Origin of the sequence: Streptomyces sp. NPDC060232 (assembly GCF_042726555.1) — a bacterium.
In the GTDB taxonomy this organism is placed as follows: Bacteria; Actinomycetota; Actinomycetes; order Streptomycetales; family Streptomycetaceae; genus Streptomyces.
This window is the reverse complement of the sequence record NZ_JBHXAG010000023.1, coordinates 1-115343: the sequence shown is the minus strand read 5'-3', so window position 1 is coordinate 115343 and position 115343 is coordinate 1. Positions and strand designations below refer to the sequence as shown.

The following is a 115343-nucleotide window of genomic DNA, read 5'->3' as shown; positions in this document are numbered from 1 at the left end:
CACCGTCGTAGTCGATCGGGACGGCCTTGAGACCGGCCAGGCGCTCCGCGACCAGGATGCCCTCGGCGAAGCCGACGTGCGCGAGCTGGAGGGTCGGGACGAGGTCGCCCACGGCCGAGATCGTCGGCACGTTGGTCTGCATGTACTCGTCGACCAGGACGTAGCCGCGGTCCATCGCGACGCCCTGCTCCTCGTAGCCCAGGCCCTGCGAGACCGGGCCGCGGCCGACGGCGACCAGCAGCACCTCGGCCTCGAAGGTCTTGCCGTCGGCCAGCGTGACGCGCACGCCGTTCTCCGTGTACTCGGCCTTGTCGAAGAAGGTGCCGAGGTTGAACTTGATGCCGCGCTTGCGGAAGGCGCGCTCCAGCAGCTTGGAGCTGTTCTCGTCCTCGACCGGCACGAGGTGCTTGAGGCCCTCGATGACGGTGATGTCGGAGCCGAAGGACTTCCACGCCGAGGCGAACTCGACGCCGATGACGCCGCCGCCCAGGACGATCGCGGACTCGGGCACGCGGTCCAGGACCAGCGCGTGGTCCGAGGAGATGATGCGGTTGCCGTCGATGTCCAGGCCCGGCAGCGACTTCGGCACGGAGCCGGTCGCCAGCAGGACGTGGCGGCCCTGGATGCGCTGGCCGTTCACGTCGACGGAGGTCGGCGAGGAAAGGCGGCCCTCACCCTCGATGTACGTCACCTTGCGGGAGGCGACCAGGCCCTGCAGGCCCTTGTACAGGCCCGAGATGACCTCGTCCTTGTACTTCTGCACACCCGCGACGTCGATGCCCTCGAAGGTGGCCTTCACACCGAACTGGGCGGCCTCGCGCGCCTGGTCCGCGATCTCACCCGCGTGCAGCAGAGCCTTCGTGGGGATGCAGCCGTTGTGCAGGCAGGTGCCGCCGAGCTTGTTCTTCTCGATCAGGGCAACGTCCAGACCCAGCTGGGATGCGCGCAGCGCCGCGGCGTAACCGCCACTGCCACCGCCGAGGATCACTAGGTCGAAAACGGTGCTGGCGTCGTTCGCCACGTCACGTCCTCCATGCATGTGCGCCGGGCACCGGTCCTCTGTGACCGGGCGGCGGCTGGTAATCGGCCGCTTGCTTCTTCGGCCCTGTGGTGGGGGCCCTGTCCTGCCGAGAACCCATCTTCGCATTTGTCGGGGGAACGCGGGACGCCGGGCCCACGTTGTGAGAGGGCGTTCTCTCCGAAGCGAGGGTTACCGCTGCGTAGAAACCTACGGATTTCGTCGTCGGCAGAACGCACCCCGGGACCCGGTCGGGCCACGGGGTGCGGTACGCGTCACACCGGCTGCGTCAGCCCAGGTCGCCCGTGGCGGTCCGCTCCGCCAGCCGCACCAGGGTGCGCACGGCCGAGCCGGTGCCGCCCTTGGGGGTGTAGCCGTGCGGCGCGCCCTCGTGGAAGGCCGGGCCGGCGATGTCGAGGTGGGCCCAGGTGATGCCCTCGCCGACGAACTCCTGGAGGAAGAGGCCGGCGACCAGGCCGCCGCCCATGCGGACACCCATGTTCGCGATGTCGGCGGTGGGGGAGTCCATGGTCTTGCGCAGCTCCGCGGGGAGCGGCATCGGCCAGGAGGACTCGCCGACCTCCTCCGCGATCTCGTGGATCGACGTACGGAAGGCGTCGTCGTTCGACATGATCCCGAAGGTGCGGTCGCCGAGGGCCAGCACCATGGCGCCGGTCAGGGTGGCGACGTCGACGATCGCGTCCGGGTTCTCCTCGGAGGCCTTGGTCAGCGCGTCACCGAGGACCAGCCGGCCCTCGGCGTCGGTGTTGAGGACCTCGACGGTCTTGCCGCTGTACATGCGCAGGACGTCACCGGGCTTGGTGGCGGAACCGGACGGCATGTTCTCGGCGAGCGCGAGCCAGCCGGTGACGTTGACCCGCAGGCCCAGCTTCGCGGCCGCGACGACGGAGGCGAAGACGGCGGCGGCGCCGGCCATGTCGCACTTCATCGTCTCGTTGTGGCCGGCCGGCTTCAGGGAGATGCCGCCCGAGTCGTAGGTGATGCCCTTGCCGACGAAGGCCAGGGTCTTCTCCGCCTTGGGATGCGTGTAGGTGAGCTTCACCAGGCGCGGCGGGTTGTCGGAGCCCTTGCCGACGCCCATGATGCCGCCGTAGCCGCCCTTGACCAGTGCCTTCTCGTCCAGCACCTGGACCTTGACGCCGTTCTCCTTCGCGGCCGCGGAGGCGACCGCGGCGAAGGCCTCGGGGGTCAGGTCGTTCGGCGGGGTGTTCACCAGGTCACGGGCGACGTTGACCTCGGCCGCGACGACGGCGGCGCGCTCGGCGGCGGCCTTGTGCTCCTTGTCGCGCGGCTTGGCACCCAGCAGCGCCACCTCGGCGAGCGGCTGCTTGGGACCGGAGTCCTTGCCGTTGCCGGCCTTCTTCTCGCCGCCCTGGTACGCGGTGAAGGCGTACGCGCCCAGCAGCGCGCCCTCGGCGACGGCGGTGACGGCGGAGGCGTCCTCCAGCGGGAGGGCGAAGCCGGCCTTCTTGCTGCCGTGCAGCGCGCGGGCGGCGGCGCCGGCGGCGCGGCGCAGCACCTCCTCGTCGAACGACTCGTCCTTCTCGGGGACGGAGCCGAGCCCCACCGCCAGCACGACCGGGACCTTGAGGCCTGCCGGGGCCGGCAGCTTGGTGACCTCGCCTTCGGCACCCGAGGCGCCGAGTGCGTCGAGGACACCGGCGAGCTTGCCGTCGAACGCCTTGTCCACGGCCTCGGCGCCCGCGGCGACGATCGCGCCCTTGGGGCCCTTGGCGACACCGACGACGAGGGCGTCGGCGCGCAGCGTCGCCGCGCCGGCAGTGCTGAGAGTAAGAGCAGTCACGGTGGTGAAGTCTCGCTTCCGTTTGTGTGTGTGGGCCGAGTGGGTGGACGGCCGTCCGTAGCGATCGTATTCGGGGCCCGACGGCCGCCTGAAAGGAGCCTACGCGCACGGACTCGCCCGTACGCCACTCGAAGGTTTGGCAAGGTGTTCGATCAAGCAGTCAACGGGTTCACCCATCCGTGGACTCTGCTCCAGGTTTGCCTCGTAGACCTGACGAGGTCCGAAAGACTCGGTCCACTCTCGCAAGGGGACGCGGGGTCCTTTTGCATGATTTCCACAGAGCCTCCCCGGCCCGGCCGACCGCCAAGGGCCGAGTCGAGGGACGCCTGCGGGGGGAAAGGCCGAAATGGTCAACAAGAACCGGATGAACAGGCTGGCCGCGGTCATGGCCGCGGCTGCCCTGGTGTCCGTGGCAGTACCCGTCGCGACCGCCCAGGCGGCCGTGGCACCACCGCGGATCGACCTGAAAGTGCTCGTCGTCGACGACGGCGGCAGCTCGGTCGAGGCGATCACCGCGGAGCTCAAGGACACCGGAGTGCCCTTCACCCGCGTCCAGCTGGGCAGCGCGGGCCGCCCCGTCATCAACGCGGCGTTCCTCAGCGACACGGTCGACGGCCGGCCGCGCGCCAAGTACCAGGGCGTGGTCCTGCCCAACGAGAACCCCTTCGGCGAGGGTTCCGCCGAGATGGCCGCGCTCACCGCGTACGAGACCACGTACGGGATCCGCCAGGTCGACGCCTACACCTGGGCGCACCCGGGCGTCGGGCTGGAGTACACCGACAACGGCGGCTACAGCGGACAGCTCGACGGCACCCAGGCCGCCGTCACCGCCGCCGGCCAGGCCGGCCCCTTCGCCTACCTCGGCGGCCAGGTCACCTTCGAGGACAACTCCGCCCTGGTCCCCGAGGGCTACGGCTACATGGGCAAGCCGCGCCCCGGCTACACCAGCTACGTCGACGCCCCCGTCGGCTCCGGACGGGCCTCCCTCGTCGGCGAGTACACCCACGACGGGCGCAGCGAGCTGGTCGTCACCTTCGGCTACAACCAGTACCAGCAGCAGTTCCGGCTGCTCGCCCGCGGCATCGTCGACTGGCTGACCCAGGGGGTGCACCTCGGCCAGAGCCGCAACTACTTCGCGGTCCACGTCGACGACGTCTTCGCCCCCGACGCCCGCTGGAACAAGGAGCTGAACTGCACGCCGGGCGACTACGCCTGCCCGGGCGGCGAGGGGCAGGAGAGCACCATCCGGATGAGCGCCGCCGACGCCGTGTACGCGGCGCAGTGGCAGACGACGAAGAACTTCAAGCTGGACATGCTCTTCAACGGCGGCGCCGGCGAGGAGTGGAAGGCGGAGAACGGCGGCGTCGACGCGCTGACCGCCCAGCTCGTCGCCGACCGCGCCAAGTACCGGTGGATGAACCACACCTACACCCACCCGTTCCTCGGCTGCGTGCAGAACACCGCCGTCATCCCCTGGACCTGCACGAAGGACGCCCAGGGCGCGATCCAGTACATGAGCCGCGCCGAGATCTCCGCCCAGATCCGCGACAACAACAACTGGGCCGCGTCCAAGGGCATCACCCTCGACAGGACCGAACTCGTCACCGGCGAACACTCGGGCCTCAAGACCGCTCCCCAGCAGCCCGTGGACAACCCCAACCTGGCCGGCGCCCTCGCCGACAACGGGGTCAAGTGGGCCGGCAGCGACAACTCCCGCGAGCCCGCCCAGCGCGCGGTCGGCTCGGCCCTCACCGTCCCCCGGCACCCGATGAACGTGTACTACAACACGGGCACCAACGCCGAGATGGCCGACGAGTACAACTGGATCTACACCAGCCGCGCCCACGGCGGAAGCGGCGTCTGCGAGGACAACCCGGCCACGTCCACCTGCCTGCCGGCCCCGCTGGACGTCAACACCGGCTACCTCGACCACATCGTCCCGGCCGAGGCCCGCACCGCCCTGCGGCACGTCCTGGCCAACGACCCGCGGCCGCACTACGTCCACCAGTCCAACCTCGCCGAGGACCGGACCCTCTACCCGGTGCTCAACCAGGTCCTCGACACCTACCGGGCCCTCTACGCGCCCAGCGCGCCGATCGTCAACCAGTCCATGAAGGACACCGGTGTCGAGCTCCAGCGCCGCGCGGCCTGGGACAAGGCCCTCGCCGGCGGCAAGGTCACGGCCTACCGCATCGGCAACGACGTCACCATCAAGGCGCCCTCCGGAGTCGTCGCGCCGGTCACCGCCCCCAACGGCACCAGGAAGCAGATGCTGCTCGGCTCGGCGGACTTCGGCACCGCCTACGCCGGCAGCCGTTCCACCTGGACCGCCCCCGAGCTGCTGCAGAGCGCCGTCACGCTCAAGCTGCCCAGCTGACCGTCCCGCACGACACGACCGAGTAGCACCCAGCGCCGGCGCTCCGCGAACCACGGGCGCCGGCCCCTTTTTCCGTCCTGGGGGGACACACCGCATGAGTCATGGGCGTCACGTCACCATGCTCACCGAAGGCACCTATCCACACGTCCACGGGGGCGTCAGCACCTGGTGCGACCAACTGGTCCGCGGCATGCCGGAGGTCGACTTCAACGTCATAGCCCTGACCGGCTCCGGACGCGAGCCGGTCACCTGGGACCTGCCCCGCAACGTCTACCGGCACACGGCCGTCCCGCTCTGGGGGCCACCCCCGTCGAAGGGCCGTCGCGGCCGCCGCTCCACCCTGCGCGGCAGGGCCCACCGCCGCTTCACCCAGATCTACGAGAGCTTCCTGCTCTCCCTCCTCCACCCGCCGGCCGACCCCGCCGACCGCACCTTCTCCGAGGCCCTGCGCGAACTGGCCCTCCTGGCCCGCGCCAAAAAACTCGCCCCGGCCCTGCGCTCCGAATCGGTTCTGCGCCTCCTGACGAACGTCTGGACCCGGCCCGGACTCCCCACCGCCGAGGCGGCGCCCACCATCCACGACGCGCTCACCGCGACCGACCTGCTGGAACACGCACTGCGCCCGCTCGCGGTGCGCATCCCGCCCGACAGCGTCGCGCACGCCGTCAGCAGCGGCCTCGCCACCCTTCCCGCCCTCGCCGCCAAACACCTCGACGAGGTGCCCTTCCTCCTCACCGAGCACGGCATCTACCTGCGCGAGCGCTACCTCGGCTACCGCACCGCCGAACAGCGCTGGCCCGTCAAGGCGCTCATGCTCGGCTTCTACCGCGAACTCAACACCGAGGGCTACCGCCAGGCCGACCTGATCACCCCCTGCAACCAGTACAACCGCCGCTGGGAGGAGCGCGGAGGCGCCGACTCGACACGGATCCGCACCGTCTACAACGGCGTCGACCCGCACGCCTTCCCCGAGGCCGGACCCGAACCGGACGTGCCCACCCTCAGCTGGTGCGGCCGCATCGACCCGATCAAGGACCTCGAAACCCTGATCCGGGCCTACGCCTTCATGCGCGAGGAACTGCCCGCCCTGCGGCTGCGCCTCTTCGGCCCCGTCCCAGCCGGCTGCGAGGACTACAAGCTGCGCCTGGAGAAACTCGCCGCCGAACTCGGCGTGACCGACGGGATCACCTACGAGGGCCGCATCGAGCAGGTGGCCCGGGCCTACGCGGCCGGCAGCATCGTGATGCTCTCCTCCATCAGCGAGGGCTTCCCCTTCAGCATCATCGAAGCCATGTCCTGCGGCCGCACCACCGTCTCCACCGACGTCGGCGGAGTCCGTGAAGCCGTCGGGGACACCGGCCTGGTCGTCCCGCCGCGCGAGCCCGAGACCATGGCCCGCGCCACCCTCGCCCTGCTCCGCGACGACCGGCGCCGCGCCGAGCTGGGCCGGATGTCCCGCCTCAGGGTGGTGGAGAAGTTCACCCTCCACCAGTCCGTGGACGGCTTCCGCCACATCTACCGGGAACTCGCCGGCCAGCCCGTCCTGCCCGTCCACGCCGGAGACGCCTGGACCCAGCGGCTCGCCGACCCCTGGTACCGCGAACTCGCCGCCGACGGGAGCCTGTGGTGAGCGGATCCCTCTGGCTCAAACCGCCCGGCCCGGGCTCCGGCCCGGGCCCCGGCTCCGGCACGCTCCCGGCGATCCCCCGGCCGCGTGCCGGGGGTCCCGGGCCCGCCGCCGACCCGATGGACGAACTGGCCGAACGCCTCGACGTGTTCATCGCCTCCGCCGTCCACCCGGACGAGATCGCCGCCGTCCTCGAATCCGACGGCATGACGGACGAGTTCATCCGGCTCACCTACGGCCGCCACGACTCCTTCGCCCTCGCCGAGGAGCTCTACGCCCGCGTGGCCCGCTCCTTCCCGGAGCCGGGGCCCGCCCCCGACCCCTGGAAGGTCTCCCTCGCCGCCTGCCTGCTGCGCGGCGTCATCTTCGCCCTGCCCGGCCTGGCCTACCTCCTCGGCGCGCCCCTCCTCGAAGGCCCCAAGGACCGGCTCGGCCTGCCGGCCGGAACACTGACCCTGCTCGCGGGGGCACTCATCGGCTGGGTCTGGGACCAGACCCTGTCCCACCGCGCCTACTCCTGGCTCGGCCTCGGCGACCGGGCCGCCGCCGGACGGACCCTGCTCGTCGGCGCCCCCGTCGGAGCCGTGCTGGGCACCGCCGCGGCGCTGGCCGTGCCCGGCGGGCCGCCGTTCTCCTACGCCTTCGCCGCCGGACAGGCCCTCTACGTAGGAGCCGCCACCGTCCTGCTGGTCCTCGGCCGGGAGCGGCTGCTCCTCGCCGCCCTCGCCCCGATGGCCGCGGGCGCCCTGACGGTGCTCGTCGTCGACCTGCCCGTGCCGGTGAGGGTGGCCCTGCTCGTGGTGTCCCTGCTGGCCGCCTGCACCCTGGCCGTACGGGAACTGCCGCTGGCCGAGGGGCTGCGGACCGCCGCGCACCGGATCCGGAGCCGGGCGACCCGCCGGCCCGCCAGGGTCGGCCCCGTGCGCTGGCAGATGCTGCGCGGAGCCGAGGAGGACCACACCCCTCGCGGGCCCCGGCTCGGGGACTCGGTGCCCTTCGGGGTCTTCGGCCTCGGCACCGGCCTGCTCGTGCTCTACGCCGCCCTGGGCGAGGTACTCGCCGGAGGCCCCGCGGAGGCCGTCGCCGCACCCTCGGCGGTGGCCCTCACCCTCAGCATGGGACCCGCCGAGTGGCTGCTGCACCGCTTCCGCAGCGGCAGCCTCTCAGGGCTCCAGGGAGCCCGCTCGCCCCGGCAGTTCCGGGCCCGGATGCTCACCACCCTGACCCGCTGCCTGAGCACCTACCTGGCGGTGCTGCTGGCCCTCGGACTGACCGGAACCCTGCTGTGGCCCGGAGCCCCCGGGCTCACCGGCGTCCGCGTCGCCACCCTGCTGCTGCTCGGGGCGGTGATGTGGAGCGGGCTGCTCCTGCAGTCCTTCGGAGCCGTCCGGCCCGCGGCCGTGGTCTGCGCCTCGGCCGCCGTCGCCCAGAGCCTGGCCCTGCTGACCGGGCTGGGCCAGCCCCGCGTCGTGCAGCTGGCCGTGGCGGCCACGGCCGCAGCGGCCCTGGCCACCCTGGTCTGCCTGCTCCTCGGCCGCGCGACCGCCCACCGATGACGCACGAGACGTACGAGACGCACGAGACGTACAAGACGGACGAGAAGAAGGACCCCATGCTGCTGGTGCCCCTCTACGAGCATCCCGCCGACCGGCCCGACGCCTGGGAGCGGCTCATCCGCTGCGCGGACCGGCTGCACTCGGTGGTGCTCAACCCCGACAGCGGGCCCGGCGCCGCCCGCGACGAGCGGTTCGCCCTCGTCGCCGAGCGGCTCCGGGAGGCCGGCGTACCCGTGCTGGGCTACGCAGACACCGACTACGGGCGGCGCCCGCACGCCGCGGTGGTGCAGGACCTGCTGTGCCACCGCGACTGGTACGCCACCGACGGGGCCTTCCTCGACCAGGCCTGCGCCGACCCCGAACTGCTCCCGCACTACCGGCGGCTCACGGTCGCCGCCCGGGCCGCGGGCGCCCACACCCTCGTCCTCAACCACGGCGCCCACCCACATCCCGGATACGTCGAACTCGCCGACCTGCTCGTCACCTTCGAGGGGCCCTGGGACGCCTACCGGGACGCCGCGCCGCCGCCGCCCTGGACGGCCGACCACCCCGCCCAGCGGTTCTGCCACCTCGTCTACGCCGTCCCGCCCGGCGAGCTCGCAGCCCGGCTCGCCGGGGAACTGGCCGCGGAGCGGGGTGCGGGCGTGCACTGCGCCGTCCCGGGCAGCGGACCGCACCCGTGGGGGACCCTCCCGTACGCCCTGGAGGCGGCGGGATGAGGGCACCGCGACCGCTACGGCTCCTGCTGGTCCTGCCGCTGCTGCTGCTCGCCGCCTGCACGGCCGGACCGGACGGCGAGGACGACGGCGAACCGCACCGCTGGCCGGAACTCGCCCCCGGACAACGCTGGCAGCCCCCGCCCGGCACCGGCTGGCAGTGGCAGCTCACCGGACAGCTCGACACCTCGGTCAAGGCGCCCGTCTACGACGTCGACGGCTTCAACACCACCAAGGAGCAGGTGGCGGCCTTGAAGAAGGCCGGGCGCAAGACCATCTGCTACCTCTCGACCGGGGCGTGGGAGGACTGGCGGCCGGACGCGGACGCGTTCCCACGGGACCTGCTCGGCAAGGGCAACGGCTGGGAGGGGGAGCGCTGGCTGGACATCCGGCGGGTCGCGGAACTGGAACCGCTGATGGCCAAGCGGTTCGACATGTGCCGGGAGAAGGGCTTCGACGCGGTCGAGCCGGACAACATGGACGGCTACCAGAACACGTCCGGCTTCCCGCTCACCGCCGACGACCAGCTGCGCTACAACCGGCTGATCGCGAAGCTCGCCCACGACCGGGGCATGGCCGTCGGCCTGAAGAACGACCTCGACCAGATCCCGCAGCTCGTCGGGGACTTCGACTTCGCCGTCAACGAGCAGTGCGCGCAGTACGACGAGTGCGACCGGCTGGCCCCCTTCGTCGAAGCGGGCAAGGCCGTCTTCCACGCGGAGTACGAACTGCCGACATCCCGCTTCTGCACGAAGACGCGGGCCGCGAAGCTCAGCTCGATCCAGAAGCGGTACGACCTCGACGCGTGGCGCAAGACCTGCCCTTAGGCCCTGTCTGGAGTTCCGCCGCTCCTTCTCCCGCGCCGGAACTCCAGACAGGACCTAGCCCTGCGGGCCTGCTCGGCCACTCCCAGCCCGCCGACTGCCCCGCCTCGTTCCGAGAGGGGCCAGGTGCAGCCGGGCGGGGCCGGGCGGAGCCCGGGAAGTGGAGAAGGGCCGGGGCGGGGAGAGACCGGTCGGCGGTCAGGCCCACGGCAGGACGGCGTGGACGCGGTAGCCGCCGCCGAAGCGGGGGCCCGTGGAGCAGGAGCCACCCAGGGCCGTGGCCCGTTCCCGCATGCCGAGCAGGCCGTGGCCGCCACCCGGATCGGTGGCGGCGGGCTCGGTACCCCCGTCGTCCAGCACGGTCACCTCCACCGACGGGCCGACCCGGACCACGCTCACCTCGGCCCGCGCATCGGGCCCCGCGTGCTTGCGCACGTTGGTCAGCGCCTCCTGGATCACCCGGTACGCCGCCAGGTCCACCGCGGCCGGCAGCGGCCCCGTCCCGCAGTCCAGCTGGACGATCACCTCCACCGGCAGCCCGGCGTGCCGGAAGGTGTCCACCAGTTCGTCGAGGACGCCCAGCCCCGGCGCCGGCTCCGTCGGCGCCTCCGGGTCTCCGGACTGCCTCAGCAGGCCGACGGTCGCCCGCAGCTCGTTCAGCGCCGACCGGCTGGCGTCCCGTACGTGGGCCAGCGCCTCCTTGGCCTGGTCCGGCCGCTTGTCCATGACGTGCGCGGCCACCCCGGCCTGCACGTTGACCAGCGCGATGTGGTGGGCCACCACGTCGTGGAGGTCCCGGGCGATCCGCAGCCGCTCCTCCGCGACCCGACGGCGGGCCTCCTCGTCGCGGGTCCGTTCGGCCCGTTCGGCCCGTTCCCGGATGGCGTCGACGAAGGCCCGCCGGCTGCGCACGGCGTCCCCGGCGGCCGCGGCCATGCCCGTCCAGGCGAAGATCCCGAGGTTCTCCTGCGCGTACCAGGGCAGCGGCCCGGCGAGCATCGCCACCCCGGTCAGGCCCGCCATGGTGAGCAGGCCGATCCGCCAGGTCGTGGGCCGGTCGGTGAGGGCCGCCACCGTGTACAGGGCGATCACCGTGCACATGGCGACGGGCGCCCGCGGCTCCCCGGTGGTCAGCTCCAGCAGCGACAGCCCGCAGGTCACCGCGAGCACGGCCCGCGGCTGCCGGCGCCGGAAGACCAGCGCGGCCGAGCCGAGGAGCATCAGGAGCAGGGAGAAGGGCTCGGGGGTGCGCGTCCCGAAGGTGGGCCCGTGCGGGCCGTGCGGATCGGCGAAGGAACCGACGACCATGGCGACGAGCGCGCCGAACGCCAGCACGGCATCGGTGGCCAGCGGATGGGCCCGCATCCACTGCCGGGTGGGGGCGAACCGCCCGAGGTCTGTCGTCACCCCGATACGGTACGGCCTGCCCGGACGGGCACCGGGCCGCGTCCTGTGGATCAGGGCGGGGGGCCCTGCCCCAGCGGGACACGGGACCGCACCGGACCCCACTGCGCCCGGACCACGCACGCGGCCATGACGACGGCGATGGCCGCCAGATGCTCCTTGCCCGCGAGGTTGTTCTTGACCAGCACCTCGCCGATCATGGCGAGGATCACCAGGGCGCCGGTCAGGTACGCCCGGTAGCGCCAGCAGAGGTAGATGGCGAGGCCGACCACCGCCGCCGAGGGCCCTGTGTCGTTGACGATGCGGTCGGACACCGGCAGGCCGAAGGGGTGCTCCGGGCCCAGCGCGAGGCCGATCCGCGCGTACGTGGTCCCGGCGAGGGTGGCGACGTAGCCGATCACCAGGGTGCGCCACCAGCCGAGGCAGATCTCCGCGATGCCGAACACCAGCAGGATCTGCGCCAGCGCTCCCCACACCGGCAGGTCGAGGGCCGGGACGAACAGCGACAGGGGAGTGCGCAGCAGGGCCAGCCAGAACGGGTCGGCGGCCTTGACCGACCCGAGGTCCTGCACCGGCTGGAACCCCCACGAGGTGTTCTGGACGATCTGGAAGAGCGAGGTCAGGCAGACCGCCGCCAGAGTCATCGGGATCGCCCGCCACGTGTCGTGGACGAGCGCGTCACGGACGGTCCAGAACATGGGGCCCCACTCACGACGGGCGAACCGCCGCAGTGGGGTGGTGTTCCGCGCTGTCAACGGCGGGTCTCCAGGTGTCTGCGGTGCAGCCACTTCGGAAGGCCGGGGGCCTCCAGGAAGCCCTCGGCCCGTCCGGCCGCGACACCGATCCGCAGCAGGTCCGAACTCTTCTCGAAGAGCATGAACCGCGGTTCCCAGATCGGCCGGTATTTGGCGTTCGCCCGGTAGAGGGACTCGATCTGCCACCAGCGGGAGAAGAAGCTCAGCAGCGAGCGCCACATCCGCAGCACCGGACCCGCTCCGAGCCTGGACCCGCGCTCGAAGACCGACCGGAACATCGCGAAGTTCAGCGAGACCTGGGTGACCCCGATCTCCCTGGAGCGTTCGAGGAGTTCGATGACCATGAACTCCATCAGGCCGTTCTCGGAGTCCCGGTCACGGCGCATCAGGTCCAGCGACAGGCCCTTGGGCCCCCACGGCACGAACGACAGCACGGCACGCAGCTCGCCGTTGCCGTCGGTGCACTCCAGCATCACGCACTGGCCGTCGGCGGGGTCGCCCAGCCGGCCCAGCGCCATGGAGAAGCCGCGCTCGGTCGCGCCGTCGCGCCAGTCGTCGGCGCGGCGCACCAGCTCGGCCATCTCCTCGGCCGGGATGTCGGCGTGGCGGCGGATGCGGACCGTGTACCCGGCCCGCTTGACGCGGTTGTACGCCTGCCGGACGGTGCGCATGGCACGGCCCTCCAGGGTGAACTCCGCGGTCTCCACGATCGCCTCGTCGCCGAGTTCGAGGGCGTCCAGGCCGTGCCGGGCGTAGATCTGCCCGGCCTCCTCGCTCGCCCCCATCACGGCCGGCACCCAGCCGTGCTCGCGGGCCTCGGCCAGCCACGGGTCGATGGCGCCGGGCCAGGCCTCCGGGTCGCCGATCGGGTCGCCGGAGGCGAGGGAGACCCCGCCGACGACGCGGTAGGTGACGGCGGCCTTGCCGGTGGGGGACCAGATGACGGACTTCTCGCGGCGCAGCGCGAAGTAGCCGAGCGAGTCGCGGTCGCCCTGCCGGGCCAGCAGCGCCCGCAGCCGCTCCTCGTCCTCCTCACTGATCGGGTCGACGGCGCGGCGCGAGCGGAAGGCGGCGAACAGCACGGCGAGCAGCAGCAGCATCGACATGATGTTGATGAAGACGTCCACCCAGCCGGGCGTCGTGATCGCCGCGGAGGCCCGGTCGTCGGGGGCCAGGGTGATCAGCCGCATCACGCCGTACTTCCAGCGCTCCGGGAAGGAGACGCCGGCGCTGTCCGAGGAGGTGTTGGCGGCGCCCACGAGCAGGGCCGCGACGAGCGAGGTGACGAGCAGTCCGACGGCGGCGACGGCGGCGGCGAACGCCGGGTTGGAGCGGTCGCCCTTGGCGTAGAACTCGCGCCGGCCCAGCAGCAGGGCGCCGGTGAAGGCGGCGGTCAGGGCCAGGGAGACCCAGTTCTGCGGGTGCTCGCGGATCTCCTCGTACGCGAAGAGCGCGTAGGCGAGCAGCAGTGCGAGGAGGCCGCTCAGGACGAGGTTCAGGATCCAGGAGGCCCGCTTGCGGCGGCCGAGGGTGACGGCCAGCAGCAGCGTGAACAGGCCGGACGCGAAGCCCGCGGTGAGCATGTACGGGGTGTAGAAGTCCTCGATGTTGTGGCGCCGCAGGTCCTGCCCGAGCGAGACCCACACCGCGCTGAGGAAGTTGACGAAGGTGACGACGCGCAGGTACCAGACCGCGAAAGCGGCTCCGCGCTGTGAGCGGGCGCTCCCCCGACCGGCCTCCCGGCCGCCCCCCGCCGCCTTGCCGGCGGAGCCCCCGCCGGTCTCTTTCCTTCCGGATGACGGACCCGTCGCCGGTACGGCGGTGCGGTCGGTCGCTGCGCTGGTCAAACGGACCTCTCCCATAAAAAGCGATCATATGGGGCGTCGCTGTCCGTGATGGTGCGGTCGGGGCCCACAGCCTGGTCAGGGCCGCGGACCCCGGCGGCTCATTCCGTCGGCTCCTCCACCGCCCGTTCAGGAAGCTCCGCCGCGAGAGCGGCGGCCGCCTGGACGAGGGGGAGAGCCAGCAATGCCCCAGTGCCTTCACCCACTGTGACGCCGTGATCGAGCACGGGGTTGAGCGCCATTCGGTCAAGTGCCTTCGCCTGACCCGGCTCGCCGCTCGCCTGACCCGCCAGCCACCAGTCAGGAGCCCGGAACGCGGCCCGCTGCGCGACCAGTCCGCACGCGGCCGAAACAACACCGTCGAGGATGACGGGCGTACGGCGCACCGCACACTGGAGCAGGAATCCGGTGATGGCGGCCACGTCCGCGCCGCCGACCGCAGCCAGCAGCGCGACCTGGTCGCCCAGGACCGGACGGGCCCGGCGCAGCGCGTCGCGGATCGCCGCGCACTTGCGCATCCAGGCCAGGTCGTCGATGGGTCGGCCGCCCCGGCCCGTGACCACCGACGAGTCCGTTCCGCACAGGGCGGCGACGAGGGTCGCGGCGACCGTCGTGCCGCCGACGCTCAGGTCGCCGAGGACGACCAGGTCGGTCCCGGAGTCGGCCTCCTCGTCGGCGATCCGCATGCCGAGCCGCAGCGCGGCCTGCGCCTCCTCGACCGTCAGCGCGTCCTCGGTGTCGATCCGGCCGCTGCCGCGCCGGACGCGGTGCGCCACCACGTCGTCGGGGAGCAGCCCGGGATCGCAGTCGAGCCCGGCGTCGACGATCCGTATCGTGGCGCCGAACCGGCCGGCCAGGACCGCGACGGGGCTGGTCCCGTCGAGCACGGACCGCACCAGCTCGTGAGCGGTGGACGCGCCCCGGGCGGAGACCCCTTGGGCGGCGATCCCGTGGTCGGCGGCGAACAGCACCACGCGGGGCCGCTCGATGGCCCTGACCGGGACCTGCCCCTGCGCGGCGGCGAGCCACTCGGCGAGCTCGTCGAGCCGCCCCAGCGCACCGGGCGGCACGGCGAGGCGCTCACGGCGTTCCTCGGCGTCACGCCGGACGCCCCCGTCGGGACGCTCGATCAGATCGGAGAAGTCGTCGAGATTCAGCGTGCTCATCTGCCAGAGAGTACAGCCGGTGAAGCCCTCCCTCAGGCCTCGGCGGGCCCGCCCGCACCCGGCCCCTCCCGGCCGCGGCAAGCCGCGCGAAGTGTCCGCCGCGGCCTACTCCTTCAGTACGCTCACCTGCCCCGCGACGACGAGCAGGACGTGCTCGCACTCGCCCGCCACGCGCGCGTTCAGCCGGCCCAGCTCGTCACGGAAACGCCGGCCCGAGGCGGTCGCCGGGACGACGCCCGAGCCGACCTCGTTGCTCACCAGCACCACCTGGCGGCGGGTGGCGCGCACCGCCGCCACCAGATCGGCGGTCCGCTCACCCAGCCGCCGCCGCCCCTGCTCGGCCCACACCTCGTCGTCCCAGGCCCCGGCCCGGTCCATGGCGTCGGTCAGCCACAGCGCCAGACAGTCGACCAGCAGCGGCGGCCCGTCGGCGGCGAGCAGCGGGACCAGGTCGCACGTCTCCACCGTCCGCCAGCTCGCCGGCCGGCGCTCCCGGTGCAGACCGACCCGCCGCGCCCACTCCGCGTCCCCGTCCCGGGTGCCCCCGGTGGCCGCGTAGACCACCTCGGGGAAGGACTCCAGCCGCCGCTCCGCCTCCACCGACTTGCCCGAGCGCGCCCCGCCCAGCACCAGCGTGCGGCGCGGCACGTCCGCCGCCGCGTGGTACTCCCCGACGACCACGGTGGTCCCGTCCGGCACCGCCCGCGACCCCGAGGCCGCCAGCCGGCGCTCCAGCTCCCGGCCCGGCGGCACGTCGTGGTCGAGGTGGACGGCGATCACGTCCGTGGCCGGGCCGACGGCCCCGGCCGCCCGCAGCCGGGCCAGAGCCTCGGGCCGGCCCGGCACATCGGCGAGCACCACGTCGTACGGGCGCTGCCCGCCCCGCCCGTCGGTCCCGGCCGGCGCCCCGCCGGGCGGCAGGTACAGCAGCCGGCCGCCGTCCGGGCCGACCACCTCGTACCCGGTGCCCGGCGCGTCCATCGGCACCGCCCGCACCCGGTGCCCGGAGATCACCGACAGCTCCTGCCCGTCCGGCACCCGCCCGGCGGTCGGCAGCCCCGGGGGCAGCTCCACCGCGGGCCCGTCGTGCGGGTGGGTCAGCAGGACCTGCCGCACCCCGGACAGCGAATGCCCGGCCCGGGCGCCGGCCAGCACCGCACCGGGAGTCAGGTCGAGCAGCAGCGCGCCGTCGACGAGGACCGCCGTGGCCGCGCGGGAGCGCGGACCGACGCAGACGGCGCAGGCCGCACAGGGGCAGCCGGGGCGGGGCAGGCCCTCGGGGGTACCGGTGCCGAGCAGAGTGAGTTCCACAGGATGATCCTCCCGCGTCGCGGAGACTGCTGCGCGCCCGGTTACTCTGCGGGCACACTCAAGGCGAGAAGCGTGTGAGCAGCGGACGAGCAACGGAGGCGGACATGGCGTGGACGTGGCGGTTCGAGACGGCCGACGGCGCGGAGACGAGCCCGTCGGTGGTACCCGAGGAGTTCACCACGCAGGGCGACGCGGAGTCCTGGATCGGCGAGTACTGGAAGGACCTGCTGGAAGGCGGTACCGAACAGGTGAAGCTGTCCGACGACAGCGGCACCGAGCTCTACACGATGAGCCTGCGTTCCGCGCTGGAGGCCTGACCCCGCCGGAGCACGGCACAGCCGGCACAGCCGGGACGGCCCCCTCGGTCATCGACCGAGGGGGCCGTCCGGTGCGGTGCTCAGCCCCGGACTCCGCACAGGTGCAGCAGCGCGGCGACACCCCGGTAGGGGTCGGTGCGGCCCGCGCGGTCCTCGGCGGCCAGCAGCTGCTCCAGCTCCTCGTCGGGCGGCAGGGTCTCGCCCGCCTCGGTGCCGTCGGTGAAGACGCGTACGCCGTACCAGGACTGCAGCGGCGCACCGATCCCCGACAGTGTCGCGGTCAGCCCGGCCAGCCGGTCGGCGCGTACGTCCAGGCCCAGCCGGTTCGTGTAGTCGGTGCTGTCGAAGGCGGCCAGCGCGGCCTTCCAGTCGCCGTCCAGGCCGGGCCGCATGGCGAGCGCGTCGCCGTTGCGCACCAGCAGGGACAGCAGTCCGCCCGGGGCCAGCATCCGGGCCAGCCCGGCGAGCATGGCGTCCGGCTCGGGTACGTACATCAGTACTCCGTGGCACAGCACCACGTCGAAGCTGCCCGGAAGGAAGTGGGCGCCGGTCTCGCGCCCGTCCCCCTCCCGCAGCTCGACCCGGTCCCGGATCCCCGCGGGCTCCACGGCCAGCGCCTCACGGGCGACGGCCAGCATGCCCGGGTCCTGCTCCAGGCCCGTCACCTTGTGCCCGGCACGGGCGAGGCGCAGCGCCTGGGTTCCCTGGCCCATGCCGACGTCGAGAACGCGCAGCCGCTGCCCCACGGGGAAGCGCTGCGCGATCTGCTCGTCGACCTGCCGGCCCACGAGCTCCTGACGGACCGCGTTGCGCAGTCCGCCCAGGCCCTCCAGCCAGAGCCTTGCCCCCTCGGCGAAGCCTTCCCCCGACGCGCCGGGCGTCCCTCCGCTCAGGGCCGTTCCCCGCGCTTGACCTGCGGCTTCGGCAGGCGCAGCCGGCGCATCTGCAGGGTGCGCATGAGGCCGTACGCGACGGCGCCGCGGCGCGGCTCGTTCGGGAAGCGCTGGTTGAGCGCCTTGCGCAGGCGGAACACCAGGCCGATGGAGTCGAGGATGATCAGCGCGATCACAGCGAGCCACAGCAGCAGCGCGATGTTCTGGATCGCGGGCTGCCGCACCATGCTGAGCACGAGGATGACCACCGCCAGCGGCAGGAACATCTCGGCGACCGAGAAGCGGGAGTCCACGAAGTCGCGGACGTACCTGCGGACGGGACCCTTGTCCCGGGCCGGCAGGTACCGCTCGTCGCCGTTGGCCAGCGCCTCGCGCTGCTTGGCCATCTCCACACGGCGACGCTCACGGGCTCGCTTCGCGTCCTCCTTGCGGTTGCCGGTCGAGGCCACGACGGACTTGCGCTGCGACTGTGCCACGGCGCGCTTCGGCGTAGGGCGGCCCTTGGGGGCCTGCGGGTCACGGGGCTGCGAGAGGTCGGCGCTCACCTTGTCGGTGGCGGCGGCCTTCTCTTCCTTGGAGGAGCGGCTACCAAACACAAAACCCAAGCCTACGTGGTTGCGGGCACGGGCCCCACCCCGGCGGGGAACGATCCGGCAACGGCGGGCGTCCTTCACTGTGCACGGTCCGTGCGGCGGCCATCCCTCCGCACGGTCGGGGACCCACCTACTCCTCACGCCTGACACGGCGGAGGCGTAGTCGTCCTGGAGGAGGAGCGCATCCGTCCTCGAACAGTGCGGTAATGGAGACAGGGCCCGTACTGTGGGTCCTGTCGGTGACCTGGAGCACAGTCCGTCTAGAAGGGGGCGCGCGAAGCCCATGAGCGGTGTCATGAAGCGTATGGGGATGATCTTCCGCGCGAAGGCGAACAAGGCCCTTGACCGGGCCGAGGACCCGCGCGAAACCCTCGACTACTCGTACCAGAAGCAGCTCGAACTGCTGCAGAAGGTGCGCCGCGGGGTCGCCGACGTGGCGACCTCCCGCAAGCGCCTCGAACTGCAGCTGAACCAGCTGCAGAGCCAGTCCGGCAAGCTGGAGGACCAGGGCCGCAAGGCACTCGCCCTGGGCCGCGAGGACCTGGCCCGCGAGGCCCTGTCCCGGCGCGCCTCGCTCCAGCAGCAGGTCAGCGACCTGGAGGTGCAGCACCAGACCCTCCAGGGCGAGGAGGAGAAGCTGACGCTGGCCGCGCAGCGGCTCCAGGCCAAGGTGGACGCCTTCCGCACGAAGAAGGAGACCATCAAGGCCACCTACACCGCGGCCCAGGCCCAGACCCGGATCGCGGAGTCCTTCTCCGGCATCTCGGAGGAGATGAGCGACGTCGGCCTGGCCATCCAGCGGGCCGAGGACAAGACCGCCCAGCTGCAGGCCCGCGCCGGCGCGATCGACGAGCTGCTGGCCTCCGGCGCGCTCGACGACCAGAGCGGCCTGGGCTCCAAGGACGACATCCAGGCCGAGCTGGACCGCCTGTCGGGCGGTACGGACGTGGAGCTGGAGCTCCAGCGGATGAAGGCGGAGCTGGCCGGCGGTCCGTCCGCGCAGCAGCAGGCCATCGAGGGCGGCGCCCAGGGCGACGCCCAGCAGCCGCAGAACCAGCACCGCTTCGACAAGCAGTAGGACGGGGCCCGTCGTGATCGTACGCATCATGGGGGAAGGCCAGGTGGAGGTGGCCGACGGCCACTTCCCCGAGCTGAACAAGCTCGACGACGAACTGCTCGCAGAGGTGGAGTCCGGTGACGAGGCGGGCTTCCGGCGCACGCTGGGCGCTCTCCTCGACGCCGTACGACGGCTGGGTACGCCGCTCCCGGACGACGCGCTGGAGCCGTCCGAGCTGATCCTGCCGGCGCCCGACGCGAGCCTCGACGAGGTCAGGGAGATGCTCAGCGACGACGGCCTGATCCCGGGCTGAGAACGGACCGGCCCCACCCACCGACACCACGGCGGGCCTTTCCCGGGGCAGGGGAGGGCCCGCCGTCGCGCGTCGGACGGAGGGCGTGCCCCGCGGCCCCGCGCCTTCAGCCCTGCTGCTCGGGCGGCTTCTCCGGCGATGCCGGCGGCTTCTCCAGGGGCAGCGGCGGCTTCTCCAGGGACACCGGCCGCGGGTCCGGGGCGCCGCCGATGAAGTCCTCGAACCTGCGCCGCCGCCTCGTCCAGCGCCGGTCGTGGTGGAACGCCCGCAGCCCGGCCCTGGCCCGGGCGCGCGGCCGGTTCCCGTAGAAGCGGTTCGCGTACGGGGAGCCGGGCCGGGCCAGCCGGATTGCACCGACCAGCGCCACGAAGGGGATGACGACGCCGAAGAGCGCGGTGCGCGCCTTGCCCTTCCACAGGGCGATCAGGGCCAGACAGAAGTTGCCGGCCGCGTTCATCACGACCAGCCCGCGGCTCTGGCGCTCCTCGGGCGTCAGGTCGTTCACCCCGAACGGCACGAACCCGCCCAGGACCAGGGCCACCACCGCGGCCGTCACGACGACGATCTCCACGCTCTTGCGGCCCTGCTCGCTCCAGTAGACGTCGTCGAGGTGCAGGATCAGCGCGAACTCGTCCAGGACCAGGCCCGCGCCCAGCCCGAAGATCACGGCAGAGAGGGCAGCTCCGAAGCCGTGCCGGGCGCTGCCGATCGCACCGAACCCGCCGATGATCACGAGGATCACGCCCGGCACCACGTGGTGGATGTGCAGGCCGCCCGGCGTGACGTTCTTGAAGGGGCCGCGACCGGCCCGGATCGTGCGGGTGATCCCACGGGTGACCAGGAACGACGTCACGAAGGAGATCAGGGCGAGCAGCAGGGGCAGCTTCCCCGGCTCAAGGATGTTCCGATACCACCAGTGACCCATCCCACTGACTCCCTATTTGGAACGTAATGGGTAATTTACCGCCCGCTCCGAGCGGGTAGCGTTCGCGCCGATGACAGATTCGTTCGACGATCCGCCCCTCACGCCGCCCGCGGAACGCGCCTCGTTCCGCGACGGCGTGCGCTTCGCCTTCGGCACCCTCACCGTGCTGCCGGCCCGCATCACCCGCTGGGACCGCCCCGCGGCCCGCACCGGAATGGTCTGCGCCCCGCTCGCCGGGCTGGCCGTCGGCGTGCTCGCGGCCCTGCCCGGGGTGCTTCTCCTGCTGCTCGGCGCCGGGCCCCTGCTCGCGGCGGCCGTCACCGCCGCCGTACCGGCCGCCCTGACCCGCGGCCTCCACCTGGACGGACTGGCCGACACCGCCGACGGGCTGGGCAGCGCCAAACCGGCCGACGAGGCGTTGCGCATCATGAAGAAGTCCGACATCGGGCCCTTCGGCGTGATTGCCCTGGTCGTCGTCCTGCTCGTGCAGACGGCCGCCCTCTGCGAGATCTACGCCGACAGCTGGATCCGCGGCGCCCTCGCCGCCGCCCTCGCCGCCGTCACCGCCCGCCTCGCCATGACCCTGGCCTCCCGCGAAGGCGTCCCGCCCGCCCGCCCCGAGGGGCTCGGCGCCGCGGTCGCCGGGGTGGTCCCGCGCGCCGCGGCCGCCGCCCTCGCCGTCCTCGTCACCGCCGCGGCTGCGGCCGCCGCCCTCCCGGCGGGCCTGCCCGCCGCGGCCCGGTCCGCGGCGGCGGTCCTGGCGGCCCTGCTCGCCGCGGAACTGCTGCTGCGCCGCTGCGTACGCCGCTTCGACGGGGTCACCGGCGACGTGTTCGGCGCCCTGGCCGAGGTGGCGGCGACCACCGCCCTCGTCGTCCTCGCCCTCGGCTGAGATCCGTCCTGCCCGACGGGACGGCCGGCGGGCCCGCGTACCCCCACCCCGCGTACCCCCACCCCGCGTACCCTCACCCCGTGGAACACACTCCGACGGACCTGCCCTCCGCGACGCCCGCCGAGCCCGGCGCGCCCATCAAGGTGCTGCTCGCCGACGACCAGGCCCTGCTGCGCAGCGCCTTCCGGGTGCTCGTCGACTCCGAGCCCGACATGGAGGTCGTCGGGGAGGCTTCCGACGGGGCGCAGGCCTTCGCCGTCGCCCGGCAGGAGCGGCCCGACGTCGTGCTGATGGACATCCGGATGCCCGGCACCGACGGGCTCGCCGCCACCCGGATGATCAGCGCCGAACCCGAACTCGCCGCCGTGCGCGTGGTGATGCTGACCACCTTCGAGGTCGACGAGTACGTGGTCTCGGCCCTGCGGGCGGGCGCCTCCGGCTTCCTCGGCAAGGGCGCCGAGCCTGAGGAGCTGCTCAACGCCATCCGCGTCGCCGCCGCCGGCGAGGCGCTGCTCTCGCCGGCCGCTACCAAGGGGCTCATCGCCACCTTCCTGGCCCAGGGCGGCGGCGCCGACCCGGCCGCCGCCGGCGCCGCGGCCGGGAACCACGCGGAGCGGCTCGCCGCGCTGACCGTGCGGGAGCGCGAGGTCCTCGTACACGTCGCCGCAGGGCTGTCCAACGACGGCATCGCCACCCGGCTGGAGGTCAGCCCCCTCACCGTCAAGACGCACGTGAACCGGGCCATGGCCAAGCTCGGCGCCCGCGACAGGGCGCAATTGGTGGTCATCGCCTACGAATCGGGACTTGTCCGGCCCCGCGTGGAGTAGCAGCGGAGGAGCGCCGCGTACTCCAGACGCGGTATGCCACACATAAGGACAGGACCTGCGAGCGATGAAACCGGCCTCCGCCATGGGACAGGGTGGGAGTGCCCTCGCGTTCGCCACTGCAGAGAGATCCCATACCCATGTCCTGGCTGTCCCGCTTCAGCCTTGCCCAAAGGGCGTTGGTCGGCCTCGTGTCGATCGTCGCGCTCCTCTTCGGCGCCGTAGCCGTCCCGCAGCTCAAGCAGCAGCTGCTGCCCTCCATCGAACTCCCGATGGTGTCCGTGCTCGCGCCGTACCAGGGCGCCTCGCCCGACGTGGTGGAGAAGCAGGTCGTCGAACCGATCGAGGCCATGCTCAAGGGCGTCGACGGCATCACCGGCATCACCTCCACCGCCAGCGAGGGCAACGCCCTCATCATGGCCACCTTCGACTACGGCGACAGCGGCACCAAGCAGCTCGTCGCCGACGTCCAGCAGGCCGTCAACCGGGCCCGCGTCCGGCTGCCCGCCGACGTGGACCCGCAGGTGGTGGCCGGCTCCACCGACGACATCCCGACGGTCATCCTGGCCGTCACCTCCGACAAGGACCAGCAGGCGCTCGCCGACCAGCTGGAGAAGTCCGTCGTGCCCGTCCTGTCGGACATCGAGGGCGTCGGTCAGGTCAGCGTCGACGGGGTCCAGGACCTCCAGGTCACCGTCACGCCCGACGACGCCAAGCTCGCCGCCGCCGGCCTCGACGGCGCGGCCCTCGCGCAGGGCCTGCAGGCGGGCGCCGCCGCCGTCCCTGCCGGCTCCTTCGACGAGGCGGGCAAGAACCGCACCGTCCGCGTCGGCAACGGCTTCACCTCCCTCGCCCAGGTCGAGGACCTGCGGCTGAGCCCCGGCCCGGGCAAGCCCGCGGTCCGCCTCGGCGACGTCGCCGTGGTCAAGCAGGAGCCGGCCAAGGCCGTCTCCATCACCCGCACCAACGGCAAGCCCAGCCTCGCCCTCGTCCTCACCATGGACAAGGACGGCAGCGCCGTCGCCATCTCCGACGCCGTCAAGGACAAGCTGCCCGAGCTGCGTTCCACACTCGGCTCCGGCGCCGACCTGACCGTCGTCAGCGACCAGGGCCCGGCGGTGGCCAAGTCCATCTCCAGCCTCACCACCGAGGGCATGCTCGGCCTGCTCTTCGCGGTGATCGTGATCCTGGTCTTCCTGGCCTCGCTGCGCTCCACGCTGGTCACCGCGGTGTCCATCCCGCTGTCCGTGGTCCTCGCGCTCATCGTGCTGTGGACCCGCGACCTGTCGCTCAACATGCTGACCCTGGGCGCGCTGACCATCGCCATCGGCCGGGTCGTCGACGACTCGATCGTGGTCCTGGAGAACATCAAGCGCCACCTCGGCTACGGCGAGGAGCGTGAAGCCGCGATCATCGCCGCGGTCAAGGAGGTCGCCGGCGCGGTCACCTCCTCCACGCTCACCACCGTCGCCGTGTTCCTGCCCATCGGCCTGACCGGCGGCATGATCGGCGAGCTCTTCGGATCCTTCTCGCTCACCGTCACCGCGGCCCTGCTGGCCTCGCTGCTGGTCTCCCTGACGGTCGTTCCGGTCCTGTCGTACTGGTTCCTCGGCGCACCCAAGGGCATCACCGACGGGGACGCCGAGAGCGTCGCGAAGATCCGGCGCGAGGCCGAGGAGAAGGAGTCGCGCAGCCGCCTCCAGCGTCTCTACGTCCGCGTCCTGGGCTTCGCCACCCGGCGCCGCCTGACCAGTGTGGCCATCGCGGTGGTCGTCCTCCTGGGCACCTTCGGCATGACGCCGATGCTGAAGACCAACTTCTTCGACCAGGGCGAGCAGGACCTTCTGACGGTCAAGCAGGAACTCGCCCCGGGCACCTCGCTGGCCGCCGCCGACGAGGCGAGCCGCAAGGTCGAAAAGGTGCTGGGCTCCGTCGACGGCGTCAAGAGCTACCAGGTCACCGTCGGCTCCTCCGGCTTCCTTGCGGCCTTCGGCGGCGGTACCGGCTCCAACCAGGCCTCCTACCAGGTCACGCTCAAGGACGCCGGCGACGGCGAGGCCGTGAAGAAGCGGATCGAGGACCAGCTGGCCGCCCTCGACGGCATCGGCGAGACCCGCATCACGGCGGGCGACGCCTTCGGCAGCCAGAATCTCAGCGTGGTCGTCAAGGCCGGCGACGGCGAGGTCCTCGCCAAGGCCGCCGAGCAGGTCCGCGCCGAGGTGGCCAAGCTCGACAACGTCACCGACGTGCAGAGTGACCTGTCCCAGTCCGTGCCCCGGATCTCGGTGACGGCCACCCCCAAGGCGGCGGAGGCGGGCCTGAACCAGGCCGCGCTCGGCGGACTCGTCGCCCAGGCCGTACGGGGCAACCCGGCGGGCAAGGCCGTACTGGACGACACCGAGCGGGACATCGTCATCAGGTCCGCGCAGCCGGCCACCACCCTGGCCGAACTGCAGGCGCTCCCGGTCGGCCCGGTCAAGCTCGGCGACATCGCCGAGGTCAAGGAGGTCCCCGGCCCGGTCGCGATGACCCGGATCGACGGCGCCCGCGCCGCGACCGTCACGGCGCGCCCGCAGGGCGACAACACGGGCGCGGTCAGCGCCGAGCTCCAGACGAAGCTGAAGGCCCTGGACCTGCCCGAGGGCGCCACCGCCTCCATCGGCGGCGTCTCCGAGGACCAGGACGAGGCGTTCGGCTCGCTCGGCCTCGCCATGCTCGCGGCCATCGCGATCGTCTTCATGCTGCTGGTGGCGACCTTCCGCTCGCTCGTCCAGCCGCTGATCCTGCTGGTGTCCATCCCGTTCGCGGCGACCGGCGCACTCGGCCTGCTCCTCGTCACCGGCACCCCGATGGGCGTCCCGGCGATGATCGGCATGCTGATGCTCATCGGCATTGTCGTGACCAACGCGATCGTCCTGATCGACCTCGTCAACCAGTACCGAGCCCAGGGCCTCGGCGTCGTCGAGGCGGTCGTCGAGGGCGGCCGGCACCGTCTGCGGCCGATCCTCATGACGGCCCTGGCGACGATCTTCGCGCTGCTGCCGATGGCGCTGGGCGTCACCGGCGAGGGCGGCTTCATCTCGCAGCCGCTCGCGGTCGTGGTGATCGGCGGCCTGGTCAGCTCCACCCTGCTGACGCTGCTCCTGGTGCCGACCCTCTACACGATGGTGGAGCTGCGCAAGGAACGCCGCCGCGCCAAGCGCTCCGCGAAGCGCGCGGCCCGCCTGACGGTGGTCCCGGCCGCTCCGGCCGCGACCGACGAGGACGGCGAGCCCGCCAAGGTCTGACCGGACGGCGCGGGCCCCGCGGGGCCCGCGCCGTCCGGCGGCGGGAACAGCAGAAGGGGCGCCCCGGCCGGGGGCGCCCCTTCTGCACGTGGCACGGAAGCCGCGGGTGCGGCCCGCGGCTACGGGAGGGCGAGCATGCGCTCCAGTGCGAGCTTCGCGAAGCTCTCGGTCTCCTTGTCCACCTGGATCTGGTTGACGAGGTTGCCCTCGGCCAGGGACTCCAGCGTCCACACCAGGTGAGGGAGGTCGATGCGGTTCATCGTCGAGCAGAAGCAGACCGTCTTGTCGAGGAAGACGACTTCCTTATCCTCGGCGGCGAACCGGTTCGCCAGGCGGCGGACCAGGTTCAGCTCGGTGCCGATGGCCCACTTGGAGCCGGCCGGAGCCGCCTCCAGCGCCTTGATGATGTACTCCGTCGAGCCCACGTAGTCCGCGGCCGCCACGACCTCGTGCTTGCACTCGGGGTGGACCAGGACGTTCACACCGGGGATGCGGGCGCGGACGTCGTTGACCGAGTCCACCGAGAACCGGCCGTGGACCGAGCAGTGCCCGCGCCACAGGATCATCTTGGCGTCGCGCAGCTGCTCGGCGGTCAGGCCGCCGTTCGGCTTGTGCGGGTTGTAGAGCACGCAGTCGTCCAGGGACATGCCCATGTCGCGGACGGCCGTGTTGCGGCCCAGGTGCTGGTCCGGGAGGAAGAGCACCTTCTCACCCTGTTCGAACGCCCACTCCAGGGCCTTCTTGGCGTTGGACGAGGTGCAGATCGTGCCGCCGTGCTTGCCCGTGAAGGCCTTGATGTCGGCGGAGGAGTTCATGTACGAGACGGGGACCGTCGAGCCGGCGATGCCCGCCTCGGTCAGTACGTCCCAGCACTCCGCGACCTGCTCGGCGGTGGCCATGTCGGCCATCGAGCAGCCGGCGGCCAGGTCCGGCAGGACCACCTTCTGGTCGTCCGAGGTCAGGATGTCCGCGGACTCGGCCATGAAGTGGACGCCGCAGAAGACTATGTACTCGGCCTCCGGCTTGGCGGCCGCGTCCTTGGCCAGCTTGAAGGAGTCACCGGTGACGTCGGCGAACTCGATGACCTCGTCACGCTGGTAGTGGTGGCCGAGGATGAAGACCTTGTCCCCGAGCTTCTCCTTGGCCGCGCGGGCGCGCTCCACGAGATCCGGGTCCGACGGCGAGGGCAGATCGCCGGGGCACTCCACCCCCCGCTCGCTCTTGGGGTCGGCCTCACGGCCGAGCAGCAGCAGGGCAAGGGGCGTCGGCTGGACGTCCAACGGCTGGGCGGTGGTCACGACACGCACCCTTTCTGTTCTGCGACGAGGGATTTCAGGATCATCGCTTCGACACTTCTCGTCTACTTGACGCTATCTATCATAACCGCTTCACGTCAGTTTGACGATGCCGATAGTGTCAATGTGACGCATCAGCCCTCGATTCGCCGCACCCGCGCCCGGGCTCGGTGTGCGAGCATGAATATCTGAAACAAGCGTCGGGTCCCGGAATGAATCCGCGGTCCCGCTCGTTGCCACCGACGGCAAGAGTCCGACGTTTCCCCGCCCCCCGGCGGGGAGCCGCCCACTTCGGGAGTGAATGCAGATGTCCGTACAGGACGACAAGACCACTGTGAGCGACGGCATCCTCCTGTCCGACGCCGCCGCCGAGAAGGTCAGGACCCTGCTGGAGCAGGAAGGCCGCGATGACCTGGCGCTCCGCGTCGCCGTCCAGCCCGGCGGCTGCTCCGGCCTGCGCTACCAGCTCTTCTTCGACGAGCGCTCCCTCGACGGCGACGTCGTGAAGGACTTCGACGGTGTGAAGGTCGTCACGGACCGCATGAGCGCCCCGTACCTGGGCGGCGCCTCCATCGACTTCGTCGACACCATCGAGAAGCAGGGCTTCACGATCGACAACCCCAACGCCACGGGCTCCTGCGCCTGCGGCGACTCGTTCAGCTAAGCCTGAACCGCCCGCACGACGAGGGCCCGTCCCCGGTCGCATCCGACCGGGGACGGGCCCTCGCCCATTGCCCGCGCCGGGGGCCGCTACTGCCGGGGCAGCGGCTTGCCCGTCGTGGCGTCCAGCACCTTCCGGTCGCCGAGCGGCTCCTTCAAGGTCACCGACAGCGACCGCTCCTCCGCCAGCATGATGCAGGCCTGACCAGGCTTGTTCGGCGTGTCCGTGATCTTCACCAGGACCGACTCCGCCTGCTCCCGCGCCTCCACGGCGTAGGTGCTGCACACGCTGCCCCAGAAGTTCACCGTCAGCTTCCGGTCCTCCTCCTTGTACGAGAACCCGGGCACCGTACGGCCGTCCTTGGGGCCCGGCGTGCCCTGCTGCGCGGACGCCGGCTCGGTCACCGTGTGGCCGGGGCCGCCGCCCTGGCCCGCCACCTCGAACAGCCACGCGGGGACCAGGCCCCGCGATCCCTCGACCGTCCCCGGGGCCAGCCCGAGCACCGCGCCCTTCACCGTCTCCGTGCGCGGCGGCTTCATGGGCCGCGGCTCCGGATTGCACGGCACCGTGTCCGTGGCGCCCTCCGCGGTGTCCGCCGTCAGCGGCACCGCGCTCGCGCAGCCGCTGGGCTCGGGGCTGCCGCCCCCGCCGCCCGACCTCGCGTTCAGCCGGGCCAGCGCCTCCACGGCCCCGACCACCGGCTGCTCGGCCGCCCGTACCGGCGCCTTCAGCTCGCCGTTGCCGCCGACCACCGAGCCGTCCGCGCCCACGCTCACCTTGGTGGACCAGCCCTGGGTGGGCAGCCCGCCGACCACCGGGTCCGCGGTCACCACCCGCACCGCACCCTGGGTGAGCCGCGCGTCCAGCTTCGCGCCGCCCTGCTCCAGGGCGGCCAGCACCGGGCCCGCGGCGGCCTTGGCCGCCTCCTCGGAGACCGGCTTGCCGCTCCCGCCCGAACCGCCCCCGTTCCGGGGGAGCGTGGCGGGTCCGCAGGTGTCCTTGCCGCGCACGCAGTCGTCCCCGGCGCCGCTGCCCGCGCCGTCGCCGCCGGCCTGGAAGCGGTTGAAGTTCCAGGTGCCCGGAGCCGTACGGGCCACGGTGAGCCTCGGCCCGGAGCCGTCGGCGGCCTCCCCGGCCAGCCAGACGTCCCCCTCCAGCCGCGGCGTGCCCGAGATGCCCAGAGCCGCCGCGAGCCGTGCCACGTCGGCCTCCGCGACCTCACCGGACACGCGGTAGGCGGGCGCCGTCGCCGGCGCCTCGGGCAGCTTCACGTCGGCCCGGTAGACCACGCCCGAGCCGGACGGATCAGGCTCCCCGGGCGCGATGCCCGGACCCGAGGGGTCTCCCGCGTCACGGGGCGCGGAGGCCGCGCTGTCACCCGTACGCCGCGCCGAAGCGCCGTCGCCCTGGGCCGCGGACGCCCAGTAGGCGGTGCCGCCGCCCGTGAGAAGGACGGCGGCCGCGATCGAGCCGACGACCCAGGCGGGCCGCCGTCGTGTGCCGCTTGTCGTGCCGGGTTCTTCGCTGGTCACCGCATCGCTCCTTCACTGGTCCCGCAGTGTCTGATGCGGATGTGACGGAACAGGGGCCCAACCGGTTCCCCTCGGTCTCCTGGCGGCCCGCTACAGGTCTCCGTAGGCGGCGGTGGAGGCGATCAGCCGGGCCGAGGCGGCCGGCACCCGGACACCGTGGATCTGCGAGGGCGCCACCCGGACCGGGCGGGGGCCCTCCTCGACGCCCCAGTGCGGGGCCATCCGGGCGCAGTCCCCGAGCAGACGGGCGAAGCCGGGCCGTCCCGGGCCTTCCGCTGCGCGCCCCTCAGCGGTGTACTCACAGGAGCCGTAACCGTCGGTATAGGTCATGGAGGCACCGTAGGCATCGGAGCTCCCGCGAAGAAAGACCTACTAAGGGGTAGTTTCTGGGGTTCGGCCAGGGGTCACTTACCGGGTAGTTTTGACTGTCCCTCGCCGTCCTCAGCAGGAGCGTCCACGCCGTGCGCATCGCAGTCACCGGCTCCATCGCCACCGACCACCTCATGACCTTCCCCGGCCGTTTCGCCGACCAGCTGGTCGCCGACCAGCTGCACACGGTCTCCCTCTCCTTCCTCGTCGACAACCTCGACGTCCGGCGGGGCGGCGTCGGCCCGAACATCTGCTTCGGCATGGGCCAGCTCGGCAGCCGCCCGATCCTGGTCGGCGCCGCCGGATCCGACTTCGACGAGTACCGCGCCTGGCTGGAGCGCCACGGCGTCGACACCGACTCCGTCCGCATCTCCGAGGTGCTGCACACCGCGCGCTTCGTGTGCACCACGGACTCCGACCACAACCAGATCGGCTCCTTCTACACGGGCGCGATGAGCGAGGCCCGCCTGATCGAGCTGAAGGCCGTGGCCGACCGCGTGGGCGGGCTCGACCTCGTCCTCATCGGCGCGGACGACCCCGAGGCGATGCTGCGCCACACGGAGGAGTGCCGGACGCGGGGGATCCCCTTCGCCGCCGACTTCTCGCAGCAGATCGCCCGCATGGACGGCGACAACATCCGCACCCTGATGGAGGGCGCGACCTACCTCTTCTCGAACGAGTACGAGAAGGGCCTCATCGAGTCGAAGTCCGGCTGGACGGACGAGGAGATCCTCTCCAAGGTCGGCACCCGCGTGACCACGCTGGGCTCCAGCGGCGTCAAGATCGAGCGGGTCGGCGAGGCCACGATCGTCGTCGGCTGCCCCGAGGAGAACGCCAAGGTCGACCCGACCGGCGTCGGCGACGCCTTCCGCGCCGGGTTCCTGACCGGCCTGGGCTGGGGCGTCGGCCTGGAGCGCGCGGCGCAGGTCGGCTGCATGCTCGCCACCCTCGTCATCGAGACGCTGGGCACCCAGGAGTACACCCTGGCCCGTGCCCACTTCATGGAGCGCTTCACCAAGGCCTACGGCGAGGACGCGGCGGCGGAGGTCCGCGCCCACCTGGCGTGACGCCGCCTTCCGGGGCGGGGCGGTCCTTCTCCCCGCCCCGCCCTTTCTCCGTTTCCCGGGCCCGCCCGGACCCTTCCCGGCTGCGCCGGGCACCGGGCTCTGCCCGGACCCGCGCCTCAAACGCCGGCGAGGCTGGATCTGGCCGACGCAGCCGGGAAGCAGGCGGGGCTGAATCGGCCCGGCGCAGCCGGGTGGGGCGCGGCGGGTTACGACAGGCGGCGCACCGTGTAGGCGGTGCCGGTGGGGCGGGGGGACTCGCCCAGGTAGTCGTGGCCCCGCATCGCGCACCAGGCCGGGATGTCCAGCCGCGCCACCTCGTCGTCCGACAGGACGGTCACCGTGCCGCCCACCGGGACCCGGGCGATGGCCCGGGCCAGCTCGATCACCGGCTGGGGGCACCGCAGGCCGAGCGCGTCCAGTTCCAGGGAGTCCGCCTCCGGGTCCGCCACCGGCGGCTCCGTCACGCCGAGCCGCTCCCGTACGCCCGCCACCGCACCCGGCAGCACCTCCAGGAAGGCGTTGACCTCCTCCGCCGGGGTGCCCGGCGGCAGGGAGACCCGTACGTTCCCCTCCGACAGCACGCCCATCGCCCGCAGCACGTGACTGGGGGTCAGCGTGGAGCTCGTGCAGGAGGAGCCCGAGGACACCGAGAAGCCCGCCCGGTCCAGCTCGTGCAGCAGCGCCTCCCCGTCGACGTACAGACAGGAGAAGGTGACCAGGTGCGGCAGCCGCCGGTCCGCGTCGCCGACCACCTCCACGTCCGGGACCAGCCGCACCACGCGCCGCCGGATCCGGTCCACCAGGACCCGCAGCCGGGCCGCCTCCGCGTCCGCCTCCGCCCGTACGGCCCGCAGCGAGGCCGCCGCCGCCACGATCGCGGGAAGGTTCACGAAGCCGGGGGAGCGGCCCGACTCCCTCTCGTCCGCCGGGCCTTGGGGCGAGAACCGAACTCCCTTGCGGACCGCCAGCAGGCCCACCCCGGGCGGGCCGCCCCATTTGTGGGCACTCGCCGCCAGGACGGACCAGGCGCCCTCCACCGGACCCCAGCCCAGCGACTGCGCCGCGTCCACCAGCAGCGGCACCCCGGCCGCCCCGCACACCTCGCCGACCTCGGCCACCGGCTGGACCGTGCCCACCTCGTGATTGGCCGACTGCAGGCAGGCCAGGGCGGTCGCCGGGACCAGCGCGTCCGCGTACCCGGCGGCGGACACCGCACCCGACCGGTCCACCGGGACCTCGCAGACACTTCCGCCGCGCGCCTCGTGCGCCGCCGCCGAATGAAGTACAGAACTGTGTTCGACCGCCGATACGACCAGATGGCTGCCGACGCGCCGCCGGCCGGCGAGGACACCGGCGACGCCCGCGTGAACAGCGTGCGTCCCCGAAGGAGTGAACACGAGCTCGTCGGTACGGCATCCCACCGCCTCCGCGGCGGCCTCCCGCGCGGCGTCCAGCAGCAGTCGCGCGCGCCTGCCCTCCCGGTACAGCCGGGCCGGATCGGCCCAGCCCTCGTCCAGGGAGGCCTGCAACGCCTGCCGGGCCACGGGGTGCAGGGGAGCGGCGGACGCGCTGTCGAAGTACGGCATCCGGCCACGCTAACTCCAGCCCCCGAGCGTTCGAGGTCAGGGGGCGTCAGATGCGCCCCGGAGCCCGCCATTCAGGGCCATTCGCACCGTCCCCCGTACGGCGGATCCATCCCTTCGGGGACAGTAGCGGCGCGTTGGGCACCCTCCCCGCGCGACCCCAAATAGCGTCCAGTAGGGTTTGGTCCGCATAAACATCCAAACCCCTGCCTGCGTCAGGGCCGGCGACCGACCCGAACACGGCCGCGGCCGGCCGCGCGGGCCGAGACTCTCGGGAAGGCGCTACGTGAGTCCCTACGGCTCCGACCGCTCGCCGCGGCGCCCGATGCGGCGGAAGCTGCTGCAGGCGCTGACTGCGGGCGTGGTCCTGGCGACCGCCACTGGTTGCTCGTATACATGGAAAGACTTTCCCCGCCTCGGAATGCCGACTCCGGTAACCGAGGAGGCGCCGCGCATCCTCTCCCTGTGGCAGGGATCCTGGGCGGCCGCGCTCGTCACGGGCATCCTGGTGTGGGGCCTGATCATCTGGAGCGTCGTCTTCCACCGGCGCAGCCGGACGAAGATCGAGGTCCCGGCGCAGACCCGGTACAACATGCCCATCGAGGCGCTGTACACCGTGGTTCCGCTCATCATCGTCTCGGTGCTCTTCTACTTCACCGCGCGTGACGAGTCCAAGCTCCTCGCCCTCACCCCGAAGCCGCCGCACACGATCAACGTGATCGGCTTCCAGTGGAGCTGGGGCTTCAACTACATCGAGAACGTCGACGGCGACGCGGCGACCCCGAAGGCAGGTGCGGTTCCCAAGGAGCTCGCCTCCATCCCGGACCGCTTCACCAAGGACTTCCCGGCGGGCGCCGAGGGCGTCTACGAGAAGGGCGTCCCGAGCGACCGGAACCCGCAGACGGGCAACCCGGGTCCGACCCTGGTCCTCCCCAAGGGTGAGAAGGTCCGCTTCATCCTGTCGTCCAACGACGTCATCCACTCCTTCTGGGTGGTCCCCTTCCTGTTCAAGCAGGACGTCATTCCGGGCCACACCAACGTCTTCGAGGTCGTCCCCAGCCAAGAGGGCACCTTCATGGGCAAGTGCGCCGAGCTCTGCGGCGTCGACCACTCCCGGATGCTCTTCAACGTCAAGGTCGTCTCCCCCGAGGCGTACAAGGCGTACCTGAAGGAGCTGGCGGAGAAGGGTCAGACCGGCTTCCTCCCCGCCGGCATCCAGCAGACCGACCCGGCCCGGAATGCGGAAGTGAACCAACTGTGAGCATCCTCAACGAATCCCAGGGTGCCGCCGCAGCTGACTCGTACGAGAACGAGCTGCCGGTGCGGCGCAAGCAGCCGGGCAACGTGGTCGTGAAGTGGCTCACCACCACCGACCACAAGACCATCGGCACGATGTACCTGGTCACCTCGTTCGTGTTCTTCATCATCGGCGGTCTGCTGGCGCTCTTCATGCGCGCCGAGCTGGCCCGTCCGGGCACGCAGATCATGTCGAACGAGCAGTTCAACCAGGCGTTCACCATGCATGGCACGATCATGCTGCTGATGTTCGCCACCCCGCTGTTCGCGGGCTTCGCCAACTGGATCATGCCGCTGCAGATCGGTGCGCCCGACGTGGCGTTCCCGCGGCTGAACATGTTCGCGTACTGGCTGTACCTCTTCGGCTCGACCATCGCGGTGGCCGGCTTCCTGACCCCGCAGGGTGCGGCCGACTTCGGCTGGTTCGCCTACTCCCCGCTGTCGGACGCGGTCCGCTCGCCGGGCATCGGCGCCGACATGTGGATCATGGGTCTGGCCTTCTCCGGCTTCGGCACGATCCTCGGCTCGGTCAACTTCATCACCACGATCATCTGCATGCGCGCTCCGGGCATGACGATGTTCCGCATGCCGATCTTCACCTGGAACGTGCTGCTGACCGGTGTCCTGGTCCTGCTCGCCTTCCCGGTCCTGGCCGCCGCGCTCTTCGCGCTGGAGTCCGACCGCAAGTTCGGCTCGCACATCTTCGACAGCGCCAACGGCGGCGCACTGCTCTGGCAGCACCTCTTCTGGTTCTTCGGACACCCAGAGGTGTACATCATCGCGCTGCCGTTCTTCGGAATCGTCTCCGAGATCATCCCGGTCTTCTCGCGCAAGCCGATGTTCGGTTACATCGGCCTGATCGCCGCGACGATCGCGATCGCCGGCCTCTCGGTGACCGTGTGGGCCCACCACATGTACGTCACCGGCGGTGTGCTGCTGCCGTTCTTCTCCTTCATGACCTTCCTGATCGCGGTACCGACCGGTGTGAAGTTCTTCAACTGGATCGGCACCATGTGGAAGGGCTCGCTGTCCTTCGAGACCCCGATGCTCTGGACGATCGGCTTCCTGGTCACCTTCACCTTCGGTGGTCTGACCGGCGTCATCCTGGCCTCGCCCCCGATGGACTTCCACGTCTCCGACTCGTACTTCGTCGTCGCGCACTTCCACTACGTCGTCTTCGGCACCGTGGTGTTCGCGATGTTCGCCGGCTTCCACTTCTGGTGGCCGAAGTTCACGGGCAAGATGCTGGACGAGCGCCTCGGCAAGATCACCTTCTGGACGCTGTTCATCGGCTTCCACGGCACCTTCCTGGTGCAGCACTGGCTGGGCGCCGAGGGCATGCCGCGTCGTTACGCGGACTACCTCGCGGCCGACGGCTTCACCACGCTGAACACGATCTCCACGATCAGCTCCTTCGTGCTGGGCCTGTCGATGCTGCCGTTCATGTACAACGTGTGGAAGACGGCCAAGTACGGCAAGAAGATCGACGTCGACGACCCGTGGGGCTACGGCCGTTCGCTCGAATGGGCGACGTCCTGCCCGCCGCCGCGGCACAACTTCCTCACGCTGCCGCGCATCCGTAGCGAGTCGCCCGCCTTCGACCTCCACCACCCGGAGATCGCGGCGCTCGACCACCTTGAGGACCACGGCGCCAAGGCGGCCGTCACCGGTGGCAAGGAGGCCGGCAAGTGAAGATCCAGGGCAAGATGTTCCTCTGGCTCTCCGTCTTCATCCTGATCATGGCCGTCGTGTACGGCGTGTGGTCGAAGGAGCCCGTCGGAACCACCGCGCTCTTCCTGGGCTTCGGCCTGAGCGTCATGATCGGCTACTACCTGGCCTTCACGGCCAAGCGCGTCGACGAGATGGCCCAGGACAACCTGGAGGCCGACGTCGCCGACGAGGCAGGCGAGCTGGGGTTCTTCTCCCCGCACAGCTGGCAGCCGCTCTCGCTGGGCGTCGGCGGCGCGCTCGCCTTCATGGGCGTCATCTTCGGCTGGTGGCTCATGTACTTCTCGGCCCCGATCATCCTGATCGGCCTGTGGGGCTGGGTGTACGAGTACTACCGCGGTGAGAACGCGAACCAGTAGGAGCGCAGGCGGTACCCGCGCGGCCCCGGCCGCGCACCACGTGGGGCCCGGACACCTCTTCGGAGGAGTCCGGGCCCCTCGTTTGCAGTCACCCCGCGCGCCGTAATTGTCATATCTTCATAGCGTTGGCCCCATGAAGCACTCACCGCGTCTTTGGACGGTACTCAGCTGCTCCCTGCTGGTCGCGTCCCTCGGGGCCGGCGCCACCGCATGCGGGTCCGGCGACAACCCGCTGTCAGCCCGCCCGGTCGACGCGGGCGATCAGGTCGCCTTCAACCAGGCCGCGGGACGCCGCCCCGTCGACCCCAGCCGGCCTCTGGAGATCACCGCCAAGAGCAAGGGCAGTCGGATCACCGACGTCACGGCCGTGGACACCCACGGCCGCCGCCTGGCGGGCGAACTGAGCGCCAAGGGGGACCGCTGGCACAGCACCGCCCCGATGGCCGCAGGCGTCCGCTACACCGTCACCGTGAGCACGGAGGACGAACGGGGCACCCCGGGCCAGCGCACGATGGCCTTCGACACCACCCCGTCCAAGGGGGTCCTGAAGGTCGAATTCGGCCCCGAGGAGGGCAAGTACGGCGTCGGACAGCCCCTCACCGCCGAACTCAACGAGCCCGTCAAGGACAAGGCCGCACGCGCCGTCGTCGAACGCGGCCTGGTCGTCGACACCCCGCCCGGGGTCGAAGGAGCCTGGCACTGGGTCGACGACAAGAACCTGCACTACCGCCCGAAGGACTACTGGCCCGCCAACACCACCGTCTCCGTACGGAGCAACCTGGAGGGCATCAAGATCACCGATGAGCTCCACGGAGCCGCCGCCAAGCCGCTGAAGCTGGAGATCGGCGACCGCGTCGAGGTCACCACCGACGCCTCCTCGCACTGGCTCACCTTCAAGCGCAACGGAGAAGTGATCAATTCCATCCCGGTCACCACCGGCAAGCCCGGGTTCTCCACCCGCAACGGCATCAAGGTGGTGCTGGGGAAGCAGTACTACGTACAGATGCGCGGGGACACCGTCGGCATCGGCGGCAGTGAGTACTACAACCTGCCCGTCTACTACGCCACACGCGTCACCTGGAGTGGTGAATACGTCCACGCCGCACCGTGGTCCGTCGGCTCCCACGGCTACGCGAACGTCAGCCACGGCTGCACCGGCATGAGCACCGGCAACGCCGCCTGGTTCTACGAGAACATCACCGAGGGCGACATCGTCCAGGTGATCAACAGCATCGGCGACGACATGGACATCTTCGGCAACGGGTTCGGAGACTGGAACATGGACTGGAAGGACTGGCGTGAGGGCAGCGCCCTCCTCAAGGGCACCCAGGAAGGCCGCAGCCACATCGACCAGGCCCGTCTCAGGCCCACGGTCTGAGACCGGGCGGGCAGGGCCCCCGGACCCGCTCCGGGGGCCCGCCGCGGGCGGGGGTCAGGCCGCCGAGGACGACAGCCGGGAACGCAGCAGGGCCGCCAGGGCGTCCGCGAACTCCACCGGATCCACCGGAAGGGTCACAGCGGCGTCGGCGCGGCTCCAGGTGGCCAGCCAGGCGTCCTGGGGGCGCCCCATCAGCAGCAGCACCGGGGGGCACCGGAAGATCTCGTCCTTGATCTGCCGGCACACACCCATGCCCCCGGCCGGAACCGCCTCCCCGTCCAGCACGCACACGTCGATGCCGCCCGCGTCGAGCTCCGACAGGACCGCCGGCAGGGTCGCGCACTCCAGGAACTCCACCGGCGGCAGATCCGCGGCCGGGCGGCGGCCCGCCGCCAGTCTCACCTGCTCCCGGGTGCCCGCGTCGTCGCTGTAGACCAGAACCCGCGCAGTCGCCCGCATTTCGATCCTCCACGTGTCCCATGAATCACGTTGATGTTGCGCGGGATGCTACTCCTCCCGCCGCCTCCTCAACATCGGTTCGGACATGTGCACGAGGCCGTTCGGAGAGGTGATCTGATGGGCCGTTCGGGCCTTGCACACGCCCCTGACACTCCGAACGGCACCCCCCGGGGTGAGGGCGGGATAAGCGACCGACATAATGTCGGTCGTGGCGACAGCAACGACAGTAGATACCGGGCACGCGCACCCGACGGTCAACCGGCCGAACCTCGTCAGCGTCGGAACCATCATCTGGTTGAGTTCCGAGCTGATGTTCTTCGCGGCCCTCTTCGCGATGTACTTCACCCTGCGATCCGTGACGGGTCCCGAGTACTGGACGGAGCAGGCGGACAGCCTGAACCTTCCCTTCTCGGCGACGAACACGACGATCCTGGTGCTTTCCTCCCTCACCTGCCAGCTCGGCGTATTCGCCGCGGAGCGCGGTGACGTGAAGAAGCTCCGGACGTGGTTCATCATCACGTTCGTCATGGGTGCGATCTTCATTGGCGGCCAGGTGTTCGAGTACACCGAGCTGGTCAAGCACGAGGGCATGAGCCTCTCGTCCGGTCCGTACGGCTCGGTCTTCTACCTGACCACCGGCTTCCACGGTCTGCACGTGACGGGCGGTCTCATCGCCTTCCTGCTGGTCCTCGGCCGGACGTATGCGGCCAAGAGGTTCACCCACGAACAGGCCACGTCGGCCATCGTCGTGTCCTACTACTGGCACTTCGTCGATGTCGTCTGGATCGGCCTCTTCGCCACGATCTACCTGATCAAGTAGCGAACACGTCACCGGGTCCGACCCGGCACTCCATCCAGACACACCGACGCAGAAGATCCTGACACCGGGGTAATCCGTGAAAAAGCTCTCCGCACGACGACGCCATCCGCTGGCGGCGGTCGTCGTTCTACTCCTCGCGCTGGCGGCCACTGGGGGGCTGTACGCCGCCTTTGCTCCCGCGGGCAAGGCGCAGGCCGATGAAACCGCCCAGTCCCTCGCCATCGAGGAGGGCAAGAAGCTCTACGCCGTGGGTTGCGCAAGCTGCCACGGAACCGGCGGTCAGGGTTCCTCTGACGGCCCGAGCCTGGTCGGCGTCGGCTCCGCGGCCGTCGACTTCCAGGTGAGCACGGGCCGCATGCCCGCCCAGCAGCCCGGCGCCCAGGTGCCGAAGAAGCCGGTCATCTACACCCAGGCGCAGATCGACCAGCTGGCCGCGTACATCGCCTCCCTCGGCGCCGGCCCGATCACGCCGACCGAGAAGCAGTACGACCCGGCGGACGCCGACATCGCCAACGGTGGCGAGCTGTTCCGCAACAACTGCGCGCAGTGCCACAACTTCACCGGTGAAGGCGGCGCGCTGACCAACGGCAAGTACGCCCCCAACCTTGAGGACGTCTCGCCGAAGCACATCTACGAGGCCATGCAGACCGGCCCGCAGAACATGCCCTCCTTCCCCGACAGCACCATGCCGGAGAAGCAGAAGAAGGACATCATCGCGTACCTCCAGAACGTGAACGGTGAGAAGTCGACCAACCCCGGTGGTCTCAAGCTCGGTGGCCTCGGCCCCGTCTCCGAGGGTCTGTTCGGCTGGATCTTCGCTCTGGGTGCGCTGATCGCTGTCGCCGTCTGGGTCGCGGCCCACACCGCTAAGGCCAAGAAGTCATGAGTAGCCAAGAGATTCCCGAAGAGAAGCACCTGCCGAGCGAGCAGGGCGACGCCCACCACGGTGGCGTAGCAGTGGCGGACGACCCGTTCGCCGACCCGGGCCTGCCGGTCCACAAGCCGCGCATCCAGGACATCGACGAGCGGGCGGCGAAGCGTTCCGAGCGCACCGTCGCCATGCTGTTCACGCTGTCGATGCTGGCCACGATCGGCTTCATCGCCTCGTACGTGATCTTCCCGGTCGACAAGATCGTCTTCATCTTCCCGCTCGGGAAGGTCAGCGCGCTCAACTTCGCCCTGGGCATGACGCTGGGCACGGCCCTCTTCTGCATCGGCGCGGGCGCGGTCCACTGGGCCCGCACCCTGATGTCCGACGTCGAGGTCGCCGACGACCGCCACGAGATCGCCGCTTCGCCGGAGGTCAAGGCGAAGGTCCTCCAGGACTTCGCCGACGGTGCGAACGAGTCCGGCATCGGCCGCCGTCCCCTGATCCGCAACACGATGCTGGGCGCGCTGGCCATGCTGCCGCTCTCCGCCGTCGTGATCATGCGCGACCTGGGCCCGCTGCCCGAGGACAAGCTGCGCCACACCATGTGGGCCAAGGGCAAGCTGCTCATCAACCAGAACACGATGGAGCCGCTGCGTCCCGAGGACGTGCTCGTCGGTTCGCTGACGTTCGCCATGCCCGAGGGCCTGGACGAGCACCAGCACGACTTCCAGACGCAGATCGCCAAGGCAGCCCTGATGATCGTCCGCATCCAGCCGGAGGACATCAAGGACAAGCAGGAACTCGAGTGGTCCCACGACGGGATCGTGGCCTACTCGAAGATCTGCACCCACGTCGGCTGCCCGATCAGCCTGTACGAGCAGCAGACGCACCACGTGCTCTGCCCGTGCCACCAGTCCACCTTCGACCTCTCCGACGGCGCCCGCGTCATCTTCGGCCCGGCCGGGCACGCCCTTCCGCAGCTGCGGATCGGCGTGAATGACGAAGGCTTCCTCGAAGCGCTCGGCGACTTCGAAGAGCCCGTCGGTCCTGCATTCTGGGAGCGCGGATGAGCACCGCCACTGACACCAAGGCGCGCAAGGCGCCGGCCGGAGAGCGCGTAGCGGACTGGGCGGACGGCCGCCTGGGCATCTACAGCCTCGCCAAGGCCAACATGCGCAAGATCTTCCCGGACCACTGGTCCTTCATGCTCGGTGAGATCTGCCTCTACAGCTTCATCATCATCATCCTCACGGGTGTGTACCTGACGCTGTTCTTCCACCCGAGCATGAACGAGGTGGAGTACCACGGCTCGTACGTGCCGATGCAGGGCGTGCTGATGTCCGAGGCCTTCGCCTCGACGCTCGACATCAGCTTCGACGTCCGCGGTGGTCTGCTGATCCGCCAGATCCACCACTGGGCGGCGCTGATCTTCGTCGCGGCGATGATCGTGCACATGATGCGCGTCTTCTTCACCGGCGCGTTCCGCAAGCCGCGCGAGGTCAACTGGATCTTCGGCTTCCTGCTGCTGGTCCTCGGCATGTTCACCGGCTTCACCGGCTACTCGCTGCCGGACGACCTGCTCTCGGGTACCGGTGTCCGCTTCATGCAGGGCGCCATCCTGTCCGTCCCGGTCGTCGGCACGTACCTGTCGATGTTCCTGTTCGGCGGGGAGTTCCCGGGCGGCGACTTCGTCGCGCGCTTCTACTCGGTGCACATCCTGCTGCTGCCCGGCATCATGATGGGCCTCCTCGTGGCCCACCTGATCCTGGTCTTCTACCACAAGCACACCCAGTACGCGGGCCCCGGCAAGACGAACAACAACGTCGTCGGCATGCCGCTGCTGCCGGTCTACATGGCCAAGGCCGGAGGCTTCTTCTTCCTGGTCTTCGGTGTCATCGCGGTCGTCTCCGCCGTCGCCTCGATCAACCCGATCTGGGCCCTCGGCCCGTACCGCCCGGACCACGTGTCCACCGGTGCGCAGCCCGACTGGTACATGGGTATGCCGGAAGGCCTGATCCGTGCCATGCCCGGCTGGGAGATCAACCTGTGGGGCTACACGCTCGTCCTGGGCGTGTTCATCCCGCTGGTGCTCTTCCCGCTGGTGCTCGGTTCGATCGCCGTCTGGCCGTTCATCGAGTCCTGGGTCACCGGCGACAAGCGCGAGCACCACATCCTGGACCGCCCGCGCAACGTCCCGACCCGTACGGCCTTCGGTGTCGCCTGGATCGCGGAGTACATCGTGCTCCTCATCGGCGGCGGCAACGACATGTTCGCCCAGTACTTCCACCTGTCGATCAACTCGATCACGTGGTTCGTCCGGATCGGCTTCTTCGCCGTCCCGGTCCTCGCCTTCATCATCACCAAGCGGATCTGCCTCGGCCTCCAGCGCCGGGACCACGACAAGGTGCTGCACGGTCGCGAGACCGGCATCATCAAGCGTCTGCCGCACGGTGAGTTCGTCGAGGTCCACGAGCCGCTCCCGCAGGGCACGCTGCACACCCTCACCGCGCACGAGCAGTACAAGCCGATCGAGATCGGCCCGACGGTCGACGAGAACGGTGTCGAGCGCAAGGTGAAGGCCACCGAGAAGCTGCGCGCGAAGCTCAGCAAGGGCTTCTACGCCGAGGGCAACCAGATCCCGAAGCCCACGGTGGAGGAGTACAAGGAGATCCAGTCCGGCCACGGCCACCACTGATCCCCCGCACCACCGCATGAGGGACTGATCTCGGCCAGTCCTGGTGTCGCCACGGCGAGAGCCCCGTCCAGTGTCCGGACGGGGCTCTTTGCCGTAACCGGGGCTGGATAGGCTGATCTCCGACCCATTCGACGTGGCACCCCCATCAACAGCAGGAGCGGACCATGAACGTTGCGACCCCGGCAGGCGGCGACAGCGTGGCGGCCCGTGGTTGGCCGGGCGTCCTCGACGCCCTGCTGACCGGCCAGGACCTCAGCGCCGACGACACCGCCTGGGCCATGGACCGGATCATGCGCGGGGAGGCGACCGACGCCCAGATCGCCGGCTTCGTGGTCGCGCTGCGCGCCAAGGGGGAGACGGTCGCGGAGATCAACGGCCTCGTACGGGCCATGTACGGGCACGCCAACCTCATCGAGGTGCCCGGCCGCACCGTCGACATCGTCGGCACCGGCGGCGACGGGGCCAAGACGGTCAACATCTCCACGATGTCGGCGGTCGTCGTGGCCGGAACCGGCGCCAAGGTCGTCAAGCACGGAAACCGGGCCGCGTCCTCCGCGAGCGGCTCCTCGGACGTCCTGGAGAAGCTCGGCGTCAACCTCGACCTGAGCACCGCGCGCGTCGTCGAGGTCGCCGAGGAGGCCGGCATCACCTTCTGCTTCGCGGTGAAGTTCCACCCCGCCCTGCGGCACGTCGCGGGAGCCCGCCGCGAGCTGGGCATCCGCACCACCTTCAACATCCTCGGCCCGCTCACCAACCCGGCCCGCGTCCGCGCCCAGGCCACCGGCGTGGCCGACCCCCGGATGGCCCCCATCGTCGCGGGCGTGCTCGCCGAGCGAGGCTCCTCCGCGCTGGTCTTCCGCGGGGACGACGGCCTCGACGAACTGACCACCACGGCGACCTCGCGCGTCTGGTGGGTGCGCGACGGGAAGGTCACCGAGCAGTCCTTCGACCCGCGCGACGTCGGCATCCCCCTGGTCGACGTCTCCGCCCTCGCCGGCGGGGACCCCTCCTTCAACGCCGACGTCGCCCGCCGCCTGCTGGCCGGCGAGACCGGACCCGTACGCGACGCCGTGCTGCTGAACTCCGCGGCCGCCCTCGTCGCCCTCGACCCGGGCACCGGCAGCCTGGAGGAGCAGATCACCGCCGGCATCACCCGCGCGGCCGAGTCCATCGACTCGGGTGCCGCGCGTGCCGTCCTGGAGCGCTGGGTGACGGCCAGCAACGCCTGACCCGGCACACGATTCACGCCGGACCCCGGTCCGCCATTCGGACCGGGGTCTTGTGCGCGGCGGATCTTGTGGCAGGATGCTGACCAGGTCACGAGTGACAGCGTGTAGGCCCCGGCTTGCTGTCCGGCAACCCTCCTTCCGTGGCGGGGTGCCCCGGGTGATGACCAGGTCGTAGGCAGCAAGGCCTACGGCAAGCGCGGATCCCTCGACACCAGGGGTCCTGGTCTTTCGAGGAGCGTTTTTCCGTGAGCAAGCGAATGCGATAGGGCGACTGACGCCCCTTCTTCACCCTCGGACCAGGGTCACTTCCGCGTACCGCGACCGTCCCGTCCGAGGCCACTCCCGTACCCCGGACGGCCGCACGGCCGTACCCGCGTACGGGCACACCGAAGCCATTCAGCCCTGCCTGCCGGGAGATACCGCCATGTCCGCATCCCTGAACGCCACCGTCGCCACCGCCCAGGACCCCGCCTGTGCCCAGCCGCTCGCCGTCCTCGGCCGTGACGTCACCGTCCCGCTCGTCACCGGCGGCGAGGTCACCTACGCCGCCCTCGACTACGCCGCCAGCGCCCCCGCCCTCCAGCGGGTCTGGGACGACGTGGCCGCCTACGCCCCGTACTACGGCAGCGTCCACCGCGGCGCCGGATACCTCTCGCAGCTGTCCACCGACCTCTTCGAGCAGAGCCGGGCCACGGTCGCCGAGTTCCTCGACTGCCGCCCCGGCGACCAGGTCGTCTTCACCCGCTCCACCACCGACTCCCTGAACCTGCTCGCCGCGGTGCTCCCCGCCGGCTGCCAGGTCTTCGTCTTCGAGACCGAGCACCACGCCTCGCTCCTGCCGTGGACGAACGCGCAGGTCACCTACCTCGACGCGCCGCGCACCCAGGCCGAGGCCGTCGCCGTCCTGGAGCGGGCGCTCGCCGGCCGCGACCCTTACGGCCCGGCGCTCGTGTGCGTCACCGGCGCGTCCAACGTCACCGGCGAGCTGTGGCCGGTGAAGGAACTCGCCGCCGCCGCGCACGCCCACGGCGCGCGGATCGTGCTGGACGCCGCCCAGCTGGCCCCGCACCACCCCGTCTCCGTGCGGGACCTCGACGTCGACTGGGTCGCCTTCTCCGGCCACAAGCTGTACGCGCCCTTCGGCTCGGGCGTCCTCGCCGGCCGCGCCGACTGGCTCCAGCAGGCCGATCCGTACCTGGCGGGCGGCGGCGCCTCCCGCACGGTCTCCCGCCGCGAGGACGGCGGCGTCGACGTCGAGTGGCACACCACGGCCGCCCGCCACGAGGCAGGCTCCCCGAACGTCATCGGCGTCTACTCCATCGCCTCGGCCTGCCGTGCCCTGACCGAAGCCGGCTTCGAGAACCTGGTGGCGCGCGAGCAGCGGCTCGTGGAGCGGGTCCGCGAGGGCCTCGCCGACGTCCCGGCCGTCCGCGTCCTCTCCCTCTTCGGGGACGACGCCCCGCGGGTCGGCGTCATCTCCTTCGTCGTGGACGGCTGGAACAGCTCCCACTTCGCCGCCGCGCTCTCCGCCGAGTACGGGATCGGCGTCCGGGACGGCCTGTTCTGCGCCCACCCGCTGGTGCGGACCCTGCTGGGCAGCGAGCCGCAGGCCCAGGGCGAGTGCGGGGCCCCCGAGGCCGCCCCGGGCGAGCGCTCCCTGAACGCCATCCGCGTCAGCTTCGGCGCCGGCACGCCGGACGAACACGTGGACCGCTTCGTCGGCGCGGTCCGGGAACTCGTCGCGGACGGCGCGAAGTGGCAGTACCGCACGGAGGAAGGCCGCTGCGTCCCCCTCCGCGGGACGCCGACCCCGTCGTCCTGACCTCCCCCTGCGGGGTGCCCTGCGGGCGGGCTCGGTGGGTGGCGGGCCTGGTCTGGGGGTTGCCCTGCGGGCGGGCTCGGCGGATACGGCCTGGTCTGCGGGGTGCCTTGCGGGCGGGCTCGGTGGGTGGCGGGCCTGGTTTGGGGGCGTCGGTGGTGTCCAGGCAGGGGTTGGTCTCGCGCGGGTGCTTGGCGGGGTCGGGGGGTGGGGTGGTGCCCCGCACGAGGATCTCCTCGGCTCGGCGCGCGCGGGCACGTCCCGGCCGTACCCGGCGGTCGCGCCTCGTCCTGCGGGGACCCTCCTGCGTGTCCCCACCCCACCGCCGGCTTCGGCAGCACCCGGGATCCCCATACGTGCCCCCGCCCAGGTCGACTTCGCCAGCACCCGGGATTCCCTCAGGTGTCCCCCGCCCAGGTCGGCTTCGGCAGCACCCGGAATTTCCTTAGGTGTCCTCCGCCGAGGTCGGCTTCGCCAGCACAGGGGATTCGCCCACGCGCTCCCGCTCGCGGCCGACTCCGGCAGTACGCGTGGCTGCGTCCCGCCCCGGGGCTGGCTTTTGGTGGTGCTGGAGGGGCCGGCTCGTGCGTGGCTGGATCGGCGGAGGGGAGGGGGGACGGGGCGGGGTGTCCCCGCAGGACGAGTGCGCAACCACCGGGTACAGCCGAGACAGCCCGCACGCGCCGAGCCGAGGAGACACCCCGCCCCGGCACCCCGGACCGACCAGACCGACAAGCCCGCGCCGAAGCAACCCGCACACCGCCGAGCCGCCCGCAGGGCAACCCGCACCTTCCAGCCCCGCCGGCGCTTGAGGCGCGGGTCCGGGCAGCGCCCGGCAGCCGGCGCAAGCCGAGCAGCCCGCAGGGCGACGGCAGCGCCCGGCAGCCGGCGCAAGCCGAGCAGCCCGCAGGGCGACCCGCGGCGAAGCCCAGGCCGGATCTGCAGACCCCGCCGGAGGCGTCAGGCGTCGAGGCCGATCGCGAACGCCGCCTCCAAGTCGTGCTGCGAGTACGTGCGGAACGCCACGTGCGTGTCCGTCGCCTCGACGCCCGGGATCTTGCTGATGCGGCCGGGGATGATGTCGGCCAGGTTCTCGTGGCGGTTCACGCGGACCAGCGCGATCAGGTCGTAGGTCCCCGTCACGGAGTAGACCTCGCTGACGCTGTCCAGCGCGGCGATGGACTCGGCGATCTCGGGGATGCGGTCCACGCTGGTCTTGATGAGCACGATCGCGGTGATCACGGCTGGCTGTCTCCCTCGGTGGCCGTCGCTGGTCGACTCACTCTAGTCGTACCCCGATAGCGGGCCCACGCGTAGAGGAAGCCGAGCGAGAACCCCACCAGATGCGCCAGATAGGCCACTCCCGGCCCGCTCTCCGCGCGGTGCGCGGCCACCCACTGCAGGGCGAACCAGAACAGCAGCACGAGCCACGCCGGGAACCGCAGCGGCAGGAAGAACAGGAAGGGGAACAGGCTCGTCACCCGGGCCCGCGGCAGGAGGTAGAGGAACGCCCCCAGGACGGCCGAGATCGCACCGGACGCTCCCACCAGCGTCTGCGCGGACTCCGCGTTGGCCGCCGCGTACGCCGCCAGCGCCAGGTAGCCCGTGCAGAGGTAGAAGACGAGGAACGCCGGACGGCCCATCCGCTCCTCGGCCATCGCGCCGAAGACGAAGAGGAACAACATGTTCCCCAGCAGGTGCAGCCAGCTGCCGTGGACGAACAGCGCGGTGAGTGGCGTCAGCCAGGCGCGCGGCGTGTCCGTGAAGAGTTCGTCGGGGACCACACCCCAGCGCCGGAAGTACGCGGTGCCCGCGCTCAGCAGTTCGTCGCCGGTCCCGTAGCCCGGATCGAGCCCCGAGGCCGGGCTCAGTACGAACACCACACCGCAGCCCGCGATCAGCGCGTGGGTGACCACCGGTCCCCGGGCAGCCTCGCGCACAGCCTGCCACCTTACGATCATGTGACAGAGCATGACGCAACGTGCCCCACCTGAAGCGGTGGCAGGCCGTAGGGTTACGAGCTGCGGTCCACAGGCCGACGCGGACGGCCGAACGGCCGCTTTAATTGAATGAGCTACGAAGGAGTGAGCAGGCCGATGACGGTTCCCCTGCCGACCGACACCACCCGGTGGCGCTGCACCCTGTGCGGCAACCTCACGCGCTTCGACGTCACCCGGTCGTCGAAGGTCGTCGAGTACGTCCACCTGGACCTCGCCGGGGAGCCCAAGGTCGAGGAGCGAGAGGTGGTCAATGAGACCATCGAGTCGGTCCGCTGCCGCTGGTGCAACGCGGTGGACCAGATCGAACTCGTGGACAGGCCGGGCGCGGACTCCTGACGGAGCCCGGTCCGCAGGTAGACCATCACGGTAGGGGTGACGGATTGTGGAGCCAGCAAGCGGCGCTGGGCCGGCCGACGCGGCCGGCGACGCCGCGGAGGCGCTCGACCGCCCGCTGCCGGAAGGCGTGCGGCGCCGGGTCGTCGCGCTCGTCTCGGACGCCTTCGGCGCGCTGACGGTCGCGGACCTGCCGGCGCAGCTGCGCCAGTACGCCCGCTTCACCCCGACCCGGCGCGCCAAGTTCGCCGGCAACGCCATGGCCGCGGCGGTCGAGACCGACCCGGTGTTCCGCAGCCGGGTCGCCGAGAAGCTGCGCGAGGCGCAGACGGACCTGGCCGCCGCGCTGGAGTCCGGCGCGCCGCCGGCCGCCGCGGATCCGCTGGACGTGGCGGCCGCCGCCTTCGTCCTGCGGCCTGCCGGATGGGTCAAGCTCGTGGCCGCGGCGGGCGAGGAGGCGCAGCGCGCCGACGCCGAGCGGGTGGACGAGGAGACCCGGCGCGAGCTGGACCGCCTGCGCGAGGAGCTGGAGCACGTACGGGAACTGCAGCGCACGGGCGGTGAGCAGGTACGGGTCGAGCTGGAGGCGGCGCGGAAGGAAGCGGAATCGCTTCAGCGTCGGCTGCGCAGCGCCTTGAGCGATGTCAAGCGCGGTGAGGCGGCCCTGCGCAAGGTGACCGCCGAGGTCGACGGGATCCGCGGCGAGGCCGCGGCCCGCGTGGCGGCCGCCGAGAGCGAGACCCGGCGGCTCAAGTCCCGGCTCGCGGAGGTGGAGACGGCGCTGGAGACCTCCCGCCGGGCCACCCGCGAGGGGCGCAGCATCGAGGACATGCGGCTGCGGCTGCTGCTGGACACCGTGCTGGACGCGGCGCAGGGGCTGCGCCGGGAGCTGGCGCTGCCGCCGGTGAACACCCGCCCCGCCGACACGGTGGACGCGGTGGAGCCGGGCCGGATGACGCCGAAGGACATCGCGGCGCGCGCCCTGTCGGAGACCGATCCGGCGTTGCTGGACCAGCTGTTGGCGCTGCCCCAGGCCCATCTCGTGGTCGACGGCTACAACGTGACCAAGACCGGCTATCCGACGATGCCGCTGGAGAAGCAGCGGCTGCGGCTGCTGGGCGGGCTGTCGATGCTGGCCGCGCAGACGGGTGCGGAGATGACCTGTGTGTTCGACGGCGCGGAGTTGGCGGCTCCCGTGCTGCTCGCGCCGCCGCGGGGTGTGCGGGTGCTGTTCTCCAAGGCCGGGGTGACGGCCGACGAACTGATCCGCCAGCTGGTGCGGGCGGAGCCGCCCGGCCGGCCGGTCGTCGTGGTCTCCACGGACCGTGAGGTCGCCGACGGGGTGGCCAAGGCCGGAGCGCGGCCCGTAACGTCCGCTTTGTTGCTGAAGCGGCTTTCGCGCGTTTCCTAACTCCCGTCCTGGATGCCGGAATTGATGGGGCATGTGGAGGACGCACCGTCAAGTGCCCGGCACGGAGCGTGCGGTGAAGGTAAAGAAGCTGGTCGGGGCACAAGTTTTTCCCGGCAGGATTTGAACTGATCACAGCTGGGTCACTAGGGTCTGGTCAAACCTTCGTGCGGTAGATCACTCATTCGGAGTGGCGGCGAAGGTGCTGCCGAGTTGCGTTCTTCGGCGGCTCTAGGAAGAAGGAGCTCGCCTTCGTGGCGTCCCACCGTCGACCCAAGCAGCCGACCCGCGCTCGTGTGACCGTGCTCACCTCGGTCGCGGCCGCGGCCGTCGCCCTCACCGCGCAGAGTGCCTCAGCCGCTCCGGCGAAGCCGAGCAAGGACGAGGTCAAAACCCAGGTCGACGCCCTCTACGAAGAGGCCGAGCAGGCCACCGAGAAGTTCAACGGGGCCAAGGAACGCCAGGAGGCGCTCGAAAAGGAGATCGGGCAGATCCAGGACCAGGTCGCGCGCGGCCAGAGCGAGCTCAACGACCTTCGCAACGCGCTCGGTTCGATGGCGAGCGCCCAGTACCGCAACGGCGGCATAGACCCCTCGCTCGCCCTCCTCCTCTCCGAGGACCCCGACAGCTACCTCGACAAGGCCTCCACCCTGGAGCACCTGAGCGGCAAGCAGGTCGAAGCGGTCCAGAAGATCCAGGCGAAGCAGCGCACCCTCGCGCAGCAGCGCCAGGAGGCCTCCGGCAAGATCGCCGACCTCGACGCCACCCGCAAGGAGCTCGGCGAGAAGAAGAAGGTCTCGGCCGAGAAGCTCGCCGCGGCCCAGGCCCTCCTCAACACCCTTACGGCGCAGGAGCGTGCCGCGCTCAAGGACGAGGAGACGCGCGCCAGCCGCGCCGACAGCCAGCGCGTCGACCTCGGCGACGTCAAGGCCTCCGGCCGGGCCGGCGCCGCTCTGGCGGCCGCCAAGACCAAGGTCGGCAGCGCGTACATCTCGGGCCACGAGGGCCCCAACTCCTTCGACTGCTCCGGGCTGACCCAGTGGGCCTACAAGCAGGCCAACGTCAGCATCAGCCGCGTGACCTACACCCAGGCCAACGACGGCACGCGCATCAGCCGCAGCCAGCTGCAGCCCGGTGACCTGGTCTTCTTCTACGGGGACCTGCACCACGTCGGCCTCTACGCCGGCAACAACATGACGCTGCACGCCTCGAACCCGCGCGGCGGCGTCAAGTACGAGTCGATGGACAACATGCCGTTCCAGTTCGGCGTCCGCATCGGCTGACGCGCCGCGCACCGCCCATCCGGGCGAATTCCACGGCCCCGATCTGACCACACGCCCCGCCGGTGACCTGCGTCTCCGGCGGGGCGTCGGTGCGTGTGCCCTCCGGCGGCCGTTGGTCGGTACGTGGTCGCGCGGCTACTGTCTGCCAGCGCGGAACCCGGCACACGGCCGCCCACGGGGGGCGGACCCGGGCCCCGCTCAGCGGAAGGGAGCGGTTCCACGTGGCGTCCCATCGTCGGCCCGGGCTCGGCGGCCTCGACCGGAGCACGAAGATCACCGTCCTCACCGCCGCCGCGGCCACCGCCGTGGTCGCCATGGCGGGCGCACCCGCGAGCGCGGCCCCCGGCCACCCGCACGAACCCGGCGGCGGCTTGAGATCCGGTGTCAGCGCCCAGGTCGACCGGCTCTTCGAGGAGGCCGAGCAGGCCACCGAGCACTTCAACGAGGCCGGGGAGAAGGCCGCCAAGCTCCGCACCGAGGTCAACCGGGCCCAGGACGCGGTCGCCCGCGGCCAGGAGCGCATCAACACCATGCGCGGCGTCCTCGGCACCTTCGCCGGGGCCCAGTACCGCAGCGGCGGCATCGACCCCGCCGTCGGGCTGATGCTCGCCGAGGACCCCGACGCCTACCTGGAGCAGGCCGCCGCCCTGGACCGGCTGACCGAGCGTCAGGCCCGGCAGCTCCGCGACCTGCGCCAGGAACAGCGCCGGCTCGGCCAGGTGCGCTCGGAGGCCTCCCGCAAACTCGCCGAACTCGACGCCCTGCGCTCCGACGTCGCCCGCCACAAGCGCTCCGTCACGGCGAAGCTCGCCGCGGCCCAGCGGCTCCTCAACTCCATGCCGTCCGAGGAGCGGGCCGACTTCGAGCGCTCCTCGCGCTCGGGCGGGCGCCACGAAGCACTGCCGGACCTCGGCCCCACGGGGGCCGGGGGCCCCTCCTCCGGCCGCGCCGCGGCCGCCGTGATGGCCGCCCGGGCCGCCGTCGGCCGCCCGTACGTGTGGGGCTCCACGGGCCCCTCCGGCTTCGACTGCTCCGGGCTGATGGTCTGGTCCTACCGGCAGGCGGGCGTCTCGCTGCCGCGCACCTCGCAGGCCCAGCGGCACGCCGGACGCCAGGTGCCGCTGTCGCAGGCCCGCCCGGGCGACCTGGTGACGTACCGCTCCGACGCCAGCCACGTCGGCATGTACGTCGGCAACGGCCAGGTCGTCCACGCCCCCTACCCCGGGGCCCGGGTGCGTTACGACCCGGTCGGGATGATGCCGGTCTCGGCGGTCACCCGCCCCTGACCTCCGGCGCCCGCCCCTGACCCCGGGCGCCCGCGCCGCCTCCGGCGCCCTGCGTACGATCGGCGGATGCCCCGCCTCCGCCGTCCGCCGCGCCTCCGGCCGCTCGTGCCGGTCCTGCTGTGCGCGCTGCTCGCCGGATGCGGTCCGCGGCCGGCCGACAGCGCCGACACCGCCGAGCGGGACGTCCGCCGGGCCGTCGCCGACTGGTCGCGGGCGATGCCCGAGGCGCTCGCCGGGATCCCGTTCGCCGACCGGGCGTACGAAGTCGCCTCGGTCCGGCGCGACGGCGAGCGGGCCCTCGTACGGGCCCGGCTGCGCTATCGGCTGGCCGGCCACGACACCGCCCCCGAGGAGTCGGTCCGCGAGATGGAGGCGGTCCGGGAGGGCGGGACCTGGCGGGTGAGCGCCGACCGGCCCGCACCGGGCGCCCTGCCGCAGCTGTGGGACCAGGGCCCGGTCTCGGTGGCCGCCGGTACGCACTCCCTGGTCCTCGGCGGGGCCGGGCAGAGCGCGGAGACGCTGCGGGAGATCGCCGCCGAGGCCGACCGGGCGGTGCCCTCCGCGGGCGCCGCCTGGCCCGGGCCCTGGGCGGGACGCGTGGTCGTCCTGGTCCCCGGCTCCCTCGACGCGATGGCGCGGCTGCTGGGCCGGCCCGCGGACACCTACCGGGGCCTCGGTGCCGTCACCACCGGCCGGGTGGGCGAGGACCAGGCCCCCGCGGACCGCGTCGTGGTCAACCCGGAGGGGTACGCCGACCTCGGCGCGGAAGGCCGGCGGATCATCCTGACCCACGAGGTCACGCACGTGGCCACGCGCGCGGCGACGACCGCCACCACCCCGCTGTGGCTCTCCGAGGGCTTCGCGGACTGGGCGGCGTACCGGGGCGCCTCCACGAGCCCCGCGCAGGCCGCCCCGGCGCTCGCCCGGGCGGTGCGGCGCGGCGCGCTGCCGGGGAAGCTGCCCGGGACGGAGGACTTCGCCTTCGGCGGCGACCCCGAGGCGGCGGCGCGGGCGTACGAGGGCGCGTGGCTGGCCTGCCGGCTGATCGCGGCGAAGTGGGGCGAGGAGGCGCTGGTGGACCTGTACGCACGGGCGGGCCGCGAGCCCCTGGAGACAGCGCTGCGCGAGACCCTCGGCGTGGACCGGGCCGGGCTCACGCAGGCCTGGCGGGAGTCCCTTCGCGAGGAGCTGCGCTGAGCGGGTACTGTCGGCAGGCGATGCACAAGACCCTGATCGTGACCAACGACTTCCCGCCGCGACCGGGCGGCATCCAGGCCTTCCTCCACAACATGGCGCTGCGGCTCGATCCCGACCGGGTCGTCGTCTACGCCTCCACGTGGAAGCACAGCGCGGAGGGCCGCGAGGCCACCGCGGCCTTCGACGAGGAACAGCCCTTCCAGGTGGTCCGCGACCGTACGACGATGCTGCTGCCGACCCCGCGCGTGACCCGGCGGGCCGTCGGCCTGCTGCGCGAACACGGCTGCGAGTCGGTGTGGTTCGGCGCCGCCGCCCCGCTCGGGCTGATGGGCCCGGCGCTGCGGCGGGCGGGCGCCCGGCGGATCGTGGCGACCTCGCACGGGCACGAGGCGGGCTGGGCCCAGCTGCCGGCCGCGCGGCAGCTGCTGCGGCGGATAGGCGAGGGCACGGACACCCTGACGTACCTGGGGGAGTACACCCGCTCCCGGATCGCCTCGGCGGTCACGGACCGGGCGGCGGCGCGGATGGTCCAACTCCCGCCGGGCGTCGACGAGAAGACCTTCCACCCGGGGTCGGGCGGCGACGGGATCCGGGCGCGGCTCGGCCTGACGGACCGGCCCGTGGTGGTGTGCGTGTCGCGGCTGGTCCCGCGCAAGGGCCAGGACACGCTGATCGAGGCCATGCCGCGGATCCTGGCCGCGGTGCCGGACGCCGTGCTGCTGATCGTCGGCGGCGGCCCGTACGAGGAGGACCTGCGCGCGCTGGCGGCGTCCACGGGAGTGGCCCGCTCGGTGGTGTTCACGGGCGCGGTCCCGTGGTCCGAACTCCCCGCGCACTACGGTGCGGGCGATGTCTTCGCCATGCCCTGCCGGACCCGGCGGGGCGGCCTCGACGTGGAGGGGCTCGGCATCGTCTACCTGGAGGCCTCGGCGACGGGCCTGCCGGTGGTCGCGGGCGACTCCGGCGGAGCGCCGGACGCGGTGCTGGACGGTGAGACGGGCTGGGTCGTGCGGGGCGGTGTGCCCGAGGAGGCGGCGGACCGGATCGTGGCCCTGCTGCGGGACCCCGACCTGCGGGCCCGCATGGGCGAGCGCGGGCGCGCCTGGGTCGAGGAGAAGTGGCGCTGGGACCTGCTGGCGGACCGCCTGCGCGAGCTGCTGTAGCCCGGTGGGCGCGGCGCCGTTGCGACGGCGCCGCCCCCGGGCCCCCGCGCCTGCGGGCCTACGTGTGGTGGACGGCTCCCTGGTCCAGGGGTCGTTCGGCGTGAACCCGTTCGTCACTGTCACCGCCCTCGCCGAGCGGAACACTGCACGCATCCTCGCCGAGGGTCCGCGCGGTAGCCCTGTCGTCGAAGGAGCGCCGGTGAGGCCTGCGGTGTCCGGCGTCGTGCAGCGCAAGGCGGAGGGGCGCCCGCGTACGGGACGTACGGGGGCGCCCCGGCAACGCGGCGAGGTGCGGCGGAGGGGCGCCGCGCGCCAGGCGGGACTTCGCCGGCAGGACCTCAAGGCCGCCGCAGCGGTCTCACCGCGGTGGTCAGCCGCGGTAGAGCGCCTCGATCTCGTCCGCGTAGTCCTTCGCCACCACGTTGCGCTTGAGCTTCAGCGACGGCGTGATGTGCCCGGACTCCTCCGTGAACTGGGAGGGCAGGATGCGGAACTTCCGCACCGATTCCGCCTTGGAGACCGCCGCGTTGCCGTCGTCGATCGCCTTCTGGACGGCGGCGATGAGGTCGGCGTCCTCGCGCAGCTCCGCCGCCGTGACCCCGGCCGGCTTGCCGTTCTCCGCGGCCCAGCGGCCCAGGAACTCCTCGTCGATGGTCACCAGCGCGGCCACGAACGGCCTCGCGTCGCCGACCACCATGCACTCGGCGACCAGCGCGTGCGCCCGGATCCGGTCCTCGATCACCGCGGGGGCCACGTTCTTGCCGCCCGCCGTGACGATGAGTTCCTTCTTGCGGCCGGTGATCGTGAGGTAGCCGTCCTCGTCGAGGGTGCCGACGTCGCCGGTGTGGAACCAGCCGTCGGTCAGCGCCTCGGCGGTCGCCGCCTCGTTCTTCCAGTAGCCCGTGAAGATCTGCTCGCCGTGCAGCAGCACCTCGCCGTCGTCCGCGATGCGCACCACGGAGCCCGGCATGGGCTGGCCGACCGTACCGATCTTCTGCTTGTCCCACGGGTTGAAGGTGGTCGCCGCACAGGACTCGGTCAGGCCGTAGCCCTCCAGGACCGTGAAGCCGATGCCGCGGAAGAAGTGGCCGAGCCGCTCGCCCAGCGGCGCGCCGCCGGAGATCGCGTACTCGCCGCGGCCGCCGAGGACCGCGTGCAGCTTGCTGTAGACCAGCTTCGAGAAGACCTTGTGCTTGAGCTTGAGGCCGAAGGACGGGCCGCGCGGGGTGTCCAGCGCACGGCTGTAGGCGATGGCCGTGTCCGCCGCCGCGTCGAAGATCTTGCCCTTGCCCTCGGCCTGCGCCTTGGCGCGCGCCGAGTTGTAGACCTTCTCGAACACCCGGGGGACGCCGAGGATCAGCGTGGGGCGGAAGGACTGCAGCTCGTCGGTGAGGTTCTTGATGTCCGGTACGCAGCCCAGGCGGATCGGCGCCAGTACGGCCGCCACCTCCACCAGGCGCCCGAAGACGTGCGCGGCCGGCAGGAACAGCAGCACCGAGCACTCGCCGGTCCGGAACAGCGGGCTCAGACGCTCCACCGCGTTGCCGCACTCGGCGAAGAAGTTGCGGTGGCTCAGCACACAGCCCTTGGGACGGCCGGTGGTGCCCGAGGTGTAGACGATGGTGGCCGGGTCGTCGGCGTTCGCCAGGCTGCTGCGCTCGTCGACCTCGGCGTCGGTGACGGCCGCGCCCGCGGCCTTCAGCGTGTCCAGCGCGCCCTGCTCGATCTCCCAGACGTCGCGCAGCTCCGGCAGGCGGTCGCGCAGCGAGGCCACGGCCTTGGAGTGCCCGGCGCTCTCCACGACGGCGGCGACGGCGCCGGAGTCGCCGAGGATCCACTGGATCTGCTCGGGGGAGCTGGTCTCGTACACAGGGACGGTGACGCCGCCCGCGCTCCAGATCGCGAAGTCGATCAGCACCCACTCGTAGCGGGTGCGGGAGATCAGGGCGACCCGGTCGCCGGGGCGCACGCCCGCGGCGATCAGGCCCTTGGCCGTGGCACGGACCTCGGCCAGGAATTCGGTCGCCGTCACGTCCTGCCACCGGCCGTCGGCCTTGCGGCTCATGACGGCGGTGTCTGGGTGCTGGGCGGCGTTGCGGCGGATGAGATCCGTCAGGTTCCCGTCCGACGGGACCTCGTACAGGGCCGGAAGGCTGAACTCGCGCAAGACTGCTGCTCCTCTGGGCGCCATCGCCACCATGTGGACCGACCGGACGTTACCCACCGGTAGTGGGTTCCCGATAGAGGGAACCGGCCAGATGTTCCGTGCGTCACATTCTGCACTCACACGGTCCGGCCCCGACGCGCCGACAGTAGTCCACCCCCTCAGGGACTCGGAAGTAACCGCAGGTAGGCCCGGCTTTCACGATCCCACTACCAGGTCATCACCAGCCCCCCTAGGGTTGTCCGCATGGCTGGCAGCAGGCGGGGCGGGAAGAACGGCACGAGCGGATCGAGCCGCACACGGGTCCACGTCGTCAGCGACGTGCACGGCAACACCGAGGCCCTCGCACGCGCCGGCGACGGCGCCGACGCCCTGATCTGCCTCGGCGACCTCGTCCTCTTCCTCGACTACGCCGACCACTCGCGCGGGATCTTCCCCGACCTGTTCGGCGTCGAGAACGCCGACCTCGTCGTCGAGCTGCGCACCCAGCGCCGCTTCGACGAGGCCCACGCCCTCGGCCGGCGGCTGTGGGCCGGACTCGACCGAGAGCGGGTGATCGAGGACGCGGTACGCCGCCAGTACGCGGAGATGTTCGCCGCCTTCCCCCGCCCCACCTACGCCACCTACGGCAACGTCGACATCCCGGCGCTGTGGCCCGAGTACGCCGACCGCCACGGCCTCACCGTCCTCGACGGACAGCGCGCCGAGATCGCGGGCCGCGTCTTCGGCTTCGTCGGCGGCGGCCTGCCCTCGCCCATGCGCACCCCCTACGAAGTGGACGTGGAGGAGTACGCCGCCAAGGTCGAGGCCCTCGGCGAGGTCGACGTGCTGTGCTCGCACATCCCGCCGGAAGTGCCCGAGCTCTGCTACGACACCGTCGCCCGCCGCTTCGAACGCGGCAGCGAGGCCCTGCTCGCCGCCATCCGCCGGACCCGGCCCCGCTACGCCCTCTTCGGCCACGTCCACCAGCCCCTCGCCCGGCGGATGCGCATCGGCGCCACCGAGTGCGTGAACGTCGGCCACTTCGCATCGACCGGCCGCCCCTGGGCCATGGAGTGGTGAGAACCAGCCGCTCCCGCCCGGCCCGCCCCGGGCCCGGGGAGCCTCTGGAGTGGCGGCGTCCGCACGCGCGGTAGCCTTCACGCGGCGGCCGGAGGCCGTACACATCCTCGAACAATCTCCGGAGGAGCGACCGCGATGGCGGAACACACCAGCTCAAGCATCACGATCAACGCCGCGCCCGGCGCCGTGATGGCCGTGATCGCCGACTTCGCCCGCTACCCCGAGTGGACCGGCGAGGTGAAGGAGGCCGAGGTCCTCGCCACCGACGCCGACGGGCGGGCCGAGAAGGTCCGGCTGCTGCTCGACGCGGGCGCGATCAAGGACGACCACACCCTCGCCTACACCTGGAAGGGCACCGACGAGGTCAGCTGGACCCTGTACAAGTCCCAGATGCTGCGCCAGCTCGACGGCTCCTACCGGCTCACCCCGGTGGACGGCGGCAAGCACACCGAGGTCACCTACCAGCTGACCGTCGACGTCAAGATCCCCATGCTCGGCATGATCAAGCGCAAGGCCGAGAAGGTCATCATCGACCGCGCACTGGCGGGCCTGAAGAAGCGCGTCGAGTCCGTCTGACCCCGGGGAGTGCCGCGCCCGGCCGGGTGCGGCACCCCCCGGGATCCCGCCACGCCCCGCACGGCCGCGCACCCACCGATCCGGAGCACCCGCACATGCACACCCTGCTCGTCACCGGCCCTGGCGGGGCCGGCCGGACCACCGTGGCGGCCGCCACCGCCCTCGCCGCAGCCCGCCGGGGCCGACAGGTGCTGCTGCTCACCGGCGACCCGGGCGACCCGCTCGCCGCACTGCTCGGCGACCCCCTCCCGCCCGGCCTGAGCGTCGCCCGGGTCGACTCCGGCCAGGAGTTCCGCGACGAACTCGTCGCCCTCCAGGAACGCGGATCCGCCCTGCTCTCCATGGCCGGCGCCCGCCCCCTCGCCGCCGAGGAACTCACCGAGCTGCCCGGAGCCGAACAGTTCGCCCTGCTCCGCGCCCTGCGGCGGGCCGCCTCCGCGCCCGCCGCCGACCTCGTCGTCGTCGACCTGCCCCCGCTCCACCAGGCCGTCGCCACCCTCGCCCTCCCCGCCCAGCTGCGCCGCTACCTCGCCCGGCTGTTCCCCGCCGAGAAGCAGGCCGCCCGCGCCCTGCGCCCCGTACTGGCCCAGCTGGCCGGCGTACCCATGCCCGCCCAGTGGCTCTACGAGGCCGCCGCCCGCTGGGACGAGGAGCTCGCCGCAGTCCAGGCCGCCATCGAGGCCGACACCACCGACGTACGGCTCGTCGCCGAGCCCGGACCCGCCGCCGCGGACGCGCTCCGGCTCGGACGGCTCGGCCTCGCCCTCCAGCAGCTGCCCGTCCGCGACGTCGTCGCCAACCGGATGGTCCCGCACGGCTCCGCCGGCCCCTGGCTCGCCGGGCTCGCCGCCCAGCAGGAGAAACACGCCGCCGAGTGGGCCGGCGAGAGCCCCGTGGTGACCCTCGCCCACCTCGGCCCCGCCCCCCAGGGCCAGGACGACCTCGACCGGCTCGCCGCCCCCGGCACACTCGTCCCGGACCGGCCAGCTCCCCGCCGCGCCTGGACCGTCGAGGACCGGCTCGCCGACGACGGGGTCCTCGTCTGGGTGGTCCCGCTGCCCGGCGCGCACAAACGCGACCTCGACCTCGTCCGCCGCGGCGACGAGCTGCTGCTCACCGCCGGCCCCCACCGCAGGATCGTTCCCCTGCCCTCGGCGCTGCGCCGCTGCACCGTCTCCGGCGCCGCCCTCACCGAAGGCGAGCTCCGCATCCGCTTCACCCCGGACCCCGGCCTGTGGCCCCGTACGCGCTGAACGCGGTACCCCCGTTCGGGTACCGTCGAAGGTAGACAGCACACACGCCCAGCAGCCGCCGCAGGAGAGTCCGCCATGAGCGAGGCCACCGACCGCCCCACCGACGACGACGCCTGGGCCAAGGCCTGTGCCGAGGACCTCGCCGCCGAGAAGGAGCGCCTGCGCGGACAGGGCCAGGCAGGCCCCGGAGCCCCCGGGACCGCGGCCGAGGAGCTGTTCAAGCTCTTCGAGGCCGTCGCCGACAAGGTCTCCGGCCTGAACAACCCGCTGTTCGGCGCCGCGGCCCAGGGCGCCGTCCGCCAGATCGTCGACCAGGCGAAAACCGCCGCGAAGCCCGTCGTCGAACGCAACCCCGAGGTCTTCGACCACCTCGCGGCAGCCGGCTCGGAGCTGCTCGCCGCCTACCGCTCCGCCGTCGAGGGCCACGAGGGCCGCTGGACCCGGGGCGAGTCCCGGGCACCCCGTCAGGCCTCCGACGACCGCGACCCGCGCCGGGACGGCCCCGACGACGGCCCGGCCGAGCGGATCGATCTCGACTGAACCCCCGGCGCCCTCGGGTACCGTTGGCCGTGGCGGGGTTTGACCGGAAACCGAGGGACTAATGGGACTCACCATCGGCGTCGACATCGGCGGCACGAAGATCGCGGCCGGCGTGGTCGACGAAGAGGGCACGATCCTCGAAACGTACAAGGTGCCCACGCCGCCGACCGCGGACGGAGTGACGGAGGCCATCTGCGCCGCCGTCTCCGAGGTCAGCAGCAACCACACCATCGAGGCCGTCGGCATCGGCGCCGCCGGATACGTGGACGACAAGCGCGCGACCGTACTCTTCGCGCCGAACATCAACTGGCGCCACGAGCCGCTCAAGGACAAGGTCGAGCAGCGCATCGGCCTGCCCGTCGTCGTCGAGAACGACGCGAACTGCGCGGCCTGGGGCGAATACCGCTTCGGCGCCGGCCAGGGCCACGAGGACGTCATCTGCATCACCCTCGGCACCGGCCTGGGCGGCGGCATCATCATCGGCAACAAGCTGCGCCGCGGACGCTTCGGCGTCGCCGCCGAGTTCGGCCACATCCGGGTCGTCCCGGACGGCCTGCTGTGCGGCTGCGGCAGCCAGGGCTGCTGGGAGCAGTACGCCTCCGGGCGCGCCCTCGTCCGCTACGCCAAGCAGCGTGCCAACGCCACCCCCGAGAACGCGGCGATCCTCCTCGCCCTCGGCGACGGCACCCCCGAGGGCATCGAGGGCAAGCACATCAGCGAGGCCGCCCGACAGGGCGACCTGGTGGCCGTCGACGCCTTCCGCGAGCTGGCCCGCTGGGCCGGCGCCGGCCTCGCCGACCTGGCCTCCCTCTTCGACCCGTCGGCGTTCATCGTCGGCGGAGGCGTCTCCGACGAGGGCGACCTCGTCCTCGACCCGATCCGCAAGTCCTTCAAGCGCTGGCTGGTGGGCGGCGCCTGGCGCCCGCACGCCCAGGTGCTCGCCGCCCAGCTCGGAGGCAAGGCCGGACTCGTCGGCGCGGCCGACCTGGCCCGCCAGGGCTGACCCCTCCACCCGGACCGCCCGTCGCGCCCCTTGGGGGAGCGGCGGGCGGCTGCGTATCTTGCGGTGCATGGACATGGACCAGTCGCCGCCCCCGATGCCGAAGTCCCGTACGGAGGCTGACGGTTCTGCCGTGATCCGCGTCCTCGGCTACAACATCCGCTCGCTGCGCGACGACGAGGAGGCGCTGGTCCGGGTCATCCGGGCCTGCGAGCCGGACCTGGTCTTCGTACAGGAGGCGCCACGGTTCTTCCGGTGGCGCAAACACGCGGCGCGGCTGGCCAGGAAATGCGACCTGGTGGTCCTGGGCGGCGGCGCGACGGCCACCGGGCCACTGCTGCTGTGCTCGCTGCGGGTCTTCGTGGAGCGGACCGAGGACGTACTCCTCCCGCACACGCCCGGGCTGCACCGGCGGGGCCTGGCCACCGCGGTCGTGCGCGTCGGCGGCGTACGCGTCGGCGTGGTCTCGGCGCACCTGTCGCTGGACCGGGCGCAGCGGCTCGCCCAGGCGGACCTCCTCCTGGACCGGGTCGCCGCCCTGGACACCCCGTACGGGATCGCCGCGGGCGACGTGAACGAGGGCCCCGGCGGTCCTGCCTTCGCGCGGCTGGCGACGGCCCTGCAGGACTGCTGGGCCGTCGCCCCCTGGGGCGGGGAGCGGACCTTCCCGGCGGCGGCGCCGGACCGGCGGATCGACGCGGTCTTCGCCACGGCGGGGGTGGAAGTGCTGGCCTGCGGGGTCCCCGCGGGGCTGGCGGGGGTCTTTGACGGTGACCTGCGGTCCGCTACGGATCATCTGCCGGTGCTGGCGGCGCTTCGCCTGCCGGCTGCGCCGTAGCTCGGCGGTCGTAGCTCCGGGGGTCGGGTGCGGCGCCGTTGCGGGGGCGCTGCCCCCGGCCCCCGCGCCTCGAACGCCGGCGGGGCTGGAGTAGCCGGCGGGGCCGAATGCGGCCCCGCCGGTGTTCCGTCAGACCACCGCGCCGCGGCCCGGGTCGTCGTCCTCGTCGTCGCCGTGCTGCATGCGGGCGACCAGCGTCGCGAAGCCGCCCAGGAAGCCGCCGATGCCCAGCGTCGTCAGCCACCAGGTCATGTCCCACTGCAGCAGCACCGCCAGCAGCAGGAGCACCGGGCCGCCGACCACCGCGAGCCACGCGAACTTCGCCGTGGTGTCCGCCGGCGGGAGCTCCGGCTCGGGCTGGACGAAATGGCCCTCTTCCGCCGCAGCCGGGTCGTCGTCAGGCTCCGCCAGCGAGTGGTCCCGGGGGCCCGCCATGCCCACGCCCGGGGCGAAGACCACCGAGCTGCCCAGCGCGGGCGCCGGCGCGGCCGGCGGCTCGGGCTCGGCGTCCGGGCCGGGCTCCGGGGGCAGCGGCTTGACGTCCTCCTCCGGCAGCAGGACGTTCTGGATCGGCCGGAACGGCCGGGACCCCGGCGGGTCCGGCGGCTCCTGCCCGTATCCGGCCACGATCGCGGCCCACGCCGCTTCCTCGTCCAGCGGCGGGATACCGCCCGACTGCTCCTCGTGCTCAGCCACCGGCCTCCGCCCCCTCCCTGCCCACGCTCTCCGCCAGTCGGCCGACGAACGCAAAACTGTCCGCGAAGATCCGCTCCGCATCATGGTCCAACGTCGCGACGTGGTAGCTCTGTTCCAGCAGGGTCTCCGTGACGTCCGTCGACGAGACCCGGGCCAGCACGCGCGCCGAGTCGGCGGGCGGCACGACGTGGTCCTGCGGGCTGTGCAGGAGCAGCAGCGGCTGCGTCACCTGCGGCAGCTCGGCGTCCACCAGCCGCAGGAACTGCCGCAGGGAGTGCGCGGCACGCGTCGGGACCCGGTCGTAGCCCACCTCCACCGAACCGGGCTTCGCGATGTCACTGGCGATACCCGGCGTCGACCGGACGAAGTGCTGCGCCACCGGAAGGGCGAAGGCCAGCGGGTCGTGCACCTTGTTCGCCGGGTTGACCAGGACGATGCCGCTGATGGCGTCCCCGTGCTTGGCCGCCAGCCGCAGGGTCAGAGCGCCGCCCATCGACAGCCCGAAGACGAACACCTGCTCGCACCGGTCCAGCAGCTCCCGCAGGGCGCGGTCCACCTCGGCGTACCAGTCCTGCCAGCCCGTGAGCTGCATGTCCTGCCAGCGCGTCCCGTGCCCGGGCAGCAGCGGCAGCGACACCGTCAGGCCCCGCTCCGCGAGGTACTCGGCCCAGGGGCGCAGGGACTGCGGGGAACCGGTGAAGCCGTGGCAGAGGAGGACGCCGACCTCTCCGCCCTCGTGGCGGAACGGCTCGGCTCCAGGGAGGACGGGCACCAGGGGTCTCCTTGATCATGACGTACGTCGGGCGGGTGCGTTGCTCTGTGTGACTTCACCGTACGCGACGGGGGTGGCACCGACCAGGGCCGTCGGGCCCCTGCCGGCGGGGGCACGGGATAAGGTCTGTTCGACAGACACAGGAAGGCTTTCGAGTTGATCTACGGCGCAATGAAGTTCTCCCTCGGCGGTTCTCTGAAGCTCGCCTTCAGGCCGTGGGTGGAGGGCATCGAGAACGTTCCCGCCGAGGGGCCGGCGATCCTCGCGAGCAACCACCTGTCCTTCTCCGACTCCCTCTTCCTCCCGGCCGTGCTGGACCGCAAGGTCACCTTCATCGCGAAGGCGGAGTACTTCACCTCCCCGGGCGTCAAGGGCAGGCTGACCGCCGCGTTCTTCAAGGGCGTCGGCCAGCTCCCGGTGGACCGCTCCGGCGCCCGCGGGGCCGGCGAGGCCGCCATCAGGAGCGGCATCGAGGTCATCGAACGCGGTGAGCTGTTCGGTATCTACCCCGAGGGCACGCGTTCACCCGACGGCCGCCTCTACCGCGGCAAGCCGGGCGGCCTGGCGCGGGTGGCGCTGGCCACCGGAGCGCCCGTGATCCCCGTCGCGATGATCAACACGGAGAAGATCCAGCCGCCCGGCAAGGTCATCCCCAAGCTGATGCGCCCGGGCATCCGGATCGGCAAGCCGCTGGACTTCAGCCGCTACCACGGCATGGACAACGACCGCTTCATCCTCCGCTCGGTGACCGACGAGGTCATGTACGAGATCATGAAGCTCTCCGGCCAGGAGTACGTCGACATCTACGCGACGGCGGCCAAGCGTCAGATCGCCGACGCCGAGAAGGCCGCCAAGGACGCCGAGAAGGCGGCCAAGGCTGCCAAGGGCGACAAGAGCGAGTAGCGGCGGGCGGTACCGCCCGTCAGGGGGGTGGGGGAGATGGCGAAACGCGAACGCGTCGTACGCATGTCGGTCGAGCAGCCGCTCTGGCGCGCCCTGACCGCGTACCGGCTGCTGACCATGGTCTACGCGGTACTGCTGTTCGCCTCCGCGTACCAGCAGTTCCCGCACCCCTGGCCCGCGGGCGGCTACCTCGCCGTCCTCGCCGTGTGGACCCTGGCCACCTTCCGCAGGGTCTCCAACGCCGCCAGCTGCACCAAGGGCTTCCTCGTCGCCGACCTGACCGTGGCCATAGCCGGCGTCCTGCTCACGCCGATCGTCGACACCCAGGAGCGGATCACCGCCGGCGGCCCCACCCTCCCCACCATCTGGACGGCCGGCGCCGTCCTCGGCTTCGCCATCAAGGGCGGCTGGCGCTGGGCCTGCTTCGCCTGCACCTTCGTCGCCATGGCCAACATCGTGATCCACGGCGGCCAGCCCACCCGGGACACCCTGCACAACGTCCTGCTCGTCTGGGTCGCCTCCGTCGCCATCGGCTACGTCGTCGAAGTCGCCCGGGCCAGCGAGAACACCCTCGCCCGCGCCCTGGAGATCGAGGCCGCCACCCGCGAACGCGAGCGCCTCGCCCGCGACATCCACGACGGCGTCCTCCAGGTCCTCGCCATGGTCCAGCGCCGCGGCGCCGAACTGGGCGGCGAGGCCGAGGAACTCGGCAGGATGGCCGGGGAGCAGGAGGTGGCGCTGCGCACGCTGGTTTCCAGCGGCCTGGTGCAGCCCTCCCGGGTCTCCCGCGACGAGTCACGGGGCGCGCTGGTGGACACGTACGAGGACGACGAGCCCGGCGCGGACGGCGGGGAGCTGGACCTGCGCTCGCTCCTCGCCCCGCACGCCGGGTCCCGGGTGAGCTTCGCCGAGCCGGGCACCCCGGTACCGCTGCCCGTCCCCGCCGCGAAGGAGCTGGCGGCCGCCGTCGGCGCAGCCCTCGACAACGTGCGCAAGCACGCCGGGGAAGGCGCCAGGGCCTGGATCCTGGTCGAGGACTGGGGCGACGAGGTGATCGTGACCGTCCGCGACGACGGCCCCGGCATCCCGGCGGGCCGCCTCGACCAGGCCGAGGGCGAGGGCCGGATGGGCGTGGCGCTGTCCATCCGGGGCCGGCTGCGCGACCTCGGCGGCAGCGCCGATCTGGTGTCCGTCCCCGGGCAGGGCACCGAAGTGGAACTGAAGGTACCCAGGGGCAGGACGGACAAGAAGTGAGCGAGCACACCGACGTGAACAACCCGCAGCAGCCGCAGGAGCAGCGCGAGACGAGGGTGATGGTCGTCGACGACCACCCCATGTGGCGCGACGCGGTGGCCCGCGACCTGGCCGCCGCCGGCCTCGACGTGGTGGCCACCGCCGGCGACGGCCCCGAGGCGGTACGCCGGGCCCGCGCCGTCACCCCCGACGTCCTGGTCCTCGACCTCAACCTGCCCGGCATGCCGGGCGTGCAGGTCTGCAAGGAGCTGGTCGGCGCCAACCCTGCGCTGCGGGTCCTGGTCCTGTCGGCCAGCGGTGAGCACGCCGACGTCCTGGAGGCGGTGAAGTCCGGTGCGACCGGCTACCTGTTGAAGTCAGCGGGCGCCGAGGAGCTGATCGACGCCGTCCGCCGCACCGCCGTCGGGGACCCGGTCTTCACCCCGGGCCTGGCCGGGCTGGTGCTCGGCGAGTACCGGCGGCTGGCCACCGACCCGGTGCCGACCGCCTCCGACGAGCCGAAGGCGCCTCAGCTGACCGACCGCGAGACCGAGGTGCTGCGCCTGGTGGCCAAGGGGCTGTCGTACAAGCAGATCGCGGAGCGGCTGGTCATCTCGCACCGCACCGTGCAGAACCACGTCCAGAACACCCTGGGCAAGCTGCAGTTGCACAACCGGGTGGAGCTCGTCCGGTACGCCATAGAGGCCGGCCTCGACGACGCCTGAGGGGGCGTCCCGCCCGGGCGTCGATCGTACTTACGTCCTCGTACGAGTGAACGGGCGTACGCAACGCCCCGCGATTCCCCCTGAATTGCCGCATCCCAAGCCCTCGATGTGACCTGCGTCACCACTAGCGTGACCGTCATGGCGAACGGAGATGCAATGAAGGTCGGAGTGCTGACCGGTGGCGGCGACTGCCCCGGACTCAACGCGGTGATCAGGGCTGTCGTCCGCAAGGGCCGCCAGGAGTACGGCTGCGAGTTCGTCGGGTTCAAGGACGGCTGGCGGGGCGCGGTCGAGGGGCGCACGGTTCCCCTCGACATCCCCGCCGTCCGCGGCATCCTGCCCCGTGGCGGCACCGTCCTGGGCTCCTCGCGCACCAACCCGTTCAAGACGGAGAACGGCGTGCGCGACATTAAGGACAACCTGGCCAAGTACGAGGTGGACGCCCTCGTCGCGATCGGCGGCGAGGACACCCTCGGCGTCGCCGCCCGCCTCCACCAGGAGTACGGCATCCCCTGCGTCGGCGTGCCGAAGACCATCGACAACGACCTGTCCGCCACCGACTACACCTTCGGCTTCGACACCGCAGTCGGCATCGCGACCGAGGCCATCGACCGTCTGCACACCACGGCCGAATCGCACATGCGGGTCCTCGTCGTCGAGGTCATGGGCCGGCACGCCGGCTGGATCGCCCTGCACTCCGGGCTCGCCGGCGGCGCCAACGTCATCCTCGTCCCGGAACAGCGCTTCGACGTGGACCAGGTGTGCGCCTGGGTGACCTCCCGGTTCAGGGCGAGCTACGCGCCGATCGTCGTGGTCGCCGAAGGCGCGATGCCCAAGGACGGGGACATGGTGCTCAAGGACGGCACCAGGGACTCCTTCGGGCACGTCCGGCTCTCGGGCGTGGGCGAGTGGCTGGCCAAGGAGATCGAGGAGCGCACCGGCAAGGAAGCCCGCACGACGGTGCTCGGGCACATCCAGCGCGGCGGCACCCCCAGCGCCTTCGACCGCTGGCTGGCCACCCGCTTCGGCCTGCACGCGATCGACGCCGTCCACGAAGGGGACTTCGGGAAGATGGTCGCACTGAAGGGCACGGACATCGTCCGGGTGCCGATCGCGGACGCGACGGCGAAGCTGAAGACGGTCGACCCCGCCCTCTACGCGGAGGCCGGCGTCTTCTTCGGCTGAGCCGCCGGGCGTCGGCACACCGTGGGCCGTATCGTGACGGACGGCCCATGGCCCGACGTACGGCAGTCGACCTGGAAACACCCCGCTCCCTGATCCGGCCCCACCGGCAGGACACCCCCCGGCCCCCGGATTTCGGATCGCGTTCACCCGGCCGACGCCTGGCGCCGGCGGGCGGGGCCTACATTCCTCGTGTGGACTTCCCCGAGATCATCCGTTGGATCTTCGCCGGCCTGACCCTGCTGGCCGCGGCCGGCCTGGTACGGGAGCTCCGGCGGCTGCGCCGGACGGAGCCGGCCGCCCGGCCCGCCCGCAGGTGGGACGTCGCGGACCAGTGCGCCGGGCTGGTGACCGCCGTGGGCGGCGCTCTCGACAGCATCTACCTCTTCGGGGCCGGCCTGGCCCTGAGCGGCGTGGTGCTCGGCGCCAAGGCTTGCCGCGCCGCCCTGGCCCACCGCCGCCGCCGGACGGCGGACCGGGCCGGCGCGTGACCCCTTGTTCCCGCCGGGCGGGCCGTCGGGCGGCAGTTACACCGCAGCGGCCCGCACCCCCGTCACCAGCTCGCGCAGCAGGTCCGCGCCGCGCAGGGTGAGGACCGACTCCGGGTGGAACTGGACCCCGGCGAAGCCCCCGGCGGGGGAGCGTAGGGCGTGGACCTCCCCCGTCGACCGGTCCCGGGCCACCTCCACCCCGCGGGCGGCCAATCCGGCGGCCAAGCGGTCGTCGCAGCGCGCGGTGTAGGTGTTGTAGAAGCCGACCACCTCCTCGGCCCCGAACAGCCCGATCCGGGTCTGCGCGCCCTGCGCCGGCTCCGCCTTGCGGACCAGGGGAAGGCCCAGCTCGGCGGCAAGCAGCTCGTGCCCGAGGCAGACCCCGAGCAGGCCGTGCTGGTGCCCGGCCAGCAACTCCGCCGCCAGCCCGCGCAGCAGCCGCATCTTCGGGTCGGCGCCGTGCGCCGGGTTGCCCGGACCGGGGCCCAGCACGATCGGGCCCTCCCAGGCCAGGGCCGCCTCCCGCAGCCCCGGCTCGTCGAAGCGCCGTACGGTCACCTCCAGCCCGGCCACCCGCAGCACGTGCGCCAGCATCGCCGTGAAGGTGTCCTCCCCGTCCACCACCAGGGCATGGCCCGTCGGAGCGGCCGGCCGCTCCTGCATCCGCAGCTAGAACGGCGCCAGGTCGGCCCGCCGGGCCGCGAGGGCCGCCCGCACCCGCGGGTCCTCGGCCAGGCGCGCCCCCTCGACGGCCGGCCGCGGCGCCGCCGGGCGTACGCCGAGCGCCGCCAGCACCCCCGCCGCCTTCGCGTGCGTCTCCGCGACCTCGCCCGCCGGATCGGAGTGCCGGACCAGCGTGGCGCCCACCGGCACCCGCAGGGACCCGTCCGCCGCGATGTCCGCGGTCCGGATCAGGATGGGGGAGTCGAGCGTCTGCGCCCCGGCCGCGTCCAGGCCCAGCAGGGCCAGCGCGCCCGCGTAGTAGCCGCGCCCGCCCGCCTCGTACCGTTCGATCACCCGGCAGGCGTTCTGCACCGGCGAGCCCGTCACCGTCGCCGCGAACATCGTCTCCCGCAGCACCTCCCGCACGTCCAGCGAGGAGCGTCCGCGCAGCTCGTACTCGGTGTGCGTGAGGTGGGCCATCTCCTTGAGCCGCGGTCCGACGACCACCCCGCCCCGGTCCCCGACCGTGCACATCATCTTCAGCTCCTCGTCGACCACCATCGACAGCTCCTCGGTCTCCTTGCGGTCGCCGAGGAAGGCCAGGAGCGACTCGGCGGTCGGTCCCGCTGCGGGATGGCGGTACGTCCCGCTGATCGGGTTCATCACGACCGTGCCTGCGGACATCCGCACGTGGACCTCGGGGCTGGCCCCGACCAGCGTGCGCTCGCCGGTGTGGACGACGTACGTCCAGTACGCGCCCCGCTCGCCCTCCAGCAGCCGCCGGAACAGGGCGAGCGCGTCCGCCCGGCCGAATCCGTCGATCCGGCCCCCGAAGGTGCGCCGGATGACGAAGTTCGCGCCCTCGCCCCGGCCGATCTCGTCGCGGATCACCCGCTCCACCGTCTCCGCGTACGCCTCGTCGCTGACGTCGAAGCCGCCGTCCTCGACCCGCACCGCGTGCGCCGGCAGCGCGGCCAGCGCCTCCGCGAGGGGGAGCTCGTACACCTCATCGGCGACGAGCGCGCTCAGCGGCGTGCCGTCGTCGCGTACGTCGAAACCGCGCTCGCGGATCTGCCGGAAGGGCACCAGCGCGAGGGTGGGGAGCGGGCCGACGGGCAGGTCGGCCAGGCGCCCGGCCTCGTGGACCGGGCCGAGGAGCATCTCGACGGTGTCGTGGTCGCGGCCGGGGGTGCGCCGGCGCAGCAGGGCGAACGGCGGGCAGGAGTCGTCGAGCAGCCGGCTCAGCGGGTGCCGTTGGTCCTGGCGGTCCCGGCGGTCCTGGTGGTCCGGGCAGTCCTGGTGGCTGGGTGCCATGGGCGGAGCGTCCTTCTGGAGGGGAGGAGCGGCTCTCGCTGTCGGCACCGAGGTCGCCGAACGCCGAAGGCCGCCCCTCGGGGCGGCCTTCGCGTCGTGCGTGTCTTCAGGTACGCGCGGGAAGTGGGCCGCCGGGAGCGGGCCACCACCAGTTCTGGTTCGTGTGCGCGTACATGCGGTGAACCATAGCCCAGACCGGGGCCCCGGCGCCGGATCCGCCCCCGGCCGCGCGCTGAACCATGGATCCCGTCCGCTGGGGCGTCCACCGCCTTCGAGAAATCCGTCTCACGTTGTGGGCGGGGGCCTGGATGCCCCCCGTAACGCCGTAATGTGTACGAGGTGACCGTGAACGCTGAAACCCAAGCCCCCGCCGCCAAGGCGACCTGGCGAGACCTTCCCGCGGCGCAGCAGCCTTCGTACCCCGATGCCGAGGCTCTGCGCGCTGTCGTCGCGGACCTCGAGTCGTATCCTCCGCTCGTTTTCGCGGGTGAGTGCGACCAGCTGCGCGCCCGTCTGGGAGCCGTCGCCAAGGGCGAGGCGTTCCTGCTCCAGGGCGGCGACTGCGCCGAGGCCTTCGACGGCGTCTCCGCCGACCACATCCGAGCCAAGCTGAAGACGCTGCTCCAGATGAGTGCCGTGCTGACGTACGCGGCCTCCGTGCCGGTCGTCAAGGTCGGCCGCATCGCGGGCCAGTACTCCAAGCCGCGCTCCAAGGACACCGAGACCCGCGACGGCGTCACCCTGCCGACCTACCGTGGCGACTCCGTCAACGGCTTCGCCTTCACCGAAGAGGCCCGCGTCCCGGACCCCGAGCGGCTGAAGCGGATGTACAACGCCTCCGCCTCCACGCTCAACCTGGTGCGCGCCTTCACCACCGGTGGCTACGCCGACCTGCGCCAGGTGCACGCCTGGAACCAGGACTTCGTGAAGTCCTCCCCGTCCGGTCAGCGGTACGAGCAGCTCGCGCGGGAGATCGACAACGCGCTGAGCTTCATGAAGGCCTGTGGCACCGACCCGGCCGAGTTCAAGGCCGTCGAGTTCTACGCCTCCCACGAGGCGCTGCTGCTCGACTACGAGGGCGCGCTGACGCGTACCGACTCGCGCACCGGCAAGCTGTACGACACCTCCGGCCACATGGTGTGGATCGGTGAGCGCACCCGCCAGCTGGACCACGCGCACATCGAGTTCTGCTCGCAGATCGCCAACCCGATCGGCATCAAGCTCGGCCCCACCACCACGGTGGACGAGGCGCTGACGTACATCGACCGCCTGGACCCCGAGCGCGAGCCGGGCCGGCTGACCTTCGTCGTCCGCATGGGCGCCGACAAGGTCCGCGACAGGCTCCCCGAGCTGGTCGAGAAGGTCACCGCTTCCGGCGCGATCGTCGGCTGGGTCAGCGACCCGATGCACGGCAACACCTTCGAGGCGGCCTCGGGCCACAAGACGCGCCGTTTCGACGACGTGCTCGACGAGGTCAAGGGCTTCTTCGAGGTCCACAAGGGCCTCGGTACCCACCCGGGCGGCATCCACGTCGAGCTCACCGGTGACGACGTCACCGAGTGCGTGGGCGGCGGCGACGAGATCTTCGTCGACGACCTGCACCAGCGCTACGAGACGGCCTGCGACCCGCGGCTCAACCGCAGCCAGTCGCTGGACCTGGCGTTCCTGGTCGCGGAGCTGTACCGCGACTAGTCGTCGAGATCAGTAGGTGCGTTCCTACGACTGTGGGGCGCGGATCGATGTGATCCGCGCCCCACAGTCGTACCCGGGGCTTTCAGGTCACCCTAACTTTGGGTACGGTTAGGTAAGCCTCACCGAATAGGGGATGGCTCGCCGCACCACACAGCGCCAGGAGGTGAACCGCGTGTACGTCTGCTCTTGCTTCGGGATCACCGACAAGCAGGTCAAGGAACACGCGGCCGCCGGGGCCTGCACGCCCCGCCAGATCGCCTCGGCCACCAAGGCCGGCACCGACTGCGGCTCCTGCGTACGCACCATCCAGGGCATCCTCGGCCGCGGGGCCTGCCCGCGCAGGGAGCTGCTGGAGAAGAGCGACGCGGTGTCCGTGCTCGCCGCCGACACCGAAACGGTACGCTCGCCCGCGCTGGCGGAAGCGGCCTAGAAGCCGGTCCGAGCCCGGTCCGAGCCCGGTTCGAAACCGGTCCGAAGCCGACTCGGCGGACTGGAGCGGGCCTGGCGGCCAGGAGCCGCCCGCCGGAAGGTCAGCTCGGCTGCTCGATGAGCTGCGCGATGTAGAGCGCCTCGCCCAGGGACTCGACGAGCTCCAGCTGGGTGTCGAGGTAGTCGATGTGGTGCTCCTCGTCCTCCAGGATCTCCTCGAAAAGACGGGCCGACGTGATGTCGCCCTTGCCGCGCATGACCTCGATGCCGCGCTTGAGCCGGTCGATGGCCTCCACCTCGACCTGGCGGTCCGCCTGGAACATCTCGGTGATCGTCTGCCCGACGCGCACGTGGAAGAGCCGCTGGTAGTTCGGCAGACCGTCGAGCATCAGGATGCGCTCGGTGATCTTGTCCGCGTGCTTCATCTCGTCGATGGACTCTTCACGCGTGTACTTGGCGAGCTTGGTCCAGCCCTTGTTGTCCTGGATGCGGTAGTGCAGCCAGTACTGGTTGACGGCCGTCAGCTCGCCGGTCAGCTGCTCGTTCAGAAACTCAAGGACCTCGGGGTCGCCCTGCATCGCAGAGGCTCCTTCCAGGCAATGTCAGCTATGTGACGGGGCAGTTGCGCGCATCCTTGCACCGCCGCTGAGGGCCGTCCAGTAAGTGCCTCCTTAGTGGGAGTTACCGTGACTTGCCCGAATCGGCCCGGACCTGGTCATGACCACCCTGCCCAGTCTGTCACCATGGAGTCATGGGTCAGCCGGAAAGCCGGGAATCTCCGGGAGCAGAGCAGCTGGAGCTTCCACCGGGGCAGCGGCTGCAGAAGGGCTGGCCCGTCACCCACTACGGTCCCGTGCCCAAGTTCAAGCCGGACCGATGGGAGTTCCGCGTCTTCGGTGCGACCGCCGACGGCGACAAGCACTGCTGGAACCACGAGCAGTTCACGGCCCTGCCGTTCGCCACCGTCGTGGCGGACCTGCACTGCGTCACGAAGTTCAGCATGCAGGGCGCCGAATGGGGCGGTGTGCTCGCTCGCGACGTACTGGCCCTGGCCCCGCCCGCGCCGCAGGTCACGCATGTGATGGTGTGGGCCGAGTACGGCTTCAGCTCCAACCTGCGACTGGCCGACTTCGCCTCCGACCGGACCGTGTTCGCCACCCACGAGGGCGGCGAACTGCTCACCGCCGAGCACGGTTTCCCGGTCCGGCTGGTGGTCCCGCACCTCTACGCGTGGAAGGGCCCCAAGTGGGTCCGCGGCATCGAGTACATGACCGCCGACCGTCGAGGCTTCTGGGAGGAGCGCGGCTACCACAACATCGGCGACCCCTGGCGCGAGCAGCGCTACTCGTACCAGGAGGAGCCGGGGGACGGCCCGGAGCTCTAGGTCCTGCCAGAGGACCGGGTCCGACAGGTGCGCGTCCATGGCTCCCGGCCAGAGCGCGATGGGGTATTCCCGGAAGGTCGGTGGATCACTGCGGGCCGCGCAGCTCCTTCAGCAGCGCCACGTCCGCCGCATGCCCTTCCTTGCCGCCGGGCGTCTCGATGATCAGCGGTACGCCCTCCGTCGCCGGGTGCGAGAACAGCTCGGCGAAGGCGTCCCGGCCGATATGGCCCTGGCCGACGTTCGCGTGCCGGTCCTTGTGGGCGCCCACACCCTCCTTGGAGTCGTTCGCGTGGACCAGCTTCAGCCGGTCCTCGCCCACGGTGTCCACCAGCAGGTCCAGCATCACCTTCGTCCCGCCCGGCTCCGCCAGGTCGTGACCGGCCGCGAAGATGTGGCAGGTGTCCAGGCAGATCCCCAGCTTCGGATGGTGGTCCAGCGCGTCGAAGTACGGGCCGAAGTCCCAGGTGCGCGAGCACAGCGAGGACCCCTGCCCGGCCGTCGACTCCAGCAGCAGGAAGGGGTCGTCGTCATGCGTCAGCTCGTCCAGCAGCGGCAGCATGTGCTCCCTGACCTGCGCGTACGCCGCCTCCCGCGGGCGGCCGCCGGTCGCCGAGCCGGTGTGGACGACCACCCCGAGCGCGCCGATCTGCCGGGCCCGCCGCAGTGAGTGGCGCAGGGACTCCACCGACTTCTCCACCGTGGCCTCGGTGTGCGAGCCGAAGTTGATCAGGTACGGCGCGTGCACGTACGCGGGAATCCCCTCCTGCGCGCACCCCTCGCGGAACCGCTCGTCCTGCACCGGATTGCCGACCGGGGTGGCCCAGCCGCGCGGGTTGGCGACGAAGACCTGGACGGCCTCCGCGCCCATGTCCCGGGCGTACGTCAGCCCGACCGAGGCGAGACCGCCCGCGACGGGGACGTGTCCGCCCACCGGATTGCGTACCACGTGCGCCTACAGCCCCTTGGTCCGGATGGTGATCGTGATGCCCTCGGCGGCGGTCTGCCCCGCCAGCACCGACTGCGCGTCCACGGTCCTGCTGAAGGAGATCAGCGGCCGGTCCACCTTCACCTTGAAGCCGGCCGCCTCCAGGGTCCTGCGGGCCGAGTCCACGTCCTGACCGATCACGTTCGGGACCGGCAGCTGGCGCGGGCCCTTGGACACCGTCAGCGTGACCGTGTCGCCGGCCGCCGCCTGGGCGCCGGCGCCGATCGACTGGTTGGCGACCGTACCCGGATCCGACGGGGCGTTGACCTGATCGGGAGCCGCGACGACCTTCAGGCCCAGACCTTCCAGAGTGGCCTTCGCCTGCTCGAAGGGGAGCCCGGTCACGCCCGGCACCGGCACCGGCCGGCCCTTGCTGACGACGATCGAGACCGCCGTGTCGGGCGCCCGCTTCTCGCCGCCCGCCGGGTTGGTGCTGATCACCGAGCCCTGGGCGACCTCCTGGCTGAAGGCCTGCGTGACGATCCCGGGCGCCAGCCCGGTCCGGGCCAGCTCGGCCTTGGCCTCCTCCAGGGGCCTGCCCTTCAGGTTGGGTACGGACACGACCTCGGGGCCGCGGGAGATCGTGATGGTCACCGCGCCGTTGCCGCGGATCCGCCGGCCGCCCGGGGGATCGGTGTTCATCACCGTCCCGCGCTCGAAGGCGTCGCTGAACTTCCGGTCGACGCCCTTCACTCCGAGCCCGGCCTCGGACAGCTGGGCGCGGGCCTGCTCCTCGGTCTTGCCGAGCAGGTTGGGGACCTGGGTGAACTGGCCGGAGTTGATGTACCAGACGCCCGTACCGATCCCCAGCGCCAGCAGGACGCCGACGACCACCAGCAGCACGCCGCGGCGCGGGCGCGCGGGGGGCGCCGGCCGACGCCCGGACGGAGCGGGCGGATCCAGCGGCGGCGACTCCAGCCGGGAGGTGGGGTTCACGGGCTGCGCGGCCACCGGGCGCGGGATCACGCCGGTACGGTCCTCGGCGGACGACCGGTCGACGGCGTGCGCCTGCGGCGGTACGGCGTCCAGCTCGGCGTCGGTGAGCTCGGCGCGGGCCTCGCGGGTGAGGCCGAACAGGGCGGCGGCGTCGTAGGGGCGCAGCTCGGGGTTGCGGGCGGTGGCGGACGCCACGAGAGCGTCGAGACCGGCGGCCAGCCCGGGGACCACGGCGGACGGTGGCGGGACGTCCTCGTGCAGGTGCTGGTAGAGCACCTGCGCGGGGGAGTCGCCGAGGTGGGGCTTGGAGCCGGTGAGCATCTCGTAGAGGACGACACCGCAGGCGTAGACGTCGGCGCGGGTGTCGGCGATCCCGTGCTCGATCTGCTCGGGGGCCAGGTAGGAGACGGTGCCGAGGACCGAGCCGGTGGTGTTGGTCACCGAGTCCACGGACCGGACCAGTCCGAAGTCGGCGACCTTGACCCTGCCGTCGTCGCCGATCAGGACGTTCTCGGGCTTCATGTCACGGTGCACGAAGCCGGCCCGGTGGGCGGCGCCGAGCGCGGCGAGGACCGGTTCGAGGATGTCGAGGGCCGCCCGAGGCTGGAGCGCGCCACGCTCGCGCAGCACGTCGCGCAGGGTGCAGCCGGAGACGTACTCCATCGCCAGATAGACGTACGGTCCGTCCGTGCCCTGGTCGAACACGGCGACCACGTTGGGGTGCGCGAGCCGCGCCACGGACTTCGCCTCGCGGATGAACCGGTCCACGAAGGCGGCGTCGGAGGCGAGCGCCGGATGCATCACCTTCAGGGCGAGGATCCGGTCCAGGCGGGTGTCGACGGCCCGGTAGACCGTGGCCATGCCGCCGGCCGCGATGCGGGCGTCGATGCGGTAGCGGCCGTCGAGCACACGCCCGACGAGGGGGTCTTCCAAGGTCGTATCCACCCGCCGATTCTACGAGCCGACGCCGGTACCCCGGCGGGGGCGGGTCGCCTTGCAGCGCAGCTGTGACGTGAGCAGGGGGCGGGGCGAGGCCCCGTCCTCCTGCCCGCAGGGCGGTGACCAGGCCGATCGGGGGTGGGGATGCCCTTGGGCGGGGTCGGGAAGTGTGGGGGTGCGGGCTTCGGGGGTGGGAGCCGCGGGGGCGGGGGCGGGAATGTGCGGGGTGGCTTCGGGGGGTGGGATCCACTCGGGCGGGATCAGGGAAACCCTCAGGACTTCCCTGATCCCGGCCAGCACAGACCCCGCCCCCCGAAGCCACCGCCCTGCCCTCCCGGCCCCGGCCCGCCGGTTTTCGCCCTGCTGCCCCCCGAGTCCCTCAGAACGCCGGGCGCTCCGGGTCCAGGGCTGCTCGGCCCTCCGTGGGGGACGAGGCTTCGGCGAAGCGGCGTTGGGGGATGCGGCCCGCCCGGTGGGCGAGGCGGCCCGCCGAGACGGCGTCCCGCATGGCGGACGCCATGAGGACCGGCTCCTGTGCGCGGGTCACCGCCGAGGCCAGCATCACCGCCGCGCAGCCCAGTTCCATCGCCAGGGCGGCGTCGGAGGCGGTGCCCGCGCCGGCGTCCAGGATCACCGGGACCTGGGCCCGCTCCGTGATCAGCTCGAAGTTGTGCGGGTTACGGATGCCCATGCCCGACCCGATGGGGGAGCCGAGCGGCATGATCGCCGCGCAGCCCACGTCCTCCAGCTTGCGCGCGAGCACCGGGTCGTCGTTGGTGTACGGCAGGACGGTGAAGCCCTCGTCCACCAGGATCTCGGCGGCGTCCAGCAGTTCGACGCCGTCGGGCAGGAGGGTCCGTTCGTCCGCGACCACCTCCAGCTTGATCCAGTCGGTGCCGAGGGCCTCCCGTGCGAGCCGGGCCGTCAGGACGGCCTCGCCCGCGGTGAAGCAGCCGGCCGTGTTCGGCAGGACGGCGATGCCGAGCTTGGTGAGGACGGAGAGGACCGAGCCCTGCACGGTGGGGTCCAGGCGGCGCATGGCCACGGTGGTGAGTTCGGTGCCGGACGCGACGAGGGCGCGTTCGAGCACGTCCAGGCTCGGCGCGCCGCCCGTGCCCATGATCAGGCGGGAGGAGAAGGTCCGGTCGCCCAGGGTGAAGAGGTCGTCGGCCATGCCGGTCAGCCTCCCTGGACCGCGGTGAGGATCTCCACGCGGTCGCCGTCGCCCACGTGGGTGGCCGGCCACTGCCCCCGCGGGACCACGGTCTCGTTGAGTGCGGCGGCCACCCCGGAGGGGGCCGCGGTCAGCGTGGCGACGACGGTGTCGAGGGTGGTGCCGGCCGCGACCTCGCGCGGCTCGCCGTTGACGGAGATGGTCATGCGTACGACTCCTGACGTGCGGCGCAGAAGCGGCCGGGGGCGAAGGGGCGCGCGATCTCGGGCAGTTCGCCGGTGACCAGCAGCTCGGCCATCGCCTCGCCGGTGAGCGGGGTCAGCAGCACCCCGTTGCGGTAGTGACCGGTGGCCAGGTGCAGGCCGGGCAGGCCGGTCGGGCCCAGCAGCGGGGCGTTGTCGGGTGATCCGGGGCGCAGTCCCGCCCGGGTCTCGGTCAGCGGGAGTTCGGTGATGCCGGGTACCAGTTCGTGGGCGTCCCGCAGGAGTTCGTACACCCCGCCCGCGGTGACGGTGGTGTCCCAGCCGAGTTCCTCGCTGGTGGCGCCGATGACGAGTTCGCCGTTCTCGCGGGGCACGAGGTAGACCTGGCTGCCGCGCACGACCGCCCGTACGGTGCGGGAGAGGAAGGGGGCGTACGCCGCGGGCACCGCGAGCCGCAGCACCTGTCCCTTGACCGGGCGTACGGGAGGCAGCACCTCGGCGGGTACGCCCGCCAGCCTGCCGCTGAGCGAGCCCGCGGCCAGGACGACCTGGTCGGCGCGCAGCTCCGTACCGTCGTCGAGGAGGGCGCCCGTCGCCCGGTCCGCGGTGGTGAGCAGCTGCTCGGCGCCCGCCCGGTGGATGGTCACTCCGGCGCCTTCGCAGGCGGCGAGGAGGGCGGCTGCGAGCCGGCGCGGGTCGACCTGGTGGTCACCGTCGACGCGCAGGCCGCCGCGCACGCCGGGGGCCAGCATGGGCTCCAGGCGGCGGCATTCGCGGCCGGTGAGCCATGCGGACTCCAGACCGCAGCGGCGCTGGAGGGCGTGGAGTTCGCGCAGGTGGAGGCGGTCGTCGGCGTCGAGGGCGACGGCGAGGGTGCCGCAGGCGCGGTAGCCGATGTCCATGCCGCCCGAGGCGGCCGCGAGCTCGGCGGCGAACCGCGGATAGCGTTCGGCGGAGGCCAGGCCGAGGCTGAGGAGGGCTTCCTCGCCGTAGTGCAGTTCGGTGACGGGGGCGAGCATTCCGGCCGCGACCTGGGCGGCGCCGCCGCCGGGTGCCGGGTCGGCGAGTACGGTGCCCAGTCCGCGCTCCGCGGCCCGCCAGGCGGTGACCAGGCCGATGATCCCGCCCCCGATGACGAGGACGTCGGATCCCCGGCCGGATCCCTTTCGAGATGAGTGCATGGGCGTCCAGCCCCTCCCTTCGCCGGCATGACCCGGATCAGGTTCGTACGGTCGGAGGCCGGCCAGCCTCCCTCTCAGCCCGGTGCGCCGGACTCCCGCGATAGGTACGGTGGCCAGACTATCCCGGCCGTGCACGGCGGGTAAGGCGGCACCTATTCCTGACGGAGCGTCAGATGATTAGGGTGGCCGCGTGAGCGAGCAGACGGAAAAGAATCAGCGCGGCGTCGTGATCGTCGGCGCCGGAATGGCCGGGGTGCAGACCGCGGTCGCCCTGCGCGAGCAGGGTTACAAGGGCCCCGTGACCCTGCTGGGAGCAGAACCCCACCAGCCCTACGACCGGCCCCCGCTGTCCAAGGCGGTGCTGCTCGGCAAGGCCGAGGACTCCGCCTTCGACGTGGACTTCGAAGGCCTGGGCGTCGAGCTCCGCCTCGGGACGGAAGTCACCGGACTGCGGGCCGCCGACCACGAGCTGGACACCGAGGCGGGACCGGTCCCGTACGAGGTGCTCGTGCTGGCGACCGGCGCGCAGCCGCTGACCCTGCCCGGCGCCGAGGGCGTCCCCGGCGTCCACCTGCTGCGCACGCTGGACGACGCGGCGCGGCTGCGCCCGGTCCTGGCGGCCGCCTCCCGGGTCGTGGTCGTCGGCGCGGGCTGGATCGGCGCCGAGTTCGCCACCGCGGCCCGGGAGGCCGGCTGCGCCGTGACCGTCGTCGAGGCGGCCGACCGGGTGCTGGCGGGCGCCCTGCCCGCCGAGGTCGCCGAGCCGATGTCGCGCTGGTACGGGCAGGCCGGCGCCGAGCTGATCACCGGCGCCAAGGTGGCCGGTGTCGGGGAGGGGCGGGTCCTCCTGGCCGACGGGCGCACCCTGCCCGCCGACGCGGTGGTCGTGGGGATCGGCGCCCGGCCCGCCACGGGATGGCTGGCCGGGTCCGGCGTGGAACGCGGCGCCGACGGTTCGGTCACCGCCGACGCGCACCTGCTGACCTCCCTGCCGGGGGTGTACGCGGTCGGCGACTGCGCCTCCTTCCCGTCCGGGCGGTACGGGGCGCGGCTGCTCGTGCACCACTGGGACAACGCCCTCCAGGGCCCGAGAGCGGTCGCGGCGAACATCCTGGCCGGGAAGCCCGCCGCGGTCTACGACCCGGTGCCGTACTTCTGGTCCGAGCAGTTCGGGCGCTTCGTGCAGTACGCCGGCCACCACGGCGGGGCCGACACCCTGGTGCGGCGCGGCGACCCGGACCAGGAGACCTGGTCGGTGTGCTGGCTGCGGGACGGGGCCCTGGTCGCGGTCCTCGCGGTCGGCCGCCCCCGGGACCTGGCTCAGGGCCGCAAGCTGATCGAGTCGGGCGTCCCGCTCGACCCGGCGAAGGTCGCGGACCCGGGCACCCCGCTGAAATCGGCCACCGCGTAGCGGACGGCCCGGGCGGGCCACGGACGGTCGGCCCGGGTACCGGCTGTCGGCGGGAGGTGGCAGGCTTGGTCTGTGACCGAGATTGACGCAAAGATCGATTCCCTCGTCCCCGACTGGCTGTACCTCCCCGACATCGCGGAGATGCTGGGCGTCGAGGTGACGCGGGTCCGCCAGATGGTCAAGGAAGGCCAGCTCGTCGCCGTGCGCCGGGGCGAGAACAGGGCCCTGCAGGTTCCGGCCCCCTTCATCGACGGAGACAAGGTGGTCAAGGGCCTCGTGGGCCTGCTGACCGTCCTGCGCGACGACGGCTTCTCCGACGAGGAGATCCTGGAGTGGCTCTTCACCGCCGACCCGACCCTGCCCGGCACCCCCGCCCAGGCGCTGAGCGAGAATCGCGGCACGGAGGTGAAGCGCCGCGCTCAGGCGCTCGCCCTCTGACCTGATCCGCAGTAGCCGCTCCACCGCGGTGTACGGGCCCCGCGCCCGTACACCGCCTCCATCACGGGGGTACACCCATGCAGCTGTCCGACGCCCGGCTCTACCTGTGCACGGACGCCCGCAAGCGCCAGGGTGACCTCCCCGAGTTCCTCGACGCCGTCCTCGCCGGGGGCGTGGACATCGTCCAGCTCCGCGACAAGGGCATGGAGGCTGGCGAGGAACTCGAACACCTCCAGGTCTTCGCCGAGGCCGCTCGCCGCCACGGCAGGCTCCTCGCCGTGAACGACCGCGCCGACGTCGCCCACGCCATCGGCTCCGACGTCCTGCACCTCGGACAGGGCGACATCCCGGTCCCCGCCGCCCGCGCCATCCTCGGCGGCCAGGTGCTCATCGGCCGCTCCTGCCACGCGGAGGCCGAGGTCGCCGCCGCCGTCGCCGAACCGGGCGTCGACTACTTCTGCACCGGGCCCTGCTGGCCCACCCCCACCAAGCCCGGCCGCCACGCCCCCGGCCTGGACCTGGTCCGCTACGCGGCCTCCCTGCAGCAGGACCGGCCCTGGTTCGCCATCGGCGGCATCGACGCCGCGAACCTGGACGAGGTGCTGGACGCAGGCGCCACCCGCGTCGTGGTCGTCCGCGCGCTCACCGAGGCCTCCGACCCCGGCGCGGCCGCCGCCGACCTCGCCAAGCGGGTCCGGGCCCGGCTCGGCTGAGCCCCGGCCCGACGGTCCGGTCCCGTCCGCCCGGACGCCCCTAACCCGTAGAAGCCCCTTCCGGCCAGAGGCACGGCCACAGGTGTCCAAAAACGTGTCCAAAAGGCGGACGCCGCTTCGAGGAGCGCCGGGGCGCGTCTAACCTGCCCACATGGCCTCTGGTACCGCTTCCACCTGGTCGGACCGTGCACACACGGTCCGCGACCTCCTCGCGTCCGGGCGCTCGTACTCCTTCGAGTTCTGGGCCCCGAAGACCGAGAAGGGCGAACGCAACCTCTGGAACGCCCTCCGCCGGGTCGAGGCGGTATCCCCGAGCTTCGTCTCCGTGACCTACGGAGCCGGCGGCTCCACCCGCGGCGGCACCGTCAAGGCCACCCAGGAGATCGCCGCGGACACCACGCTGACCCCGGTCGCGCACCTCACCGCCGTGGACCACTCCATCGCCGAGCTGCGCCACGTCATCGGCCAGTTCGCCGACGCCGGGATCCGCAACATGCTCGCCCTGCGCGGCGACCCGCCGGGCGACCCGATGGCCGACTGGGTGGCCCACCCCGAGGGCGTGCACTACGCCGCCGACCTGGTGCGGCTGCTCAAGGAGTCCGGGGACTTCTGCGTCGGCGTCGCGGCGTTCCCCGAGATGCACCCGCGATCCACCGACTGGGATACGGACATCCGGCACTTCGTGGACAAGTGCCGTGCGGGCGCGGACTATGCGATCACCCAGATGTTCTTCGATCCCGAGAATTATCTGCGGCTGCGCGACAGCGTCGAGAAGTCGGGCTGCGAGACCCCGATCATCCCCGAGGTCATGCCCGTTGTGGGTATCAAGCAGCTCGACCGACTGCCCCAGCTCAGCACCGCGGTCTTCCCCGCGGACGTGAAAGAGCGCATGCTCGCCGTCAAGGACGACGCGGCCGCTGTACGCTCCATTGGCATCGAGTTCGCCACGGAGTTCTGCGCGCGGCTGCTGTCCGAAGGTGTACCAGGACTGCACTTCATCACGCTGAACAATTCCACGGCGACCCTCGAGATCTACGAGAATCTGGGCCTGCACCAGCGGGCCTGACCGGCCGTACCCGTGTGACGGCCGTACCGAGAGGGGCCTTGCATGGGTATGACGGTCCTCTACATCGCGTTCGGAATCGTCGCGTTGTGGCTGCTTGCCGAGGTACTGATGCAGTACAAGGCCCGGCTCCGCTGGCGCCTGCTCGCCTTCGCCGGCTTCGTCGGCGTGGTCGCCGGGGTGATACTGCCCTCGGTGCCGGTCATCGGTGCCGGCGCCGCCGCGTTCGCCGTGGGCCAGACCCTGGTGACGCTCTCCTTCCGCAAGGGCTTCGTCGCCGGCTGGGCGCTGCGCCGCGGCGGGGAGCCCGTACGGCAGGCCAGGCGCCGCAGGGGAGGGACCGCGGCGCCGGAACCGGCGCTCCAGGTCACCGCCCTGCAGTACGGGGACGCGGACGAGGCCCCGGACGAGCAGCCGTTCCGGGCCGCGGCCGAAGAGGTCTACAGCCCTGAGCCGGTGCCCGAGGACACGGGATCCTACGGGATACAGAGCTTCTCGACGCCCGCCCCGGAGGTCGGCCAGACGGCGGCCTTCGCCTCGCCGTTCACCACCGCCGAGCAGGAGGCCCACCAGTACGCGGCGTACTACGACCAGCACAACCAGGGCGGTTACGACTACACCGGCGGCTACCCGACGGGCGAGCAGCAGCAGGTCTACGCCGCCTACTCGGACCCGTACATCGGTACCGGCGGAGGCGTCGTCCCGCCCCAGCCGTACGACTACACCCCGTACGCCGACTACGGGCAGCAGCAGTACTCCACCGACACCCCGCCCGGCGGCGTCTGGGTCCCGCAGCAGAGATCCACCGACGGGGGCGGCCAGCACTACCCGGCGGACGAGCAGGGCGGGCAGCCGCCGCAGCAGTACCCCTACCCCCAGCAGGGGGAGTACGAGCAGTACCGCTACTGAGCCGGCCGGCCCCCGGCCGGGGTCCGCGGCCGGGTCACCGGGAGCCGCGGAAGCCCGCGCCCTCCACGATCAGCCCGGCCACCAGGGCCCCGGTCATCCCGGCGTGCGCGAGCCCGCCGCCGGGATGGGCCCAGCCGCCCGCCAGGTACAGCCCGGGCACGGCCGTGGTGTTGGCCGGGTACAGCAGCCGGCCGCCCGCACCCGCGAGGGCGGGCGGGGGCACCGCGCCGCCCACCGCACCGGTGGCCGCCTCCACATCGACCGGGGTGCGCACCTCCTGCCACAACAGCCGCTCCCGCAGGCCCTGTACGGCCTTCTCCGCGAGATCGAGCAACTCCCCGGGCTCCGAGGTCCCCGGGCCGTCCACGGCGCTCACGGTGACCGCCTCGTGCTCCGCGTCGGGCCGCGTGGCGGGATCGTCCGGCCGCAGGACGGTGACCTGCGCCCCGGCGGAGTGCACGAGGGTGCGGTGGACGGTCCCCGCCGGGCGGGCCCCGCGCAGCGCGAGCAGCACAGTGATCCGGCCGGGCACGCCGTCGCCGCGGGCCGGTACGGCCTCGGCGGGCCACGGGAGCGAACCGGCCGGCAGCCCCCGCGGGTCGATCCCGCAGACGACGCAGTCCGCGGCCGCCTCGGTGCCGTCGGCCAGCAGCAGACCGGCTGCCCGGCCGCCTCGGACCAGCACCTCGCGCACCTCCGCCCCGAAGACGAAGGCGACCTTCCGCTCCAGGCAGCGCTCGTACACGGCGGTGGCCAGTGCCCGCATCCCGCCGCGCACGTACCAGCTGCCGAAGGTCTGCTCCATGTACGCAAGCACGGCCGCCGAGCCGGGGGCCGTGGCGGGGTCGACTCCGTAGCCGCGGACCACGCCGGTCAGCACCTCCGACAGGGGGTTGCCCAGCTCCCGCCCGGCCACCTCGGCGAGGGTCGGGCTGCGGCGGCGGAGCAGGCCGCTGCGCCGCAGCGCCGGGTACGGGTCACCGCCCAGCGTCTGCCGGGCACCGTCGCGCAGGGGCTCCTCCAGCAGCGGACGGCGGGTGGCGTCCCAGGCGTCCCGGGCGCGGCCCAGCACGCCGTTCCAGCGCTCGCCGGCGCCCTGGCCGAACGCGGCGTCGAGGGCGGCGGCGACACCGCCGTGCGAGGCGCCGGGGAGGGTGACGTCGATGCCGTGGCCGGGCAGGACGTGCCGTACGGCCGGGTCGGCCTGCGCCATGTCGACGCAGTCCTCCAGCGGCCGCTTGCCGGTCTTCACGAAGAGGTCGCGGTAGACGGCCGGCAGGTGCAGCAGCCCGGGCCCGAGGTCGAAGGCGAAGCCCTCGCGCTCGTACCGGCCGACGGCCCCGCCGTAGGTCGCGCCCCGCTCGTACACCGTCACCTGGTGCCCCGCCACTGCCAGCCGGGCCGCCGTCGCCATCGCGCCCATGCCGGCGCCGATCACCGCAATTCGTGCCATGCGGGCGAGCCTATGGCCCCGTACGGGCGCCCGCGGTCAGCGGGGTGGGGCCCCGGCGACCTCGCGGGCCTCGGTGGACAGTCGCTTTTCCTCGCGGCGCTGGGCGCGCCGGCGCAGGAAGCGGCGGATCCGGCTCCAGAGGAAGAAGAGTATGGCCAGCCCGACGACCAGCAGGGAGCCCGCGATGATCGCGGCGGCGACGGGGTAGAAGATCGCGAAGGTGACGATGCCCGCCACGCCGAGGTCCTCGGCGATGCTCATCGCCACGTTGGTGAACGGCTCGGGCGAGGTGTTGATCGCCATCCGTGTACCGGCCTTCACGAAGTGGCTCGCCAGCGCCGTGGTGCCGCCGACCGCTCCGGCGGTGATGTCGGAGAGCGAGCCGCTCTGCCCGGCCAGCAGGGCGCCGATCACCGCACCCGTCACCGGACGGATCACGGTGTGCACGGTGTCCCATATCGAGTCGACATACGGGATCTTGTCGGCGACCGCCTCGCACAGGAACAGCACGGCCGCGACGATCAGCACGTCCGTGCGCTGGAGCGACGTGGGGACCTCGTCGGTCAAGCCGGTACGGCCGAAGATGCCGAGCAGGAGGACCACGGCGTATGCGTTGATCCCACTGGCCCAGCCGCTGGTGAAGACCAGGGGGAGCACACTCATCGGATCATCATGCCGTACGGGAACACCCGCAGACCCCAGGGCGGCGCAGAACAGTGAGGGGACGGTCGCGCGGCGGCGGCCATCCCCTCACTCATGCAGTCCGGGGGCTACTGCCCCTGCTCGTCACGGCGGCGCTGCCACCGGTCCTCGATGCGGTTCATCATCGACCGACGCTGCCGGTTGTGGCCGCGGGCCGAACCGCTGGTACTTCCGGAGACGGGCTGCTCGCCGGGCTTGGGTGCCTTGCGCCAACCGGTGACCACCAGGACCGTACAGCCCAGCATGACGAGGAAGCCCACCACGCTGATCCAGAGCACGTTCGGAATGATCACACCGGTCATGAGGAGCGCGATACCCACCACAATGCCTGCGGCTGCCTGGTAGACCCGTCGCCGGGTGTACGTACGCAGGCCGCTTCCCTCAAGCGCTGTCGCGAACTTGGGGTCTTCGGCGTACAGCGCTCGCTCCATCTGCTCGAGCATTCGCTGCTCGTGCTCCGAGAGCGGCACGGGAGTCCTCCTCATCCGTCGGTCGCGGGGGTAGCGACCAGGGGTCCCCTTCAGGATAGGCGGGGAATCGCCCCCGTGACACCCGCCCTCTACGTACGTTGCAAATTGACAAAGCACAGAGAGACACAGCCGGTAAAGCCACTGCGCGAAAACCGTACCGCCGCGGGAGCGGTCACTGGAGCCGTTATTCCCCAATGGCCCGTTCGCCATGCCGGTCGCTGCTCCCGATCATACGGGGCGGACCGGCGAAGCGGAGGGTCGGCGGCAGACTCCGTGCGCGCAAGAGCGCAGTTCAGACCTGCTTCTCGCCCAGGACGTGCAGTTGCGTGGCCACCGCGTGGAAGGCGGGCAGCTCCGCCGCGGCCTCCTCCAGACGCAGCAGCGCCTCCACCGCGCCCGGCTCGGTGTCCACCAGGACGCCCGGCACGAGGTCGGCGAAGATCCGCACGCCGTGCACCGCGCCGACCGCCAGGCCGGCCCCGCCGACCAGCTCGGAGAGCTGCTCGGCGGTGAAGCGGCGGGGTACCGGGTCGCCCGAGCCCCAGCGGCCGGCCGGGTCGGTGAGGGCGGTACGGGCCTCAGTGAAGTGCCCGGCCAGCGCACGGGCGAGCACGGCCCCGCCGAGGCCGGCGGCCAGCAGGCTGAGCGTGCCGCCGGGGCGCAGGGCGGCCACCGCGTTGGCCACGCCGTCGGCCGGGTCGTCCACGTACTCCAGGACGCCGTGGCAGAGCACCACGTCGTACGCGTCCCGCTCCACCACGTCCAACAGGCCCTGGGCGTCGCCCTGGACGCCGCGGACCAGGTCGGCGACGCCGGCCTCGGCCACCCGGCGCTCCAGCCCGAACAGAGCGTTCGGGCTGGGGTCGACCACGGTGACCCGGTGGCCCAGGCGGGCCACCGGCACAGCGAACTTGCCGGTGCCGCCGCCGGTGTCGAGCACGTCCAGCACGTCCCGTCCGGTCGCCTTCACCCGGCGGTCGAGCGCCTCCTTGAGGACCTCCCACACCACGGCGGTGCGGAGGGAGGCACGGGGGCGGGAAGTGTCCGACACGGCTGATGGCTCCTCGGCGCGGTAAGGGTGAGCGGTCAGTGCCCCACCCTATTGCCTTCCGCAGCCGGGCAGGTCATCCCGCGTCCGGACGCTCCGGCCGCGCCTGCGGCGAGGTCTGGGCCGGGCTCTGGGGCGGGGTCTGGGCGGGCACCCGTATGGCGAGCATCCGCTCCACCAGACGCAGGAACATCGAGGCGGCGCGCAACAGGTCGTCCGCGTCCCGGGCGCTCGCCGCGTCCGGTATCCCCGCCTCGGCGCGGGCCCGGCGGGCGGCGCCGGAGGCGAAGAGCGCGCTCCACTCGGCGAGCTCCGGCGCCAGCTCCGGCAGCACCTCCCAGGCGCTGCGGATCCGGGGCCGCCGCCGCGGGGTGACCGGCTCGGGGCGTCCGCGCGCCGCGAGCACGGCCGCGGCGGTGCGCAGTGCGGAGAGGTGGGCCGTCGCGTAGCGCTCGTTGGGCCGGGTCAGCCGGGCGGCCTCGGCCAGGCCGCTGCGGGCCTTGGCGAGGAGGTCGAGGGCGGCCGGTGGGGCCGCCGACTTCCGTAGGACGGGGTGGACAGGGGACGGGGACGGTGTGGCCATGACGAACCTCCTGTCGATGCGTCGTGCGTTGCCCCCATCGTGACGGGCCCCACTGACAATCGCCCTGACCTGCGTTTTTTCCGTCATATGCACAGCAACTGCCCCCTCCTGCACCCCTGGTGCGCCATGAGGTGGTAGTTTTTGAACTGACTGGTCAGTTCAAAAAGAAGGGGGATGGCGTGGACAGCCCGCACGGCGCGGCCGTCAAGGCCGAGAACTTCGGAGTCAAGGGACCGCGCGGCTGGGCCTTCCGGGGGATCGGCCTCGACGCGGCCCCCGGCTCGCTCATCGCGGTCGAAGGCCCCTCCGGCGGCGGCCGGACCTGCCTGCTCCTTGCCCTCACCGGGCGGATGAAACCCACCGAGGGCCACGCCGAGATCGGCCGTCACCGACTGCCGAAGAAGATGGCCGCGGTCCGCCGGATCGCCGCCCTCGGCCCGGTCCCCGGGGTCAACGACCTCGACCAGTCCCTCACCGTCGCCGAGCAGCTGCGCGAAGGCGCCCTGCTCCAGCGCCACTACGGCGCCCCGATCCGGTCCCTGCTGCGGCCCCGGGCCGAGCGCCGCGCCGCCGCCTCCGCCCGGATCGAGGCCGCCCTCGACGCCGCCGGACTGGACCTCGCCACACTGCCCAAGGCAGAGCGCACCAGCGTCCGGGACCTGGAACGCCTGGAAGCCGTAAGGCTGTCGGTGGCCATCGCCCTGCTCGGCTCCCCGCGGCTGCTCGCCCTCGACGACCTCGACCTCAAGCTCTCGGACACCGAACGCACCGAGGTATGGGCCCTGCTGCGCTCGATCGCCGCCCGGGGGACCACCGTCCTCGCGGTGTGCAGCGAAGCCCCCGCCGACGCCGTGGTCCTGCGGACCGGCCCCCAGGCGGACGACGGCGAACCGGACGCGAAGCCGACGAGCCCGGCCGCCGGCACCCCGAAGATCACCTGGGGCAAGGGGACGAAGGACGACGCCGAGGCCGGCAAGGGCGCCGAAGCGGACACCGGGAAGGACCCGGAGACGGGCGCGGAGAAGGAAGCGGACGCCGAGCAGGCCGCCGACGCCGAGGACGGCACCGGCGAGGGCGCCGGCCCCGCGAACGACACCGACACCGACACCGACACCGACGACACGAAGGGGGCGGACGATGCGCTCGCCGAAGCTGGCCGCGCTTGAGCTGAAGCGGTTCGGGCGGGGGAAGCTGCCCCGGGCCGCCCTCGTCGCGCTGCTCCTGCTGCCACTGCTCTACGGAGCCCTGTACCTCTGGTCCTTCTGGGACCCGTACAGCCGCCTGGACAAGGTGCCCGTCGCCCTCGTCAACTCCGACCGGGGCGCGACCGTCGACGGCAAGCACCTGGACGCGGGCGGCGAGATCACCAGGAAGCTCCGCGACAGCAGGACCTTCGACTGGCGGGAGGTGAGCCCGGAGAAGGCGGCCAAGGGCCTGGAGGACGGCACGTACTACCTGACCCTGACCATGCCGGCCGACTTCAGCGAGAAGATCGCCTCCAGCTCCGGAGAGGACCCCGCCACCGGAGCCCTCCAAGTCCGCACCAACGACGCCAACAACTACGTCGTCGGCTCCATCTCGCGCACCGTCTTCTCCGAGGTCCGCGCGGCGGCGTCCGCCAACGCCTCCCGCGGCTTCCTCGACAAGATCTTCGTCAGCTTCTCCGACCTGCACGACAAGACCGCCGAGGCCGCCGACGGCGCCGACAAGCTCAAGGACGGGGCGGGCAAGGCCCAGGAGGGCGCCAAGGAGCTCGCCGACGGCCTCGACACCGCCGGGGAGAAGAGCGGCGAGCTCAACAGCGGACTGAAGAAGCTCAACGCGGCCGCCGCCAAGCTGGAGACCGGCACGCGGGACGTCGCGAACGGCACCCAGGCCGTCGCCGACAAGGTCAACGGCGCGGCCGACAAGGCCCGTCCCTTCGTCAAGGACCCCAAGAGCCTCGCGGCCACCGCCGAGCTGGTCGCCGACAGCGCGAAGGTGGTCAACAACCACCTCGACAAGTTCGTGGAGAAGGCCCCGGCCGCCGCGGCCGTCGCCAAGCGGGCCTCCACCGGCGCCGACGCCTACTACACCAAGCACTGCGTCACCCCCGGCGCCGAACCGCACCTCGCCTCCTGCCCCGACCTGAAGAAGGTCCGGGACGACATGGCCGAGGCCGCCGTACTCAGCGGTGACGTCAGCACCCTGGCCAAGAACGCGGGCGGGGACGTGGCCAAGCTCCGCACCCAGCTGACCGACCTGGAGAACAAGGCCCGCGACCTCGCCGACAAGGCCCCCCACCTCGCGAGCGACCTCGACGCGGCCGTCGCCAAGGTCAACGCCCTCAACACCGGCGCCCACAAGGTCGCCACCGGCATGTCCCAGCTGCACACCGGCCTCGGCTCCGCCGCCACCGGCTCCGGCGCCCTCAGCGAGGGCGTCGGCAAGCTCGGCGACGGCGCCCACCGCCTCGACGGCGGCATGTACAAACTCGTCGACGGCACCGGCGAGCTCGCCGGTGGCCTGCACGAGGGCGTGGGCAAGATCCCCGACTACGACCAGCAGCAGCGGGACGCCCGCACCGAGGTCATGGCCGACCCGATCAAGCTCGCCAACCAGTCCCTGCACAAGGCGCCCAACTACGGCACCGGCTTCGCGCCGTACTTCATCCCGCTGTCCCTCTGGGTCGGCGCGATGGTCGCCTACATGCTGATCGCCCCGCTGAACAAGCGGGCCCTGTCCGCCGGCGCCTCGCCCTGGCGGATCGCCCTCGCGGGCTGGCTGCCCGTCATGGGGATCGGCGCCGCCCAGGTCACCCTGCTGATGTCCGTCCTGAGCTGGGCCCCGGACCTCGGCCTCAAGATGGCCAACCCGGCCCTCACCATCGGCTTCCTGCTGCTGGTCACCGGCTGCTTCGCGGCGATCATCCAATGGCTCAACGCCAAGTTCGGCGCGGCCGGGCGGATCCTCGTCCTCGCCGTCCTGATGCTCCAGCTGACCTCGGCCGGCGGCACCTACCCCGTCCAGACCAGTCCGGACTTCTTCAACGCCGTCCACCCGTACCTGCCGATGTCCTACGTCGTGGAGAGCCTGCGCCGCCTCATCACCGGCGGCGACCTCACCCCGGTCTGGCAGGGCAGCCTGGTCCTGCTGGCCTTCACGGTCGGAGCCCTCGCCCTGACCGCGCTCGCCGCCCGGGGCAAGCAGGTGTGGACCATGGACCGACTCCACCCGGAACTGAGCCTGTAGGGATGTGTTGACCTGTGACAATCAGCGCCATGGACAGCAGCAGCACCGGTACGGGTACCGGCGGGGGCCGTCGTGCGGCCACCCGGCAGAAGCTCTACGAAGCGGCCGTCACCCTGATCGCCGAGAAGGGCTTCTCCGCGACCACGGTCGAGGAGATCGCCGAGCGGGCGGGCGTGGCGAAGGGCACCGTCTACTACAACTTCGCGAGCAAGAACGAGCTCTTCGAGGAGCTCCTGCGGCACGGCGTCGGGCTGCTGACGGCATCGCTGCGGACGGCGGCCGAGGAGACCGAGACGCGCGGCGGCAGCCGGGTCGAGGCGCTCGACGCGATGATCCGGGCGGGCCTCGTCTTCATCGACCGCTACCCCGCCTTCACCCAGCTGTACGTCGCCGAGCTGTGGCGCACCAACCGCACCTGGCAGTCCACCCTGATGGTGGTCCGCCAGGAGGCCGTGGCCGTCGTGGAGAAGGTGCTGCGCGAGGGCGTCGAGCGGGGGGAGCTCAGCTCCGAGATCGACGTGCAGCTCACCGCGGCCGCGCTGGTGGGCATGGTGCTGGTGGCGGCCCTGGACTGGCAGTCCTTCCAGCGGGAGCGGTCCCTCGACGACGTGCACTCGGCGCTGTCGCTGCTGCTGCGGGGCCGGGTCAGCGGCAACCGCTGAACCGCACGGCACCCCCCACTCGGCGGTGCCGCGCGGGCGCGCCGGGCCGTACAACTGGTGGGGCCAGCCGCGGCCGCTGAGTACCCGTACCTAGGCGCGGAAATGAGTACGCACGCGGATGGGCTCCCACCTGCGCGGACGCCAGACTGGGAGCAACGGACAGGAGGCCCGGTCCGCACCGCCGACACGGGGCTGCGGAGCGGACCGGGTACCTCCTTCCGGACCGGGAGGAGGTACGGGGGACCCGGTGGGAAAAGCGCGGACGCGGCGGGGCCCGGGGGGATCGGGCCTCGCCGCGTTCTCGCGTCCGAGGGTTCGGCGGCTGGCGCGCCGGGTGCGCCGCCGTTGCCGGGGCTCCGCCCCGGACCCGCGCCTCAAACGCCGGCGGGGCCGGAGGAGCGGAGCGTCAGCCGCGGCCTCGGAGGGGGAGGCGCAGACGGAGGGCCGTGAGGCGGGCCGAGGCCGTCGAGGCCAGGGCCGACCAGCGGTCCGAGACCGCCCAGGAGATCCGCGCCGCCGAGCGCGGCAGCAGCAGGGCGCGCAGCCGGGCCAGGCTGTCCGCCGCGGCCAGCAGGCCCGCCCGGGCCTCCCGTACGTCGTCGGCCAGGCCCGCGTACGAGACCTCTGCGCCCGGCGGCGCGTACAGGGCCCGTTCCACCGCGCCCGCCACCCGGCGCACCGCCGCGGCGGCGTCCGGCTCCAGGCGGCCCAGGTCCGCGATCCGGCTCGCGGCCCGGCGGGGGGACAGCGCCTCGTCCGGGGCCACGCCCACGTCCCAGGCGGCGTCGCCCAGCTCCTGCCAGGCCGCCAGGACCTCCCCGGTCCCCAGGCGGCGCGCCCGCAGCCGGGTGCGCCACAGCAGCGGAAGCAGGGGCAGGCCCAGCACCGCGGCCACGACCGCCGCCCAGCCGAGGACCGCCGTCCGCGACGGCCCGCCGTCGCCGGCCGCGCCCTGCTGCGGTGCGGTCGGCCCGCACTCGCCGAGCCGCTTCAGGGCCGGCGGGCACTCGACGGACGCCGACGGCGCCGGAGCCGGCTGCACCGCGCCCTGCGAGGGCAGCGGCGCCGGCGCGGACGGCTGGGCCGCCGGAACCTGCGCGCGGGAGTAGTCCGGGACGTTGAGGCCCGACCGGGGCGTCGGCTCGAACCGCGTCCAGCCCACGCCCTGGAAGTACAGCTCGGGCCAGGCGTGGGCGTCCCGCATCGACACGTTCACGACCCCGTCCGACTGCTTCTCGCCCGGCGTGAAGCCCACCGCGACGCGCGCCGGGATGCCCAGCGTGCGGGACATCGCCGCCATCGAGAACGCGAAGTGGATGCAGAAGCCCTCCTTGTCGGCGAGGAACCGGGCGACGGCCTGCGGCCCCGTCCCAGACGCGGTCTGCGTGTCGTAGCGGAAGCCGCCGCTCACGGCGAAGAAGTCCTGCAGCTTCACCGCGCGGGAGTAGTCGTCCTTCGTCCCCTCCGTCACCTGGCGGGCCGTCTCGGCGACCACCGCCGGCAGGTTGTCCGGGATCTTCGTGTACTCCTCGCGGATCGCCGGGTCCGGCGCCGGGGCCTTCTGCAGCGCTTGCGCGGTGGGGTTCAGCAGCAGGCTGCGCACGTTGTACTCGGCGCCCTGGACGGTCTGGTACTTGTCCCTGCCCAGCTGGTCGCCGACCAGGGTCCGGCCGACCGGCTCGAAGCGCCACTTGCCGCGGATGTCCACCGCCGTCGCCGGGTACGGCATGGGGAGGTAGCGCTGGCTGTAGCCGTCCGACGCCGTGATGTTCGTGGTCACCTCGGTCGCGCCGAGGCGGACCTGGTCACCGAGACCCGGCGGAACGGGCAGCTGCTGCGGCACGTCGGTCAGGGCCCGCCCCGACGCCTCCCACTTGGCGCCGTTGAACTCGTCCAGGGCCAGGATGCGCAGGTACTGCTCGCTCTGCTGCGGGTTGTCCGTGCGGTACCTCAGGATCACCCGGTTGTCCTGCGCGTTCAGGTTGCTCTGCAGGGAGACCAGCGGGTTGACGGCCGAGATCGTGCCGCCGGACCCGCCGCTGCCCTCCCCGTCCCTCGCACCGCCGAGCAGCCCGTCGTCGAGGGCGGGCAGCGCCGCCGGCACCACCAGGGCGAGGCCCAGGGCCATGGCGCCGATCCGCCGGCCGAACCGCACCGGGGCCGTGGCCCGGCCGCCGCCGGGGCTGATGCCGGAGTCGGCCGCCCCGCGTCCGCGCGGTGCCGCGCCGAAGACCCGCCCCCACTGGGCGAGCCGGTCGCGGCCCTCGCAGAGCAGCAGCATCAGGTAGCCGCAGCCCGCCATGAGGAAGGAGACCCAGGAGGCGTCCCCGCCCCCCGACAGGCCCGCGGCGACCGAGTACAGCGCGAGCAGCGGCAGGCCGGCCGCCGCGGCCGTGCGCGCCGTCACCGCCAGCAGGTCCACGAGCAGACCGATCAGCAGTACCCCGGACACCAGAAGCAGCTGGATGCCGTCCGTCAGCGGTGCCGGTATCGCGAACTCGCCGACGTCGTGGACGCCCTGCGCGAACAGCGAGCCGAAGTCCGTCACGAAGTAGGCCAGCGGCCCGCTGCCGGTGGACTCGACCTTGCCGGCGAAGAGCAGCGCGAGCAGCAGCAGCGACACCAGCAGCTGCGCGGCCACGGTCAGCGACCGCGCCAGCGGCACCCGCCGGGCCCCCGCGCCCACCGCGCTCTGCACGGCCAGCAGCAGCGCGCCCTGGAGCAGCCAGGCCTGCGACTCCACCAGCGGGCTCAGCGACCACGCGGTGAGCAGCGTCGCGAGTGCCGCGAACACCGTCAGTTTCACCCGTCCGCTCACTCCCGGCCTCCGCTCGTTCCCGTGTCGAAGCGTCCGGCCCCTGCCTGTCGCCAGAGCTCACCGAAGGCCACCCCGGGCCTGGCGGCCAGCGCCGTCCAGCCCGCGTCGCGCAGCCTGCGCAGCCGTTCCTCCAGCGGGACCACGTCGTGCCCGGGCGCGGGCTGTCCGCCCCAGGCCCGGGTGTCCAGTACGAAGGCCACCGCGCCCGAGGTGCGCTGGCGCATCCTGGCCGCCAGTTCGGCCTGTACGTCGTCCAGGTCGCCGAAGAACGCGATGAGGAGCCCGTCGCCGCCCTCGCCGAAGCCGCCGCCGCGCACCGCGTCGTAGGCGCGGGAGAGCCCGGCGCCGTCGGAGTGCCCGACCACGGCGAGGGTGTCCATCATCAGCCCGGCGGCCTCCGCGGACTCCTGCCCGCCGGCGGAGAACCCGCCGCCCTCGCCGGGCACCGAGTCCCCGGTGTCGGTGAGCAGCCGTGTGGAGAAGCCCTGCTCCAGGACGTGCACGAGGCTGGAGGCGGCCGCGGAGACGGCCCATTCGAAGGCGGAGTCGGGGCCCGCGCCGTCGAAGGCGAGGCGCCGGGTGTCGAGCAGCACGGTGGCCCTGCTGCGCTGGGGCTGTTCCTCGCGGCGGACCATCAGCTCGCCGTAGCGGGCGGTGGAGCGCCAGTGGACGCGGCGCAGGTCGTCGCCGCGCCGGTAGCCGCGCGGGATCACGTCGTCGTCGCCGGCCAGGGCCAGGGAGCGGCGGCTGCCGTCGCCGTAGCCGTTGGACTCGCCGGTCAGCCGGACCGGCGGGAGGGGCTCGGTGCGCGGTATGACGGTGAGGGTGTCGTAGGTGCTGAAGGAGCGGGTCAGCTCGACCAGCCCGAACGGGTCGGTCAGCCGCAGCTGGAGCGGGCCCAGCGGGTAGCGGCCGCGCAGGTCGGAGCGGACCCGGTAGGACACCTCGCGGCGGCCGCCGGGCTCGACCCGGTCCAGGACGAACCGCGGGCGCGGGCCCAGTACGTAGGGCACCCGGTCCTGGAGCATCAGCAGGCCGGTGGGCAGCCGGGAGACGTTGTCCATCCGCAGCTGCACCCGGGCCTCGGCGCCCGCGGGCACCCGCCCCGGGGTCAGCCGGCGGCTGCCGGAGACCCGGTAGCGGGTGCGGTGCAGGGCGTAGACGCAGATCAGCGGCAGGAGGGCGAGCAGCAGGCCGACGCGCAGCAGTGCGCCTTGGCCGAGGACGTAGGCGCACGCGGCCGCGGCGATCCCGGCGGCCACGAACGAGCGGCCGCGGGTGGTCAGCCCGGACAGCGAGGCGCGCAGTCCGCCGCTGTCTCCCGGGCCGCCGGCGCCGCGTGGGGCACCGGCGCCCATCAGAAGCTCCGGGCGCCGGCGCCGGGCGGCATCTCGCCGCGGGCGTGCGCGGCCGGGACGGGGGTGCGCTGGAGGATCTCGCCGACGACCTGCTCGGAGGTGCGCCGGTTGAGCTGGGCCTGTGCGGTGGGCAGCAGCCGGTGCGCGAGGACCGGCGCGGCCAGTGACTGGACGTCGTCGGGCAGCACGTAGTCCCGGCCGGCGAGCGCGGCGGAGGCCTTCACGGCGCGCAGGAGGTGCAGGGTGGCCCGGGGGGAGGCGCCGAGCCGCAGGTCGGGGTGGCTGCGGGTGGCGGAGACCAGGTCGACGACGTAGCGCCGGACGGGCTCGGCGACGTAGACCTCGCGCACGGCCTCTATGAGCTTGACGATGTCGTGGGCGTGCGCGACGGACTGGAGGTCGTCGAGCGGGCTGACCCCGCCGTGCACGTCGAGCATCTGGAGCTCGGCCTCGGGGCTGGGGTAGCCGACGGAGACGCGGGCCATGAAGCGGTCGCGCTGGGCCTCGGGCAGCGGGTAGGTGCCCTCCATCTCCACCGGGTTCTGGGTGGCGACGACCATGAAGGGGCTCGGCAGCGTGTAGGTGGTGCCGTCGATGGTGACCTGGCGTTCCTCCATCGACTCCAGCAGCGCCGACTGGGTCTTCGGCGAGGCGCGGTTGATCTCGTCGCCGATGACGATCTGCGCGAAGATCGCGCCCGGCTTGAACTCGAACTCGCGGCGCTGCTGGTCGTAGATGCTGACGCCCGTGATGTCGGAGGGCAGCAGGTCCGGCGTGAACTGGATGCGCTGCACCGAGCAGTCGATGGACTTGGCCAGCGTCTTCGCGAGCATCGTCTTGCCCACGCCGGGCACGTCCTCGATGAGCAGGTGCCCTTCGGCGAGGAGCACGGTCAGCGCGAGGCGGACGACCTCGGGCTTGCCCTCGATCACGCTCTCGACCGACCGGCGGACCCGCTCCGCCGTGCTGGTCAGATCCGCGAGGCTCGCTCGGTCGTCATACGTCGTCACCTGGTTCTCCTCGGCCCATTTCCCAGGGCCGACGCCCTTGGCGCATGACCGGCCCACCCCGAAAACACGGACACCGGACCCGGGGTTCCCGGGCGGTGTATCCCCGCATTCTTGACGGCGCCACGGCCTTGTGTCACTCAGGAGCTGGGATCGATCTCCCGGAGGAGCCCGGTGTGCACGTCGAAGACGAAGCCTCGCACATCGTCCTTGTGCGGCAGGAACGGGTTGGTGCGGACCCGCTGCATGGACTGGCGGACGTCCTGGTCGACGTCCCGGAACGCCTCGACGGCCCAGGAGGGGCGCTGGCCGACTTCGTCCTCCAGCTCGTGCCGGAAGTCCTCGGTCAGGTTCTCCAGACCGCAGCCGGTGTGGTGGATGAGTATCACGGTGCGGGTGCCGAGGGCCCGCTGGCTGATGGTCAGGGAGCGGATGGTGTCGTCGGTGACCACGCCGCCCGCGTTGCGGATGGTGTGGCAGTCGCCGAGCTCCAGGCCGAGGGCCTTGTGCAGGTCGAGGCGGGCGTCCATACAGGCCACGACGGCCACGTGGAGGACGGGGCGGGCGTCCATGCCGGGGTCGGTGAACTTGGCGGCGTATCGCTGATTCGCCTCGACCAGCCGGTCGGTGACGGATCCGCCGGCGGATGCCTCGGGTGCGGAGTCTGCAGGCAGGGATGCGGAAGTCGTCATGGGTACGACGTTAGTGGTCACGGGCGCCGGCGGCCTTGCGTGAGATTGGACAAAGAACGTCAACGGGGCTTGTTGTGAGCTAACCCACAGGGGCGGGCGGGAGTCGGCCGTCCGGGTGATCGGGGGCTTTTGCGGCTTCGGTCCGAGAGGTGCGTACGGCGCGCGGGCCGGTTCGTTGACCGCGGCGACCGTTGCACTAAAGTGACGCGAACCGGCCGGAGCCCGGCCCTGACCGGCCGCCGGCCACCGATTGAAGACTCCGCGTGCGCGGCGCGTACGTACGGCCCGGCCCTCTTCCGCTCACCGGCCGGGGGAGCGGGCGGTGCGTACGCACGCCGCGCCGTTATCTGAGAGGGCGCTTTGACTAGCGAGTCCCGACATGTCCCGGTGATGCTCCAGCGGTGCCTGGACCTGTTGGCCCCGGCGCTGGAGAGGCCGGGGGCCGTCGTCGTCGACTGCACCCTCGGCCTCGGCGGCCACAGCGAGGCCCTGCTGACCCGCTTCCCCGAGGCCCGCCTGATCGGCCTCGACCGCGACAAGGAGGCCCTGCGGCTCTCCGGCGAACGGCTCGCCCCCTTCGGCGACCGGGCCACCCTCGTCCACGCGATCTACGCGGACCTCGCCGAGGTGCTCGACGGGCTGGGCCTCCCGGCCGTCCAGGGCATCCTCTTCGACCTGGGCGTCTCCTCCATGCAGCTGGACGAGGCCGACCGCGGGTTCGCGTACGCCCAGGACGCGCCGCTGGACATGCGCATGGACCAGACGACAGGCATCAGCGCCGCCGAGGTCCTCAACACCTACGCGCCGGGCGAGCTCGTGCGGATCCTGCGCCAGTACGGCGAGGAGAAGCAGGCCAAGCGGATCGTGTCCGCGATCGTCCGGGAACGCGACAAGGCCCCCTTCAGCAACAGCGCCCGGCTGGTCGAGCTCATCCGCGACGCCCTGCCCCAGGCCGCCAAGCGGACCGGCGGCAACCCTGCCAAGCGCACCTTCCAGGCGCTGCGGATCGAGGTCAACGGCGAGCTGTCCGGACTGGAGCGGGCCATCCCCGCGGCCGTGGACCGGATCGCGGTGGGCGGCCGGATCGCGGTGCTCTCGTACCACTCGCTGGAGGACCGGCTGGTCAAGCAGGTCTTCTCGGCGGGCGCCGCCTCCACCGCCCCGCCCGGGCTGCCGGTGGTGCCGGAGAAGTACCAGCCGAAGCTCAAACTGCTCACGCGCGGGGCGGAGCTGCCGACCGAGGAGGAGATCGCCGAGAACCGGCGGGCGGCCCCGGCGAGGCTCCGGGGGGTCGAACGCATCCGGGAGGCGCGACTGTGACCAAGGCCGGGAAGGTCGCCACGCTGACCCGCGGGCAGGCGGCCCGCATCGGCCGGGCCCTCGGCGCCGGCCCGGCCCGGCCGCGGCCCGGCGGGCAGGCGGCGCGGATGCCGTTCGTCCTGCTGGTCGTGGCCCTGCTCGCCGGCGGGCTGATCAGCCTGCTGCTGCTGAACTCCGCGCTCAACGAGGGCTCTTTCCAGCTGACCCGGCTGAAGAAGGAGACCACCACCCTCACCGACGAGGAGCAGGCCCTCCAGCGCGACGTGGACGCCCACTCGGCCCCCGACGCACTCCAGCGCCGCGCTCGGGAACTGGGCCTGGTCCCGGGCGGCAGCCCCGTCTTCATCGGCCCGGACGGCAAGGTCGCCGGCAGCGTCTCGGTGGCCGAGGCGCCGCCGTCGCCGACCCCGACCCCGACCGCGGCGCCGCCCGCGCAGGCCGGACCGGGCCAGTCCCCGGCCCCGGCCGCGCCCCCGGCGCCGGTTCCGCCCCAACCCGCTCCCACCGGCAGCCCGCAGCCCAGCCAGACCCCTGGAAGGTGACGTCGTGACGCGGATCCCGTCTGAACCAGCCTTGCCGGCGTTCGAGGCGCGGGGTCCGGGGCGGAGCCCCGGAAGGCCCGGCCCCGCGGTCCGGCCCCGCGGCGCCCGTACCGGTACCGGCGCCCGTACCGGCACCCGCGCCGGCATGCCGCGGACGGTGGCCGGGTGAGCCCGCAGGACCCGCCGCGACGGCGGGTGCCCGGACCGTCCAGGCCGTCGCGGCCGGGCGACCGGACCCGCGCCACCGCCCGCCCGGCCTCGCGCCCGGCGACCCGCCGCCCCGCCGGCCCCCGCAAGCCCCACACGATCCGGCTCGGCAGCCCCCGGCCCCGGCTGCGCCTGGTCGGCGTCGGCCTGACCCTGGTCATGCTCGCGTTCGTCGTCCGGCTGCTCCAGGTACAGGCCGTCGACGCCTCGTCCTTCTCCGCCGCGGCCTCCAAGAACCGCTACACCAACGTCAAACTGGCCGCCGAACGCGGCGAGATCACCGACCGCAAGGGCGTGGCCCTGGCCACCAGCGTCGACGCGTACGACATCACCGCCGACCCGAAGATGTTCACCCCGCAGGACAGCAAGGCCCCGGACGCCCCCGAGCAGGCCGCGGCCCTCCTCGCACCCATCCTCGGCAAGGACGCCAAGGAGCTCGCGGACAAGCTCAGGGCCAAGAACAGCCGGTACGTGGTCCTCGCCCAGCGCCAGACCCCGCAGGTCTGGAACCAGATCAAGGACCTCAAGCGGGTCTTCGCCGAGAAGGCGACCGCCGACAAGAAGAACAACGCCCCCGGAGCCAACGTCCTGGCCGGGGTGTTCAAGGAGGACAGCAGCAAGCGCGTGTACCCGGGCGGGGACCTCGCCGCCGGGATACTGGGATACGTCAACGCCGAGGGCAAGGGTGCGGGCGGGCTGGAGTCCTCCCTCGACAAGAAGCTCGCCGGCAAGGACGGGGAGATCACCTACGCCCAGTCCGGCGGCCGCAAGGTCCCCACGGCCGGTTCCAGCGAGAAGCCCGCCGTCCCCGGCGACGACATCGAGCTGACCATCGACCGGGACATCCAGTGGGCGGCGCAGAGCGCCATCGCCGAGCAGGTGCAGAAGTCCGAGGCCGACCGCGGCTACGTCATCGTCCAGGACACCCGCACCGGCGAGGTGCTCGCCATGGCCAACGCCCCCGGCTTCGACCCCAACGACCTGACCCGGGCCAGCTCCGCCGCCATGGGCAACGCCGCGCTCCAGGACGTGTACGAGCCCGGCTCCACGGCCAAGGTGATGTCGATGGCGGCCGTGCTGGAGGAGAAGAAGGCGACCCCCGACACCCGCGTCGAGGTCCCCAACCGGCTGCACCGCGGCGACCGGCTGTTCAAGGACGACATCGACCACCCGACCTGGTACCTGACCCTCAACGGGGTCCTCGCCAAGTCCTCCAACATCGGCACCATCCTGGCCACCGGCCAGCTCGGCCCCACCCAGGCCAAGTCCAACGAGGTCCTGCACTCGTACCTGACCAAGTTCGGCATCGGACGGCCCACCGGCCTGGACTACCCGGGCGAGTCCCGCGGCATCCTCGCCCAGCCCCAGGACTGGTCCACCTCCCAGCAGTACACGATCCCTTTCGGCCAGGGACTCTCCGTCAACGCCATGCAGGCGGCCTCCGTGTACTCGACCATCGCCAACGGCGGGGTCCGCATCGAGCCGACGCTGGTCCGCGGCACCAAGGGCCCCGACGGCCGCTTCACCCCGGCCCCGGCGCCCGAGCAGAACCGCGTGATCAGCCAGGAGACCGCCAAGACCCTCGCCGAGATGCTCGAATCCGTCGTCGACGACCAGGAGGGCACCGGAACCAAGGCGAAGATCCCCGGCTACCGGGTCGGCGGCAAGACCGGCACCTCCAACCGAGTGGATCCGGCCACCGGCCGCTACAAGGGCTACACCGCCTCCTTCGCCGGCTTCGCCCCGGCGGACAAGCCGCGCATCACCGTCTACTGCGCCATCCAGAACCCCACCAAGGGCAGCTACTTCGGCGGCCAGATCTGCGGCCCCATCTACAAGAAGGTCATGGAGTTCGCCCTCAAGACCCTCCAGATCGCCCCCACCGGCACCGCCCCCGCCGGGCTCCCGGTCACCTACGAGCCCGGCCCGCAGGCCGTCCAGCAGCCCGCCCCGCAGCCCAGTCCGCAGCCCGGCCAGTGACCCACGGCCGCGGCCTGCCCGCCAGAAAAGCGTGAGGCACCATCAGTGACAACGATCACCCCGAAACCCGGGAACCGACCGGACGCCGCAGCCGGGGCCGGGCCCTCACTTCGCGACCCGGCCGCCGGGCCCGGTACGCTCACCGCCGTGCCCCACGCTGATCAGCCCCGAACCACCCGGCAAGACGCCCCGGCAGCGCCGCCGGGAGCGCCCAGGCCCGTGTCCGCCACTCCGAGCCCGCTGGGCGAGCTGGCCGCGCTGCTGGGCGTCCCCTCGCCAGGCGCCGCCCAGATCACCGGGATCACGCACGACTCCCGTGCGGTCCGCCCCGGAGACCTGTACGCGGCCCTGCCGGGAGCCCGGACCCACGGCGCCGAATTCGCCGCCCAGGCCGCCGGCCTCGGCGCCGCCGCCGTGCTGACCGACCCCTCCGGCGTCGAGCGCGCCGCGGCCACCGGCCTGCCGGTGCTGTCCGTCGCCGACCCGCGCGGCCGGATGGGCGAGCTCGCCGCGGCGATCTACGGCCGCCCCGGCGAGGGCCTACTCCAGATCGGCATCACCGGCACCTCCGGCAAGACCACCACGGCGTACCTCGTCGAAGGCGGCCTGCGCGCGGCGGGACGCAGCACCGGACTGGTCGGCACCGTCGAGATGCGCATCGGCGACGAGCGCATCAAGTCCGAGCGGACCACCCCCGAGGCCACCGACCTGCAGGCCCTCTTCGCGGTCATGCGCGAACGCGGCGTCGAGGCCGTGGCGATGGAGGTCTCCAGCCACGCCCTCGTGCTCGGCCGGGTCGACGGCTGCGTCTTCGACGTCGCCGTCTTCAACAACCTGAGCCCCGAGCACATGGAGTTCCACTCCGACATGGAGGACTACTTCCAGGCGAAGGCGGGGCTCTTCACCCCCCGCCGGGCCCGCCTGGGCGTCATCAACCTCGACGACGAGTACGGCCGCCGCCTGGCCAAGGAGGCGACGGTCCCGGTCGTCACCTTCTCCGCCGCGGGCGACCCGGCCGCCGACTGGCGCGCCGAGGACGTCGTCACGGGCCACATGGACTCCACGCTCACGCTGGTCGGCCCCGAGGGACAGCGCGTACGGGCCAAGGCCCCGCTGCCCGGCCCGTTCAACGTCGCCAACACCGTCGCCGCGGTCGTCACGCTCGCCGCCGCCGGCCTCGACCCGCAGACCGCCGCCGACGGCGTCGCCGCGGTCCCCGGGGTCCCCGGCCGGCTGGAGCGGGTGGACGCCGGACAGCCGTACCTCGCCGTCGTCGACTACGCGCACAAGACGGACGCCGTCGAGTCGGTGCTGCGCGCACTGCGCGAGGTCACCACCGGCAAGCTGCACATCGTGCTCGGCTGCGGCGGCGACCGTGACACCACCAAGCGCGCCCCGATGGGCGCCGCGGCCGCCCGGTTCGCCGACGTGGCCGTCCTGACCTCCGACAACCCGCGTTCCGAGGACCCGCTCGCGATCCTCGCCGCGATGCTCGGCGGCGCCGTGTCCGTACCGCCCGCCGAGCGCGGAACCGTCCTCGTCGACGCCGACCGGGCGGCGGCCATCGCCGCCGCCGTCGCGCGCGCCGAGCCCGGCGACACCGTGCTCGTGGCGGGCAAGGGCCACGAACAGGGCCAGGACACCGCAGGGGTCGTCCGGCCCTTCGACGACCGCACGGTGCTCCGCGCCGCGATCGAGCACCAACGCGTGCTCGACCGAACGACCCAGGTCCGACAGGCCGAGGTGAACCAGTGATCGCCCTTTCCCTCGCCGAGATCGCCGACATCACCGGCGGGCGGCCCCACGACATACCGGATCCGTCCGTCCAGGTCACCGGTCCTGTCGTCTACGACTCCCGCGAGGTGCGGCCGGGAAGCCTGTTCGCGGCCTTCGTCGGCGAGCGGGTCGACGGCCACGACTACGCCGAACGCGCAATCGCCGCGGGCGCCGTCGGCGTCCTCGCGACCCGGCCCGTCGGCGTCCCCGCCATCGTCGTCCCCGATGTGGTGGCCGCCCTCGGAGCGCTTGCCCGGGCCGTCGTCGCCCGCCTCGGCACCGACGTCGTCGCCCTCACCGGGTCCGCCGGCAAGACCTCCACCAAGGACCTCATCGCGCAGGTGCTCCAGCACCACGCCCCCACCGTGTGGACCCCCGGGAACCTCAACAACGAGATCGGCCTGCCGATCACGACGCTGCGCGTCACCGAGGACACCCAGCACCTCGTCCTGGAGATGGGCGCCCGCGGCATCGGCCACATCCGCTACCTCACCGGACTGACGCCCCCTCGGATCGGTCTGGTCCTCAACGTCGGCACCGCGCACATCGGAGAGTTCGGCGGCCGCGAGCAGATCGCCCAGGCCAAGGGCGAGCTGGTCGAGGCGCTGCCGGCCGAGGCGGAGGGCGGCGTCGCCGTCCTCAACGCCGATGACCTGCTGGTTCGTTCCATGGCCGCGCGCACGAAGGCCCGTACGGTGCTGTTCGGCGAGGCCGACGACGCCGAAATCCGGGCCACGGAAGTCCGCATGACGGACAAGGGGCAGCCTTCCTTCACACTGCACACACCGACCGGGTGCAGCGACGTGACCTTGCGGCTGTACGGTGAGCACCACGTGTCGAACGCGCTCGCCGCGGCCGCCGTCGCCCACGTCCTGGGCATGTCCGCCCCGGAGATCGCCACCGCGCTCTCCGAGGCGGGCACGCTGTCACGGTGGCGCATGGAGGTCACCGAGCGGGCGGACGGTGTGACGATCGTCAACGACGCCTACAACGCGAACCCGGAGTCCATGCGGGCCGCACTGCGCGCGCTCGCCGCGATGGGCGGTGGCGGCAGGGCGAACGGGGGGCGCACGTGGGCGGTGCTCGGCCCGATGGCCGAGCTCGGAGACGACGCTCTCGCCGAGCACGACGCGGTCGGACGACTTGTCGTCCGGCTCAACGTGAGCAAGCTCGTCGCGGTCGGGGGCAGGGAAGCCTCCTGGCTGCAACTGGGCGCATATAACGAGGGTTCGTGGGGTGAGGAGTCGGTGCTCGTGTCCGACGCGCAGGCGGCGGTCGACCTGTTGCGCAGTGAACTGCGCCCGGGTGACGTCGTGCTGGTGAAGGCTTCCAGGTCGGCCGGTCTGGAGCGGGTGGCGCAGGCCCTGCTCCAGGGCACTGTCGAGGGCGAGGTCGCCGGTCGATGAGGCAGATCCTGTTCGCCGGTGTCATCGGCATGTTCCTGACCGTCATCGGCACCCCGCTGCTGATCAAGCTGCTCGCCCGCAAGGGCTACGGCCAGTTCATCCGCGACGACGGCCCGCGCGGCCACGCCGGGAAGAAGGGCACGCCCACCATGGGCGGTATCTCCTTCATCCTGGCCACGCTCGTCGCGTACGCCCTGACGAAGGTCATCACCGGTGAGGAGCCGAGCTTCTCCGGTCTGCTCGTGCTCTTCCTGATGGCCGGCATGGGCCTCGTCGGGTACCTCGACGACTACATCAAGATCGTCAAGCGGCGTTCGCTGGGTCTGCGGGCCAAGGCCAAGATGGCCGGCCAGCTGATCGTCGGCATCGCCTTCGCGGTGCTCGCACTGCAGTTCAAGGACTCGCGCGGCCTCACCCCGGCCTCCATGAAGCTGTCCTTCGTCACGGACTTCGGCTGGTCGATCGGCCCGGTGCTCTTCGTGGTCTGGGCGCTGTTCATGATCCTGGCCATGTCCAACGGCGTGAACCTGACCGACGGCCTGGACGGACTGGCCACCGGCGCCGCCGTGATGGTCTTCGGCGCCTACACCTTCATCGGCGTCTGGCAGTTCCAGGAGTCGTGCGCGATGGCGGCCGACCTCACCAACCCCAACGCCTGCTTCGAGGTGCGAGACCCCCTCGACCTGGCCGTCGTCGCCTCCGCCCTCATGGGCGCCTGCTTCGGCTTCCTGTGGTGGAACACCTCGCCCGCCAAGATCTTCATGGGCGACACCGGTTCTCTGGCCCTCGGCGGCGCGCTCGCCGGCCTCGCCATCTGCTCCCGCACGGAGTTCCTGATGGCGCTCCTCGGCGGCCTCTTCGTGCTCATCACGATGTCGGTCGTCATCCAGGTCGGCTCCTTCAAGCTGACCGGGAAGCGCGTCTTCCGGATGGCGCCGCTCCAGCACCACTTCGAGCTCAAGGGCTGGTCCGAGGTCCTCGTCGTGGTCCGCTTCTGGATCATCCAGGGCATGTGCGTGATCGTGGGTCTCGGTCTCTTCTACGCGGGATGGGCAGCCGACAAGTGAGCGCCTCCGACCTGGCCGGCGTGCTCGGCCCCGACGCCCTGGGCCGGTTCGGCCTGCCGGGCCGGATCACCGTGGCAGGGCTCGGCATCAGCGGCATCAGCGCCGCCCGGGCACTGGCCGGGCTGGGCGCGCGCGTGACCGTCGTCGACAACGGCGACGGTGACGCGCACCGGGCCAGGGCGGCCGAGCTCGCGGAGTCCGGCATCGAGGTACGCCTCGGCCACCTGCCCGACGGAGCGCGGGCCGGTGAGACCCTGCCCGAGGGCACCGAACTGGTCGTCACCTCGCCCGGCTGGCAGCCGCAGAGCCCGCTCTTCCTGGCCGCCGCCGCGGCGGGCGTCGACGTCGTCGGTGACGTCGAGGTCGCCTGGGGGCTGCGCGGGGCCGGCGCGGAGCTCCGTGCCGCCCGCCGGGCCGCGGCGCAGGGCGCCGGCGAAGGGGCAGACGGGGCCGCAGTCGGCGATCGGGCCCCGGCCGGGCCCGCTGAGTGGCTGGCGATCACCGGGACCAACGGCAAGACCACCACCACGCAGATGCTGGCGTCGATCCTGAAGGCCGCCGGCCTGCGCACCGCCGCCGTCGGCAACATCGGGACCCCGATCATCGACGTGGTGCTCGGCGAGCAGGAGTACGACGTGCTCGCCGTCGAACTCTCCAGCTACCAGCTGCACTGGGCGCCCTCGCTGCGCGTCCACTCGGCGGCCGTCCTCAACCTGGCCCCCGACCACCTCGACTGGCACGGCTCCATGCAGGCGTACGCCGCGGACAAGGGCCGGATCTACGAGGGCAACACGGTGGCCTGCGTCTACAACGTGGCCGACAAGGCCACCGAGGACCTCGTCGTCGAGGCCGACGTCGAAGAGGGCTGCCGCGCGATCGGCTTCACCCTCGGCGCCCCCGGCCCCTCCATGCTCGGCGTCGTCGACGGCATCCTCGTCGACCGGGCCTTCGTGGAGAACCGGCACAAGAACGCCCAGGAGCTCGCCGAGGTCAAGGACGTCAACCCGCCGGCCCCGCACAACATCGCCAACGCGCTCGCCGCCGCGGCCCTGGCCCGCGCCTTCGGCGTGGAGCCGCGCGCGGTCCGCGACGGGCTGCGCGACTTCCGTCCCGACGCCCACCGGGTCGCCCGGGTGGGCGAGGTCGGCTCCGTCGTCTACGTCGACGACTCCAAGGCCACCAACACCCACGCGGCGGAGGCCTCCCTCGCCTCCTTCGACAAGGTCGTGTGGATCGCCGGCGGCCTCGCCAAGGGCGCGACCTTCGACGAGCTCGTGCGCAAGTCGGCCGAGCGGATGCGTGGCGCCGTCCTGATCGGCGCCGACCGGGCGCTGATCGCCGAGGCGTTGGCGCGACACGCCCCCGAGGTCCCGGTCGTCGACCTCGACCGGACCGACACTGGGGCGATGCTCGCAGCCGTCCGGGAGGCGGCCGCGCTCGCCGAGCCCGGCGACACGGTCTTGCTGGCACCGGCCTGCGCCTCGATGGACATGTTCGCGAACTACAACAGGCGTGGGGAAGCGTTCGCCGACGCGGTGCGCGAACTGGCCGCCGAGAGCACCGCGGACACGGCCTAGGCCGGGGGCGCCGGGACAGGTTCCCTCCGGCCGGATGCTCGCCTCGTACGAGTGGAGGGGAAGATCACAGATGCCGGCCAAGCAGATGCTGCCGGGGCGGCGGCCGTCCGCCGTGAAGGCGCAGGGCCGCAAGCGCCCCGGCGTGAGTGTGAAGCGCCCGGCGCGGCCCGCCGGGCGCGGTCCGCTGGCCGGCCTCCGGCGTACGCAGCAGCAGTTGCGCAAGGCGTGGGACCGTCCGCTCACCGCCTATTACCTGATCTTCGGCAGTTCCCTGCTCATCACCGTGCTCGGCCTGGTGATGGTGTACTCCGCCTCCATGATCAAGGCGCTCCAGCTGGGCCTGGGTGACGCGTACTTCTTCAAGAAGCAGTTCCTGGCCGCCCTCATCGGCGGGGTCCTGCTGCTGGCCGCCTCCAGGATGCCGGTGAAGCTGCACCGGGCGCTGTCCTACCCGGTGCTCGCCGGCACGCTGTTCCTGATGGTCCTGGTCCAGGTCCCCGGGATAGGGGTGTCGATCAACGGCAACCAGAACTGGATCTCCCTCGGCGGCCCGTTCATGCTCCAGCCCAGCGAGTTCGGCAAGCTGGCGCTGATCCTGTGGGGCGCCGACCTGCTGGCCCGCAAGGGCGACAAGGGCCTGCTGAGCCAGTGGAAGCACCTCCTGGTGCCGCTCGTCCCCGTGGCCTTCCTCCTGCTCGGCCTCATCATGCTGGGCGGGGACATGGGCACCGCGGTGATCCTCGGCGCCATCCTGTTCGGCCTGCTCTGGCTCGCGGGCGCCCCGACGAGGATGTTCGTCGGCGTACTGGCCTTCGCGGCTGCGATCGTCGCACTGCTCATCAGGACAAGTCCGCACCGGATGGACCGGCTGGAGTGCATCGGCGCGACAGAACCGGGCAAGAACGACCTTTGCTGGCAGGCCGTGCACGGGATCTACGCCCTCGCTTCGGGCGGCTGGTTCGGTTCCGGTTTGGGTGCAAGTGTGGAAAAATGGGGTCAACTACCCGAAGCCCACACCGACTTCATCTTCGCCATCACGGGGGAGGAACTGGGACTGGCGGGGACGCTGTCGGTGCTCGCCCTCTTCGCGGCTCTAGGCTATGCGGGTATCCGCGTGGCCGGACGCACGGAGGACTCCTTCGTACGGTTTGCCGCGGGAGGCGTGACCACCTGGATCACGGCCCAGGCCGTGATCAACATCGGTGCGGTGCTCGGCCTGCTGCCGATCGCCGGAGTCCCGCTCCCGCTGTTCTCCTACGGGGGGTCGGCCCTGCTGCCGACCATGTTCGCGGTCGGACTGCTCATCGCCTTCGCGCGGGAGGAGCCGGCCGCGCGCGCGGCCCTCGCGATGCGACAGCCGAAGACCGGCTGGAGGCGGACCGGGGTGAGATGGAAGTCGATGAGACGGCGCGTCAAGAAGCGTCCGTCCGGAGAGCGGTGAATTTCGGTGCATGTCGTACTCGCCGGTGGGGGGACCGCCGGCCACATCGAGCCGGCGCTCGCCCTCGCGGACGCCCTGCGCAGGCAGGACCCTTCAGTGGGCATCACCGCCCTGGGCACCGAGCGCGGACTCGAAACCCGCCTGGTGCCGGAGCGCGGCTACGAACTGGGGCTGATCCCCGCCGTACCGCTGCCCCGCAAGCCCACCCCTGAGCTGATCACCGTCCCCGGACGGCTGCGCGGCACCATCAAGGCCGCGGAGGAGATCCTCCTGCGCACCAAGGCCGACTGCGTCGTCGGATTCGGCGGCTACGTGGCCCTGCCCGGCTACCTCGCGGCCAAGCGGCTCGGGGTGCCGATCATCGTCCACGAGGCCAACGCCCGGCCCGGACTGGCCAACAAGATCGGCTCCCGGTACGCGCACGCCGTCGCGGTCTCCACGCCCGACAGCAAGCTGCGCGGCGCCCGCTACGTGGGCATCCCGCTGCGCCGCTCCATCTCCACCCTCGACCGGGCCGCCGTACGCCCCGAGGCGCGCGCCGCGTTCGGATTGGACCCCAACCTGCCCACGCTGCTGGTCTCCGGCGGCTCGCAGGGCGCACGGCGCCTCAACGAGACCATCCAGCAGGTCGCTCCGACCCTCCAGCGCTCCGGCGTGCAGATCCTGCACGCCGTCGGGCCGAAGAACGAACTGCCGCGTGTCGACAACATGCCCGGGATGCCACCCTATGTGCCGGTACCGTACGTGGACCGGATGGATCTCGCGTACGCCGCCGCCGACATGATGCTGTGCCGCGCGGGAGCGATGACCGTCGCCGAACTGTCCGCCGTCGGGCTGCCCGCCGCCTACGTCCCGCTGCCGATCGGCAACGGCGAACAGCGGCTCAACGCCCAGCCGGTGGTCAAGGCCGGCGGCGGCCTGCTCGTGGACGACGCGGAACTGACGCCCGAGTGGGTGCTCGGCCAGGTCCTCCCGGTGCTGTCCGACCCGCACCGCCTGTACGAGATGTCCCGCGCCGCCGGTGAGTTCGGCCGCCGGGACGCCGACGAGCTGCTGGTCGGCATGGTGTACGAGGCGATCGCAGCCCACCGGTCCCGCTGACGCGGGAGCACGGACGCAGGAGGCACAGGAGTGGCCGGAGCGACGACCGCGCAGCGCGGAACACCGTCTCCTGATCGGCCCGGCCGGCCGCCCCGCAAGGGCGCCGGCTCTCCCAAGCCGCCCAGGAGTCCGAAGGGCCCCAAGTCCGCGAAGCCCGCGAAGGCCCCGGAGGAGGCCGCCCCGCGGGGCCCCGGCAGGCAGCTGCGCCGGGGCCCCGTGCTGGCCTCCCTGGCCGCCGCGGTCCTCCTCGTCGCGGGCGGCAGCTGGGTCCTCTACGGGTCCTCCTGGCTCCGCGTCGAGAAGGTCACCGCCACCGGCACCGACGTGCTCACCCCCGAGCAGGTGCTCTCGGCGGCGGCCGTGCCCGTGGGCGCGCCCCTCGTGAGCGTCGACACGGACGAGATCGAGAGCCGCGTACGGGGCCGTCTGCCCCGCATCGATTCGGTCGATGCGGTGCGGGCCTGGCCGCACGGAATCGGACTGAAGGTGACCGAGCGCAAACCCGTCCTGCTCATCAAAAAGGACGCCAACTTCGTGGAAGTGGACGCATCGGGTGTGCGATTCGACACGGTTCCGAAAGCACCCGCGGGTGTTCCGGTCCTCGAATTGAGCGCCGGCGGCTCCCCGAGCGCCCGCCGCTTCGACGAAGAGCGGCTGCTGCACGAGGCCGTGCTCGTCGCCGGATCCCTCCCGGCACCGATCGCCGGGCAAACCGTGCAGGTCACGGTGGGTTCCTATGATTCGATCGTGCTGGAGCTGACCGGGGGCCGGTCCGTACGGTGGGGCAGCGGCGAACAGAGCGACGCGAAGGGGCGCGCGCTGACCGCTTTGCTGAAAGCCGCGCCGAAGGCCGTTCACTTCGACGTGAGCGTTCCCACCGCCCCTGCCGCGGCCGGGAGTTGACGTCAGGTCGAACAGCGGCGCACCCTGGTTGGCCAGCGATACGGGTGATCACATAGGGTGAAAAGAAAAACGGGAGGTTCGGCGTGTTCGTTGAACACGCGCTACTTGTCGACTTAGTGTCCTGTTCGGAAGAGTCCAAGGAACAGACACACCCCTAACCCTAAACTTCAGGGTGAGGGTTCGGGTCGGCGCGTTCGGACCGTCCCTATTTCGGCATCAGTCGTCGCAACGCAGGCCCGCGAGGCGGCGACACGTAACTCGAGGCGAGAGGCCTTCGACGTGGCAGCACCGCAGAACTACCTCGCAGTCATCAAGGTCATCGGTGTCGGCGGCGGTGGTGTCAATGCCATCAACCGAATGATCGAGGTCGGTCTCAAGGGCGTCGAGTTCATCGCCATCAACACGGACGCGCAGGCGCTGTTGATGAGCGACGCCGACGTCAAGCTCGACGTCGGCCGCGAACTCACCCGCGGCCTCGGCGCCGGCGCCAACCCGGCGGTCGGTCGCAAGGCGGCAGAGGACCACCGCGAGGAGATCGAGGAGGTCCTCAAGGGGGCCGACATGGTCTTCGTCACCGCCGGTGAAGGCGGCGGCACCGGCACCGGCGGCGCACCCGTCGTCGCCAACATCGCGCGCTCGCTCGGCGCCCTGACGATCGGTGTGGTCACCCGGCCGTTCACCTTCGAGGGCCGGCGCCGCGCGAACCAGGCGGAGGACGGCATCGCCGAGCTCCGCGAAGAGGTCGACACCCTCATCGTCATCCCCAACGACCGCCTGCTGTCCATCTCGGACCGCCAGGTCAGCGTTCTGGACGCCTTCAAGTCGGCGGACCAGGTCCTGCTCTCCGGCGTCCAGGGCATCACCGACCTCATCACCACCCCGGGTCTGATCAACCTCGACTTCGCCGACGTCAAGTCCGTGATGTCCGAGGCCGGCTCCGCCCTGATGGGCATCGGCTCGGCCCGCGGCGACGACCGCGCGGTGGCCGCGGCCGAGATGGCGATCTCCTCGCCGCTGCTGGAGGCGTCCATCGACGGCGCCCGCGGCGTGCTGCTCTCCATCTCCGGCGGCTCGGACCTCGGTCTCTTCGAGATCAACGAGGCCGCGCAGCTGGTGAGCGAGGCCGCGCACCCCGAGGCGAACATCATCTTCGGCGCCGTCATCGACGACGCGCTCGGCGACGAGGTGCGGGTCACCGTCATCGCCGCCGGGTTCGACGGCGGACAGCCCCCGGCCCGCCGGGACAACGTCATCGGCGCCGCGTCCACCAAGCGCGAGGAGCCCGCCCCGGCTTCGGTCCGCGCCGCCGAGCCGGCCCGCCCGGCCTTCGGCGGACTCGGCACGGTCCCCCCGCGCGAGGAGCCCCCGGCCCCCGTCGAGCCGGCCCCGGTCGAGGTCCAGGCCCCCGCGCCGCAGGTCCCCACGGCCCGGCCGTACCAGGACAGCCCGGCCGAGGAACTGGATGTCCCGGACTTCTTGAAGTGACACCGGAGCAGCATCACGTGGGCGGCGCCCACTTCGCCTTCACCGACCGGTGGGGCGGAGTGAGCGCCGTTCCGTACGAAGAGCTCAACCTCGGCGGCGCGGTCGGAGACGACCCGGCCGCCGTTCTCACGAACCGGGCCCTGGCGGCGCGCTCCCTGGGACTCGACCCGGACCTGGTGGTCTGGATGAACCAGGTGCACGGCCGGGACGTCGCGGTGGTCGACGGCCCGTGGGGGGCGGACACCGCGATCCCCGCCGTCGACGCGGTGGTGACCGCCCGTCGGGGACTCGCCCTCGCCGTGCTCACCGCCGACTGCACACCCGTCCTGCTGGCCGACCCCGTCGCCGGGGTCGCCGCCGCCGCCCACGCCGGCCGGCCCGGACTGGTCGCCGGGGTGGTGCCCGCGGCCGTGGAGGCGATGGTCTCCCTCGGCGCCGAACCCGGCCGGATCGTCGCCCGTACCGGTCCCGCGGTCTGCGGGCACTGCTACGAGGTGCCGGCCGAGATGCGGGAGGCGGTGGCGGCGGCGGTTCCCGCCGCCCGGGCCGAGACCAGCTGGGGCACGCCGGCGGTCGACGTGGTCGCGGGGGTGCACGCGCAGCTCGCGGAGGCGGGGGTGGTGAACGGCCTGCGCTCACCGGTCTGCACACTGGAGTCGCGGGACCACTTCTCGTACCGCCGCGACCGGGTCACCGGCCGACTGGCCGGATATGTCTGGTTGACGGAGCTTTCCCGGGGGGAGGACCCCCGGACCCCGGGGGAAAAGAAGAATGACGGATCGTAAGTCGGAGCTCGCCGAGAACCTGGCGCGGGTGGAGGAACGTATCTCGTCCGCCTGCGCCGCGGCGGGGCGGGAGCGGGAGGAGGTGACCCTCATCGTGGTCACCAAGACCCATCCCGCGAGCGACGTGCGACTGCTGGCGGAGCTGGGCGTCCGTCATGTTGCCGAGAATCGCGACCAGGACGCCGCCCCCAAGGCCGCGGCCTGTGCGGACCTGCCGCTCCGCTGGCATTTCGTCGGCCAGTTGCAGACCAACAAAGTCCGTTCCGTGGCGGGATACGCGCATGTGGTGCAGTCCGTCGACCGCCCCCGGCTCGTGACCGCACTCTCGGCGGCCGCGACCGGCGCCGGCCGTGAACTCGGCTGCCTCGTCCAGATCGCCCTCGACGCCGAGTCGGGCGAGCGGGGGGCCCGGGGCGGCGCCGCACCGGAGCAGCTCGCGGAGTTGGCGGACCTCGTCGCCGCGGCACCCGGACTGCGGATCGACGGACTGATGACCGTCGCACCGCTGTCCGGCCACTACGCGGGACGCGAACAGGCCGCCTTCGAGCGGTTGATGGAATTGTCATCCCGCCTGCGCGCGGACCATCCGGCTGCCACGATGGTGTCGGCCGGGATGAGCGCAGACCTGGAACAGGCCGTTGTGGCCGGTGCGACACATGTACGCGTCGGCACTGCGGTACTCGGCGCGAGACCCCGGCTCGGGTAACGTCGCGAAGAAAGTCGGACCACAGCAGAAAATATGGTCATTCCCGCCGATGAGCGGGCAGACCACGTGGATCGCGGGCAGTTGGTGACATTCGTGACACGGCGGCACCTGCGACAGGGCGATCCACCACAGAGCGGAGGACTCGGAGAATGGCCGGCGCGATGCGCAAGATGGCGGTCTACCTCGGCCTCGTGGAGGACGACCGGTACGACAACCCGGGGTACGACCCCGACGACGAGTTCGAGCCCGAGCCGGAGATGGAGCGGGCTCGGGAGCGGGATCGCCGACAGCAGCCCGTGCACCAGTCGCCCGTATCGGACGAACCGGTGCGAGCCGTACAGCCTCCGGCGCAGCGGGAACCCATCCCAATTCCGGTGGAAAACGGACGTCCTGCGCGAATTGCCCCCGTGGCATCCATCACACCCGATCGCACGAACCTGGAGAAGAACGCCCCCGTGATCATGCCCAAGGTCGTCTCCGAGCGGGAGCCGTACCGCATCACGACACTGCACCCCCGGACCTACAACGAGGCCCGTACCATCGGGGAACACTTCCGTGAGGGCACTCCGGTGATCATGAATCTCACGGAGATGGACGACACGGACGCGAAGCGTCTCGTGGACTTCGCCGCCGGACTCGTGTTCGGTCTGCACGGCAGCATTGAACGGGTGACACAGAAGGTGTTCCTGCTGTCGCCTGCTAACGTCGATGTCACGGCGGAGGACAAGGCCCGCATCGCGGAGGGCGGGTTCTTCAACCAAAGCTAGACCGATCCGTCAGATACGGGACCGGGAACAGATCGGGAAACGGGGAGAGGGAAGCACCGGATGGGCATCGCACTGCAAGTGGTCTACGTCGTGCTGATGTGCTTCCTGATCGTGCTGATCTTCCGACTGGTCATGGACTACGTGTTCCAGTTCGCACGTTCATGGACACCCGGCAAGGCGATGGTGGTCGTTCTGGAGGCCACCTACACTGTCACCGATCCACCGCTCAAGCTCCTTCGGCGGTTCATTCCGCCGTTGCGTCTCGGCGGCGTGGCACTCGACCTGTCCTTCTTCGTTCTGATGATCATCGTTTACATCCTCATCAGCTTCGTGAACACAGCTGCGAGAAGCGTGTGAACGATGAGCTTCCCCGTACGCGCGGGGACGGTCCCGATACGGTCCAGCCGACTGCCGACGACTACGTAGAGGTGAAGAAGACATGCCGCTGACTCCCGAGGACGTGCGGAACAAGCAGTTCACGACCGTCCGCCTCCGAGAAGGCTATGACGAGGACGAGGTCGATGCCTTCCTCGACGAGGTCGAGTCCGAACTGACGCGCCTGCTGCGCGAGAACGAGGACCTGCGCGCCAAGCTGGCTGCCGCCACGCGTGCCGCCGCGCAGAACCAGCAGCAGCAGAGCATGCGCAAGCCCGAGCCCCAGGACCAGCGCGGCCCCGGCGCCCCCGTGCCCGCGGCCATATCCGGCCCGCCGCAGCAGCAGAACCCGCAGATGGGCCCGCCCCAGCTGCCGGGTGGCGCGCCGCAGCTCCCGCCGGGCCCCGGCGGCCAGGGCCAGCAGGGCCCCGGCCCGATGGGCGGCCCCATGGGCGGACCCATGCAGCAGCACCCCATGGGCGGACCGCAGGGCATGGGCCAGCAGCAGATGCAGCAGCAGCAGTCGATGGGCGGCCAGAACCCGCTCGGCCAGCAGATGCAGCCCATGGGCCAGCAGATGCAGCCCATGGGCCAGCAGATGCAGCCGATGGGCCAGCAGATGCAGCAGATGGGTCAGCCCATGCAGCAGATGCAGCAGCCGCAGCTCCCGCAGCAGGGCCCCGGTGGCGACAGCGCCGCCCGCGTCCTGTCGCTGGCGCAGCAGACCGCCGACCAGGCGATCGCGGAGGCCCGCTCCGAGGCCAACAAGATCGTCGGCGAGGCCCGGTCGCGCGCCGAGGGCCTGGAGCGGGACGCCCGCGCCAAGGCCGACGCGCTGGAGCGGGACGCGCAGGAGAAGCACCGCGTCGCGATGGGCTCCCTGGAGTCCGCCCGCGCCACGCTGGAGCGCAAGGTCGAGGACCTGCGGGGCTTCGAGCGTGAGTACCGTACGCGTCTGAAGTCCTACCTGGAGTCGCAGCTGCGCCAGCTGGAGACCCAGGCGGACGACTCGCTGGCCCCGCCGCGCAACCCGGCCGGTCCCGCGCTGCCCCCGTCGCCGTCGCCCTCGATGGCTCCGGCCGGTGCGATGGGCCACTCCATGGGCGGTCCGTCCATGGGCGGTCCCTCCCCGATGGGCGGCGGTCCGTCCTACGGCGGCCAGCAGCAGATGTCCCCGGCGATGACCCAGCCGATGGCCCCGGTGCGGCCGGCTGCGCCGCAGCCGATGCAGGCGCCGTCGCCGATGCGGGGCTTCCTGATCGACGAGGACGACAACTAAGCGGTACGCCTCGCGGCGCGTCAGCAGTTCGGGCCGGGCCCGGTTCCCCCACGGGGGCACCGGGCCCGGCCCGTTTCGCATACCCCTCGCCTCCGGCGCGGCCTGCCGATTCGGGGCGCCGCCCCCGCTCCCGGCTGCGGCCGTTGCTGGGGTGCTGCCCTTGTTCCCCGGCTGGGGGCCGGTGGCCGCGCCTCAATCGCCGGCGGGGCTGGGGTGGTGTCCCTGGCCGGGGGCGTGACCTGTCGGGCTGGACGGTGGCTTCGGGTGGGGTGGTGCCCTTGTTCCCTGGCTGGGGGCCGGTGGCCGCGCCTCAAGCGCCGGCGGGGCTGGGTTCGGTGTCCCTGGCCGGGGGCGTGACCTGTCGGGCTGGACGGTGGC

Annotated in this window: 102 protein-coding genes, 1 pseudogene and 2 riboswitches (1 of these 105 running past the window's edge); of the genes and pseudogenes, 67 read left to right on the top strand and 36 right to left on the bottom strand. The window is 72.1% G+C overall.

Annotated elements, in window-relative coordinates; all coding sequences use genetic code 11:
• Both lpdA and ACFWFZ_RS28200 read right to left on the bottom strand, forming a co-directional pair.
• Positions 1-1021, bottom strand: the 5' portion of a protein-coding gene (gene lpdA / locus ACFWFZ_RS28205; protein ID WP_387125788.1) for a dihydrolipoyl dehydrogenase. It extends 368 nt beyond the left edge of the window; the window shows 1021 of its 1389 coding nt (coding positions 1-1021); its start codon is at positions 1019-1021; the stop codon falls past the left edge of the window.
• 286 nt (positions 1022-1307) lie between these two features.
• Complete coding sequence (locus tag ACFWFZ_RS28200; protein WP_387125787.1) at positions 1308-2843, bottom strand: leucyl aminopeptidase; 1536 nt, start codon at positions 2841-2843, stop codon at positions 1308-1310.
• A gap of 346 nt (positions 2844-3189) precedes the next feature.
• Here ACFWFZ_RS28200 and ACFWFZ_RS28195 point away from each other — a divergent pair, with 346 nt between their 5' ends.
• From ACFWFZ_RS28195 to ACFWFZ_RS28175, 5 genes are all read left to right on the top strand, one after another.
• Positions 3190-5220, top strand: coding sequence for a hypothetical protein (locus ACFWFZ_RS28195; RefSeq protein ID WP_387125786.1), 2031 nt, complete (start codon positions 3190-3192; stop codon positions 5218-5220).
• Positions 5221-5314: 94 nt separating this feature from the next.
• Positions 5315-6850, top strand: a complete 1536-nt coding sequence (gene pelF / locus ACFWFZ_RS28190; protein WP_387125785.1) for a GT4 family glycosyltransferase PelF — start codon at positions 5315-5317, stop codon at positions 6848-6850.
• A complete protein-coding gene (locus ACFWFZ_RS28185; RefSeq protein WP_387125784.1) occupies positions 6847-8403 on the top strand; it encodes a hypothetical protein in 1557 nt (518 codons plus the stop codon). The genes pelF and ACFWFZ_RS28185 overlap by 4 nt, the downstream gene beginning before the upstream one ends.
• A gap of 56 nt (positions 8404-8459) precedes the next feature.
• Positions 8460-9122 carry a spherulation-specific family 4 protein gene (locus ACFWFZ_RS28180; RefSeq protein ID WP_387125805.1) on the top strand — a complete coding sequence of 221 codons (663 nt, stop codon included), beginning with the start codon at positions 8460-8462 and terminating at the stop codon, positions 9120-9122.
• Positions 9119-9946 carry an endo alpha-1,4 polygalactosaminidase gene (locus ACFWFZ_RS28175; RefSeq protein WP_387125783.1) on the top strand — a complete coding sequence of 276 codons (828 nt, stop codon included), beginning with the start codon at positions 9119-9121 and terminating at the stop codon, positions 9944-9946. Before ACFWFZ_RS28180 ends, ACFWFZ_RS28175 begins: the two co-directional genes overlap by 4 nt.
• Before the next feature lie 195 nt (positions 9947-10141).
• Here the strand turns inward: ACFWFZ_RS28175 and ACFWFZ_RS28170 are convergent, their stop codons facing one another.
• The 5 genes from ACFWFZ_RS28170 to ACFWFZ_RS28150 all read right to left on the bottom strand — a co-directional run bounded on the left by ACFWFZ_RS28170 (position 10142) and on the right by ACFWFZ_RS28150 (position 16423).
• Positions 10142-11308, bottom strand: coding sequence for a sensor histidine kinase (locus ACFWFZ_RS28170; RefSeq protein WP_387125804.1), 1167 nt, complete (start codon positions 11306-11308; stop codon positions 10142-10144).
• A gap of 92 nt (positions 11309-11400) precedes the next feature.
• On the bottom strand, positions 11401-12045 hold the full coding sequence (locus ACFWFZ_RS28165) for a hypothetical protein (protein ID WP_387125803.1): 645 nt from the start codon (positions 12043-12045) through the stop codon (positions 11401-11403).
• Positions 12046-12098: 53 nt separating this feature from the next.
• Positions 12099-13964, bottom strand: a complete 1866-nt coding sequence (locus ACFWFZ_RS28160; protein ID WP_387125782.1) for a phosphatidylglycerol lysyltransferase domain-containing protein — start codon at positions 13962-13964, stop codon at positions 12099-12101.
• Positions 13965-14047: 83 nt separating this feature from the next.
• A complete protein-coding gene (gene cobT, locus ACFWFZ_RS28155) occupies positions 14048-15103 on the bottom strand; it encodes a nicotinate-nucleotide--dimethylbenzimidazole phosphoribosyltransferase (protein WP_387125802.1) in 1056 nt (351 codons plus the stop codon).
• A 114-nt stretch (positions 15104-15217) separates the two neighbouring features.
• The gene (locus tag ACFWFZ_RS28150) at positions 15218-16423 is read right to left on the bottom strand and encodes a bifunctional adenosylcobinamide kinase/adenosylcobinamide-phosphate guanylyltransferase (RefSeq protein ID WP_387125781.1); all 1206 of its coding nucleotides are present in this window, start codon (positions 16421-16423) and stop codon (positions 15218-15220) included.
• A gap of 104 nt (positions 16424-16527) precedes the next feature.
• On the opposite strand from ACFWFZ_RS28150, the gene ACFWFZ_RS28145 reads away from it, so the two are divergent.
• Positions 16528-16740 carry a hypothetical protein gene (locus ACFWFZ_RS28145; protein ID WP_030654877.1) on the top strand — a complete coding sequence of 71 codons (213 nt, stop codon included), beginning with the start codon at positions 16528-16530 and terminating at the stop codon, positions 16738-16740.
• A gap of 80 nt (positions 16741-16820) precedes the next feature.
• Here the strand turns inward: ACFWFZ_RS28145 and ACFWFZ_RS28140 are convergent, their stop codons facing one another.
• Both ACFWFZ_RS28140 and ACFWFZ_RS28135 read right to left on the bottom strand, forming a co-directional pair.
• Positions 16821-17573 (bottom strand): class I SAM-dependent methyltransferase, encoded by a 753-nt coding sequence (locus ACFWFZ_RS28140; protein ID WP_387125801.1) that lies wholly within the window; start codon positions 17571-17573, stop codon positions 16821-16823.
• Between the two features lie 56 nt (positions 17574-17629).
• A complete protein-coding gene (locus ACFWFZ_RS28135) occupies positions 17630-18229 on the bottom strand; it encodes a DUF3043 domain-containing protein (RefSeq protein ID WP_387125780.1) in 600 nt (199 codons plus the stop codon).
• Positions 18230-18509: 280 nt separating this feature from the next.
• On the opposite strand from ACFWFZ_RS28135, the gene ACFWFZ_RS28130 reads away from it, so the two are divergent.
• On the top strand, positions 18510-19304 hold the full coding sequence (locus tag ACFWFZ_RS28130; protein WP_387125779.1) for a PspA/IM30 family protein: 795 nt from the start codon (positions 18510-18512) through the stop codon (positions 19302-19304).
• A 13-nt stretch (positions 19305-19317) separates the two neighbouring features.
• A complete protein-coding gene (locus tag ACFWFZ_RS28125) occupies positions 19318-19596 on the top strand; it encodes a hypothetical protein (RefSeq protein WP_387125778.1) in 279 nt (92 codons plus the stop codon).
• A 106-nt stretch (positions 19597-19702) separates the two neighbouring features.
• Here the strand turns inward: ACFWFZ_RS28125 and ACFWFZ_RS28120 are convergent, their stop codons facing one another.
• Entirely contained in the window at positions 19703-20521 is an 819-nt protein-coding gene (locus ACFWFZ_RS28120; protein WP_387125777.1) for a hypothetical protein, read from the bottom strand.
• Positions 20522-20591: 70 nt separating this feature from the next.
• On the opposite strand from ACFWFZ_RS28120, the gene cobS reads away from it, so the two are divergent.
• From cobS to ACFWFZ_RS28105, 3 genes are all read left to right on the top strand, one after another.
• Complete coding sequence (gene cobS, locus ACFWFZ_RS28115; RefSeq protein WP_387125776.1) at positions 20592-21413, top strand: adenosylcobinamide-GDP ribazoletransferase; 822 nt, start codon at positions 20592-20594, stop codon at positions 21411-21413.
• A gap of 80 nt (positions 21414-21493) precedes the next feature.
• On the top strand, positions 21494-22240 hold the full coding sequence (locus ACFWFZ_RS28110) for a response regulator (RefSeq protein ID WP_387125775.1): 747 nt from the start codon (positions 21494-21496) through the stop codon (positions 22238-22240).
• A 137-nt stretch (positions 22241-22377) separates the two neighbouring features.
• Positions 22378-25524 carry an efflux RND transporter permease subunit gene (locus tag ACFWFZ_RS28105; RefSeq protein WP_387125774.1) on the top strand — a complete coding sequence of 1049 codons (3147 nt, stop codon included), beginning with the start codon at positions 22378-22380 and terminating at the stop codon, positions 25522-25524.
• Between the two features lie 119 nt (positions 25525-25643).
• Here ACFWFZ_RS28105 and nadA read toward each other — a convergent pair whose 3' ends face one another.
• Positions 25644-26831, bottom strand: coding sequence for a quinolinate synthase NadA (gene nadA / locus ACFWFZ_RS28100; protein WP_387125773.1), 1188 nt, complete (start codon positions 26829-26831; stop codon positions 25644-25646).
• A gap of 295 nt (positions 26832-27126) precedes the next feature.
• Here nadA and ACFWFZ_RS28095 point away from each other — a divergent pair, with 295 nt between their 5' ends.
• The gene (locus tag ACFWFZ_RS28095) at positions 27127-27483 is read left to right on the top strand and encodes an iron-sulfur cluster assembly accessory protein (protein WP_030029080.1); all 357 of its coding nucleotides are present in this window, start codon (positions 27127-27129) and stop codon (positions 27481-27483) included.
• 86 nt (positions 27484-27569) lie between these two features.
• On the opposite strand, the gene ACFWFZ_RS28090 is transcribed toward ACFWFZ_RS28095, so the two are convergent.
• Together ACFWFZ_RS28090 and ACFWFZ_RS28085 are read right to left on the bottom strand one after the other, a co-directional pair.
• A complete protein-coding gene (locus ACFWFZ_RS28090; protein WP_387125772.1) occupies positions 27570-29012 on the bottom strand; it encodes a hypothetical protein in 1443 nt (480 codons plus the stop codon).
• A gap of 90 nt (positions 29013-29102) precedes the next feature.
• A complete protein-coding gene (locus ACFWFZ_RS28085; RefSeq protein ID WP_387125771.1) occupies positions 29103-29342 on the bottom strand; it encodes a hypothetical protein in 240 nt (79 codons plus the stop codon).
• A 131-nt stretch (positions 29343-29473) separates the two neighbouring features.
• Between ACFWFZ_RS28085 and ACFWFZ_RS28080 the strand changes: the two genes are divergently transcribed.
• Positions 29474-30448 (top strand): carbohydrate kinase family protein, encoded by a 975-nt coding sequence (locus ACFWFZ_RS28080; RefSeq protein ID WP_387125770.1) that lies wholly within the window; start codon positions 29474-29476, stop codon positions 30446-30448.
• Between the two features lie 206 nt (positions 30449-30654).
• Here the strand turns inward: ACFWFZ_RS28080 and ACFWFZ_RS28075 are convergent, their stop codons facing one another.
• The gene (locus tag ACFWFZ_RS28075; RefSeq protein WP_387125769.1) at positions 30655-32034 is read right to left on the bottom strand and encodes a cysteine desulfurase/sulfurtransferase TusA family protein; all 1380 of its coding nucleotides are present in this window, start codon (positions 32032-32034) and stop codon (positions 30655-30657) included.
• A 283-nt stretch (positions 32035-32317) separates the two neighbouring features.
• Here ACFWFZ_RS28075 and coxB point away from each other — a divergent pair, with 283 nt between their 5' ends.
• From coxB to ACFWFZ_RS28055, 4 genes are all read left to right on the top strand, one after another.
• Positions 32318-33292: a cytochrome c oxidase subunit II gene (coxB, locus tag ACFWFZ_RS28070; protein WP_387125768.1), complete on the top strand. Its 975-nt coding sequence runs from the start codon at positions 32318-32320 to the stop codon at positions 33290-33292.
• Entirely contained in the window at positions 33289-35019 is a 1731-nt protein-coding gene (gene ctaD, locus ACFWFZ_RS28065) for a cytochrome c oxidase subunit I (protein WP_387125767.1), read from the top strand. The genes coxB and ctaD overlap by 4 nt, the downstream gene beginning before the upstream one ends.
• The gene (locus ACFWFZ_RS28060; protein WP_387125766.1) at positions 35016-35414 is read left to right on the top strand and encodes a cytochrome c oxidase subunit 4; all 399 of its coding nucleotides are present in this window, start codon (positions 35016-35018) and stop codon (positions 35412-35414) included. Before ctaD ends, ACFWFZ_RS28060 begins: the two co-directional genes overlap by 4 nt.
• Positions 35415-35547: 133 nt before the next feature.
• Entirely contained in the window at positions 35548-36792 is a 1245-nt protein-coding gene (locus ACFWFZ_RS28055) for an Ig-like domain-containing protein (RefSeq protein ID WP_387125765.1), read from the top strand.
• 54 nt (positions 36793-36846) lie between these two features.
• Here ACFWFZ_RS28055 and ACFWFZ_RS28050 read toward each other — a convergent pair whose 3' ends face one another.
• Positions 36847-37251, bottom strand: a complete 405-nt coding sequence (locus tag ACFWFZ_RS28050; protein WP_387125764.1) for a hypothetical protein — start codon at positions 37249-37251, stop codon at positions 36847-36849.
• Between the two features lie 199 nt (positions 37252-37450).
• Between ACFWFZ_RS28050 and ACFWFZ_RS28045 the strand changes: the two genes are divergently transcribed.
• The 6 genes from ACFWFZ_RS28045 (at position 37451) to ACFWFZ_RS28020 (ending at position 44688) form a co-directional block, all read left to right on the top strand.
• The gene (locus ACFWFZ_RS28045; RefSeq protein WP_387125763.1) at positions 37451-38071 is read left to right on the top strand and encodes a heme-copper oxidase subunit III; all 621 of its coding nucleotides are present in this window, start codon (positions 37451-37453) and stop codon (positions 38069-38071) included.
• 76 nt (positions 38072-38147) lie between these two features.
• Positions 38148-38957, top strand: a complete 810-nt coding sequence (locus tag ACFWFZ_RS28040; protein ID WP_030036316.1) for a c-type cytochrome — start codon at positions 38148-38150, stop codon at positions 38955-38957.
• Positions 38954-40012, top strand: coding sequence for a Rieske 2Fe-2S domain-containing protein (locus tag ACFWFZ_RS28035; protein WP_387125762.1), 1059 nt, complete (start codon positions 38954-38956; stop codon positions 40010-40012). Before ACFWFZ_RS28040 ends, ACFWFZ_RS28035 begins: the two co-directional genes overlap by 4 nt.
• Positions 40009-41637: a cytochrome bc complex cytochrome b subunit gene (locus ACFWFZ_RS28030; RefSeq protein ID WP_387125761.1), complete on the top strand. Its 1629-nt coding sequence runs from the start codon at positions 40009-40011 to the stop codon at positions 41635-41637. Before ACFWFZ_RS28035 ends, ACFWFZ_RS28030 begins: the two co-directional genes overlap by 4 nt.
• A 164-nt stretch (positions 41638-41801) precedes the next feature.
• A complete protein-coding gene (trpD, locus tag ACFWFZ_RS28025; RefSeq protein ID WP_387125760.1) occupies positions 41802-42866 on the top strand; it encodes an anthranilate phosphoribosyltransferase in 1065 nt (354 codons plus the stop codon).
• Between the two features lie 86 nt (positions 42867-42952).
• A riboswitch (SAM riboswitch) is annotated at positions 42953-43069 on the top strand.
• A 221-nt stretch (positions 43070-43290) separates the two neighbouring features.
• On the top strand, positions 43291-44688 hold the full coding sequence (locus ACFWFZ_RS28020; RefSeq protein ID WP_387125759.1) for an aminotransferase class V-fold PLP-dependent enzyme: 1398 nt from the start codon (positions 43291-43293) through the stop codon (positions 44686-44688).
• Positions 44689-45645: 957 nt separating this feature from the next.
• Here the strand turns inward: ACFWFZ_RS28020 and ACFWFZ_RS28015 are convergent.
• Positions 45646-45927: an Lrp/AsnC family transcriptional regulator gene (locus tag ACFWFZ_RS28015; protein WP_030036325.1), complete on the bottom strand. Its 282-nt coding sequence runs from the start codon at positions 45925-45927 to the stop codon at positions 45646-45648.
• Positions 45924-46658 (bottom strand): rhomboid family intramembrane serine protease, encoded by a 735-nt coding sequence (locus ACFWFZ_RS28010; protein ID WP_387125758.1) that lies wholly within the window; start codon positions 46656-46658, stop codon positions 45924-45926. The genes ACFWFZ_RS28015 and ACFWFZ_RS28010 overlap by 4 nt, the downstream gene beginning before the upstream one ends.
• Before the next feature lie 123 nt (positions 46659-46781).
• On the opposite strand from ACFWFZ_RS28010, the gene ACFWFZ_RS28005 reads away from it, so the two are divergent.
• The 6 genes from ACFWFZ_RS28005 (at position 46782) to ACFWFZ_RS27980 (ending at position 53355) form a co-directional block, all read left to right on the top strand.
• Positions 46782-47021 carry a hypothetical protein gene (locus ACFWFZ_RS28005; protein ID WP_008738811.1) on the top strand — a complete coding sequence of 80 codons (240 nt, stop codon included), beginning with the start codon at positions 46782-46784 and terminating at the stop codon, positions 47019-47021.
• 43 nt (positions 47022-47064) lie between these two features.
• The gene (locus ACFWFZ_RS28000; protein ID WP_387125800.1) at positions 47065-48429 is read left to right on the top strand and encodes an NYN domain-containing protein; all 1365 of its coding nucleotides are present in this window, start codon (positions 47065-47067) and stop codon (positions 48427-48429) included.
• 251 nt (positions 48430-48680) lie between these two features.
• Positions 48681-49709, top strand: coding sequence for an NlpC/P60 family protein (locus ACFWFZ_RS27995; RefSeq protein WP_387125757.1), 1029 nt, complete (start codon positions 48681-48683; stop codon positions 49707-49709).
• Between the two features lie 221 nt (positions 49710-49930).
• Positions 49931-50995 carry an NlpC/P60 family protein gene (locus ACFWFZ_RS27990; protein WP_387125756.1) on the top strand — a complete coding sequence of 355 codons (1065 nt, stop codon included), beginning with the start codon at positions 49931-49933 and terminating at the stop codon, positions 50993-50995.
• A 66-nt stretch (positions 50996-51061) separates the two neighbouring features.
• Positions 51062-52192 carry a hypothetical protein gene (locus ACFWFZ_RS27985; RefSeq protein WP_387125755.1) on the top strand — a complete coding sequence of 377 codons (1131 nt, stop codon included), beginning with the start codon at positions 51062-51064 and terminating at the stop codon, positions 52190-52192.
• Positions 52193-52212: 20 nt separating this feature from the next.
• The gene (locus ACFWFZ_RS27980) at positions 52213-53355 is read left to right on the top strand and encodes a glycosyltransferase family 4 protein (protein WP_387125754.1); all 1143 of its coding nucleotides are present in this window, start codon (positions 52213-52215) and stop codon (positions 53353-53355) included.
• Positions 53356-53725: 370 nt separating this feature from the next.
• Here ACFWFZ_RS27980 and ACFWFZ_RS27975 read toward each other — a convergent pair whose 3' ends face one another.
• Positions 53726-55522, bottom strand: a complete 1797-nt coding sequence (locus ACFWFZ_RS27975; RefSeq protein WP_387125752.1) for an AMP-dependent synthetase/ligase — start codon at positions 55520-55522, stop codon at positions 53726-53728.
• 243 nt (positions 55523-55765) lie between these two features.
• Between ACFWFZ_RS27975 and ACFWFZ_RS27970 the strand changes: the two genes are divergently transcribed.
• The 6 genes from ACFWFZ_RS27970 to ACFWFZ_RS27945 all read left to right on the top strand — a co-directional run bounded on the left by ACFWFZ_RS27970 (position 55766) and on the right by ACFWFZ_RS27945 (position 60788).
• On the top strand, positions 55766-56581 hold the full coding sequence (locus ACFWFZ_RS27970; protein WP_387125751.1) for a metallophosphoesterase: 816 nt from the start codon (positions 55766-55768) through the stop codon (positions 56579-56581).
• Positions 56582-56716: 135 nt separating this feature from the next.
• Positions 56717-57157 (top strand): SRPBCC family protein, encoded by a 441-nt coding sequence (locus ACFWFZ_RS27965; RefSeq protein WP_387125750.1) that lies wholly within the window; start codon positions 56717-56719, stop codon positions 57155-57157.
• A 95-nt stretch (positions 57158-57252) separates the two neighbouring features.
• Positions 57253-58410 (top strand): ArsA-related P-loop ATPase, encoded by a 1158-nt coding sequence (locus tag ACFWFZ_RS27960; protein WP_387125749.1) that lies wholly within the window; start codon positions 57253-57255, stop codon positions 58408-58410.
• Between the two features lie 75 nt (positions 58411-58485).
• Positions 58486-58950: a DUF5304 domain-containing protein gene (locus ACFWFZ_RS27955; protein WP_387125748.1), complete on the top strand. Its 465-nt coding sequence runs from the start codon at positions 58486-58488 to the stop codon at positions 58948-58950.
• Positions 58951-59011: 61 nt separating this feature from the next.
• Positions 59012-59953 (top strand): ROK family glucokinase, encoded by a 942-nt coding sequence (locus tag ACFWFZ_RS27950; RefSeq protein ID WP_387125747.1) that lies wholly within the window; start codon positions 59012-59014, stop codon positions 59951-59953.
• A 73-nt stretch (positions 59954-60026) separates the two neighbouring features.
• A complete protein-coding gene (locus tag ACFWFZ_RS27945) occupies positions 60027-60788 on the top strand; it encodes an endonuclease/exonuclease/phosphatase family protein (protein ID WP_387125799.1) in 762 nt (253 codons plus the stop codon).
• 129 nt (positions 60789-60917) lie between these two features.
• Here ACFWFZ_RS27945 and ACFWFZ_RS27940 read toward each other — a convergent pair whose 3' ends face one another.
• Complete coding sequence (locus tag ACFWFZ_RS27940; protein ID WP_387125746.1) at positions 60918-61484, bottom strand: hypothetical protein; 567 nt, start codon at positions 61482-61484, stop codon at positions 60918-60920.
• A complete protein-coding gene (locus ACFWFZ_RS27935) occupies positions 61477-62256 on the bottom strand; it encodes an alpha/beta hydrolase (RefSeq protein ID WP_387125745.1) in 780 nt (259 codons plus the stop codon). Before ACFWFZ_RS27935 ends, ACFWFZ_RS27940 begins: the two co-directional genes overlap by 8 nt.
• A gap of 171 nt (positions 62257-62427) precedes the next feature.
• On the opposite strand from ACFWFZ_RS27935, the gene ACFWFZ_RS27930 reads away from it, so the two are divergent.
• From ACFWFZ_RS27930 to ACFWFZ_RS27910, 5 genes are all read left to right on the top strand, one after another.
• Positions 62428-63159 (top strand): lysophospholipid acyltransferase family protein, encoded by a 732-nt coding sequence (locus ACFWFZ_RS27930; protein ID WP_387125798.1) that lies wholly within the window; start codon positions 62428-62430, stop codon positions 63157-63159.
• Positions 63160-63195: 36 nt separating this feature from the next.
• Complete coding sequence (gene macS, locus ACFWFZ_RS27925; protein ID WP_387125744.1) at positions 63196-64413, top strand: MacS family sensor histidine kinase; 1218 nt, start codon at positions 63196-63198, stop codon at positions 64411-64413.
• Positions 64414-64472: 59 nt separating this feature from the next.
• On the top strand, positions 64473-65117 hold the full coding sequence (locus ACFWFZ_RS27920; RefSeq protein ID WP_037696181.1) for a response regulator transcription factor: 645 nt from the start codon (positions 64473-64475) through the stop codon (positions 65115-65117).
• A 156-nt stretch (positions 65118-65273) separates the two neighbouring features.
• Positions 65274-66302, top strand: a complete 1029-nt coding sequence (locus ACFWFZ_RS27915; protein WP_387125797.1) for a 6-phosphofructokinase — start codon at positions 65274-65276, stop codon at positions 66300-66302.
• Positions 66303-66493: 191 nt separating this feature from the next.
• Positions 66494-66790 (top strand): hypothetical protein, encoded by a 297-nt coding sequence (locus tag ACFWFZ_RS27910; RefSeq protein WP_387125743.1) that lies wholly within the window; start codon positions 66494-66496, stop codon positions 66788-66790.
• Between the two features lie 36 nt (positions 66791-66826).
• Here ACFWFZ_RS27910 and ACFWFZ_RS27905 read toward each other — a convergent pair.
• A pseudogene (locus ACFWFZ_RS27905) lies at positions 66827-68767 on the bottom strand (anthranilate synthase family protein).
• 330 nt (positions 68768-69097) lie between these two features.
• On the opposite strand from ACFWFZ_RS27905, the gene ACFWFZ_RS27900 reads away from it, so the two are divergent.
• Both ACFWFZ_RS27900 and ACFWFZ_RS27895 read left to right on the top strand, forming a co-directional pair.
• The gene (locus ACFWFZ_RS27900; protein WP_387125742.1) at positions 69098-70459 is read left to right on the top strand and encodes a class II 3-deoxy-7-phosphoheptulonate synthase; all 1362 of its coding nucleotides are present in this window, start codon (positions 69098-69100) and stop codon (positions 70457-70459) included.
• Between the two features lie 133 nt (positions 70460-70592).
• The gene (locus tag ACFWFZ_RS27895) at positions 70593-70889 is read left to right on the top strand and encodes a bacterioferritin-associated ferredoxin (RefSeq protein ID WP_387125741.1); all 297 of its coding nucleotides are present in this window, start codon (positions 70593-70595) and stop codon (positions 70887-70889) included.
• Positions 70890-70989: 100 nt separating this feature from the next.
• Here the strand turns inward: ACFWFZ_RS27895 and bfr are convergent, their stop codons facing one another.
• Positions 70990-71466, bottom strand: a complete 477-nt coding sequence (bfr, locus tag ACFWFZ_RS27890; RefSeq protein ID WP_387125740.1) for a bacterioferritin — start codon at positions 71464-71466, stop codon at positions 70990-70992.
• 173 nt (positions 71467-71639) lie between these two features.
• Here bfr and ACFWFZ_RS27885 point away from each other — a divergent pair, with 173 nt between their 5' ends.
• Entirely contained in the window at positions 71640-72272 is a 633-nt protein-coding gene (locus ACFWFZ_RS27885) for a sulfite oxidase-like oxidoreductase (RefSeq protein WP_387125739.1), read from the top strand.
• 85 nt (positions 72273-72357) lie between these two features.
• Here the strand turns inward: ACFWFZ_RS27885 and ACFWFZ_RS27880 are convergent, their stop codons facing one another.
• The 5 genes from ACFWFZ_RS27880 to thiO form a co-directional block, all read right to left on the bottom strand.
• Positions 72358-73218, bottom strand: a complete 861-nt coding sequence (locus ACFWFZ_RS27880; RefSeq protein WP_387125738.1) for a deoxyribonuclease IV — start codon at positions 73216-73218, stop codon at positions 72358-72360.
• A gap of 6 nt (positions 73219-73224) precedes the next feature.
• Positions 73225-75138, bottom strand: coding sequence for a Stk1 family PASTA domain-containing Ser/Thr kinase (gene pknB / locus ACFWFZ_RS27875; RefSeq protein ID WP_387125737.1), 1914 nt, complete (start codon positions 75136-75138; stop codon positions 73225-73227).
• 373 nt (positions 75139-75511) lie between these two features.
• Complete coding sequence (locus ACFWFZ_RS27870) at positions 75512-76306, bottom strand: thiazole synthase (protein WP_387125736.1); 795 nt, start codon at positions 76304-76306, stop codon at positions 75512-75514.
• Between the two features lie 5 nt (positions 76307-76311).
• Positions 76312-76512 (bottom strand): sulfur carrier protein ThiS, encoded by a 201-nt coding sequence (gene thiS / locus ACFWFZ_RS27865; RefSeq protein WP_031149519.1) that lies wholly within the window; start codon positions 76510-76512, stop codon positions 76312-76314.
• Complete coding sequence (gene thiO, locus ACFWFZ_RS27860) at positions 76509-77690, bottom strand: glycine oxidase ThiO (RefSeq protein WP_387125734.1); 1182 nt, start codon at positions 77688-77690, stop codon at positions 76509-76511. Before thiO ends, thiS begins: the two co-directional genes overlap by 4 nt.
• A riboswitch (TPP riboswitch) is annotated at positions 77688-77799 on the bottom strand. It overlaps the preceding gene by 3 nt.
• 81 nt (positions 77800-77880) lie before the next feature.
• Here thiO and ACFWFZ_RS27855 point away from each other — a divergent pair.
• The 5 genes from ACFWFZ_RS27855 (at position 77881) to ACFWFZ_RS27835 (ending at position 82224) form a co-directional block, all read left to right on the top strand.
• A complete protein-coding gene (locus ACFWFZ_RS27855) occupies positions 77881-79101 on the top strand; it encodes an NAD(P)/FAD-dependent oxidoreductase (RefSeq protein WP_387125733.1) in 1221 nt (406 codons plus the stop codon).
• A gap of 72 nt (positions 79102-79173) precedes the next feature.
• Positions 79174-79539, top strand: a complete 366-nt coding sequence (locus ACFWFZ_RS27850) for an Rv2175c family DNA-binding protein (RefSeq protein WP_387125732.1) — start codon at positions 79174-79176, stop codon at positions 79537-79539.
• Positions 79540-79616: 77 nt separating this feature from the next.
• Positions 79617-80252: a thiamine phosphate synthase gene (gene thiE, locus ACFWFZ_RS27845; protein WP_387125731.1), complete on the top strand. Its 636-nt coding sequence runs from the start codon at positions 79617-79619 to the stop codon at positions 80250-80252.
• Positions 80253-80403: 151 nt separating this feature from the next.
• A complete protein-coding gene (metF, locus tag ACFWFZ_RS27840; protein WP_387125730.1) occupies positions 80404-81318 on the top strand; it encodes a methylenetetrahydrofolate reductase [NAD(P)H] in 915 nt (304 codons plus the stop codon).
• A 42-nt stretch (positions 81319-81360) separates the two neighbouring features.
• Entirely contained in the window at positions 81361-82224 is an 864-nt protein-coding gene (locus tag ACFWFZ_RS27835) for a hypothetical protein (RefSeq protein ID WP_387125729.1), read from the top strand.
• Between the two features lie 34 nt (positions 82225-82258).
• Here ACFWFZ_RS27835 and ACFWFZ_RS27830 read toward each other — a convergent pair whose 3' ends face one another.
• From ACFWFZ_RS27830 to ACFWFZ_RS27810, 5 genes are all read right to left on the bottom strand, one after another.
• The gene (locus ACFWFZ_RS27830; protein ID WP_387125728.1) at positions 82259-83677 is read right to left on the bottom strand and encodes a phytoene desaturase family protein; all 1419 of its coding nucleotides are present in this window, start codon (positions 83675-83677) and stop codon (positions 82259-82261) included.
• 36 nt (positions 83678-83713) lie between these two features.
• On the bottom strand, positions 83714-84340 hold the full coding sequence (locus ACFWFZ_RS27825; RefSeq protein WP_387125727.1) for a DUF4126 domain-containing protein: 627 nt from the start codon (positions 84338-84340) through the stop codon (positions 83714-83716).
• Positions 84341-84447: 107 nt separating this feature from the next.
• Positions 84448-84849, bottom strand: a complete 402-nt coding sequence (locus ACFWFZ_RS27820; protein ID WP_387125726.1) for a DUF3040 domain-containing protein — start codon at positions 84847-84849, stop codon at positions 84448-84450.
• Between the two features lie 292 nt (positions 84850-85141).
• Positions 85142-85900 (bottom strand): class I SAM-dependent methyltransferase, encoded by a 759-nt coding sequence (locus ACFWFZ_RS27815; RefSeq protein ID WP_387125725.1) that lies wholly within the window; start codon positions 85898-85900, stop codon positions 85142-85144.
• 73 nt (positions 85901-85973) lie between these two features.
• Entirely contained in the window at positions 85974-86480 is a 507-nt protein-coding gene (locus ACFWFZ_RS27810; RefSeq protein ID WP_387125724.1) for an SAV_6107 family HEPN domain-containing protein, read from the bottom strand.
• A 179-nt stretch (positions 86481-86659) separates the two neighbouring features.
• Between ACFWFZ_RS27810 and ACFWFZ_RS27805 the strand changes: the two genes are divergently transcribed.
• Genes ACFWFZ_RS27805 through ACFWFZ_RS27795 form a run of 3 tightly spaced genes read left to right on the top strand, consistent with a single transcriptional unit; the run spans position 86660 to position 90373 of the window.
• The gene (locus tag ACFWFZ_RS27805) at positions 86660-87646 is read left to right on the top strand and encodes an ATP-binding cassette domain-containing protein (RefSeq protein WP_387125723.1); all 987 of its coding nucleotides are present in this window, start codon (positions 86660-86662) and stop codon (positions 87644-87646) included.
• The gene (locus ACFWFZ_RS27800; protein ID WP_387125721.1) at positions 87618-89711 is read left to right on the top strand and encodes a YhgE/Pip family protein; all 2094 of its coding nucleotides are present in this window, start codon (positions 87618-87620) and stop codon (positions 89709-89711) included. The genes ACFWFZ_RS27805 and ACFWFZ_RS27800 overlap by 29 nt, the downstream gene beginning before the upstream one ends.
• A gap of 29 nt (positions 89712-89740) precedes the next feature.
• Complete coding sequence (locus ACFWFZ_RS27795) at positions 89741-90373, top strand: TetR/AcrR family transcriptional regulator (RefSeq protein WP_387125720.1); 633 nt, start codon at positions 89741-89743, stop codon at positions 90371-90373.
• Between the two features lie 406 nt (positions 90374-90779).
• On the opposite strand, the gene ACFWFZ_RS27790 is transcribed toward ACFWFZ_RS27795, so the two are convergent.
• From ACFWFZ_RS27790 to ACFWFZ_RS27775, 4 genes are all read right to left on the bottom strand, one after another.
• On the bottom strand, positions 90780-93191 hold the full coding sequence (locus ACFWFZ_RS27790; protein WP_387125719.1) for a transglutaminaseTgpA domain-containing protein: 2412 nt from the start codon (positions 93189-93191) through the stop codon (positions 90780-90782).
• Positions 93188-94549 carry a DUF58 domain-containing protein gene (locus ACFWFZ_RS27785; RefSeq protein ID WP_387125718.1) on the bottom strand — a complete coding sequence of 454 codons (1362 nt, stop codon included), beginning with the start codon at positions 94547-94549 and terminating at the stop codon, positions 93188-93190. The genes ACFWFZ_RS27790 and ACFWFZ_RS27785 overlap by 4 nt, the downstream gene beginning before the upstream one ends.
• Positions 94549-95559, bottom strand: a complete 1011-nt coding sequence (locus tag ACFWFZ_RS27780; protein ID WP_030832791.1) for a MoxR family ATPase — start codon at positions 95557-95559, stop codon at positions 94549-94551. The genes ACFWFZ_RS27785 and ACFWFZ_RS27780 overlap by 1 nt, the downstream gene beginning before the upstream one ends.
• Before the next feature lie 137 nt (positions 95560-95696).
• Complete coding sequence (locus ACFWFZ_RS27775; protein WP_387125717.1) at positions 95697-96311, bottom strand: beta-class carbonic anhydrase; 615 nt, start codon at positions 96309-96311, stop codon at positions 95697-95699.
• A 327-nt stretch (positions 96312-96638) separates the two neighbouring features.
• Here ACFWFZ_RS27775 and rsmH point away from each other — a divergent pair, with 327 nt between their 5' ends.
• The 16 genes from rsmH to ACFWFZ_RS27695 all read left to right on the top strand — a co-directional run bounded on the left by rsmH (position 96639) and on the right by ACFWFZ_RS27695 (position 114965).
• Positions 96639-97568 carry a 16S rRNA (cytosine(1402)-N(4))-methyltransferase RsmH gene (gene rsmH, locus ACFWFZ_RS27770; protein WP_387125715.1) on the top strand — a complete coding sequence of 310 codons (930 nt, stop codon included), beginning with the start codon at positions 96639-96641 and terminating at the stop codon, positions 97566-97568.
• Complete coding sequence (locus tag ACFWFZ_RS27765) at positions 97565-98110, top strand: hypothetical protein (RefSeq protein WP_387125714.1); 546 nt, start codon at positions 97565-97567, stop codon at positions 98108-98110. The genes rsmH and ACFWFZ_RS27765 overlap by 4 nt, the downstream gene beginning before the upstream one ends.
• Before the next feature lie 165 nt (positions 98111-98275).
• On the top strand, positions 98276-100297 hold the full coding sequence (locus ACFWFZ_RS27760; protein WP_387125713.1) for a peptidoglycan D,D-transpeptidase FtsI family protein: 2022 nt from the start codon (positions 98276-98278) through the stop codon (positions 100295-100297).
• A 45-nt stretch (positions 100298-100342) separates the two neighbouring features.
• Positions 100343-102052 (top strand): UDP-N-acetylmuramoyl-L-alanyl-D-glutamate--2,6-diaminopimelate ligase, encoded by a 1710-nt coding sequence (locus ACFWFZ_RS27755; protein ID WP_387125712.1) that lies wholly within the window; start codon positions 100343-100345, stop codon positions 102050-102052.
• On the top strand, positions 102049-103479 hold the full coding sequence (gene murF, locus ACFWFZ_RS27750; protein WP_387125711.1) for a UDP-N-acetylmuramoyl-tripeptide--D-alanyl-D-alanine ligase: 1431 nt from the start codon (positions 102049-102051) through the stop codon (positions 103477-103479). The genes ACFWFZ_RS27755 and murF overlap by 4 nt, the downstream gene beginning before the upstream one ends.
• Positions 103476-104546, top strand: coding sequence for a phospho-N-acetylmuramoyl-pentapeptide-transferase (gene mraY, locus ACFWFZ_RS27745; protein ID WP_387125710.1), 1071 nt, complete (start codon positions 103476-103478; stop codon positions 104544-104546). Before murF ends, mraY begins: the two co-directional genes overlap by 4 nt.
• Positions 104528-106123, top strand: coding sequence for a UDP-N-acetylmuramoyl-L-alanine--D-glutamate ligase (murD, locus tag ACFWFZ_RS27740; RefSeq protein WP_387125709.1), 1596 nt, complete (start codon positions 104528-104530; stop codon positions 106121-106123). Before mraY ends, murD begins: the two co-directional genes overlap by 19 nt.
• Positions 106124-106193: 70 nt before the next feature.
• Positions 106194-107564 carry a putative lipid II flippase FtsW gene (gene ftsW, locus ACFWFZ_RS27735; protein ID WP_387125708.1) on the top strand — a complete coding sequence of 457 codons (1371 nt, stop codon included), beginning with the start codon at positions 106194-106196 and terminating at the stop codon, positions 107562-107564.
• A gap of 6 nt (positions 107565-107570) precedes the next feature.
• On the top strand, positions 107571-108665 hold the full coding sequence (gene murG, locus ACFWFZ_RS27730; protein WP_356813196.1) for an undecaprenyldiphospho-muramoylpentapeptide beta-N-acetylglucosaminyltransferase: 1095 nt from the start codon (positions 107571-107573) through the stop codon (positions 108663-108665).
• 30 nt (positions 108666-108695) lie between these two features.
• Positions 108696-109568 (top strand): FtsQ-type POTRA domain-containing protein, encoded by an 873-nt coding sequence (locus ACFWFZ_RS27725; protein ID WP_387125707.1) that lies wholly within the window; start codon positions 108696-108698, stop codon positions 109566-109568.
• Positions 109569-109847: 279 nt separating this feature from the next.
• Positions 109848-111053 carry a cell division protein FtsZ gene (gene ftsZ, locus ACFWFZ_RS27720; RefSeq protein ID WP_387125706.1) on the top strand — a complete coding sequence of 402 codons (1206 nt, stop codon included), beginning with the start codon at positions 109848-109850 and terminating at the stop codon, positions 111051-111053.
• Positions 111054-111070: 17 nt separating this feature from the next.
• Positions 111071-111838, top strand: a complete 768-nt coding sequence (gene pgeF / locus ACFWFZ_RS27715) for a peptidoglycan editing factor PgeF (protein WP_387125796.1) — start codon at positions 111071-111073, stop codon at positions 111836-111838.
• Positions 111825-112544 carry a YggS family pyridoxal phosphate-dependent enzyme gene (locus ACFWFZ_RS27710; RefSeq protein ID WP_387125705.1) on the top strand — a complete coding sequence of 240 codons (720 nt, stop codon included), beginning with the start codon at positions 111825-111827 and terminating at the stop codon, positions 112542-112544. Before pgeF ends, ACFWFZ_RS27710 begins: the two co-directional genes overlap by 14 nt.
• A gap of 149 nt (positions 112545-112693) precedes the next feature.
• The gene (locus tag ACFWFZ_RS27705; RefSeq protein WP_030031797.1) at positions 112694-113311 is read left to right on the top strand and encodes a cell division protein SepF; all 618 of its coding nucleotides are present in this window, start codon (positions 112694-112696) and stop codon (positions 113309-113311) included.
• 60 nt (positions 113312-113371) lie between these two features.
• Complete coding sequence (locus ACFWFZ_RS27700) at positions 113372-113668, top strand: YggT family protein (RefSeq protein ID WP_387125704.1); 297 nt, start codon at positions 113372-113374, stop codon at positions 113666-113668.
• An 82-nt stretch (positions 113669-113750) separates the two neighbouring features.
• On the top strand, positions 113751-114965 hold the full coding sequence (locus ACFWFZ_RS27695) for a DivIVA domain-containing protein (RefSeq protein WP_387125703.1): 1215 nt from the start codon (positions 113751-113753) through the stop codon (positions 114963-114965).
• Positions 114966-115343 lie beyond the last annotated feature (378 nt).

Bases quoted from the DNA above. Each gene is read 5' to 3' on its own strand.
- ACFWFZ_RS28195 (WP_387125786.1), top strand. From the start codon at position 3,190: ATGGTCAACAAGAACCGGATGAACAGGCTGGCCGCGGTCATGGCCGCG.
- pelF (WP_387125785.1), top strand. From the start codon at position 5,315: ATGAGTCATGGGCGTCACGTCACCATGCTCACCGAAGGCACCTATCCA.
- ACFWFZ_RS28180 (WP_387125805.1), top strand. From the start codon at position 8,460: ATGCTGCTGGTGCCCCTCTACGAGCATCCCGCCGACCGGCCCGACGCC.
- ACFWFZ_RS28175 (WP_387125783.1), top strand. From the start codon at position 9,119: ATGAGGGCACCGCGACCGCTACGGCTCCTGCTGGTCCTGCCGCTGCTG.
- ACFWFZ_RS28170 (WP_387125804.1), bottom strand. From the start codon at position 11,308: ATGCGGGCCCATCCGCTGGCCACCGATGCCGTGCTGGCGTTCGGCGCG.
- ACFWFZ_RS28165 (WP_387125803.1), bottom strand. From the start codon at position 12,045: ATGTTCTGGACCGTCCGTGACGCGCTCGTCCACGACACGTGGCGGGCG.
- ACFWFZ_RS28160 (WP_387125782.1), bottom strand. From the start codon at position 13,964: ATGGGAGAGGTCCGTTTGACCAGCGCAGCGACCGACCGCACCGCCGTA.
- ACFWFZ_RS28145 (WP_030654877.1), top strand. From the start codon at position 16,528: ATGGCGTGGACGTGGCGGTTCGAGACGGCCGACGGCGCGGAGACGAGC.
- ACFWFZ_RS28130 (WP_387125779.1), top strand. From the start codon at position 18,510: ATGAGCGGTGTCATGAAGCGTATGGGGATGATCTTCCGCGCGAAGGCG.
- ACFWFZ_RS28120 (WP_387125777.1), bottom strand. From the start codon at position 20,521: ATGGGTCACTGGTGGTATCGGAACATCCTTGAGCCGGGGAAGCTGCCC.
- cobS (WP_387125776.1), top strand. From the start codon at position 20,592: ATGACAGATTCGTTCGACGATCCGCCCCTCACGCCGCCCGCGGAACGC.
- ACFWFZ_RS28105 (WP_387125774.1), top strand. From the start codon at position 22,378: ATGTCCTGGCTGTCCCGCTTCAGCCTTGCCCAAAGGGCGTTGGTCGGC.
- ACFWFZ_RS28095 (WP_030029080.1), top strand. From the start codon at position 27,127: ATGTCCGTACAGGACGACAAGACCACTGTGAGCGACGGCATCCTCCTG.
- ACFWFZ_RS28085 (WP_387125771.1), bottom strand. From the start codon at position 29,342: ATGACCTATACCGACGGTTACGGCTCCTGTGAGTACACCGCTGAGGGG.
- ACFWFZ_RS28075 (WP_387125769.1), bottom strand. From the start codon at position 32,034: ATGCCGTACTTCGACAGCGCGTCCGCCGCTCCCCTGCACCCCGTGGCC.
- ACFWFZ_RS28055 (WP_387125765.1), top strand. From the start codon at position 35,548: ATGAAGCACTCACCGCGTCTTTGGACGGTACTCAGCTGCTCCCTGCTG.
- ACFWFZ_RS28050 (WP_387125764.1), bottom strand. From the start codon at position 37,251: ATGCGGGCGACTGCGCGGGTTCTGGTCTACAGCGACGACGCGGGCACC.
- ACFWFZ_RS28045 (WP_387125763.1), top strand. From the start codon at position 37,451: ATGTCGGTCGTGGCGACAGCAACGACAGTAGATACCGGGCACGCGCAC.
- ACFWFZ_RS28035 (WP_387125762.1), top strand. From the start codon at position 38,954: ATGAGTAGCCAAGAGATTCCCGAAGAGAAGCACCTGCCGAGCGAGCAG.
- ACFWFZ_RS28030 (WP_387125761.1), top strand. From the start codon at position 40,009: ATGAGCACCGCCACTGACACCAAGGCGCGCAAGGCGCCGGCCGGAGAG.
- trpD (WP_387125760.1), top strand. From the start codon at position 41,802: ATGAACGTTGCGACCCCGGCAGGCGGCGACAGCGTGGCGGCCCGTGGT.
- ACFWFZ_RS28020 (WP_387125759.1), top strand. From the start codon at position 43,291: ATGTCCGCATCCCTGAACGCCACCGTCGCCACCGCCCAGGACCCCGCC.
- ACFWFZ_RS28010 (WP_387125758.1), bottom strand. From the start codon at position 46,658: ATGCTCTGTCACATGATCGTAAGGTGGCAGGCTGTGCGCGAGGCTGCC.
- ACFWFZ_RS28005 (WP_008738811.1), top strand. From the start codon at position 46,782: ATGACGGTTCCCCTGCCGACCGACACCACCCGGTGGCGCTGCACCCTG.
- ACFWFZ_RS27985 (WP_387125755.1), top strand. From the start codon at position 51,062: ATGCCCCGCCTCCGCCGTCCGCCGCGCCTCCGGCCGCTCGTGCCGGTC.
- ACFWFZ_RS27980 (WP_387125754.1), top strand. From the start codon at position 52,213: ATGCACAAGACCCTGATCGTGACCAACGACTTCCCGCCGCGACCGGGC.
- ACFWFZ_RS27970 (WP_387125751.1), top strand. From the start codon at position 55,766: ATGGCTGGCAGCAGGCGGGGCGGGAAGAACGGCACGAGCGGATCGAGC.
- ACFWFZ_RS27965 (WP_387125750.1), top strand. From the start codon at position 56,717: ATGGCGGAACACACCAGCTCAAGCATCACGATCAACGCCGCGCCCGGC.
- ACFWFZ_RS27960 (WP_387125749.1), top strand. From the start codon at position 57,253: ATGCACACCCTGCTCGTCACCGGCCCTGGCGGGGCCGGCCGGACCACC.
- ACFWFZ_RS27955 (WP_387125748.1), top strand. From the start codon at position 58,486: ATGAGCGAGGCCACCGACCGCCCCACCGACGACGACGCCTGGGCCAAG.
- ACFWFZ_RS27950 (WP_387125747.1), top strand. From the start codon at position 59,012: ATGGGACTCACCATCGGCGTCGACATCGGCGGCACGAAGATCGCGGCC.
- ACFWFZ_RS27945 (WP_387125799.1), top strand. From the start codon at position 60,027: ATGGACCAGTCGCCGCCCCCGATGCCGAAGTCCCGTACGGAGGCTGAC.
- ACFWFZ_RS27930 (WP_387125798.1), top strand. From the start codon at position 62,428: ATGAAGTTCTCCCTCGGCGGTTCTCTGAAGCTCGCCTTCAGGCCGTGG.
- macS (WP_387125744.1), top strand. From the start codon at position 63,196: ATGGCGAAACGCGAACGCGTCGTACGCATGTCGGTCGAGCAGCCGCTC.
- ACFWFZ_RS27920 (WP_037696181.1), top strand. From the start codon at position 64,473: ATGGTCGTCGACGACCACCCCATGTGGCGCGACGCGGTGGCCCGCGAC.
- ACFWFZ_RS27915 (WP_387125797.1), top strand. From the start codon at position 65,274: ATGAAGGTCGGAGTGCTGACCGGTGGCGGCGACTGCCCCGGACTCAAC.
- ACFWFZ_RS27895 (WP_387125741.1), top strand. From the start codon at position 70,593: ATGGCTCGCCGCACCACACAGCGCCAGGAGGTGAACCGCGTGTACGTC.
- bfr (WP_387125740.1), bottom strand. From the start codon at position 71,466: ATGCAGGGCGACCCCGAGGTCCTTGAGTTTCTGAACGAGCAGCTGACC.
- ACFWFZ_RS27885 (WP_387125739.1), top strand. From the start codon at position 71,640: ATGGGTCAGCCGGAAAGCCGGGAATCTCCGGGAGCAGAGCAGCTGGAG.
- ACFWFZ_RS27870 (WP_387125736.1), bottom strand. From the start codon at position 76,306: ATGGCCGACGACCTCTTCACCCTGGGCGACCGGACCTTCTCCTCCCGC.
- thiS (WP_031149519.1), bottom strand. From the start codon at position 76,512: ATGACCATCTCCGTCAACGGCGAGCCGCGCGAGGTCGCGGCCGGCACC.
- thiO (WP_387125734.1), bottom strand. From the start codon at position 77,690: ATGCACTCATCTCGAAAGGGATCCGGCCGGGGATCCGACGTCCTCGTC.
- thiE (WP_387125731.1), top strand. From the start codon at position 79,617: ATGCAGCTGTCCGACGCCCGGCTCTACCTGTGCACGGACGCCCGCAAG.
- metF (WP_387125730.1), top strand. From the start codon at position 80,404: ATGGCCTCTGGTACCGCTTCCACCTGGTCGGACCGTGCACACACGGTC.
- ACFWFZ_RS27835 (WP_387125729.1), top strand. From the start codon at position 81,361: ATGGGTATGACGGTCCTCTACATCGCGTTCGGAATCGTCGCGTTGTGG.
- ACFWFZ_RS27830 (WP_387125728.1), bottom strand. From the start codon at position 83,677: ATGGCACGAATTGCGGTGATCGGCGCCGGCATGGGCGCGATGGCGACG.
- ACFWFZ_RS27825 (WP_387125727.1), bottom strand. From the start codon at position 84,340: ATGAGTGTGCTCCCCCTGGTCTTCACCAGCGGCTGGGCCAGTGGGATC.
- ACFWFZ_RS27810 (WP_387125724.1), bottom strand. From the start codon at position 86,480: ATGGCCACACCGTCCCCGTCCCCTGTCCACCCCGTCCTACGGAAGTCG.
- ACFWFZ_RS27800 (WP_387125721.1), top strand. From the start codon at position 87,618: ATGCGCTCGCCGAAGCTGGCCGCGCTTGAGCTGAAGCGGTTCGGGCGG.
- ACFWFZ_RS27795 (WP_387125720.1), top strand. From the start codon at position 89,741: ATGGACAGCAGCAGCACCGGTACGGGTACCGGCGGGGGCCGTCGTGCG.
- ACFWFZ_RS27785 (WP_387125718.1), bottom strand. From the start codon at position 94,549: ATGGGCGCCGGTGCCCCACGCGGCGCCGGCGGCCCGGGAGACAGCGGC.
- rsmH (WP_387125715.1), top strand. From the start codon at position 96,639: ATGCTCCAGCGGTGCCTGGACCTGTTGGCCCCGGCGCTGGAGAGGCCG.
- mraY (WP_387125710.1), top strand. From the start codon at position 103,476: ATGAGGCAGATCCTGTTCGCCGGTGTCATCGGCATGTTCCTGACCGTC.
- murD (WP_387125709.1), top strand. From the start codon at position 104,528: ATGGGCAGCCGACAAGTGAGCGCCTCCGACCTGGCCGGCGTGCTCGGC.
- ftsW (WP_387125708.1), top strand. From the start codon at position 106,194: ATGCCGGCCAAGCAGATGCTGCCGGGGCGGCGGCCGTCCGCCGTGAAG.
- ACFWFZ_RS27710 (WP_387125705.1), top strand. From the start codon at position 111,825: ATGACGGATCGTAAGTCGGAGCTCGCCGAGAACCTGGCGCGGGTGGAG.
- ACFWFZ_RS27705 (WP_030031797.1), top strand. From the start codon at position 112,694: ATGGCCGGCGCGATGCGCAAGATGGCGGTCTACCTCGGCCTCGTGGAG.
- ACFWFZ_RS27700 (WP_387125704.1), top strand. From the start codon at position 113,372: ATGGGCATCGCACTGCAAGTGGTCTACGTCGTGCTGATGTGCTTCCTG.
- ACFWFZ_RS27695 (WP_387125703.1), top strand. From the start codon at position 113,751: ATGCCGCTGACTCCCGAGGACGTGCGGAACAAGCAGTTCACGACCGTC.